Annotated in this window: 109 protein-coding genes and 1 tRNA gene (2 of these 110 cut by a window edge); 67 read left to right on the forward strand and 43 right to left on the reverse strand. The window is 72.0% G+C overall.

Going from position 1 to position 112,674, the window contains the following annotated elements:
* The 8 genes from EXE59_RS13300 to EXE59_RS13330 form a co-directional block, all read left to right on the forward strand.
* Nucleotides 1-315: the 3' end of a hypothetical protein gene (locus EXE59_RS13300; protein WP_135839333.1), read on the forward strand. The gene continues 384 nt to the left of window position 1, outside the view; the window shows 315 of its 699 coding nt (coding positions 385-699); its start codon lies off the left edge, out of view; it ends in the stop codon at nucleotides 313-315.
* A gap of 36 nt (nucleotides 316-351) precedes the next feature.
* Nucleotides 352-1,122, forward strand: a complete 771-nt coding sequence (locus EXE59_RS13305) for an SOS response-associated peptidase (RefSeq protein ID WP_135839334.1) — start codon at nucleotides 352-354, stop codon at nucleotides 1,120-1,122.
* Nucleotides 1,119-1,781, forward strand: a complete 663-nt coding sequence (locus EXE59_RS13310; protein ID WP_135839335.1) for an alpha/beta hydrolase family protein — start codon at nucleotides 1,119-1,121, stop codon at nucleotides 1,779-1,781. The genes EXE59_RS13305 and EXE59_RS13310 overlap by 4 nt, the downstream gene beginning before the upstream one ends.
* Nucleotides 1,782-1,868: 87 nt before the next feature.
* A complete protein-coding gene (locus EXE59_RS13315) occupies nucleotides 1,869-2,501 on the forward strand; it encodes a sigma-70 family RNA polymerase sigma factor (RefSeq protein ID WP_425464539.1) in 633 nt (210 codons plus the stop codon).
* Nucleotides 2,498-2,770, forward strand: coding sequence for a mycothiol system anti-sigma-R factor (gene rsrA, locus EXE59_RS13320; protein ID WP_135839337.1), 273 nt, complete (start codon nucleotides 2,498-2,500; stop codon nucleotides 2,768-2,770). Before EXE59_RS13315 ends, rsrA begins: the two co-directional genes overlap by 4 nt.
* Before the next feature lie 77 nt (nucleotides 2,771-2,847).
* Complete coding sequence (locus tag EXE59_RS25095; RefSeq protein WP_369759046.1) at nucleotides 2,848-2,922, forward strand: 50S ribosomal protein bL37; 75 nt, start codon at nucleotides 2,848-2,850, stop codon at nucleotides 2,920-2,922.
* A 186-nt stretch (nucleotides 2,923-3,108) separates the two neighbouring features.
* Complete coding sequence (locus EXE59_RS13325) at nucleotides 3,109-4,647, forward strand: HNH endonuclease signature motif containing protein (RefSeq protein WP_135839338.1); 1,539 nt, start codon at nucleotides 3,109-3,111, stop codon at nucleotides 4,645-4,647.
* Nucleotides 4,648-4,977: 330 nt separating this feature from the next.
* Nucleotides 4,978-5,439, forward strand: a complete 462-nt coding sequence (locus EXE59_RS13330) for an NUDIX domain-containing protein (protein WP_281280341.1) — start codon at nucleotides 4,978-4,980, stop codon at nucleotides 5,437-5,439.
* 55 nt (nucleotides 5,440-5,494) lie between these two features.
* On the opposite strand, the gene EXE59_RS13335 is transcribed toward EXE59_RS13330, so the two are convergent.
* Both EXE59_RS13335 and EXE59_RS13340 read right to left on the reverse strand, forming a co-directional pair.
* Complete coding sequence (locus EXE59_RS13335) at nucleotides 5,495-6,463, reverse strand: FAD-dependent oxidoreductase (protein WP_135839340.1); 969 nt, start codon at nucleotides 6,461-6,463, stop codon at nucleotides 5,495-5,497.
* 69 nt (nucleotides 6,464-6,532) lie between these two features.
* Nucleotides 6,533-6,907: a thioesterase family protein gene (locus EXE59_RS13340; RefSeq protein ID WP_135839341.1), complete on the reverse strand. Its 375-nt coding sequence runs from the start codon at nucleotides 6,905-6,907 to the stop codon at nucleotides 6,533-6,535.
* 122 nt (nucleotides 6,908-7,029) lie between these two features.
* Here EXE59_RS13340 and EXE59_RS13345 point away from each other — a divergent pair, with 122 nt between their 5' ends.
* Both EXE59_RS13345 and EXE59_RS13350 read left to right on the forward strand, forming a co-directional pair.
* The gene (locus EXE59_RS13345) at nucleotides 7,030-7,542 is read left to right on the forward strand and encodes a SigE family RNA polymerase sigma factor (protein ID WP_246056774.1); all 513 of its coding nucleotides are present in this window, start codon (nucleotides 7,030-7,032) and stop codon (nucleotides 7,540-7,542) included.
* On the forward strand, nucleotides 7,539-8,945 hold the full coding sequence (locus EXE59_RS13350) for a hypothetical protein (protein WP_135839343.1): 1,407 nt from the start codon (nucleotides 7,539-7,541) through the stop codon (nucleotides 8,943-8,945). The genes EXE59_RS13345 and EXE59_RS13350 overlap by 4 nt, the downstream gene beginning before the upstream one ends.
* Before the next feature lie 10 nt (nucleotides 8,946-8,955).
* Here EXE59_RS13350 and EXE59_RS13355 read toward each other — a convergent pair whose 3' ends face one another.
* From EXE59_RS13355 to EXE59_RS13365, 3 genes are read right to left on the reverse strand one after another with little or no spacing between them, the layout of a single operon-like run.
* Nucleotides 8,956-9,456, reverse strand: coding sequence for a GNAT family N-acetyltransferase (locus tag EXE59_RS13355; RefSeq protein ID WP_210428991.1), 501 nt, complete (start codon nucleotides 9,454-9,456; stop codon nucleotides 8,956-8,958).
* A gap of 10 nt (nucleotides 9,457-9,466) precedes the next feature.
* The gene (locus EXE59_RS13360; protein ID WP_135839344.1) at nucleotides 9,467-11,149 is read right to left on the reverse strand and encodes an acetolactate synthase; all 1,683 of its coding nucleotides are present in this window, start codon (nucleotides 11,147-11,149) and stop codon (nucleotides 9,467-9,469) included.
* Between the two features lie 9 nt (nucleotides 11,150-11,158).
* On the reverse strand, nucleotides 11,159-12,013 hold the full coding sequence (locus EXE59_RS13365; RefSeq protein ID WP_135839345.1) for a DUF2785 domain-containing protein: 855 nt from the start codon (nucleotides 12,011-12,013) through the stop codon (nucleotides 11,159-11,161).
* Nucleotides 12,014-12,081: 68 nt separating this feature from the next.
* On the opposite strand from EXE59_RS13365, the gene EXE59_RS13370 reads away from it, so the two are divergent.
* Entirely contained in the window at nucleotides 12,082-13,551 is a 1,470-nt protein-coding gene (locus EXE59_RS13370) for a sensor histidine kinase (RefSeq protein WP_135839346.1), read from the forward strand.
* A 56-nt stretch (nucleotides 13,552-13,607) separates the two neighbouring features.
* Here the strand turns inward: EXE59_RS13370 and EXE59_RS13375 are convergent, their stop codons facing one another.
* On the reverse strand, nucleotides 13,608-13,859 hold the full coding sequence (locus tag EXE59_RS13375) for a WhiB family transcriptional regulator (protein WP_056601527.1): 252 nt from the start codon (nucleotides 13,857-13,859) through the stop codon (nucleotides 13,608-13,610).
* A gap of 236 nt (nucleotides 13,860-14,095) precedes the next feature.
* Between EXE59_RS13375 and EXE59_RS13380 the strand changes: the two genes are divergently transcribed.
* Nucleotides 14,096-14,452, forward strand: coding sequence for a hypothetical protein (locus EXE59_RS13380; RefSeq protein WP_135839347.1), 357 nt, complete (start codon nucleotides 14,096-14,098; stop codon nucleotides 14,450-14,452).
* A gap of 12 nt (nucleotides 14,453-14,464) precedes the next feature.
* Here the strand turns inward: EXE59_RS13380 and EXE59_RS13385 are convergent, their stop codons facing one another.
* A complete protein-coding gene (locus tag EXE59_RS13385; protein ID WP_135839348.1) occupies nucleotides 14,465-15,313 on the reverse strand; it encodes an RNA polymerase sigma factor SigF in 849 nt (282 codons plus the stop codon).
* 1 nt (nucleotide 15,314) lies between these two features.
* A complete protein-coding gene (locus EXE59_RS13390; RefSeq protein ID WP_135839349.1) occupies nucleotides 15,315-15,731 on the reverse strand; it encodes an ATP-binding protein in 417 nt (138 codons plus the stop codon).
* 189 nt (nucleotides 15,732-15,920) lie between these two features.
* On the opposite strand from EXE59_RS13390, the gene EXE59_RS13395 reads away from it, so the two are divergent.
* A complete protein-coding gene (locus tag EXE59_RS13395; protein ID WP_135839350.1) occupies nucleotides 15,921-16,112 on the forward strand; it encodes a hypothetical protein in 192 nt (63 codons plus the stop codon).
* A 103-nt stretch (nucleotides 16,113-16,215) separates the two neighbouring features.
* Here the strand turns inward: EXE59_RS13395 and EXE59_RS13400 are convergent, their stop codons facing one another.
* Both EXE59_RS13400 and sodN read right to left on the reverse strand, forming a co-directional pair.
* Entirely contained in the window at nucleotides 16,216-16,521 is a 306-nt protein-coding gene (locus EXE59_RS13400; RefSeq protein WP_135839351.1) for a hypothetical protein, read from the reverse strand.
* Between the two features lie 215 nt (nucleotides 16,522-16,736).
* Nucleotides 16,737-17,138: a superoxide dismutase, Ni gene (gene sodN / locus EXE59_RS13405; protein ID WP_135839352.1), complete on the reverse strand. Its 402-nt coding sequence runs from the start codon at nucleotides 17,136-17,138 to the stop codon at nucleotides 16,737-16,739.
* Between the two features lie 89 nt (nucleotides 17,139-17,227).
* On the opposite strand from sodN, the gene EXE59_RS13410 reads away from it, so the two are divergent.
* From EXE59_RS13410 to EXE59_RS13420, 3 genes are read left to right on the forward strand one after another with little or no spacing between them, the layout of a single operon-like run.
* Nucleotides 17,228-17,581, forward strand: coding sequence for a S24 family peptidase (locus EXE59_RS13410; protein WP_281280342.1), 354 nt, complete (start codon nucleotides 17,228-17,230; stop codon nucleotides 17,579-17,581).
* Nucleotides 17,582-17,601: 20 nt separating this feature from the next.
* Entirely contained in the window at nucleotides 17,602-18,774 is a 1,173-nt protein-coding gene (locus tag EXE59_RS13415) for an NAD(P)-dependent malic enzyme (RefSeq protein WP_135839354.1), read from the forward strand.
* A complete protein-coding gene (locus tag EXE59_RS13420) occupies nucleotides 18,774-20,381 on the forward strand; it encodes an alpha-amylase family glycosyl hydrolase (protein WP_135839355.1) in 1,608 nt (535 codons plus the stop codon). Before EXE59_RS13415 ends, EXE59_RS13420 begins: the two co-directional genes overlap by 1 nt.
* A 106-nt stretch (nucleotides 20,382-20,487) precedes the next feature.
* Here EXE59_RS13420 and EXE59_RS13425 read toward each other — a convergent pair whose 3' ends face one another.
* Entirely contained in the window at nucleotides 20,488-21,729 is a 1,242-nt protein-coding gene (locus EXE59_RS13425; RefSeq protein ID WP_168218508.1) for a GNAT family N-acetyltransferase, read from the reverse strand.
* 69 nt (nucleotides 21,730-21,798) lie between these two features.
* Here EXE59_RS13425 and EXE59_RS13430 point away from each other — a divergent pair, with 69 nt between their 5' ends.
* On the forward strand, nucleotides 21,799-22,767 hold the full coding sequence (locus EXE59_RS13430; protein ID WP_135839357.1) for a zinc-binding dehydrogenase: 969 nt from the start codon (nucleotides 21,799-21,801) through the stop codon (nucleotides 22,765-22,767).
* Entirely contained in the window at nucleotides 22,764-23,468 is a 705-nt protein-coding gene (locus EXE59_RS13435; RefSeq protein ID WP_135839358.1) for an SDR family oxidoreductase, read from the forward strand. Before EXE59_RS13430 ends, EXE59_RS13435 begins: the two co-directional genes overlap by 4 nt.
* Before the next feature lie 8 nt (nucleotides 23,469-23,476).
* On the opposite strand, the gene EXE59_RS13440 is transcribed toward EXE59_RS13435, so the two are convergent.
* Complete coding sequence (locus EXE59_RS13440) at nucleotides 23,477-24,007, reverse strand: nitroreductase family deazaflavin-dependent oxidoreductase (RefSeq protein ID WP_135839359.1); 531 nt, start codon at nucleotides 24,005-24,007, stop codon at nucleotides 23,477-23,479.
* Between the two features lies 1 nt (nucleotide 24,008).
* Nucleotides 24,009-24,707, reverse strand: coding sequence for a TetR family transcriptional regulator (locus tag EXE59_RS13445; RefSeq protein WP_135839360.1), 699 nt, complete (start codon nucleotides 24,705-24,707; stop codon nucleotides 24,009-24,011).
* A gap of 141 nt (nucleotides 24,708-24,848) precedes the next feature.
* On the opposite strand from EXE59_RS13445, the gene EXE59_RS13450 reads away from it, so the two are divergent.
* Both EXE59_RS13450 and EXE59_RS13455 read left to right on the forward strand, forming a co-directional pair.
* Entirely contained in the window at nucleotides 24,849-25,937 is a 1,089-nt protein-coding gene (locus tag EXE59_RS13450; RefSeq protein ID WP_135839361.1) for a flavin reductase family protein, read from the forward strand.
* Nucleotides 25,938-25,951: 14 nt separating this feature from the next.
* Nucleotides 25,952-27,043: a fatty acid desaturase family protein gene (locus EXE59_RS13455; protein WP_135839362.1), complete on the forward strand. Its 1,092-nt coding sequence runs from the start codon at nucleotides 25,952-25,954 to the stop codon at nucleotides 27,041-27,043.
* 15 nt (nucleotides 27,044-27,058) lie between these two features.
* Here the strand turns inward: EXE59_RS13455 and EXE59_RS23805 are convergent, their stop codons facing one another.
* Complete coding sequence (locus EXE59_RS23805) at nucleotides 27,059-27,235, reverse strand: DUF6104 family protein (RefSeq protein WP_168218509.1); 177 nt, start codon at nucleotides 27,233-27,235, stop codon at nucleotides 27,059-27,061.
* Between the two features lie 15 nt (nucleotides 27,236-27,250).
* Nucleotides 27,251-31,042: a multifunctional oxoglutarate decarboxylase/oxoglutarate dehydrogenase thiamine pyrophosphate-binding subunit/dihydrolipoyllysine-residue succinyltransferase subunit gene (locus EXE59_RS13460; protein WP_135839363.1), complete on the reverse strand. Its 3,792-nt coding sequence runs from the start codon at nucleotides 31,040-31,042 to the stop codon at nucleotides 27,251-27,253.
* Between the two features lie 183 nt (nucleotides 31,043-31,225).
* Here EXE59_RS13460 and EXE59_RS13465 point away from each other — a divergent pair, with 183 nt between their 5' ends.
* Both EXE59_RS13465 and EXE59_RS13470 read left to right on the forward strand, forming a co-directional pair.
* Nucleotides 31,226-31,840 (forward strand): hypothetical protein, encoded by a 615-nt coding sequence (locus EXE59_RS13465; protein ID WP_135839364.1) that lies wholly within the window; start codon nucleotides 31,226-31,228, stop codon nucleotides 31,838-31,840.
* Complete coding sequence (locus tag EXE59_RS13470; protein WP_135839365.1) at nucleotides 31,840-32,769, forward strand: LCP family protein; 930 nt, start codon at nucleotides 31,840-31,842, stop codon at nucleotides 32,767-32,769. Before EXE59_RS13465 ends, EXE59_RS13470 begins: the two co-directional genes overlap by 1 nt.
* 91 nt (nucleotides 32,770-32,860) lie before the next feature.
* Here EXE59_RS13470 and EXE59_RS13475 read toward each other — a convergent pair whose 3' ends face one another.
* The 3 genes from EXE59_RS13475 to EXE59_RS13485 form a co-directional block, all read right to left on the reverse strand.
* The gene (locus EXE59_RS13475) at nucleotides 32,861-34,276 is read right to left on the reverse strand and encodes a choice-of-anchor P family protein (protein ID WP_135839366.1); all 1,416 of its coding nucleotides are present in this window, start codon (nucleotides 34,274-34,276) and stop codon (nucleotides 32,861-32,863) included.
* A gap of 212 nt (nucleotides 34,277-34,488) precedes the next feature.
* Nucleotides 34,489-34,561 (reverse strand) — tRNA-Arg (locus EXE59_RS13480).
* A 65-nt stretch (nucleotides 34,562-34,626) separates the two neighbouring features.
* Nucleotides 34,627-35,124 carry a thioesterase family protein gene (locus EXE59_RS13485; RefSeq protein WP_135839367.1) on the reverse strand — a complete coding sequence of 166 codons (498 nt, stop codon included), beginning with the start codon at nucleotides 35,122-35,124 and terminating at the stop codon, nucleotides 34,627-34,629.
* Nucleotides 35,125-35,253: 129 nt separating this feature from the next.
* On the opposite strand from EXE59_RS13485, the gene argS reads away from it, so the two are divergent.
* The 22 genes from argS (at nucleotide 35,254) to EXE59_RS13595 (ending at nucleotide 56,283) form a co-directional block, all read left to right on the forward strand.
* Nucleotides 35,254-36,933, forward strand: a complete 1,680-nt coding sequence (gene argS / locus EXE59_RS13490; protein ID WP_135839368.1) for an arginine--tRNA ligase — start codon at nucleotides 35,254-35,256, stop codon at nucleotides 36,931-36,933.
* A gap of 6 nt (nucleotides 36,934-36,939) precedes the next feature.
* Nucleotides 36,940-38,358: a diaminopimelate decarboxylase gene (gene lysA / locus EXE59_RS13495; RefSeq protein ID WP_425464516.1), complete on the forward strand. Its 1,419-nt coding sequence runs from the start codon at nucleotides 36,940-36,942 to the stop codon at nucleotides 38,356-38,358.
* Complete coding sequence (locus tag EXE59_RS13500; RefSeq protein WP_135839369.1) at nucleotides 38,358-39,677, forward strand: homoserine dehydrogenase; 1,320 nt, start codon at nucleotides 38,358-38,360, stop codon at nucleotides 39,675-39,677. Before lysA ends, EXE59_RS13500 begins: the two co-directional genes overlap by 1 nt.
* A complete protein-coding gene (gene thrC / locus EXE59_RS13505) occupies nucleotides 39,674-40,744 on the forward strand; it encodes a threonine synthase (protein WP_135839370.1) in 1,071 nt (356 codons plus the stop codon). Before EXE59_RS13500 ends, thrC begins: the two co-directional genes overlap by 4 nt.
* 3 nt (nucleotides 40,745-40,747) lie before the next feature.
* On the forward strand, nucleotides 40,748-41,644 hold the full coding sequence (thrB, locus tag EXE59_RS13510; RefSeq protein WP_135839371.1) for a homoserine kinase: 897 nt from the start codon (nucleotides 40,748-40,750) through the stop codon (nucleotides 41,642-41,644).
* 193 nt (nucleotides 41,645-41,837) lie between these two features.
* Nucleotides 41,838-43,622 carry a transcription termination factor Rho gene (rho, locus tag EXE59_RS13515; RefSeq protein ID WP_246056777.1) on the forward strand — a complete coding sequence of 595 codons (1,785 nt, stop codon included), beginning with the start codon at nucleotides 41,838-41,840 and terminating at the stop codon, nucleotides 43,620-43,622.
* A 153-nt stretch (nucleotides 43,623-43,775) separates the two neighbouring features.
* The gene (rpmE, locus tag EXE59_RS13520) at nucleotides 43,776-44,000 is read left to right on the forward strand and encodes a 50S ribosomal protein L31 (RefSeq protein ID WP_129453600.1); all 225 of its coding nucleotides are present in this window, start codon (nucleotides 43,776-43,778) and stop codon (nucleotides 43,998-44,000) included.
* Between the two features lie 91 nt (nucleotides 44,001-44,091).
* Nucleotides 44,092-45,165 carry a peptide chain release factor 1 gene (gene prfA / locus EXE59_RS13525; protein ID WP_135839372.1) on the forward strand — a complete coding sequence of 358 codons (1,074 nt, stop codon included), beginning with the start codon at nucleotides 44,092-44,094 and terminating at the stop codon, nucleotides 45,163-45,165.
* A complete protein-coding gene (gene prmC, locus EXE59_RS13530; RefSeq protein ID WP_135839373.1) occupies nucleotides 45,166-46,005 on the forward strand; it encodes a peptide chain release factor N(5)-glutamine methyltransferase in 840 nt (279 codons plus the stop codon). It abuts the gene before it with no gap.
* Complete coding sequence (locus EXE59_RS13535) at nucleotides 46,002-46,667, forward strand: L-threonylcarbamoyladenylate synthase (protein WP_135839374.1); 666 nt, start codon at nucleotides 46,002-46,004, stop codon at nucleotides 46,665-46,667. Before prmC ends, EXE59_RS13535 begins: the two co-directional genes overlap by 4 nt.
* 6 nt (nucleotides 46,668-46,673) lie before the next feature.
* Nucleotides 46,674-47,912 (forward strand): glycosyltransferase family 4 protein, encoded by a 1,239-nt coding sequence (locus EXE59_RS13540; RefSeq protein ID WP_135839375.1) that lies wholly within the window; start codon nucleotides 46,674-46,676, stop codon nucleotides 47,910-47,912.
* Between the two features lie 132 nt (nucleotides 47,913-48,044).
* A complete protein-coding gene (locus tag EXE59_RS13545) occupies nucleotides 48,045-48,503 on the forward strand; it encodes a hypothetical protein (protein ID WP_135839376.1) in 459 nt (152 codons plus the stop codon).
* Between the two features lie 29 nt (nucleotides 48,504-48,532).
* Complete coding sequence (locus tag EXE59_RS13550) at nucleotides 48,533-48,802, forward strand: AtpZ/AtpI family protein (protein WP_135839377.1); 270 nt, start codon at nucleotides 48,533-48,535, stop codon at nucleotides 48,800-48,802.
* Nucleotides 48,799-49,587 carry a F0F1 ATP synthase subunit A gene (gene atpB / locus EXE59_RS13555; RefSeq protein ID WP_168218339.1) on the forward strand — a complete coding sequence of 263 codons (789 nt, stop codon included), beginning with the start codon at nucleotides 48,799-48,801 and terminating at the stop codon, nucleotides 49,585-49,587. Before EXE59_RS13550 ends, atpB begins: the two co-directional genes overlap by 4 nt.
* A gap of 69 nt (nucleotides 49,588-49,656) precedes the next feature.
* Nucleotides 49,657-49,866: an ATP synthase F0 subunit C gene (atpE, locus tag EXE59_RS13560; RefSeq protein WP_030482691.1), complete on the forward strand. Its 210-nt coding sequence runs from the start codon at nucleotides 49,657-49,659 to the stop codon at nucleotides 49,864-49,866.
* A gap of 41 nt (nucleotides 49,867-49,907) precedes the next feature.
* On the forward strand, nucleotides 49,908-50,468 hold the full coding sequence (locus EXE59_RS13565; protein WP_135839379.1) for a F0F1 ATP synthase subunit B: 561 nt from the start codon (nucleotides 49,908-49,910) through the stop codon (nucleotides 50,466-50,468).
* Nucleotides 50,468-51,262, forward strand: coding sequence for a F0F1 ATP synthase subunit delta (locus EXE59_RS13570; protein WP_246056779.1), 795 nt, complete (start codon nucleotides 50,468-50,470; stop codon nucleotides 51,260-51,262). The genes EXE59_RS13565 and EXE59_RS13570 overlap by 1 nt, the downstream gene beginning before the upstream one ends.
* A 61-nt stretch (nucleotides 51,263-51,323) precedes the next feature.
* Nucleotides 51,324-52,964, forward strand: coding sequence for a F0F1 ATP synthase subunit alpha (gene atpA / locus EXE59_RS13575; protein ID WP_135839381.1), 1,641 nt, complete (start codon nucleotides 51,324-51,326; stop codon nucleotides 52,962-52,964).
* Between the two features lie 4 nt (nucleotides 52,965-52,968).
* A complete protein-coding gene (locus EXE59_RS13580) occupies nucleotides 52,969-53,892 on the forward strand; it encodes a F0F1 ATP synthase subunit gamma (RefSeq protein ID WP_135839382.1) in 924 nt (307 codons plus the stop codon).
* Nucleotides 53,893-53,897: 5 nt separating this feature from the next.
* Complete coding sequence (gene atpD, locus EXE59_RS13585; protein ID WP_135839383.1) at nucleotides 53,898-55,355, forward strand: F0F1 ATP synthase subunit beta; 1,458 nt, start codon at nucleotides 53,898-53,900, stop codon at nucleotides 55,353-55,355.
* Nucleotides 55,355-55,762: a F0F1 ATP synthase subunit epsilon gene (locus EXE59_RS13590; RefSeq protein WP_135839384.1), complete on the forward strand. Its 408-nt coding sequence runs from the start codon at nucleotides 55,355-55,357 to the stop codon at nucleotides 55,760-55,762. The genes atpD and EXE59_RS13590 overlap by 1 nt, the downstream gene beginning before the upstream one ends.
* A 77-nt stretch (nucleotides 55,763-55,839) precedes the next feature.
* Nucleotides 55,840-56,283: a DUF2550 domain-containing protein gene (locus tag EXE59_RS13595; RefSeq protein WP_135839385.1), complete on the forward strand. Its 444-nt coding sequence runs from the start codon at nucleotides 55,840-55,842 to the stop codon at nucleotides 56,281-56,283.
* A gap of 26 nt (nucleotides 56,284-56,309) precedes the next feature.
* Here EXE59_RS13595 and EXE59_RS13600 read toward each other — a convergent pair whose 3' ends face one another.
* A complete protein-coding gene (locus EXE59_RS13600; RefSeq protein ID WP_135839386.1) occupies nucleotides 56,310-57,434 on the reverse strand; it encodes a LacI family DNA-binding transcriptional regulator in 1,125 nt (374 codons plus the stop codon).
* Between EXE59_RS13600 and EXE59_RS13605 the strand changes: the two genes are divergently transcribed.
* Nucleotides 57,349-58,521, forward strand: a complete 1,173-nt coding sequence (locus EXE59_RS13605; RefSeq protein WP_135839387.1) for an MFS transporter — start codon at nucleotides 57,349-57,351, stop codon at nucleotides 58,519-58,521. The genes EXE59_RS13600 and EXE59_RS13605 overlap by 86 nt on opposite strands.
* 34 nt (nucleotides 58,522-58,555) lie before the next feature.
* Here EXE59_RS13605 and EXE59_RS13610 read toward each other — a convergent pair whose 3' ends face one another.
* Both EXE59_RS13610 and EXE59_RS13615 read right to left on the reverse strand, forming a co-directional pair.
* Nucleotides 58,556-61,741 (reverse strand): DEAD/DEAH box helicase, encoded by a 3,186-nt coding sequence (locus EXE59_RS13610; protein WP_135839388.1) that lies wholly within the window; start codon nucleotides 61,739-61,741, stop codon nucleotides 58,556-58,558.
* A 79-nt stretch (nucleotides 61,742-61,820) separates the two neighbouring features.
* Complete coding sequence (locus EXE59_RS13615; RefSeq protein WP_135839389.1) at nucleotides 61,821-62,405, reverse strand: cob(I)yrinic acid a,c-diamide adenosyltransferase; 585 nt, start codon at nucleotides 62,403-62,405, stop codon at nucleotides 61,821-61,823.
* Between the two features lie 168 nt (nucleotides 62,406-62,573).
* Between EXE59_RS13615 and EXE59_RS13620 the strand changes: the two genes are divergently transcribed.
* Together EXE59_RS13620 and EXE59_RS13625 are read left to right on the forward strand one after the other, a co-directional pair.
* Entirely contained in the window at nucleotides 62,574-62,882 is a 309-nt protein-coding gene (locus EXE59_RS13620) for an STAS domain-containing protein (RefSeq protein WP_135839390.1), read from the forward strand.
* Nucleotides 62,883-62,949: 67 nt separating this feature from the next.
* Nucleotides 62,950-64,950, forward strand: a complete 2,001-nt coding sequence (locus EXE59_RS13625) for a protein meaA (RefSeq protein WP_135839391.1) — start codon at nucleotides 62,950-62,952, stop codon at nucleotides 64,948-64,950.
* A gap of 58 nt (nucleotides 64,951-65,008) precedes the next feature.
* On the opposite strand, the gene EXE59_RS13630 is transcribed toward EXE59_RS13625, so the two are convergent.
* A complete protein-coding gene (locus tag EXE59_RS13630) occupies nucleotides 65,009-65,245 on the reverse strand; it encodes a hypothetical protein (protein WP_135839392.1) in 237 nt (78 codons plus the stop codon).
* Between the two features lie 72 nt (nucleotides 65,246-65,317).
* Here EXE59_RS13630 and EXE59_RS13635 point away from each other — a divergent pair, with 72 nt between their 5' ends.
* From EXE59_RS13635 to EXE59_RS13660, 6 genes are read left to right on the forward strand one after another with little or no spacing between them, the layout of a single operon-like run.
* Nucleotides 65,318-65,704, forward strand: a complete 387-nt coding sequence (locus EXE59_RS13635; RefSeq protein WP_135839393.1) for a YbaB/EbfC family nucleoid-associated protein — start codon at nucleotides 65,318-65,320, stop codon at nucleotides 65,702-65,704.
* The gene (locus EXE59_RS13640; RefSeq protein ID WP_135839394.1) at nucleotides 65,701-66,021 is read left to right on the forward strand and encodes a hypothetical protein; all 321 of its coding nucleotides are present in this window, start codon (nucleotides 65,701-65,703) and stop codon (nucleotides 66,019-66,021) included. Before EXE59_RS13635 ends, EXE59_RS13640 begins: the two co-directional genes overlap by 4 nt.
* Nucleotides 66,018-66,938 carry a WXG100 family type VII secretion target gene (locus EXE59_RS13645; RefSeq protein WP_135839395.1) on the forward strand — a complete coding sequence of 307 codons (921 nt, stop codon included), beginning with the start codon at nucleotides 66,018-66,020 and terminating at the stop codon, nucleotides 66,936-66,938. Before EXE59_RS13640 ends, EXE59_RS13645 begins: the two co-directional genes overlap by 4 nt.
* 39 nt (nucleotides 66,939-66,977) lie before the next feature.
* The gene (locus EXE59_RS13650; protein WP_135839396.1) at nucleotides 66,978-67,898 is read left to right on the forward strand and encodes an FAD-dependent oxidoreductase; all 921 of its coding nucleotides are present in this window, start codon (nucleotides 66,978-66,980) and stop codon (nucleotides 67,896-67,898) included.
* Nucleotides 67,891-68,502, forward strand: coding sequence for a histidine phosphatase family protein (locus EXE59_RS13655; protein WP_135839397.1), 612 nt, complete (start codon nucleotides 67,891-67,893; stop codon nucleotides 68,500-68,502). Before EXE59_RS13650 ends, EXE59_RS13655 begins: the two co-directional genes overlap by 8 nt.
* 43 nt (nucleotides 68,503-68,545) lie before the next feature.
* The gene (locus EXE59_RS13660; RefSeq protein WP_135839398.1) at nucleotides 68,546-68,773 is read left to right on the forward strand and encodes a hypothetical protein; all 228 of its coding nucleotides are present in this window, start codon (nucleotides 68,546-68,548) and stop codon (nucleotides 68,771-68,773) included.
* A gap of 15 nt (nucleotides 68,774-68,788) precedes the next feature.
* On the opposite strand, the gene EXE59_RS13665 is transcribed toward EXE59_RS13660, so the two are convergent.
* Complete coding sequence (locus EXE59_RS13665) at nucleotides 68,789-69,250, reverse strand: DUF952 domain-containing protein (RefSeq protein WP_210428992.1); 462 nt, start codon at nucleotides 69,248-69,250, stop codon at nucleotides 68,789-68,791.
* Between the two features lie 19 nt (nucleotides 69,251-69,269).
* Nucleotides 69,270-69,956, reverse strand: coding sequence for an endonuclease NucS (gene nucS / locus EXE59_RS13670; RefSeq protein ID WP_135839399.1), 687 nt, complete (start codon nucleotides 69,954-69,956; stop codon nucleotides 69,270-69,272).
* Nucleotides 69,957-69,980: 24 nt separating this feature from the next.
* Here nucS and EXE59_RS24175 point away from each other — a divergent pair, with 24 nt between their 5' ends.
* A complete protein-coding gene (locus EXE59_RS24175) occupies nucleotides 69,981-70,955 on the forward strand; it encodes an MOSC domain-containing protein (protein ID WP_210428993.1) in 975 nt (324 codons plus the stop codon).
* A gap of 46 nt (nucleotides 70,956-71,001) precedes the next feature.
* The gene (locus EXE59_RS13680; RefSeq protein ID WP_135839400.1) at nucleotides 71,002-72,810 is read left to right on the forward strand and encodes a 3-hydroxyacyl-CoA dehydrogenase family protein; all 1,809 of its coding nucleotides are present in this window, start codon (nucleotides 71,002-71,004) and stop codon (nucleotides 72,808-72,810) included.
* Nucleotides 72,811-73,129: 319 nt separating this feature from the next.
* Here EXE59_RS13680 and EXE59_RS13685 read toward each other — a convergent pair whose 3' ends face one another.
* Nucleotides 73,130-73,591 (reverse strand): VOC family protein, encoded by a 462-nt coding sequence (locus tag EXE59_RS13685; protein WP_135839401.1) that lies wholly within the window; start codon nucleotides 73,589-73,591, stop codon nucleotides 73,130-73,132.
* 177 nt (nucleotides 73,592-73,768) lie between these two features.
* On the reverse strand, nucleotides 73,769-76,219 hold the full coding sequence (locus EXE59_RS13690) for a LuxR C-terminal-related transcriptional regulator (protein WP_135839402.1): 2,451 nt from the start codon (nucleotides 76,217-76,219) through the stop codon (nucleotides 73,769-73,771).
* Nucleotides 76,220-76,488: 269 nt separating this feature from the next.
* Between EXE59_RS13690 and EXE59_RS13695 the strand changes: the two genes are divergently transcribed.
* Nucleotides 76,489-77,250, forward strand: coding sequence for a hypothetical protein (locus tag EXE59_RS13695; RefSeq protein ID WP_135839403.1), 762 nt, complete (start codon nucleotides 76,489-76,491; stop codon nucleotides 77,248-77,250).
* A 52-nt stretch (nucleotides 77,251-77,302) separates the two neighbouring features.
* Nucleotides 77,303-78,070 (forward strand): alpha/beta fold hydrolase, encoded by a 768-nt coding sequence (locus tag EXE59_RS13700; protein ID WP_135839404.1) that lies wholly within the window; start codon nucleotides 77,303-77,305, stop codon nucleotides 78,068-78,070.
* A gap of 18 nt (nucleotides 78,071-78,088) precedes the next feature.
* Here the strand turns inward: EXE59_RS13700 and EXE59_RS13705 are convergent, their stop codons facing one another.
* Entirely contained in the window at nucleotides 78,089-78,625 is a 537-nt protein-coding gene (locus EXE59_RS13705; RefSeq protein WP_135839405.1) for a CGNR zinc finger domain-containing protein, read from the reverse strand.
* A gap of 32 nt (nucleotides 78,626-78,657) precedes the next feature.
* Here EXE59_RS13705 and EXE59_RS13710 point away from each other — a divergent pair, with 32 nt between their 5' ends.
* A complete protein-coding gene (locus tag EXE59_RS13710; protein WP_135839406.1) occupies nucleotides 78,658-79,677 on the forward strand; it encodes an EamA family transporter in 1,020 nt (339 codons plus the stop codon).
* Here EXE59_RS13710 and EXE59_RS13715 read toward each other — a convergent pair.
* The 4 genes from EXE59_RS13715 to EXE59_RS13730 all read right to left on the reverse strand — a co-directional run bounded on the left by EXE59_RS13715 (nucleotide 79,655) and on the right by EXE59_RS13730 (nucleotide 84,787).
* Entirely contained in the window at nucleotides 79,655-80,989 is a 1,335-nt protein-coding gene (locus tag EXE59_RS13715; RefSeq protein WP_168218511.1) for an AI-2E family transporter, read from the reverse strand. The genes EXE59_RS13710 and EXE59_RS13715 overlap by 23 nt on opposite strands.
* A 26-nt stretch (nucleotides 80,990-81,015) precedes the next feature.
* A complete protein-coding gene (locus EXE59_RS24850; RefSeq protein ID WP_135839408.1) occupies nucleotides 81,016-82,383 on the reverse strand; it encodes a coiled-coil domain-containing protein in 1,368 nt (455 codons plus the stop codon).
* Between the two features lie 150 nt (nucleotides 82,384-82,533).
* The gene (gene ccrA, locus EXE59_RS13725) at nucleotides 82,534-83,874 is read right to left on the reverse strand and encodes a crotonyl-CoA carboxylase/reductase (protein WP_135839409.1); all 1,341 of its coding nucleotides are present in this window, start codon (nucleotides 83,872-83,874) and stop codon (nucleotides 82,534-82,536) included.
* Between the two features lie 172 nt (nucleotides 83,875-84,046).
* Nucleotides 84,047-84,787 (reverse strand): GntR family transcriptional regulator, encoded by a 741-nt coding sequence (locus EXE59_RS13730; RefSeq protein ID WP_246056782.1) that lies wholly within the window; start codon nucleotides 84,785-84,787, stop codon nucleotides 84,047-84,049.
* 72 nt (nucleotides 84,788-84,859) lie between these two features.
* Here EXE59_RS13730 and EXE59_RS13735 point away from each other — a divergent pair, with 72 nt between their 5' ends.
* From EXE59_RS13735 to EXE59_RS13755, 5 genes are read left to right on the forward strand one after another with little or no spacing between them, the layout of a single operon-like run.
* Nucleotides 84,860-86,140 (forward strand): NRAMP family divalent metal transporter, encoded by a 1,281-nt coding sequence (locus EXE59_RS13735; RefSeq protein WP_135839410.1) that lies wholly within the window; start codon nucleotides 84,860-84,862, stop codon nucleotides 86,138-86,140.
* The gene (locus tag EXE59_RS13740; RefSeq protein WP_135839411.1) at nucleotides 86,137-86,901 is read left to right on the forward strand and encodes a LamB/YcsF family protein; all 765 of its coding nucleotides are present in this window, start codon (nucleotides 86,137-86,139) and stop codon (nucleotides 86,899-86,901) included. The genes EXE59_RS13735 and EXE59_RS13740 overlap by 4 nt, the downstream gene beginning before the upstream one ends.
* Complete coding sequence (locus tag EXE59_RS13745) at nucleotides 86,898-87,530, forward strand: 5-oxoprolinase subunit B family protein (protein WP_135839412.1); 633 nt, start codon at nucleotides 86,898-86,900, stop codon at nucleotides 87,528-87,530. The genes EXE59_RS13740 and EXE59_RS13745 overlap by 4 nt, the downstream gene beginning before the upstream one ends.
* Complete coding sequence (locus EXE59_RS13750; RefSeq protein WP_210428994.1) at nucleotides 87,527-88,390, forward strand: 5-oxoprolinase subunit C family protein; 864 nt, start codon at nucleotides 87,527-87,529, stop codon at nucleotides 88,388-88,390. Before EXE59_RS13745 ends, EXE59_RS13750 begins: the two co-directional genes overlap by 4 nt.
* Complete coding sequence (locus tag EXE59_RS13755) at nucleotides 88,387-89,220, forward strand: putative hydro-lyase (RefSeq protein ID WP_135839413.1); 834 nt, start codon at nucleotides 88,387-88,389, stop codon at nucleotides 89,218-89,220. The genes EXE59_RS13750 and EXE59_RS13755 overlap by 4 nt, the downstream gene beginning before the upstream one ends.
* A gap of 16 nt (nucleotides 89,221-89,236) precedes the next feature.
* On the opposite strand, the gene mce is transcribed toward EXE59_RS13755, so the two are convergent.
* A complete protein-coding gene (mce, locus tag EXE59_RS13760; RefSeq protein ID WP_135839414.1) occupies nucleotides 89,237-89,689 on the reverse strand; it encodes a methylmalonyl-CoA epimerase in 453 nt (150 codons plus the stop codon).
* 158 nt (nucleotides 89,690-89,847) lie between these two features.
* Here mce and EXE59_RS13765 point away from each other — a divergent pair, with 158 nt between their 5' ends.
* Nucleotides 89,848-91,032, forward strand: a complete 1,185-nt coding sequence (locus tag EXE59_RS13765) for an acetyl-CoA C-acetyltransferase (protein ID WP_135839415.1) — start codon at nucleotides 89,848-89,850, stop codon at nucleotides 91,030-91,032.
* Nucleotides 91,033-91,039: 7 nt separating this feature from the next.
* A complete protein-coding gene (gene meaB, locus EXE59_RS13770) occupies nucleotides 91,040-92,005 on the forward strand; it encodes a methylmalonyl Co-A mutase-associated GTPase MeaB (protein WP_135839416.1) in 966 nt (321 codons plus the stop codon).
* On the opposite strand, the gene EXE59_RS13775 is transcribed toward meaB, so the two are convergent.
* From EXE59_RS13775 to EXE59_RS13785, 3 genes are all read right to left on the reverse strand, one after another.
* Nucleotides 91,991-92,485: a hypothetical protein gene (locus EXE59_RS13775; RefSeq protein WP_135839417.1), complete on the reverse strand. Its 495-nt coding sequence runs from the start codon at nucleotides 92,483-92,485 to the stop codon at nucleotides 91,991-91,993. The genes meaB and EXE59_RS13775 overlap by 15 nt on opposite strands.
* A gap of 159 nt (nucleotides 92,486-92,644) precedes the next feature.
* Nucleotides 92,645-93,379, reverse strand: a complete 735-nt coding sequence (locus EXE59_RS13780) for an SDR family oxidoreductase (RefSeq protein WP_168218512.1) — start codon at nucleotides 93,377-93,379, stop codon at nucleotides 92,645-92,647.
* Nucleotides 93,380-93,524: 145 nt separating this feature from the next.
* Nucleotides 93,525-94,070, reverse strand: a complete 546-nt coding sequence (locus EXE59_RS13785) for a GtrA family protein (protein WP_135839419.1) — start codon at nucleotides 94,068-94,070, stop codon at nucleotides 93,525-93,527.
* A gap of 58 nt (nucleotides 94,071-94,128) precedes the next feature.
* Between EXE59_RS13785 and EXE59_RS13790 the strand changes: the two genes are divergently transcribed.
* Nucleotides 94,129-95,064 carry a co-chaperone YbbN gene (locus EXE59_RS13790; RefSeq protein ID WP_135839420.1) on the forward strand — a complete coding sequence of 312 codons (936 nt, stop codon included), beginning with the start codon at nucleotides 94,129-94,131 and terminating at the stop codon, nucleotides 95,062-95,064.
* A 24-nt stretch (nucleotides 95,065-95,088) separates the two neighbouring features.
* Here EXE59_RS13790 and ppdK read toward each other — a convergent pair whose 3' ends face one another.
* The 3 genes from ppdK to EXE59_RS13805 form a co-directional block, all read right to left on the reverse strand.
* Entirely contained in the window at nucleotides 95,089-97,767 is a 2,679-nt protein-coding gene (ppdK, locus tag EXE59_RS13795; protein WP_135839421.1) for a pyruvate, phosphate dikinase, read from the reverse strand.
* A gap of 14 nt (nucleotides 97,768-97,781) precedes the next feature.
* The gene (locus tag EXE59_RS13800) at nucleotides 97,782-98,804 is read right to left on the reverse strand and encodes an NUDIX hydrolase (protein WP_135839422.1); all 1,023 of its coding nucleotides are present in this window, start codon (nucleotides 98,802-98,804) and stop codon (nucleotides 97,782-97,784) included.
* Between the two features lie 117 nt (nucleotides 98,805-98,921).
* Nucleotides 98,922-100,793 (reverse strand): multicopper oxidase domain-containing protein, encoded by a 1,872-nt coding sequence (locus EXE59_RS13805; protein ID WP_135839423.1) that lies wholly within the window; start codon nucleotides 100,791-100,793, stop codon nucleotides 98,922-98,924.
* A 201-nt stretch (nucleotides 100,794-100,994) separates the two neighbouring features.
* Between EXE59_RS13805 and EXE59_RS13810 the strand changes: the two genes are divergently transcribed.
* The gene (locus tag EXE59_RS13810) at nucleotides 100,995-101,828 is read left to right on the forward strand and encodes a hypothetical protein (RefSeq protein WP_135839424.1); all 834 of its coding nucleotides are present in this window, start codon (nucleotides 100,995-100,997) and stop codon (nucleotides 101,826-101,828) included.
* Between the two features lie 18 nt (nucleotides 101,829-101,846).
* On the opposite strand, the gene glgB is transcribed toward EXE59_RS13810, so the two are convergent.
* From glgB to EXE59_RS13835, 5 genes are all read right to left on the reverse strand, one after another.
* The gene (glgB, locus tag EXE59_RS13815; protein ID WP_246056783.1) at nucleotides 101,847-103,727 is read right to left on the reverse strand and encodes a 1,4-alpha-glucan branching protein GlgB; all 1,881 of its coding nucleotides are present in this window, start codon (nucleotides 103,725-103,727) and stop codon (nucleotides 101,847-101,849) included.
* Nucleotides 103,724-105,112 carry a maltokinase N-terminal cap-like domain-containing protein gene (locus EXE59_RS13820; protein ID WP_135839426.1) on the reverse strand — a complete coding sequence of 463 codons (1,389 nt, stop codon included), beginning with the start codon at nucleotides 105,110-105,112 and terminating at the stop codon, nucleotides 103,724-103,726. Before EXE59_RS13820 ends, glgB begins: the two co-directional genes overlap by 4 nt.
* Complete coding sequence (gene treS / locus EXE59_RS13825) at nucleotides 105,109-106,860, reverse strand: maltose alpha-D-glucosyltransferase (RefSeq protein WP_135841300.1); 1,752 nt, start codon at nucleotides 106,858-106,860, stop codon at nucleotides 105,109-105,111. Before treS ends, EXE59_RS13820 begins: the two co-directional genes overlap by 4 nt.
* Nucleotides 106,861-106,883: 23 nt before the next feature.
* Nucleotides 106,884-108,878 (reverse strand): alpha-1,4-glucan--maltose-1-phosphate maltosyltransferase, encoded by a 1,995-nt coding sequence (locus EXE59_RS13830; protein ID WP_135839427.1) that lies wholly within the window; start codon nucleotides 108,876-108,878, stop codon nucleotides 106,884-106,886.
* 132 nt (nucleotides 108,879-109,010) lie between these two features.
* Nucleotides 109,011-112,674 carry the 3' portion of a M36 family metallopeptidase gene (locus EXE59_RS13835; protein ID WP_210428995.1) on the reverse strand. The gene runs 173 nt beyond the window's last position, so 3,664 of the gene's 3,837 nt are visible here — the last part of the coding sequence; the start codon falls outside the window, past its right edge — the gene reads right to left on this strand; the stop codon is at nucleotides 109,011-109,013.

Genomic DNA, 112,674 nt, shown 5'->3' on the forward strand with positions numbered 1-112,674 from the left:
CTGGTCGTGTTCGCGATGCCGCCGAGCGACCCCTCCGAGGAGCCGGGGGACCACTTCACCCGGGCGATGCGACTGGCCCGCGCCGGCGAGCTCGCCCGCACGGCGTTCGCCCGGGACGAGACCGTCGCCCGCCTCGGCCTGCACCGGGTGGGCATCCTGACCCGGCGCGACGATCGGCTGGGGCGGCGGGTGCAGGTGCTGCGCACGCTCCTCGGGGGCGCCGAGCCCGACGTGGTCGTCCGCGTCTGGATCGAGGGACTGCCCGGCACCGACGCGGTCGCGGGCATGGTGCTCGACGAGCTCGCTCGCGGCTGAGCCGACCTGTCGCCCGGCTCCCCTAGGGTGGCTCCTGTGTGTGGTCGCTACGCGTCGTCCCGGAGCTCGGAGGATCTCGTCGAGGAGTTCGAGGTCGTCGAGAGCCGCATCGCCGCGCCGCTGGCCGCCGACTACAACGTGGCGCCGACCAAGGAGGTCTACGCCGTCGTCGAGCGGCCACCCTCGCGGGAGTCCGACGAGCCGCCGCAGCGCCAGCTGCGGGTCCTCACGTGGGGGCTGGTCCCGTCGTGGGCCAAGGACCCGTCCATCGGCAACCGGATGATCAACGCGCGGATGGAGACCGTCGCGGAGAAGCCGGCCTACCGCAAGGCGTTCGCGACCCGACGCGCGCTGCTGCCCGCCGACGGCTACTTCGAGTGGTACCCCACCTCGAGGACCAACGCGAAGGGCAAGCCGGTCAAGCAGCCGTTCTTCATCCGGCCCAAGGACGGGGGAGTGCTTGCGATGGCGGGGCTCTACGAGATCTGGCGCGACCCGTCGAAGGCCGAGGACGACCCCGACCGCTTCCGCTGGACCTGCACCGTGCTGACCACCCAGGCCGAGGACTCGCTCGGCCACATCCACGACCGGATGCCGCTGATGGTCGAGCGCGAGCGCTGGCACGCGTGGCTCGACCCGACCACGCCGGGCGACACCTCGCTCCTGGTGCCCGCCGCGCCCGGCCGGCTCGAGGCGTACGCCGTGCCGATGCTGGTGAGCAACGTCCGCAACAACGGTCCCGAGCTCGTCGAGCCACTGCCCCTCGAGCCACTGCCCCTCGAGCCCCACGAGGAGGGCACCCCGTGAAGAAGGCGACGATCCGCTCCGTCGACACCCCCTACGGCGAGGGCCGGCTGCACACCCGCCGCTCGACGAGCCCGATCGCGACCCTCCTGCTCAGCCACGGCGCCGGAGGGGGCGTGGAGTCCCGCGACCTGTGGGCCCTGGCCGACGCGCTGCCGGCACAGGGTGTCTCCGTCGTCCTGTTCGAGCAGCCGTGGCGGGTGGCGGGCCGCAAGGTCGCGACCGCCCCGCCCACCCTCGACGCGGCGCTGCGCTGTGCCGCCGACGTGATGCGCGTACGCACCCCCCTTGTCGTCGGCGGGCGCTCCGCGGGGGCCCGCTCTGCTGCCCGTACGGCCCGGGCGCTCGGCGCGACGGGCTGCCTGGCGCTGTCGTTCCCGCTGCACCAGCCCGGCCGGACCGAGCCCTCGCGTCTGGACGAGCTGAAGGCGGTCGGCCTGCCGACCCTGCTCGTGCAGGGCGAGCGCGATCCGATGGGGCGCCCCGAGGAGTTCCCGGGCGACCAGGACGGGCTCGACGTCGTGGTGATCCCGGGCGGCGACCACGGCCTCAAGGTCCCGGCGCGGGGCGAGGTCACCCAGGCCGAGGCGATGGGCATCGTCGTCGAGTCGACGCTGGAGTGGCTGGTGCGCGAGGTCGTCGGGAATCCCCGGCGGGGGTGAGGTGTTGGGACCGGTGTGACTGCACTGACCCTCGATAGACCCACGGCGGTACTGTGGGAGGCGATGACCGAATCGCTCAGGGACGAGATGTCCACGCCCACCGAGATCTCCGTCGAGGACGAGACCTCGGACCAGCGCTCCGCGCGCTTCGAGCGCGACGCGCTGCCCTACCTCGACCAGCTCTACGGCGCGGCGATGCGGATGACCCGCAACCCCGCCGACGCCGAGGACCTGGTGCAGGAGACCTTCGCGAAGGCCTACAGCGCCTTCCACCAGTTCAAGCCGGGCACCAACCTCAAGGCCTGGCTCTACCGGATCCTCACCAACACCTACATCAACTCCTACCGCAAGAAGCAGCGCCAGCCGCAGCAGTCGATGTCCGAGGACGTCGAGGACTGGCAGCTCGCCCGCGCGGAGTCGCACTCCTCGACCGGCCTCCGGTCGGCGGAGATGGAGGCGCTCGAGCACCTTCCCGACTCGGAGGTCAAGGACGCGCTCCAGCGCCTGCCCGAGGAGTTCCGCCTCGCGGTCTACCTCGCCGACGTGGAGGGTTTCCCCTACAAGGAGATCGCCGAGATCATGGACACGCCGATCGGCACCGTGATGTCGCGCCTGCACCGCGGGCGCCGCCAGCTCCGCGACATGCTCGCCGACTACGTCCGGGCCAACGACCTCCTTCCCGCATCCACCGTCCCTGGCGCCGAGGGGGAGACGTCGTGAGCAGCCACGAGCACGGGAACGACGACTGCGTCGACTACATCGAGCGCATCGTCTACTTCATCGACAACGAGCTCGACCAGGCCGACTGCGCCGTTGTCGAGATGCACCTGCGCGAGTGCGGCCCCTGCCTCGAGCGCCACGACCTGCAGAAGGCCGTCAAGCAGCTCGTCGCCCGGTCCTGCTCGGAGTCGGCGCCGGAGTCGCTGCGCGACCGCGTACGCCTCCAGCTGCGCGAGGTGACCGTCCAGATCACCGAGGGCGGCTCCTGAGCCGCGACGCGACCCGATTCGCCGCTCCCGGGCGGATTTGAGACACTGCTCCGAGCACCGACTCCAGGAGGACCACCATGGGCAAGACCGGACGCAAGCGCCGCGCTCGCAAGAAGAAGGGCGCGAACCACGGCAAGCGCCCCAACGCCTGACGCGCACCCGCGACGTCATCTCGTAGAAGTCCCCGCCCCGGCGGGGACTTTTGCATGTCCGGGGGCCTCGCGCTTCGGTGGTCGAGCAGCCGACGATCATCGGGTACGTAGGTCTGTTCGAGAATACTTCTCCACAGCCCCGTTCTCGCAGGTCGGGGTGTCGGTGGGCTCTGGGAGACTGGACCCATGTCCACCACCGCTCCGGCCCCCGCCACCAGCCCCGTGCTGGATCGTGCGGTGCTGGATCGTGCGGTGCTGGATCGTGCGGTGGCGGCGATGACGGCGAAGCGTCGCGTGGAGGTCGAGGTGCTGGAGTCCGCGCTGGCGTGGGCGCACGCGCACGTCGTGTCCGACGAGGAGGTGGCGGCGGGGTGGCGTTCGGAGACGATCCACGCGCCGGGGTCGGCGGCGGCGTTGTTCGGGGAGCGTCCCCTGCCGATCGCGGGCGAGGGTGCCCCGCTGGTCGCGGAGTTCGCGGTGGTCGAGCTGTCGGGGGTGTTGGAGCAGTCCCACGAGGCCACGCTGGCGCTGCTGGGTGACGTGCTCGACCTGGCCCACCGCCTGCCACGGCTGTGGACGCTGGTGCGGTCGCTGGTCGTGCCGGTGCGGCTGGGGCGGGAGGCGGCGCGGGTCTCGCGCGACCTCGACCTGGTCGCGGCCGGTCACGCGGACCGGCTGCTGGTGTGGCAGCCGCGTCGGTTGAACCCGCACCGCATCGGGGTCCTGGTCCACGAGGCCCGCCTGTACGCGGACCCGGACCGGGCGATCGCCGACCACGACCACGCGCTGGAGTCTCGGCGGGTGGAGGTGCGCCACGAGCAGGGTGCACCGGGGGTGAGCGAGGTGTTCATGAGCCTCGACGTGGCTGATGCGGTCGCGTTCGACCACACCGTGTCGACCATGTCGACCACCATGCGAGCCCTGGGTCACCCCGGCGACCTCGGCGTCCGCCGCGCCCACGCGGTGGGGCTGCTCGCGGACCCGCAGCGGGCGCTCGACATCCTGGCCGCCGCGGATGTCGCGGACCCCGACCGTGACGTCGACCCCGACCGCGACGAGAGCGTGTGCGTGGCCGACGAAGCCGCCTACGCGACCCCGGACCCGTTCCGCCGACCCACCACCGACACCCCCTCGAAGATGTCAGGCCGGGCGGGTCGGTCGGGTGAGGTGCGGCTGGTGCTGCACCTCACCGACCGCGACCTCCTCGCCCACGGCATTGACTCCCAGACCGTTGATGCCTGTGGGGTGGCGCGCAGTGACGAGCTCGGCCCGATGCTGCTGGGCCGGCTCCAGACGTGGCTGCTCACCGCCGGCACAGTGACCATCCAGCCCGTCCTCGACCTCGACCCGGCAACGAGCCCGATGCCCGCGGTCGACCAGCACGACCCGCCCGCGCCGATGGCCGCCGCAGTCCGGCTCCGGGACGCCACCTGCGTGTTCCCCGGCTGCACCCGTCCCTCCGGGCGGGCCGACCTCGACCACATCGTCGAGTACGTCCCCCTCGACGAGGGCGGGCCACCCGGCCAGACGCACCCGGCCAACCTCGCGCCCCTGTGCCGCCGACACCACCGCGCCAAGACGTTCGGCGCCTTCACCTACCACCGCCGACCCGACGGCGCGTACGAGTGGACCCTGCCCTCCGGCAGGCGCATCCTCACCGACCCACCCCGCCCCCGACCGAGACCAGGACCGAGACCAGGACCAGAGCCACGGTCCAGACCCTGACCGCCCCGCACGCCCGACACCACCGGTGATCGGGCCAGCGGCACGCGCAGGTCCCAGGTTGGCGCTGGAGGCGCCCTCCTCACTGAGTATGTCCTGTTGGCGGCGCACGGTGCCCGCCCCAGTCGTGGCCGCACGCCGGACGGATGGGGTTTCTGAGTCGTGCGGTTCGTGACCACCGCCGGCTGGCGCGGCTCATGGACACGATGATGCCCCTGGTCCGTCCGCTCATGCCGCAACGAGTGCGCGCTCATGCCGATGTCCGCACGTTCATGGGGACAGATGCGAGGGGGTGAGTCCAACGCGATGCTCTGCACCAATAGGTTTGCGGTCATGCCTGCTGCTCTGCACATCGCGCGTCTTCGCTCCAAGGTCGGGAACGACCTGCTCCTGTTGCCCTCAGTCGCTGTCTTGCCCATCGACGACGATGGCCGCGTCCTGCTTGTTCGTCAGACTGACTTCGGGTCGTACGGCACCATCGGCGGCGCCGTGGACGAGGACGAGGCACCGGAGGACGCCGCGCGTCGCGAGGCGCGCGAGGAGATCGGCGCCGATGTCGAGATCACCGGGTTGGTCGGCGCCTTGGGCGGCCCGGAGTTCCGCCTCACCTACCCCAACGGCGACCAGTGCGCCTACGTCAGCATCGTCTACAGCGCGAGGCTGGCTCCCGGTGCCGAAACATCGCCTGACGGGGACGAGGTCGACCAGATGCGTTGGTTCGCACGTAGTGAACTCACTGACTCGGCCGTCGGCCACTTCGCTCAGAGCACGTTCGCAGCCCTCAGGTGGATCTAGCGGCTGCGCGCGGGAGGATGGGGCGCCTGGGCGCGCTCGGTCCCGGATCCACGACCTAGCGCCGAGCAGCCTCCGCCACCAACGCGACCACGTCCTGGGCGCAGCCCCATCCGATGGTGATCCCCGACCCGCCGTGTCCGTAGTTGTGCACGACCGGGACCTCCAGCAGGCCATCGTCCAGCTCCACCCGGACCTCCGGCCGCCCTGGCCGTAGTCCGGCGACGCTCTCGATGACGTCGGCATCGCAGAGCCCGGGCACGATGTCGGTGCACCGTTCGAGGATCGCCGAGGTTTCCGCGTGGTCCGGTTGGGTGTTCCAGCTGCCCTCCTCCAGCGTGCCGCCGAGGATGCAGTCCGTGGACCGTGGATGCACGTAGGCGCGACCACCGGGGTGGTTCTCGTCGCGTACGGACAAGGTCAGCCCGGGGTTGGTGACCCTGACGATCTGTCCTCGGACCGGGTAGACGGTGTCGTCGGCCACGAGCGCACCCGCGCCCATCCCGGCCGCGTTCACGATGACGTCCGCGCCGAGGTCGATCACGTCGTCGAGCCGCCTGATCCGACGTACGACCTGGGTGGCGCCTGCTGCCAGCACCTGCTCGTGCAGGTACGGCAGGTACTCCGGCATCTCCACCAGGGGGACGGCGAATCGAAGGCCCCGTGCGTAGCCGGGAGGCAGCTCGTCGCGGTCCGCCTCGCGCACCTCGCCGACTGCCCTTGCCCAGACGGGCATGGGGTGCGATCTGTCGGGCGTCTCCCTGTAGAGCACCAGTGACTCGCGCATGACCACACCGGGCACACGCGTCTCTGCCTCAGTCGCCAGGATGTCGTACGTCGTCGCGCCCCAGCGTGCGACGGCGTCTGCGGGGCCGGCCGCTGTGGGGAACCAGACTGCCGCGGCAAGGTAGGAGGTGGTGCGGTGGAGAGGATCGCCGCTGACGACGGTGACGTCGTGGCCGGCGCGAAGCAGCAAGCTGGCGCAGCTGAGGCCGCTGACCCCTGCTCCGACCACCACCACGCGCACTCGAGCATGGTGGCACGCGCGCATCCGGGGCTGCCGCTGATGGTGCGCGCCACATCCGGCGCCCGCGCCTCACACCCGCGACATGAACCGCTCCGCGTCGACGACCACCCGGGTGATCTCGCCGGCGGCGAGCACCTTGCCGCTCGCGGTGTCGCGCGCGCTGACGGTGAACCGGTGGAGACGGCCGTCCTCGTACGCGCTGGACGCACTCACCTCCACCTCGGCGCCGATCGCGCTGGCGGCGAGGTGCTCGACCTGCACGCGGGTCCCGACGCTGGTCGAGCCCTCGGGGAGCACGGGCTCGAGGCAGGCGCACGTCGCGGCCTCCAGCCAGGCGAGCAGGCGCGGCGTGCCGAGCACGGGCAGCGAGCCGCTGCCGACGGCCGCGGCCGTGTCGTCGTCGGTCACCGTGAAGGTCAGCGTGGCGGGCTCGAGCTGCGGCATGGGCGGGCCTTCCGGGAAATGTCGGGAATCGTCGGGGGAGTGGGGCAACCTGAGGAGCTGACACACGTCTACCAGACATGGGCGTGAGGACCGCAGGGTCGGGGGTGGCGATGGAGCCTGCCGTGGACATCACCGAGCTCTACGCTGCCCACCGGCTGTCGCTGGTGCGGCTCGCGGTCCTCCTGGTCGACGACTTCGCCTCGGCCGAGGACGTCGTCCAGGACGCCTTCGCTGCGCTGGCGCGCCGTCCCGACGCGGTCCGGGACCCGTCGAAGGCGCTGGCCTACCTGCGGGTCTCGGTCGTCAACACCGCCCGGTCCGCGCTGCGTCGGCGGCGTACGGCCCGCGCGTACGCCCCACCGCACGACCTGTCCCCGCCCTCGCCCGAGGACAGCGCGGTGCTGGCGGAGGAGCACCGGGAGGTCATCGTGGCGCTGCACCGGCTCGCCCCGCGGCAGCGTGAGGTCCTGGTGCTGCGCTACTGGTCGAACCTGTCCGAGGCCGAGATCGCGGTGACGCTCGGGATCAGCCAGGGCACCGTGAAGTCGACCGCCAGCCGGGGCCTGGTGGCGTTGGAGAAGGCCATGCAGGCCGCCTCCACCACACCCGTGAGCTCGGGGAAGGAGGAGCGATGAGCGCCCACGACACGATCCCCGACATGGAGCAGCGGCTGCGTGCCGCGCTGACCGCCCGGGCCGACCTGGTCCAGCCCGAGGACCTCGCCCCGCTCACGCCCGTGGCCGCGCTGCGTCCGCGCTGGCAGTCGCCGTGGGTCCTGCTCGCCACCGCGGCGGTCGTGCTGCTGGTCCTGGGCGTGGTCGTCCAGGGCCTCGGCCGCGACCAGCGCTCCGACGACGTCGCCCCGAAGCCGGACGAGCGGGTCGAGCTGCAGCTGCCCGCCGACGTCGGCCGGGACTGGGAGGCCCACGAGTACTCGACCCCGGCGCGTCTCGACCTCGATGGCGACGGCACGAAGGAGAAGGTCGACTTCCTCGGTGAGCCGAGCAAGAGGCTGGACGGCCGCGTGAGGATGCAGACGACACTCAGTGCGTCGGGCGAGGACGCCTACGGGGTCACCGACGTCGGCACCACGATCGTCAGCGCGCTCGAGCCCGTCGACGCCGACAGCGACGGCGACCAGGAGCTGGTCCTCTACTACGACGACTACGCCAACGGCGGCTACCCGCTCGTCTTCGACCTCCGGGACGGACTGCTGGTCCAGGCCGTCGTCGACGAGCCGGAGCTGCTGGTCCGCGGCGACGTCCCCGAGCCCGGCACGGACAGCCCGTACTACGAGATGGTCCGCCAGCACGAGTACTGGGTCGAGGACGGCACCCTGTGGTCGAGCCGGTCGGTCAACGCCTACGCCACCGGCGGCATGACGATCGTGAAGCCACTGGTGACCGTGCTCGACGCCTGGCGTTGGCGGCTCACGGAGGCCGGCCTGCTCGAGCCGGTCGACGCGGGGTGCCTGCGCCACGACGTCGTGGACGACTCACGTAGGCCGTGCGAGGAGGGCGCGACGGACGACCTGCCGCCCGTCGCGGCGGTCGCCGCGGAGTCCATCGGCGTGGGAGACAGGGCCACCGTGGACGGGGGCCTCCCGTTCACCGTACGTCTCCAGGCGTTCGCAGACCCGAGCCTCGTGGTCGAGCTGGTCGGCCGTCGTACGGTCGAGCTCGGGCTCGAGGTCGCAGATCCCCGCGTCCTGACGACCCAGCCGGTCTCCGTCTTCAACGACGGCCCGGCCGTCGTCGTCACGTCCGCCTCGGACCCGGACTACCTGCGGGTCGTCCACGCCGCCGGCGAACAGCTCCGGGTGCTCGCGCCGGTCGGCGAGGTCGCGCTGCGCGACGACGCGGCCCACCGCACCTGGCTGACGGACGACGGGACCCTGGTCACGGCGGTCGCCGGCGAGGGCGACGGCTGGCGGCTCTGGTTCTGGCGGATGGTGTCCCGGTCCGAGATGGCCGCGCTGCCCGGCGCCGTCGTCTGCTTCGACGACGTCGACGACCCCGCCACCGTGCGCAGCTGCTGAGAGAGGCGCCTCAGAGGTCCTTGCGGAAGGCGAGCAGGTCCACGCCGGCGATGGGCGACCAGTCACGGTCCGGGTCGCGCTCGTAGCCGAGCCGGGCGTACACCCGGTGCGCGGCGGTCATCGCCGCCAGCGACGACAGCGCCATCCCCGAGGCGCCGTGTGCGCGCGCCTGCTCCTCGCACAGCCGCGCGAGCGCGGTGCCGACACCGGTGCCCTGCGCGCTCGGGTCGACCGCGAGCATCCGGAACTCGCCCTCGTCGTCGCGACCGATCTCGCGCCACGGCGACCCGGGCGGGCAGTACGTCACCACCCCGACGACCCGGTCGTGGCCGTCGTCGTCGACGACCGCCACCCACACTTCGGCCTGCGCGTCACGCGTGGCGACGTCGCGCAACCGTTCGCGGTAGTCGTCCTCGGCGCCGCGCAGCAGGGGGTCGTAGGCAGCCACGCACACCTCGCCCGCGCGCTCGAGCTCGCCGGGCCGGATGCGGCGTACCTCCACCCCGGTCACCTGACCAGCCTCAGATGCCGAACGTGCTGCGTGGGTAGGCCGCCTCGACGTCGGTGATGACGTTGACGAGGTAGGGAACCCCGGCGGCGTACGCCCGGTCCAGCGCCGGCCCGATCTGCTTCGGGTCGCTCACGGTCTCGCCGGCGCCGCCGAGCGCCTTCACCACGTCGTCGTACGGCGTGCGCTGGCCGAGGTCGGCGACGACGTCGTAGCCGTAGAGCATCTGCATCGGGCCCTTCTCCAGGCCCCACGCGGAGTTGTTGCCCATCACCATGACGACCGGCAGGTCGTGGCGCACGAGGGTGTCGACGTCCATCAGCGAGAAGCCGGCGGCCCCGTCGCCGAGCAGCAGGGTGACCTGCGCGCTCGGCCGGGCGATCCGCGCGGCGATGGCGGCGCCGAGACCTGCGCCGAGGCAGCCGTACGGGCCGGGGTCGAGCCACCCCCCGGGGCGCTGGGGCTCGACGTACTTGCCGGCGAAGGACACGAAGTCGCCGCCGTCGCCGATGACGACGGAGTCGTCGGCGAGGCGGGGGACCAGCTCGCCGTAGATGCGGGCGGGGTGGATCGGGTCGGCCTCCGCGGTGAGCAGCTCGGCGTCACGCGCGGCGGCGGCCCTCACCTGGTCGGCCAGCTGGTCGGACCACGCCCGCCAGTCTGGCTTGTCGCCACGCTCGATCGCGGCCTGCAGGCCGTCGAGGACAGTCGTGAGGTCGCCTGCCACGGACCCGGCCAGCTCGGCGTGCGAGGAGACCTGGCCGGGGGAGTCGGCGATGTGGACGACCTTCGCGAACTCACCGTTCGGGTTCTTGTCCGGTCCGCCGAAGGAGCCGTAGCCGAGGCGGAAGTCCAGGGGCGTGCCGACGACCACGACCAGGTCGGCGCCCGACAGCGCGGCGCCGCGGGCCTTGGTCACCAGCGAGCGGTGCCCGCCGGGGATCACGCCGCGACCCATGCCGTTGGTGAGGGTGGGGATACCGAGGTCCTCGACGAACCGCAGCGCGGCGACCTCGGCGTGGTCGGCCCACACGTCGGTGCCGAGGATGAGCACGGGGCGCTCGGCCCGGGCGAGCAGGCGGGCGACGGAGGCGATCGCGTCGGGGTCCGGCTCGATGCGGGTGCCCTCGCCCGACCCGACCGCGCCGGTCGAGGAGTTGAAGAACTCGTCCATCGGCACGTCGACGAACACCGGCCCGCGGTGGCTCGAGCGCGCCAGCGTGAACGCCTCGTCCATCCCGGCGGCGACGTCACCGGCGGTCATGAGGGTCCTCGCCGCCTTGGCGACCGGCGCGATGATCGGCGGCTGGTCGAGCTCCTGGAGCGAGCCGGTGCCCCACCGGTTCTGCGGGGCGCGGCCGCCGACGACCACCATGGGCGAGCCGGCGAACTGTGCCTGCGCGATCGCGCTGATGCCGTTGGTGACTCCGGGACCGGCGGTGAGGACGGCCAGTCCGGGGACGCGGGTGAGCTTGCCGGTGGCCTCGGCGGCGAAGGCGGCGGTCTGCTCGTGGCGTACGTCCAGCAGTCGCACCTGCGGGCCCTGGCCCTCGGCCTGCGTCCGCACCGCTCCGTCGTACATCGGGAACACGTGGGCACCCGAGAGGGTGAACATCGTCTCGACGCCGTGGGCACGGGCGACGTGGACGGCCAGCTCGCCGCTGTGCCCTGTGATCTCGCGTGTGGTCTCGCTCATGCCCGCAGGCTAGCGGGTGGCTACTCGCAGGTAGGGAGCGTTGGTCATCCGGAGGGCCTCGATCACGACGAGCAGCAGGTCGGGTCGCACCGTCGGCGGGTCGGGCGCGAGCGAGAGGTGCACGAAGAGCGCCCGGAGGAAGGCCTGGGGCGCTGCGGTCGGGGCGAACGGGTCGTGGTCGACGGGTCCGCCGAAGGGGTTGCCGGCGGCCCCGATGCGGTGCACCCAGGGCTCGAGCGCGTCGACGCCCAGCGTGTTGCGCCGCAGGATGACCATGGCTGCCGCCGCGATGCGGTCGGGCTCACCGGCCCCCAGCGGCTCGTCCGCGGGCTGCTGGACGAGGCGCTCGGCCAGGATGTCGAGGAGTACGGCGTGCTCGGCGCCGGCCAGGTGGGGGGACTCGCCGAGGGCGCCCAGGGCGTCGGCGCCGTGGGCGACCGCGTGGGCCCACCCCTTGCCCGGCACGAAGCCGCGGGTGTCGCGCTCGGTGAGGAACCACGTCGCGAGCCGGTCGCCCCACTCCATCACCTTGCCGCCGGGGAGCAGGTGCTGGGAGTTGTCGCGCTCGAGGCACTCGGCGACGATCAGCGCGCTGAAGCTGCGGCGGAACACCGTGTCGGTGCCCGACTCGCCCAGCCCGACCGACAGCCCGGCGACCATGCCGTCACCGAGGCCGACCAGCAGGTCGTCGTAGACGCCGTTGTCGATCCAGGTCGCGAGGGCCGGATAGGCGGTGCCGTCGCGGACCTCGGGACGCGTCGAGCCGAGCATCGTGGTGAGCTCGGCGGTGAGGTCGTCCAGCGGCCGGTCCGACGGGACCTCGAACCCGGCTGCTTGCACCTGGTCCCAGTACCCGATCGACATGGCGCCCATCCTGCCAGCCGCCTCCGTCACCGCCCAGCCCGGTCCACGGCACGCCCTAGGCTGGCAGCGTGCCGTCCCTCCACGAGCTCGTCCGAGCCCACACCGACCTCGTCGAGGACGACGTCGCCTGGCTCCAGCTGCTCATGGCGGACTGGCAGATCCTCGCCGACCTGTCGTTCGCCGACCTGGTCCTGTGGCTGCCCGACCGGGAGGGCAGGGGCTACTGGGCCGGTGGCCAGATGCGGCCCACCACCGGACCCACCGCCCTCGTGGACGACGTCCTCGGCACCTTCATCCCGACCGGCCGGCGGCGGATGCTCGACGAGGCCTACACCACCGGCCGGCTGGTGCGCGAGGGCGACCCCGAGTGGCGCGACGACGTGCCCGTACGGGTCGAGGTCATCCCCGTACGCCGTGCCGGCCGCGTGATCGCCACGATCGCGCGCAACACCAACCTCCTGGGCGTGCGCACCCCGAGCCGGCTCGAGCTCAGCTATCTCCAGACCGCCGCCGAGCTGACCCGGATGATCGCCGGCGGCCACTTCCCGCTGCCGGGGCAGCGCAGCGACCACGCGGACTCGCCGCGCGTCGGCGACGGCTTCGTCCGCCTCGACCCGGCCGGCCGGGTGGTCTACGCGAGCCCCAACGGGCTCTCCGCCTATCGGCGCCTCGGCCTGCAGGGCGACCTCGCCGGCCTCGTCCTCACCGACCTCACCCGCGACCTGGTGCCGGCCCGCAAGCGCCTCGACGAGGAGACGCTCAGCGCCGTGCTCGGCGGTCGCGACGGCCGCGCCACGGAGGTCGGCACCGACGAGGTCACCCTGATCGTGCGCAGCATCCCGCTCCGCCCCGAGGGGGAGCGCAACGGTGCGCTGCTGCTGGTGCGCGACGTCACCGAGCTCCGCAGCCGCGACCGCGAGCTGGTGACCAAGGACGTGACGATCCGCGAGATCCACCACCGGGTGAAGAACAACCTCCAGACCGTCGCCGCGCTGCTCCGGCTGCAGGCCCGTCGCACGCGCGCCGAGGACGCCAAGGCGGCGCTCGAGGAGGCCGTACGCCGGGTCGGCTCCATCGCGATCGTGCACGAGACGCTGAGCCACGCGGTCGAGGAGACGGTCGACTTCGACGAGATCGCCGACCGGCTCGGCGCGATGGTCGTCGACGTCAGCGGCGTGGAGGTCCCCGTGCGCGTCGTCCGCGAGGGCTCGTTCGGCAAGCTCCCGTCCGAGGCCGCGACACCGCTCGCCATGGTGCTCACCGAGCTTCTCCAGAACGCCGTCGAGCACGGCTACGCCGGCGTGCCCACCACCGCCGACGGACGCGTCGTGGTCACCGCGCGCCGGATCGTGGGACGCCTGCACGTCATCGTGGAGGACGACGGACGGGGCCTGCCCGACGACTTCGACCTCGACGGGTCCACCCAGCTGGGGCTGTCGATCGTGCGCACGCTGGTGGAGTCCGAGCTCGGAGGTGTCCTCGAGATCGGTCCGGGGACCCGTGGGACCCGGGTGCAGGCGGACCTGCCCGTCGACTGATGGCCGTCGGGCCCGTGGGCCAGACGCGGGGCAGGCGCTCGTGTCAGGCGTTCGTGTCAGGCGGTCCGGATGCGCGCGCGGGCGTTGCGGCGCTTCAGCGCGCGACGCTCGTCCTCGCTGAGGCCACCCCACACGCCGTGGTCCTGCCCGGCCTCGAGGGCCCAGGCGAGGCACTGCTCGCGCACCTCGCAGCGCCGGCACACCTGCTTGGCCTCCTCGATCTGGAGGATCGCCGGCCCGGTGTTGCCGATCGGGAAGAACAGCTCAGGGTCCTCGTCGAGGCATGCAGAGCGACTGCGCCAATCCATGAGTGGGGGAATCCCTCTTTCTAAGTCACAGGCAAGTGCTGTTGTCGGACATTCAGCTGAGCCCGGGCGCACGACGATGCGATCACCGAGGTGGGCAGCGACCAGACTGGCAAGACTTGAACGTTCACACAACCCCAATCGCTGGTCGCGTCCGTCACAACTACTGTTGTCCAGTGCCCGTTACGCCTCAGGCTCATCCCCCTGCCCCCGACACTACCCCGCCGCCCCCACTCGTGGTGGCTGCCTCGCTCGTCGCACTGGAGGCGTTCGTGCTGGTCGCGCTCGGCGTCCTCGAGCTGGCCAACCTCAGGTCCATCCGGCTCACCATGGGGCTGACGACCTCCGCCTTCTTCCTCGTGGCGGCCGCCGGGCTGGCCTGGTGCGCGTGGTCGCTGTGGAAGGTGCGCCGCTGGGCGCGCGGGCCCGTCGTGATGGCGCAGCTGATCCAGCTCGGGCTGGCGTGGAACTTCCGCGACCAGCCGACGACCCTCATCGCGATCGGTCTCGCCGCCGCGGCGCTCGTCGTGGTCGCGGGCCTGCTCCACCCCGCGTCGACGCAGGTCCTCGAGGAGGACGCACGGCTCGACCCCTGAGGCGCGGGCGGCTCAGTCGGCCTCGAGGGACGTACGCAGCTGGGCGAGCGTGCGGGTGAGCAACCGGGACACGTGCATCTGGGAGACGCCGATCTCCTCGGCGATCTGCGACTGCGTCATGTTCTTGAAGAAGCGCAGCAGCAGGATCCGCTTCTCACGCTCGCCGAGGCCCTCGAGGAGCGGCTTGATCGACTCGCGCACCTCGACGTGCTCGATGTTGGAGTCCTCGACCCCGAGGCCGGCCAGGATCGCCGGGGGACCGTCGTCGTTGTCGTCGGAGGCGTCGAGGGAGAGCGTGGAGTAGGCGTGGGAGGACTCGATCCCTTCCATGACCTCCTCGACCGTGCAGCCGATCGCCTCGGCCAGCTCGCGGGGGGTGGGGGAGCGGCCCAGCTTCTGGGTCAGCTCGCCGGTGGCCCCGCCGATCTGCATCCGCAGCTCCTGCAGGCGCCGAGGAACCCGGATCGCCCAGCCTTTGTCGCGGAAGTGGCGCTTGATCTCGCCGATGACCGTCGGCGTGGCGTAGGTGGAGAACTCGACGCCGCGGTCGGTCTCGAAGCGGTCGACCGCCTTGATCAGCCCGATGGTGCCGACCTGCACGAGGTCCTCGTGGGGCTCGCCGCGGTTGCGGAAGCGGCGTGCGCAGTGCTCGACCAGTGACAGGTGGAGGTGCACCAGGTCGTCGCGCGCCACCGACCGCGCGGCGGGGCCCTCCCCCTCGTCGCGCAGCACCGAGAAGAGCTCGGCGCTGCGCGCGCGCACGTGCTCGAGACCGCTGGGCACGACGTCATCGTCGACCTCGCGTTCGACCGCGGCGTGCACCGCGGTCCCGTCCCCCATGCCCCCCGTGTCTGCGCTCATGTCAGAGCTCGGCACCTGTCATTCCCGCAGCGGTCGCCGACGTGACCGTGAAGCGGACGCGGAAGCGTCCACCCTCCGATCCTGCCGACGCGTCCTGCGCCATCGTGTCGAGCACCTGCCAGGCGAAGCTCTCGGTGTCGAGCGGGGGGTCGTCCACGGCCTCGGTCTCGAGCTCGACCGTCATCGAGCCGCCCCCGAACCAGAAGCAGGCCACGAGGTCGGTGCCGGGGTCGGCCTCGGGGATCACGAGGGCGCTCGCCTCGCCGATGGCGATGCGCAGGTCCTCGATGTCGTCGATGGTGAAGTCCAGCCTCGCAGCGAGGCCGGCCGCCGTGGTGCGGACGATCGTCGCGTAGGCGCCCTCGGCGGGCAGCCGCAGCTCGACGTCGGCGCGAGCGCCCCCCGTGTGATCTGCCATCTGCGTCAGTGTCCCGTCCTCGAGGCCGATGTGCTCGGCACACACTAACCGGGCCGCTCAGCCGTGGGGGCGGGAGCAGGGCACTCGCGGGACGCCGACCAGCGTCGGAGGCGGTCCAGTCCGCTCGCCCCCACTGCTGGTGGCTGCCTGCGGTCCGCAGCACCATGAGTGTGGGAGGAGGTGAGTCGCGTGCAGCAGCTCAAGCGATTCACGGTCTGCAAGCTGCTGGACCACGAGTGGAAGAAGATCGCCTACCCCGTCGGCTCGGACGGCGAGCGGGCGGGCATGTTCCTGCGCTGCCTGAGGTGCGGCAAGGAGGACCACACCGTCGGTTCGGTGGCGAAGGGACCCGGTGGCGCGTTGGGTGGCGGGATGGCCTGAGGGTCGCGCGTCACCGGTCAGTGGAACCAGGGACAGACCTGGTCCCTGGCGTGCAGCGCCCGGCGGTGCCGAGGATCGCGCACCCACTCTCGTCCTTTCACGGTCACGGCCAGGTCGGCGGCTTCGGCGGCGTCGGCGTAGCGCGCGATGCGCGCCAGCGCCACCGGGTCGTAGACGTCGTGCGCCGTCTCGGGCACAGCACCAGCGCCACGTGGTCGATCCCGTCCACGTGGTCGACCAGGTGGTCCAGCATCGCGTCCGACAGGTGGTGTACGGGCGCCAGGAACCTGCGGCGCTGCGACTCGGGTGACAGGTGCTCGAACTCAGCGACCAGCTGCGCGCGGTCCGTCCGCTCGAGGGGCACGACGAAGGCGTCGGTGCCGTCGCGCAGGGTGACCTGCTCGATCATCGCGCCTCCCGTCTGCTGGCCGGAGCCTAGCCAGCGGGGCGGCACCCGGGAGCACGAACGCCGCACCGACCCGGAGGTCGGTGCGGCGTCGAGGGGAGGAGAGCGGCGAACCCGCAAGCGGCTCAGAAGGTGCGTAGCCGCAAGCGGCTCAGAAGGTGCGTAGCCGCAAGCGGCTCAGAAGAAGGCCTGAGCAGCCGCGACTCCGTCGCGCCTGCTCAGGCCTTCTTCGTCTCCCAGAAGATCTCGGCGATCTCGTCGATCTTGGCGAGCAGCTCGTCGGCCTTGGCCGCGTCGAGCTCCCCCTTGGTGCCGGAGGCGCCGGCCAGCTTGGTGGCCTCGTTGACCAGCGTGTGCAGCTGCGGGTACTTCTCGAAGTGCGGGGGCTTGAAGTAGTCGGTCCACAGCACCCACAGGTGGTGCTTGACGAGCTCGGAGCGCTGCTCCTTGATGAGGACCGCGCGGGTGCGGAAGTCGGGGTCGTCGTTGTCGGCGACCTTGGCGATGATCGCCTTGATCGACTCGGCCTCGATGCGGGCCTGGGCGGGGTCGTAGACGCCGCAGGGAAGGTCGCAGTGCGCGGAGACCTCGACGGTGGGGGCGAGCAGGTGGCGAAGCATCGGGTTCCTCTCGATCGGGAAGGTGTGCAACTGCTGCGACACTACTCCGCGTGGAGAGGCGTCAGCAGCGGGGTCTCGCCCCGAGGGGTGTGGGGGTCCGGGGTGGCGTCCGACCCCCCTTCGGGACCGCCGTCGTCCGCGGTCGCTCGATGCTCCCCACGCTCCGCGAGGGCGACCTCCTGCTCGTGCGCCACGGCGCCCGGCCGCGCCCGGGGGACCTCGTCGTCGCCCGGTTCGCGGACGGGACCCTGACGGTGAAGCGGGCGGTCGAGGAGCGGCGTACACGCTCCGGCGCAGCCGGCTGGTGGCTGCTCAGCGACAACCCCGGCGAGGGGGTCGACTCCCGCCACCGCGGTGCGGTGCCGGAGGGCGAGGTCGTGGGGGTCGTAGGGATGCGGGTGTGGCCAACGCCTCGCATGGGACGCCGGCTCCGGGGCCGCTGAGCTGTGCGAGTATCGCCGGCATGGCAACGCATCCGCACGCCGGCGACCCCGTGTTCGACCTGCACGTGGGCGGCAAGATGGAGATCCTGTCGACGGCCGCGCTGGCGGGGCCCGAGGAGCTGTCGCTCGCCTACACCCCGGGCGTCGCCCGAGTGTGCGAGGCCATCGCCGCGGACCCGTCGATGACGCAGCACTACACCTGGGTGCCCAACACCGTCGCCGTGGTCACGGACGGCACCGCGGTCCTCGGCCTCGGTGACATCGGCCCCGCCGCCGCGATGCCGGTGATGGAGGGCAAGGCGGTGCTGTTCAAGCAGTTCGGCGGCGTCGACGCCGTGCCGATCTGCCTCGACACCACCGACGTCGAGGAGATCATCGAGACGGTCGTACGGCTGGCCCCGAGCTTCGGCGGCATCAACCTCGAGGACATCTCCGCCCCCCGCTGCTTCGAGATCGAGGCGCGGCTCAAGGAGCGTCTCGACATCCCCGTCTTCCACGACGACCAGCACGGCACCGCCGTGGTCGCCCTCGCGGCGCTGACCAACGCGCTGCGGCTGACGGGACGCGACGCCGCGACCGTACGCGTCGTGGTGCAGGGTGCCGGTGCCGCGGGCGTCGCGGTCGCCCGGATCCTGCTCGAGGCCGGCATCCAGGACATCGCGGTGCTCGACCGGCAGGGCGTGCTCAACTCCGAGCGCGCCGACCTCACCGAGGTCAAGGCCGCCCTCGCCCGCGACACCGCCGACCACTTCGGCCGCCGCGGCACCCTCGCCGACGTGATGGCCGGCGCCGACGTCTACATCGGCGTCTCCGGCGGACAGGTGCCCGAGGAGATCGTCGCCTCGATGGCCGACGACGCGATCATCTTCGGCCTCGCCAACCCGACGCCCGAGGTGCACCCCGACCTGGCCCACAAGTACGCCCGGGTCGTGGCCACCGGCCGCTCGGACTTCCCCAACCAGATCAACAACGTGCTGGCCTTCCCCGGCATCTTCCGAGGTGCCTTCGACGTCCACGCCACCGCGATCACCGAGGGGATGAAGGTCGCCGCCGCCACCGCGCTCGCCGAGCTGGTCGGGGACGCCCTGAGCGAGGAGATGATCATCCCCTCGCCCTTCGACCCGCGGGTGCCGGGAGCCGTACGCGACGCCGTGGCCGCCGCGGCCCGTGCCGACGGGGTCGCGCGCCGCTGATGGCGGGCGACTGGCTGCGCGACGCCGTCGTCTACGAGGTCTACCCGCAGTCCTACGCCGACTCCGACGGCGACGGGATCGGCGACCTCCGCGGCGTCATCGAGCACCTCGACCACATCGAGTCGCTCGGTGTCGACACCGTCTGGTTCAACCCGTGCTTCGCCTCACCCTTCGTCGACGCGGGCTACGACGTCTCGGACTACCTGCAGGTCGCGCCCCGCTACGGGACCAACGACGACCTGCTCGAGCTGGTCGAGGAGGCGCGCGGGCGAGGGATCCGGGTGCTGCTCGACCTGGTCGCCGGCCACACCTCGATCGAGCACCCGTGGTTCCAGGCCGAGCTCCACGCGGACGGCCCCAGCCCCGAGGGCGACCGCTACGTGTGGTGCGAGGAGCTCCCGGCCTGGGCGTGGGAGGTCGGCGTCCCCGGCACACCGGCGTGGGTGCCGTCGCCGGGGCCCCGCCGGGGCTGGTACCTCAAGAACTTCTACGACGAGCAGCCCGCGCTCAACTTCGGGTGGACCGCGACGCCGGAGGACGAGCCGTGGCGTGACGGGGTCGACGACCCGGGACCGGTGCGCAACAAGGCGATGCTGCGCGAGGTGCTCGACTTCTGGCTGAGCAGGGGCGTCGCCGGGTTCCGCGTGGACATGGCGTTCTCGCTGGTCAAGGACGACCGCGGCAAGAACGCAGGGAGGGTGGCCTCCACGCAGGTCTGGCGGGACATCCAGGCCTGGCTGGCCACGGCCCATCCCGACGCGGTGCTGGTCCCGGAGGGCAAGGAGCCGCGTACCGGTCTCGGCACGGGGTTCGACGCCGACTTCTTCCTCGTGATCCACGGCGAGCACGCGAGCCTGTTCGACAACGGGGGAGCGGGGGTCCTGCCCTTCCAGCGGACGGGTGAGGCGTTCTTCCACGAGGACGGCAGGGGCACCACCCATGCCTTCCTCGACGGCTGGGCCGCGGCCAGGGCGGACGACCCGACCCGGCCGGTGCTGATGGGGACCGCCGACCACGACTTCAGCCGGTTGCGCACCGACCCCCGTACGCCCGAGCAGCTCGGCGCGGCGCTGACGTTCCTGTTCACCTGGGGCACCGTCCCCTCGCTCTACTACGGCGACGAGATCGGCATGCGCTACCTGCCCGGCCTGCCCGACGTGGAGGGCGCGGTCTGCAACCCCGGCTACAACCGGTCCGGGTGCCGGACGCCGATGCAGTGGGACGACTCGCCGAACGCGGGCTTCTCCTCGGCCGCCGCCGAGGACCTCTACCTGCCCATCGACCCGTCGGACGACCGCCCGACCGTCAGCGCGCAGGAGCAGGACCCCGGCTCGACGCTGCACCTCGTGCGCCGGCTGATCGCGCTGCGCCGCGCGACCCCGGCGCTCGGCGGCCGCGCCCCGACGACCGTCCTGCACGAGGGTTACCCCTTCACGTGGCGCCGGGGCGACTCCCACGTCGTCGTGGTGAACCCGCGCCGCGAGCCCGCCGAGGTCGAGCTGGACGGGCTCGAGGGTGCAAGGCTGCTCCTGGGGGAGGGCGTCGAGGTGCGTCCGGCGGGGGTGCGGGTCGACGGCTTCGGCTACGGGGTCCTGGAGCTCGCCTGAGGCCGCCGCACGTGCGGCAGGTCTGGCCCCTCGGCGCGTCGGATAGAGGGCCACGAGCGCCGCACGTGCACGGGTCTGCCGCTGATCGGGCGGCGGGCACGGACCCCTAGAACCCGATCGACGGCTCCGGGGCCAGCGCCGTCCGCATCGCGCGCGCCAGCCCGGCGTACGCACCGGGGCGGTGCTCGGCCACCAGCCCGGCGCGCAGCAGGCCGGCGATGCCGTGCCCGAGGTAGCCCGCACCCAGCACGGCCACGTCGAGCGCGATGTCGGCGGGGGAGTCGGAGCGCGTGGCCGAGCCGGCGCCCGAGGAGGCCCGCAACCGCCAGCGGCCGGCGTTCCAGGGGGCGTACCGGTCGGCGACCTCGACGACGACGTCGCAGTCCGACTCGTACGACCGCAGCGACCACGCTGCCTCGAGGTCGACGAGGCGGACCCACGTGCTGTCCCAGGTCTTGAGGTCGCCGGTGCCGCGCGGGCCGCCGACCCAGCCGAGGATCGGGTCGTCGACGCCGACGTTCTCCAGCTTCGTCGTGCCCATCAGGTCGAGGTCGACCACCCGGCGGGCGAGGGCGAGCCGCGCGGCCGGCCCGCCGGTGAACTGGCCGACGGTGACCGTCCCGGACGGGCGTGCGTCGGCCCACTTGTGCTCGCGCCGCAGCCCGACGTAGCCGACGTCGGCCCCGTCGCGGCGGGCGAAGAGGACACGGCGCCGCTCCTTGTCCCGCAGCTGCTCGGGCGTCTCGGACGTCATGAGCGTGAAGAAGTCCGACGACCCGACGATGGTCCCGGGGAAGTCGGGCGCGGCGGCCAGCTGGCAGGCGCGCATCCGCTCGCTCACGCCCGGCGCGGCCATGTCGAGAACGTGGGTGGTGATGCCGGCGGCCTCGTCCTCGAGGTGCGGCGCGGTGAACGTGGTGCCGCGGCCGAGGTCGACCTGGTGGGTCAGCACGGCGAGGCCGTAGCCGAACCGGCCATAGATCGCCGCCTCGCTCGCGTGCAGCGCCGAGATCGCGGTCCCCGCGTCGCGGGTGCGGGAGAGGTGGTCGGTCATCATCGCGGCGAGGACCCCGCGGCGCCGGGCGTCGGGGTGCACGCCGACCCAGGTGAGCCCGGCGATCGGGACCAGGGCGCCGCCGGGCAGCGACATCTCCATCGGGCGCACGCCGTAGATGCCGGCGTGCAGGTCCGACGGACCGTCGGGGAGGTCCACCACGAAGCGCTGGTCGGCCGGCAGCCCGAGTCGCAGGTGGTCGGCGTCGGCGGCGGTGACCTCGGCGAACCAGACGAGCTGGTCGGTGGCCAGGTAGGTGTCGGCGTCCTCCGAGGGGCGTACGTCGATGCTCACCCGGCAACCCAACAGTCCGGGCCGAGGACCCGCAACCGGATAACGACCGGCACTCGCTAGGGTCGGGTCATGTTCGCCGTCTACGCCGAGTCCTTCTCCTCCGACGACCCGCTGAGCGGACTGGTGGTGGGGGACCGGCCCGCGCCCGAGGCTCCCGACGGGTGGGCCACCGTGACGGTCAAGGCTGCCAGTCTCAACCACCACGACCTGTGGTCGCTGCGCGGGGTGGGCCTGCGCCAGGAGGCGCTGCCGATGATCCTCGGCTGCGATGCGGCGGGCGTCGACGAGGACGGCAACGAGGTCGTCGTGCACGGCGTCATCGGCGACCCGCGCTGGACCGGTGACGAGGCCGACGACCCCGGGCGGTCGCTGCTCTCCGAGCGCCACCAGGGCACCTTCGCCGACCTGGTGGTCGTGCCGCGCCGCAACCTCGTCCCGAAGCCGGCGTCGCTGTCGTTCGAGGAGGCCGCGTGCCTGCCGACCGCGTGGCTGACGGCCTACCGGATGCTCTTCGTGCAGGGCGCGTGCCAGCCGGGCGAGACCGTGCTGGTGCAGGGTGCCGGCGGCGGCGTCGCCACGGCACTCATCACGCTGGGGCGCGCCGCAGGCCTCACGGTGCTGGCGACGAGCCGAGACGAGTCCAAGCGCCAGCGGGCCCTCGAGCTCGGCGCGCACGAGGTCTTCGAGTCCGGCGCCCGCCTGCCGGTCAAGGTCGACGCGGTGATGGAGACCGTCGGCAAGGCGACCTGGACCCACTCGATCCGTTCGCTGCGTCCGGGCGGGCGCATCGTCATCAGCGGCACCACCTCCGGGCCCGACGTCAGCGACGCCGGCCTGACCCACGTCTTCTTCAAGCAGCTCTCCGTCATCGGCTCCACGATGGGCACTCGCGCCGAGCTCGACCGGCTGGTCCGGTTCCTCGACGCGACCGGCACGCGCCCCCTCGTGGACCGTACGCTCCCCATGGACCAGGCACGCGACGGCTTCGCGGCGATGGCCGGGGGCGACGTCTTCGGCAAGATCGTCTTCACGCGATGACCGGCCGGCGCCACGTCCTCACCGGGGCCGGGTCCGGCATCGGCGCGGCCCTGGCGCGGCGGCTCGCCGACCGGGGGGACGACCTCGTCCTGCTCGCCAGGAGCGAGGCACGGGCCCGTGACCTCGCTGACGCCTTCCCCGCCGCCCAGCTCCTCGTCGCCGACCTCGCCGACCCGGGGACCCTCAACGGCCTCGGCCGGCAGGTCGACGGCCCGGTCGACTCCCTCGTGCACGTCGCCGGGGTCGTGGACCTCGCCCCCGTCGAGCGGCTGCGGCTGGCCGACTGGGAGGAGCAGGTCACGGTCAACCTCACCGCTCCCGCCGTGCTCACCCGCGAGCTGCTCCCGCACGTACGTGCCGGCCGCGGCACGATCGTGTTCGTGAACTCCTCCGCCGGCCTCACCGCCAGTGCGGAGTGGTCGGCCTACGCCGCGTCGAAGTTCGGCCTCCGCGCCTTCGCCGACTCGCTGCGAGCCGAGGAGGTCGAGCACGGCGTACGCGTGAGCACGGTCTACCCCAGTCGCACCGCGACCCCGATGCAGGAGAAGGTGCACGAGCAGGAGGGGCGCACCTACGACGCCTCCCGGTGGATCAGCGCCCACACGGTCGTCGACACGCTGCTGCACGTGATCGACCTGCCGGCCGACGCCACCATCCCCGACGTGACCGTACGCCCCGTCGTGCCCCGCCCCGGCACCTGACCGACCCGTCAGGTCCGCTCGAGCACGAACACCCGGATCCTCCGGGTCCCGCCGACGCGCGTGCGGTAGCGGGCGTACCCGGGGTAGAAGCGGCTCGCCCGCTCGAAGACCTCGACAGCCTCGGTGTCGCTGGCCGCGCGCGCGACGACGTCGCGCGACCGGCCGCGGTAGGTGACGGTCGCCCGCGGGTCGGCCTCGAGGTTGTGCACCCACGCCGGCGTCGCGGCCTGCCCGAAGTTGGTGCCGAGGAGGGCGAGCCCGTCGGCGTACGGCGTCGCGATCAGGTGGCTCGTACGCCGCCGGCCGGACTTCCGGCCCGTCGTCGTCACGTCCAGGACCGCGAGGCCGGCGATCAGGGCGGGCGCGCTGTGGCGTCCGCCCGTGAGCCTGCCGACGGCGTCGTCGAGGTGACGGAGCGTGCGCGAGAACACCCAGCCGCCGGCGCGCGTGCCAGCGCCCCACCTGACCAGCCGGTGCAGTGGGTTGGCCGACGAGTGCGCGTAGCCGAGGTCGTCGGCGAGGGAGGAGCGGGCAGCCATGTCAGTGGGACCCGTCGCCGGCGGGCTCGCGCGAGCGCCAGTTGAGGGCCCCGACGAGGAGCATCCGCAGCTGGGTGCGCGCCTGCGCCAGCGTGCGTTCCTCGGCGTCCGGGTCGTCGACGAGCCGCTCGGCCATCGTCACCACGAAGGACACGATGAGGTCTGCCAGGAGACCGATGTCCGCGCTGGAGTACTGCTCGGCTGCCCCGCTGCGCGCGATGTCGGTGGCGAGCTCACGGGTGATCAGGTCGATCTCCTGCCGGATCGCCTCGCGCACCCGCGGGGGACCGGCCGTGCGCTCGCGCGCGATGAAGGCGTAGTGCGAGCGGTTCTCCCGCACGTGCTGCGCGACGATCGGCAGCGAGCCGTCGATGAAGTCGCGGTACTCGGGGGCGTGCCGCCACACGTCGAGCAGCATGAGGCGAAGCGACCGGAAGCTCTCGTCGACCAGGGCGAGCCCGAGCAGCTCGAGCGAGCCGAAGTGGCGGTAGAAGGCCGTCGGCACCACCCCGACCTGCTTGGCGACCTGCCGCAGCGAGATCGCCGCGAGGTTGGAGTCGGCGGCCAGCGCGAGCGCGGCGTCGAGGATCGCGCGGCGGGTGCGTTCCTTGCGCTCGGCTCGCGACTCCGACGTCGGGTCCGGGCCTGGATCCGCCTCCGGCTCGGGCGCGTCCGGGTCCGTGGGCTCGACGCGAGGCATGCCGAGATCGTAGGGCACGCGGTGCAGGGTGAATGTGCACGCATGTGCACGCACCGTGCGCCGGATCACGCGCGAGGTCGTTGACACCGGGGCGCGACGCGGTCATATTTGAGTGAACAGACGTTCACTCAGGGAGTCGCGATGACCTTGCTCGACCGGGTCGCCCGCTCGCGGACCACGGCCGCACTGGCCTCGCCGCACGGGGTCGACCACTACCTCTCGCGCATCAACCCGATGTGGGCAGCGCACGAGGTGCGGGCCCGCGTCGTCGACGTACGACGCGAGACCGACACCCCGGGCGCTCCCGTCGCCACCCTGACGCTCCGGCCCACCGCCACCTGGCGCGGCCACCGCGCCGGGCAGTACGTCCAGGTGGGCCTCGACCTGCCGGGCTCGGCGCGGCGGATGACCCGCTGCTTCTCGATCTCCTCTGCCGCCTCGGGACCCGGGGAGGAGATCACGCTGACCGTCCGCTCCCACGCCGACGGCCAGGTGAGCAGGCACCTCGTCGACGCCGAGCCCGGCCTGCTGCTCCACCTGTCCCAGGCGCAGGGCGGCTTCACGCTGCCGGTCAGCCCCGCCACCCCCGGCATCGACCCGCTGCTCTTCATCACCGGTGGTTCCGGCATCACGCCGGCCATGTCGATGCTGCGCACGCTGCTGCGCGACGGCTACGACGGTCGCGCAGGACGTCCGGTGACGTTCGTGCACTACGCCCGGTCCGCCGACGACCAGATCTACGCTGGCGAGCTGGCCCGGATCGCCGCGGACGACAACGACGTGACGGTGCACCTGCGCCACGGCGACGCCCGCTTCAGCGAGCTCGACCTGCACCGCCTGGCGCCCGGGTTCCGCGCCATCGACACGTGGGCCTGCGGGCCCGCCGGGATGATGGAGCTGGTGCGGGCGGCGTACGGCGAGAGCCCGCGCCTGCGGCTCGAGCACTTCAAGCCGCCGGTGACGGCCAGCCGAAGCGCCGAGGGCGACGTCGTGTTCGCCGGCGCGGCCCTGCGGGTCGCCAACACCGGCGCCTCCATCCTCGAGCAGGCCGAGGACGCCGGCCTGAGCCCGGCGTACGGCTGCCGGATGGGCATCTGCTTCTCCTGCACCACCCGCAAGTCCGAGGGCACCGTGCGCAACGTCCTCTCCGGCGCCGAGACCTCGCTGCCCGACGAGGACATCCAGATCTGCGTCTCCGCCCCCGTCGGCGACTGCGTCGTCGACCTGTGAAGGAAGGACCCACCATGAAGCCCCACCTGACTCCCGACCAGCTGGACGCGTTCGGCGAGGAGATGGACGCGCTGCGCCGTCGCATCCTCGACGACCTCGGCGAGGACGACGCGGCGTACATCCGTGGCATCGTCAAGCGCCAGCAGCAGCTCGAGGTGCTCGGCCGCGCGCTGTTCTACCTCCCGCCGGCCTGGCCGCTCGCCGTGGCCGCCCTCTCGGTCTCCAAGATCCTCGAGAACATGGAGGTCGGGCACAACGTGATGCACGGCCAGTACGACTGGATGGGCGACCCGCACCTGAACTCGCGGATCTACGAGTGGGACAACGTGTGCCCAAGCGAGCAGTGGAAGTACTCCCACAACTATGTCCACCACACCTTCACCAACATCCTGGGGAAGGACCGCGACATCGGCTACGGCATCCTGCGGATGGACGAGGACCAGGAGTGGCACCCCTACTACCTCGGCAACCCGGTCTACGCCCTGCTGCTGATGGTCTTCTTCGAGTGGGGCGTGGCCATGCACGACCTCAAGGTGGAGAACATCGTCAAGGGCACGCGGACGATGGAGGACAACAAGGCGCTGCATGCCGGGATCATGCGCAAGGTGAGGCGGCAGGCGCTCAAGGACTACCTGCTCTTCCCGGCGCTCACCGGCCCGCTGTTCCCGCTGACCTTCGTGGGCAACGCGACGGCCAACCTGGTCCGCAACGTCTGGGCGTTCAACATCATCTTCTGCGGCCACTTCCCGGCCGGCGCCGAGACGTTCAGCGAGGAGGAGTGCGCGGACGAGTCGCGCGGCCACTGGTACTACCGGCAGGTGCTCGGCTCGGCCAACATCTCCGGCGGCCCGCTCTTCCACGTCCTGTCGGGCAACCTCAGCCACCAGATCGAGCACCACCTGTTCCCCGACCTGCCGGCCAGGCGCTACCCCGAGATCGCTCCCGAGGTGCGCGAGATCCGCGAGCGCTACGGGATCGAGTACACGACGGGACCGCTGCGTCGGCAGCTGGCGAGCGTGGCACGGAAGATCTGCCGCCTCGCGCTGCCGGACCGGCAGCCGAAGCCGTCCGGGGAGCGCAAGACCGTACGCCCGGTCGCGGCCTGAGCCGCTCGGCCGCCCTCAGTCCTCCGGGTCGTCGAGCCTCGCCAGCCAGGTCGCCAGCCGCTCGATCGGCACCTCGAAGTCGGGGTGGGCGTCGACGAAGGCCTGCAGCTGCTCGGCGAGCCAGGCCAGGGTGACTTCCTCGTCACCCCGGCGCCGCTCGAGCTCCTCGATCCCGCGGTCGGTGAAGTACACGGCCCCGGCTCCGTCTCAGTAGTCGGTGCCGCGACCGTGGGGCGACTCGAAGGCCGCGTCGAGCAGTGCCTTCTGCTCCTCCACGTGGCGCTTGATCGTGCCCACCGACGGCGAGGCCGAGGCGGGGCGGGTGATCGGCTCGACCACCATGTCGAGCTGCGGCCACACGGTGAGCTGGTAGTGCGGCCACGGGCCCATGTTGCGGGGCTCGTCCTGCACCCAGCGGATGGCCTTGAGGTTGGGGTACTTGGCGACCTCGGCCCGGATCTCCTCGACCGGGTTCGGGTAGAGGCGTTCCACCCGACCGATCGCGAAGGTGTCACCGCTGTCGCGCTTGCCGCGCTCCACCATGAGGTCCCACGTCACCCGGCCCGAGCACAGGATCAGCGTCTCGACCTTGTCGCGGTCGGCAGCGTCGTCGCCGATGAACGCGCGGAAGGTGGTGTCGCCGACGAAGTCGGCCGGCTGCGAGGCGGCCTCCTTGCGCTTGAGCATCGACTTCGGCGTGAAGACGATGAGGGGGCGGTGCTCCTCGCCGAGCGAGTGCTGCCGCAGCAGGTGGAAGTAGGACGCGGGCGTCGAGGGCTGCGCCACCACCATGGCGTCCTCGGCGCACATCGTCAGGAAGCGCTCGATGCGCGCCGAGCTGTGGTCGGGGCCCTGGCCCTCGTAGCCGTGGGGGAGCAGCAGGACGACACCGGACTGCTGGCGCCACTTGGTCTCGCCCGCGGAGATGAACTCGTCGATGACGGTCTGCGCGCCGTTGACGAAGTCGCCGAACTGGGCCTCCCAGAGCACGAGCGCCTCGGGGCGGGCGACGGAGTAGCCGTACTCGAAGCCGAGCGCGGCGTACTCGGAGAGCAGCGAGTCGTAGACGTAGAACTTCGCCTGGTCCTCGGTGAGGTTGGTCAGCGGCGTCCACTCGTCGGCGTTGGTGCGGTCGATGATCGTGGCGAACCGCGACACGAAGGTGCCGCGGCGCGAGTCCTGGCCGGCCAGGCGTACGGGGCGACCGTCCATCAGCAGCGAGCCGAAGGCGAGGATCTCACCGGTGCCCCAGTCGATGGGGCCGTCGGTGATCGCCGCGGAGCGGCGCTGGAGCTGCGGCATCACCTTGGGGTGGACGGTGAAGTCCTCCGGCGGCGTGACGTAGCTGTCGGCGATCCGCTTGAGCACCTCGGGGCTGACCGCGGTGGAGAAGTCGCCGGCCGGCTTGTCGGGGTAGTCCGGGACGGTCGTCCACTCGGTGGGCGCCTCCGAGCTGGCCTCGCGCACCTCGGTGAAGACCCGCTCGAGCTGCTGCTGGTAGTCCTTGAGGACCTGCTCGGCCTCCTCGACCGTGATGTCGCCGCGGCCGATGAGCGACTCGGTGTAGAGCTTGCGCACGGAGCGCTTCTGCTCGATCAGGTCGTACATGAGCGGCTGGGTGTAGGACGGGTCGTCGCCCTCGTTGTGGCCGCGCCGGCGGTAGCACACGAGGTCGATCACGACGTCCTTGTTGAACGCCTGGCGGTAGTCGAAGGCCAGCCGCGCCACGCGGATGCAGGCCTCCGGGTCGTCGCCGTTGACGTGGAAGATCGGCGCCTGCACCATCCGCGCCACGTCGGTGGCGTAGAGCGAGGAGCGCGACGAGCCGGGTGCGGTGGTGAAGCCGACCTGGTTGTTGATGACCACGTGCACCGTGCCGCCGGTGCGGTAGCCACGCAGCTGCGACAGGTTGAGCGTCTCGGCGACCACGCCCTGGCCGGCGAACGCGGCGTCGCCGTGCACCAGCAGGGGCAGCACCGGGAACTTCTCGCCCTGGTCGAGGATGTCCTGCTTGGCGCGGGCGATGCCCTCCAGGACCGGGTTGACCGCCTCGAGGTGCGAGGGGTTCGCCGCGACGGAGACCTTGATCCGGTCGCCCGAGCCGGCGATGAACTCGCCCTCGGCGCCGAGGTGGTACTTCACGTCGCCCGAGCCCTGCACCGTGCGGGGGTCGATGTTGCCCTCGAACTCACGGAAGATCTGGCTGTACTTCTTGCCGACGATGTTGGCGAGCACGTTGAGCCGACCCCGGTGGGCCATGCCCATCGTCACCTCGTCGAGGCCGGCCTCGGCGGCGGCCTCGCAGATCTCGTCGATCAGGGGGATGGTCGTCTCGCCGCCCTCGAGGCTGAAGCGCTTCTGCCCGACGAACTTCGTCTGGAGGAACGTCTCGAACGCCTCGGCCTGGTTGAGCTTGAGCAGGATCCGCAGCTGCTCCTCGCGGGGCGGCTTCACGTGCGGCTGCTCGACGCGCTCCTGGATCCACTTGCGCTGGTCGGGATCCATGATGTGCATGTACTCGATGCCGGTTGTGCGGCAGTAGGAGTCGCGCAGGATCCCGAGGATGTTGCGCAGCTTCATGAACCGACGGCCCTCGCCACCGAACGACCCGGTCGCGAACTCGCGGTCGAGGTCCCACAGGGTCAGCCCGTGCGACTCCACCTCGAGGTCGGGGTGGCTGCGCTGGCGGTACTCGAGGGGGTCGGTGTCGGCCATCAGGTGGCCGCGGACCCGGTAGGCGTGGATCAGCTCGAGGATGCGGGCCTGCTTGACGATGTCGTCGTCGTGGCTGGCCACCACGTCGCGCGCCCAGCGGATCGGCTCGTAGGGGATGCGCAGCGAGCGGAAGATCTCGTCGAAGAAGTCGTTCTCGCCGAGCAGCAGGCCGTGCACGCGCTTGAGGAACTCGCCCGACTGGGCGCCCTGGATGACGCGGTGGTCGTAGGTCGAGGTCAGCGTCATCGCCTTGCTGATGGCGTTGCGGTTGATCGCCTCCTCGGAGGCGCCCTGCCACTCCGGCGGGTACTCCATCGCGCCGACGCCGATGATCGCGCCCTGCCCGGACATCAGTCGCGGCACGGAGTGCACGGTGCCGATGCCGCCGGGGTTGGTCAGGGACATGGTGGTGCCCTGGAAGTCGGCGACGGTGAGCTTGCCGTCGCGCGCCTTGCGGACCATGTCCTCGTAGGCGGTCCAGAAGGCGGCGAAGTCCATCGCCTCGGCGCCCTTGATGTTGGGCACGAGCAGCTGGCGGGTGCCGTCGGGCTTCTGCATGTCGATGGCGAGGCCGAGGTTGATGTGGGCCGGCGTGATCAGGTGGGGCTTGCCGTCGCGGACCTCGTAGCCGACGTTCATCTCCGGCATCGAGCGCAGCGCCTTGACGAGGGCGAAGCCGATGATGTGGGTGAAGGAGACCTTGCCGCCGCGCGCACGGGCGAGGTGGTTGTTGATGACGGTGCGGTTGTCCCACAGCAGCTTGACCGGCAGGGAGCGCACCGAGGTGGCGGTCGGCACGGAGAGCGAGGCGTCCATGTTGGCGGCCGTCCGCGCCGGGGCGCCGCGCAGCACGGTGTAGGTCGGCTCGTCGCTCGCCGGGCTCGGAGCCGCGGGCGTGGGGTCCTTGGCGACCGGCTTGCTGGTGCCCTTGGCGGGCTCGTCGGCGGCGGCCGCGGGTCGGGGCGTGGACTTGGCAGTGGAGGTGGCGGCGGGCCTCCCGGCGGGCTTGTCGGCGGGCTTGTCGGCAGCCTTCTCAGCGTGCTTGTCGGCGGACCGGGTGGCGGGCTGGGCTGCCGGGGCAGCGGCCCGGGCCGGCTCCTTGGCCTTCTCGGTCGCCGCGGGGCTCCCGTTGCCGAAGTACTTCGCCCACTCCGGACCCACGCTCGCGGGGTCCTTGTCGTACTGCTCCTTCATCTCCTCCACGAGCCACTCGTTGGCTCCCAGATCAGATGACGGTGCAACCGAGGACTGGTTGCCGGACTGCCCGTTCGGGGACTGCGCCACGCTTGTTTCGCCTCTTCCAGGATCATCGCGCAAGGTTTGACAACTGTGCCCGTTCAAGGGCGCCCACAAGGCTAGTCCCACACGCACGCAAATGCAGGGGCGGGCTCGTCCTTTGAGGCATGGTGTGGCCCACACCCGCCGTCCCACCTCGCCACCGCACCACCTGCACCGCCTGGAGTCGTCATGCCAAGCCCCTCACCGGGCCGCGCCGCGTGGGCCCGCCGCCTCGCCGCCCCCTTGCTCGTCCTGCTCGTCTCGATGTCGTCCGCGTGCCAGTCCACCGCAGGACCCTCCGCGGCCCCCGAGCGGCTCAGCCGTGGCGACTCGCGGGTGGCGCTGGCCTCGCACCCGGTGCCCACGAGGACCACGATCCACCGGGTCTTCGGCCGCCTGCCCGACGCCCGCCGCAAGGCCGTGCGCAGGCAGGTCGGCGCCGTGGTCGACCGCTGGTGGGAGGCGGCGTACCTCGGCGGCGCCTATCCCCGCAGCAGCTTCCCGTCGGCCTTCCCCGGGTTCACCGACGCGGCGCAGAAGCGCGCGCGGGGGGACAAGGCGCTGCTCACCAACCAGACCGGCGGCCCCCGCATCGACTCGGTCATCGCGCGCAAGCGGTCGGTGGTGGTCGACATCCTCGCGACGCGCGGGCAGGCGCGGACCGTGACCGCCCACGTCCTGCTGAAGTTCGACACGACCGGCTCGAAGACCGGCACCACGACCGTGCGCGGGCGGCTGTTCCTCACCCGCAAGCGCGGGGCGTGGCGGATCTTCGGCTACGACATCGCGAAAGGAGCCCGGTGATGGACCGTCTCGCAGGCCGCGTACGCCGCGCCCGCCGCTGGGGCAGGGCGGCCGCGCTCACCCTCGTCCTCGGCGTGACCGCCCTCGTCGTGCCGCAGTCGGCGGTGCAGCCGACCGACGTCTCCCTCGTGAAGATCCGGCACGCGCAGGGAGTGGCCACCGGCGGCGAGGACGTCGTGTGGATCCTTGCCGTCGGCTCCGACGCCCGACCGGGCCAGGCCATGACCCGGGCGCGCGGGGACGCGCTGCAGCTGGTCGGGATCAACACCCGGACCGGCGCGGCGACCGCGATCGGGGTGCCGCGCGACTCCTGGGTGTCGATCCCGGGCGATGGCAGGGAGAAGATCAACTCCGCCCTCTACTTCGCCGGCCCGCGTGGCATGGCGGGCGCGATGCGCAACCTCGTCGGCATCGAGCCCGACTACGTCATGGTGACCCGGTTCCCCTTCTTCGAGGACATGGTCGACGACATCGGCGGCATCACCGTCACGAACCCGCGCCGCTTCTCGGACCCGAACCTCAAGAAGGAGGGGTTCCGCAAGGGACGCATCCGCCTCGGCGGCTACGACGCGATGGCCTTCTCGCGGATCCGGTACAACCTCTCGGGCGGTGACTTCGACCGCTCGGCCAACCAGCAGCGGACGCTTCGCGGGATCCACGCCCGGATCCGCAGCCAGGCCGACCGGCCGGGCTTCATCGAGCGCGGCGTGATGACCGTGATGGCGCACACCGACACCAACGCCTCGCCCGCCGAGCTGTTCGAGATCGCGCAAGCCGTCGCCCAGGTCGACCCGCGCCGCATCACGACGTGCGTGGTGCAGGGCCGGATCGGGTTCGTGGGGGCGGCGAGCGTGGTCTTCCCCGACGTCGCCCAGGCCCGGCGGCTGGGACGCGAGGCCCGCCGGGACGCCACCCTCCGCGGCTGCTGAGGCCGCTGACGAGGGGGCGTCCCGGCGCCGGCCCGCACGCCGGCCCGCACGCCGGCCCGCACGCCGGCCCGCACGCCGGCCCGCACGCCGGTCAGTGCGGGTAGATGCGCCCCGCGGTCCTGGCCAGGTCGATGACCACCGCGTCGGAGTAGAGCTTGATCCGCAGCCCGATCACCTGCGAGCCGCGGTAGCCGGTGTCGACGAGCTGGCGCTGGATCTCCCCGACGCCGTTGGGCAGCTCCACCACGCCGCCGGGGGCGGGGACCTCCAGCGGCTGGCCGCCGACGGTGATCGACCCGATCGCGGTCGAGACCTTCGAGCGGACCCGCTTGCCGGCCTTCTGGCGCATCGCTGCGCGTGAGCTGAGGTCGGTGATGACGAGCTGGGCGGTGGGGATGGACACCGACCGGATCGCCGTGCGTGACCAGCCCTTGGCGACCTTCTTCCTGCCGAGCTGGTCGCCGTTGACCTGGTAGCTCACGCCGTCGAGGAGGACGGGCACCGGCACCAGCTGGCTGGCGTGCGGGACCCGGTAGGTCTGGGTGCGCCCGCGCGAGCCCTGGCAGGGGAGGGCCTTGTGCTGGACGTTGCCGAACCTCAGGGCGCCGTCGAGGACCTGGTAGTCCATGGCGGTGCCCCCGGACCGGAACACTCCCACCGGCGCCGGACCGCCCATCCGGACCCGGGCCGTGCCGAGCTCGACGAGCTGGCGGCGGTCACCGGCGGTCACCTCGATCCGCAGGGCCGAGGCCTGGGACTGGGCGTTGCGGTCGTTCGCCCGGCCGTTCTCGTAGCCGAGCGCGATCGACCCGAGGCCCGGGATCACGATCGGCTTCGTCACGTCGCTGAGCACCTCGAAGACCTGCTGGGCGGCCTGCTGGGTGCCCGTGAACACCGTGTCGCTGACCTGGTCGAGCGGCGCGAGGAGCTCCTGGAGCTCGGGCGGCAGCTGCTGCACGACGGTGTTCTCGAGGAGCTCGAGGGAGATGCTGGCGAAGGTGAAGCTCTCGGCGTGGCCGTAGCCCTGCGGGGTGTTGAAGGCGTGCGCCGTGGTCTGCAGGCCCTTGATCACCAGCCGTGGCGTCGTCAGCGGGCCCACGGTGCCGCCGATGCTGATGTCGCCGATCGTGTTGGTCCCGCGTACGCCGTGGGTGGCGCCGTCGACGTACGTCTCCGTGCGGCTGGTGCTGGCCGAGACCCGGATGAGCGGGTTGTCCGGGACCGAGACCGCGCTCCGCTGCTCCACGACCTTGCCGGCCGCGCGGGTGCACAGCTGCTGGGCGTGCGCGTCCTTGAGGTTGAGCGCCTCGACGCTGTCGGTCACCAGCTTCACGCCGTAGACGTCACCGCGGTAGCCGAACTTCGTGAGCGTGTCGGAGGACGCGGCCCTGGCGTCGGCGCCGTCGCTCGCGCCGGCGGGGGCTGCCGCCCCGGCGGACAGCACGAGCGCTGCCGTCAGCCCGACGCCCGCCACGGCGGCGAACCGCCGCCCGGATCCCGTGTGCACCTGATCCTCCGCCCGTTGCCGCACGTTCCCTCCCAAGGGTCCTGGGGAGCCCACGACTGTGCCGACCCAGGTGACCGGCCAGTAACTCCCTCGAGCCGTCAACGAGCAGGGCACGGATCGGTGACGGTGCTCACCGCAAGCCGGTCACACGGGACGAGTGCCGTGGGACGACGAAGGCCCGGACCTGGGCGGGTCCGGGCCTTGCGGGTGGGCGCCTCCGGCAGGATTCGAACCTGCGGCACCTGGTACCGGAAACCAGTGCTCTATCCCCTGAGCTACGGAGGCCCGCACCGGCCGGGGGCCGATGCGCGGTGAAGACTACCCGTCGCGATGCGCGCCGGTGAAACCGCCTAGCGGAGTGCGAGGGAGCCGGAGGTCGTGGCCGGGAAGGCCAGGCCCTCGTGCTCGGCGATCCGCGCGTCGAGCGCAGTCGCCACCTCGTCCGGCCACGGGGCCGTCAGGCGGGTCTCGAGGTCGATGTGGAGGAAGATCTCCTCGACCACGCAGGCGACCCGCTCGTGGGTCTCGTCGAGGAGGTACACGAGGACGTGCGCCGCGCGCTCGGAGCGACCGAGGAGGCGTACGCGCGCCGACATCGTGTCGCCGGTGCGCAGCTCGGCGAGGTAGGTGACGTGGTGCTCGGCGGTGAAGCAGGCGTGGCCGTGGGTCAGCGGCCACATCTGCGGGATGCCGACCTCGACGAGGGACTCGTCGAGCCCCTCGCTCGCGATGCCGATGTAGTGGCGGACGTTGAGGTGGCCGTTGATGTCCTCGAAGGGCATCGGCACGGGCTGCTCGACGTAGGCCGGGAGGTCGATCAGCTGGTCGTAGGTCGGGTGCGTCGTCACAGGCAGGACCCTAGGGCAGGTCGACCTTGCCGTGCCGCTGACGTGCCCGCGCCGTGCCCGGTGGGCGGGCGGTGGTCAGGGCGTGAAACCGGTTCGGTCGGGGGCGGCGCCCGCCGATAGGCTTGCCCGGTGAATCCCGAGCAGCTCTCCGAGACCATCGTCGATGCGCTGGCGTCCCTCGTGGCCGACGGCGCGATCACGCTGCCCGACGGCGTGCCGACCCAGGTGACGGTGGAGCGACCCCGGCAGAAGGGGCACGGCGACTACGCCACCAACGTGGCGCTCCAGCTCGCGAAGAAGGCTGGGACCAACCCACGTGCCTTCGCCGACCTCGTCGCCGAGCGCCTCCGCGCCGCCGACGGCATCGCCGAGGTCGAGGTCGCCGGTCCGGGCTTCCTCAACGTGACGGTCGAGGCCGGCGCCCAGGGCCAGGTCGCGGCCGACGTCGTCGCGGCCGGAGCGGCGTACGGACGGACCGGGACGCTGGCCGGACAGTCGATCAACATCGAGTTCATCTCCGCCAACCCGACCGGGCCGCTGCACCTCGGCCACACGCGGTGGGCCGTCCTGGGCGACGCGATCGCCCGGGTGCTGCAGGCGGCGGGCGCCGAGGTGGCGCGCGAGTTCTACATCAACGACCGTGGCAACCAGATGGACCTCTTCGGGGCGTCGCTCGAGGCCGCGGCCCTCGGGCGGCCGATCCCCGACGACGGCTACCAGGGCGGCTACATCGCCGACCTGGCGGCGGCGATCGTGGCCGAACAGCCCGGGATCGTCGACCTGCCAGAGGGCGAGCGGCTCCGCGCGTTCCGCGAGGCCGGCTACGCACTGCAGCTCGCGGAGCAGCAGCGCCAGCTCGACGGCTTCAACACCCACTTCGACGTGTGGTTCTCCGAGCGCGACCTCCACGCCGACGAGTCCCACGGGTCGGTGGCCGACACCCTGCGCGACCTCAAGGACAACGGCCACCTCTTCGAGGCCGACGGAGCGCTCTGGATGCGCACCACCGACTTCGGTGACGACAAGGACCGGGTGCTCATCCGCAGCAACGGCGAGCTGACCTACTTCGCCTCCGACACCGCCTACTACCTCAACAAGCGCGCACGCGGCTTCGACCACTGCATCTACCTGCTCGGCGCCGACCACCACGGCTACGTCGGGCGGCTGCGGGCGATGGCGGCCTGCGTCGGGGACGACCCGGAGCTGACCCTCGACGTGATGATCGGCCAGCTGGTCAAGATCATGCGCGACGGCGAGGAGCTGAGGCTGTCCAAGCGGGCCGGCACGATCGTGACGCTCAACGAGCTCATGGACGAGATCGGCGTCGACGCGCTCCGCTACTCGCTCGCGCGCTACCCCGCCGACAGCCCGCTGACGCTCGACGTCGCCGAGATCACCAAGGCCTCGAGCGACAACCCCGTCTACTACGTGCAGTACGCCCACGCGCGCACGTGCCGGATGATGGAGAACGCCACCGACGTGGGCATGTCCCTCCCGGGCGAGGCGTTCGACCCGTCGCTGCTCGACCACGAGCTCGACGGCCGCCTCCTGCGTGCCCTGGCCGACTACCCGCGCGTGGTCGCCAGCGCCGCGGAGCTCCGCGAGCCGCACCGGGTCTCGCGCTACCTCGAGGACACGGCTGCGGTGTTCAACCGGTGGTACGACACCAAGGAGTGCCGGATGCTGCCGCAGGGCGACGAGCCGGTCACGGCGACCAACGAGGCTCGGCTGGTCCTCGTCCAGGCCGTCCGGACCGTGCTCGCCAACGGCCTCGACCTGCTCGGCGTCTCCGCCCCCGAGAGGATGTGATCGGTCGTGCCGACCGCCCACCCCTCCGGCTGGGCGCACGCCGACGGTGCGTTGCGGGCGAACCGTCCCGGTGGACCCCACTGGCTGCGTGAGCCCAGCGACCCCGACGCGCTGGTGACGTCGCTCTGGTCGCAGACCGCCACCAAGGCCGACGGCGTGCTGAGCGTGGGAGGTGTCTCGCTGCCCGAGCTGGTGCGCGAGCACGGCTCCCCGGCGTACGTCCTCGACGAGGCCGACTTCCGCAGCCGGGCCCGCGCCTTCCGCGACGCCTTCGGCGCCTACGACGTCTACTACGCGGGCAAGGCGTTCCTCTGCACCACCGTCGTGCGGTGGCTGGCCGAGGAGGGGTTGTCGCTCGACGTGTGCTCCGGCGGTGAGCTGGCCGTCGCCGAGCGGGCCGGCTTCCCGATGGAGCGGGTGGGCTTCCACGGCAACAACAAGACGGTCGCCGAGCTCGAGCGCGCCGTCGAGCTGGGCGTGGGTCGCGTCATCGTCGACTCGTTCCACGAGATCGAGCGGCTGGCCTCGGTCACCAGCGAGCGGGGTCGCACCGTCGGAGTGATGGTGCGCGTGACCGCGGGCGTCGAGGCGCACACCCACGAGTACATCGCCACCGCCCACGAGGACCAGAAGTTCGGCTTCTCCATCGCCAGCGGCGACGCGCTCGAGGCCGTACGCCGGGTGCACGCCGCGCCCGGCCTCCGGCTGCTGGGGCTGCACTCCCACATCGGCAGCCAGATCTTCGACACCTCCGGCTTCGAGGTCGCTGCCCGCCGGGTGCTCACGCTGCACGCGCAGGTGAGCGAGGAGGTCGGCGTCGAGATGCCCGAGATGGACCTCGGCGGCGGGTTCGGCATCGCCTACACCACCCAGGACGACCCGTCCGACCCCGCGCAGCTCGCGACGGAGATCACGAAGATCGTCCAGCACGAGTGCCGTGCCCTCCGGGTCGCCGAGCCGCGGCTGTCCATCGAGCCGGGGCGCGCGATCGTCGGCCCCTCGATGTGCACCGTCTACGAGGTCGGCACGGTCAAGGAGGTCGCCCTCGACGGCGGGCTGGTGCGCACCTACGTCTCGGTCGACGGCGGCATGAGCGACAACATCCGCACCGCCCTCTACGACGCCGACTACTCCGCCACGATCGCCTCCCGAGTCTCCGGTTCCGCGCCCGCCCTCGCCCGCGTCGTCGGCAAGCACTGCGAGGCCGGTGACATCGTCGTCAAGGACGAGTTCCTGCCCGGCGACGTACGCCCCGGCGACCTCGTGGCGGTGCCCGGGACCGGCGCCTACTGCAGATCCATGGCCTCCAACTACAACCACGCGCTGCGTCCTCCGGTGATCGGAGTTCGGGACGGGAAGACTTTTACCGTGCTGCGACGAGAGACTGAGGCAGACCTGTTCGCGACCGATGTGGGTGTTCTCTGATGACTTCCGGTGACAAGCAGCGCCCCCTCGGCGTGGCCGTGCTCGGCTGCGGCGCGGTCGGGTCGCAGGTGGTGCGCCTGCTGGCCGAGCAGCGCGACGACCTCGCCGCCCGGGTCGGTGCCCCGGTCGAGCTGGTGGGGGTCGCCGTACGCCGGCTCGACGCACCCCGCGACGTGCAGGTCCCCGACGGCCTGCTGACCACCGACGCGCACGGCCTGGTCGCCCGCGACGACGTCGACCTCGTCGTCGAGGTGATCGGCGGCATCGAGCCCGCCCGCTCGCTGATCCTCTCCGCGCTGGAGAACGGCGCGAGCGTCGTCACGGCCAACAAGGCGCTGCTCGCCGAGGACGGACCGACGCTCTTCGAGGCCGCCGCCAAGGCCGAGCGCGACCTCTACTACGAGGCCGCCGTGGCCGGCGCCATCCCGATCCTGCGTCCGCTGCGCGAGTCGCTCGCCGGCGACAGGGTCACCCGCGTGCTCGGCATCGTCAACGGCACGACCAACTTCATCCTCGACAAGATGGACACCTCGGGGGCGGGCTTCTCCGAGGCCCTCGAGGAGGCGCAGGAGCTCGGCTACGCCGAGGCCGACCCGACCGCGGACGTCGAGGGCTTCGACGCCGCCGCGAAGGCCGCGATCCTGGCCAGCCTGGCCTTCCACTCGCGCGTCACCGCCTCCGACGTCTACCGGGAGGGGATCTCGGAGGTCACCGCAGCCGACGTCGCCAGCGCCCGCGACATGGGGTCGGTCGTCAAGCTGCTCGCGATCTGCGAGCTGCGTCCCGGTCCCGACGGCCAGGACCAGGTCGCCGCCCGGGTGCACCCCGCGATGATCCCGCGGTCGCACCCGCTCGCCAGCGTCCGCGAGGCCTACAACGCCGTGTTCGTCGAGTCCGAGGCCGCCGGCCAGCTCATGTTCTACGGCCCCGGCGCGGGCGGCTCGCCCACCGCGAGCGCCGTGCTCGGCGACCTGGTGACCATCGCGCGCAACCGCCTCGCGGAGACCCGCGGCGCGGGCGAGTCGGCCTACGCCGACCGGGCGGTCCAGCCGATGGGGGAGACGCGCACCCGCTACCACGTCGCGATCGACGTCGACGACCGCGCGGGCGTGCTCGCGACGGTCGCCAACGCGTTCGCCGACCACGACGTGTCCATCCAGACGGTCCGCCAGGAGGGACGCGGAGCCGACGCCCAGCTCGTCGTCGTCTCGCACGCCGCACCCGACGCCGCCCTCAGCGCGACCGTCGACCAGCTGCGCAGCATGGACATCGTGCGCGAGGTCACCTCCGTGATGCGGGTCGAGGGCGGCGACGAATGAGCACCCACCAGTGGCGTGGCCTCATCGAGGAGTACCGCGCGCTCATCGACCTGCTGCCCGACGGCCTCGAGGCGGTGACGCTGCGCGAGGGCGGCACGCCCCTCGTGCACTCGGAGTGGCTCTCGTCCCTCACCGGCGGCCAGGTCTGGCTCAAGGTCGAGGGCGACAACCCGACCGGGTCCTTCAAGGACCGCGGCATGACCACGGCGATCTCGGTCGCCAAGCACGAGGGGGCGCAGGCCGTGGTCTGCGCCTCGACCGGCAACACGTCGGCGTCGATGGCGGCCTACGCCGCGAAGGCCGGCCTCAAGCCGCTGGTGCTCGTGCCGGAGGGCAAGATCGCCGCGGGCAAGATGGCCCAGGCCGTCGTGCACGGCGCCCAGATCATCATGGTGCGCGGCAACTTCGACCACTGCCTGCAGATGGCCAAGGGCCTGGCCTGGGACTACCCCGTGGCGCTGGTCAACTCGGTCAACCCGGTCCGCCTCCAGGGCCAGAAGACCGCGGCCTTCGAGATCTGCGACTTCCTCGGCGACGCCCCCGACTACCACCTGCTGCCGGTGGGCAACGCCGGCAACATCTCGGCCTACTGGATGGGCTACGAGCAGTACGCCGACCTCGGCCGCGCGAGCAGGCGCCCCGTCATGCGGGGGTTCCAGGCCGAGGGCGCGTCGCCGCTCGTCACCGGCGAGCCCTTCCCGGACCCCGAGACCAAGGCGACCGCGATCCGCATCGGCAACCCCGCCTCGTGGAAGCTCGCCGAGGCGGCCGCCCACGAGTCGGGCGGTCGGTTCGCCGCGGTGACCGACGTCCAGATCCTCGCCGCGCAGGCCCAGCTGGCCCGGCACGACGGCGTCTTCGTCGAGCCGGCCTCGGCCGCCGGCATCGCCGGCCTGCTGTCGGAGCTCGCGGCAGGGGAGACCTACACCGGTGCGACGGTCGCCATCACGGTCACCGGCCACGGCCTCAAGGACACCGCCACCGCGCTCGAGTCGTACGGTGACGTCGTCGACACGGTCGTGGACGCCGACGTGGCAGCCGCGGCCGCGGCCGCCGGTCTCGCCTGAGACATGGCGACCTTCGTCGACGGGCCCGCCCGGGTCAGCGTCCCGGCCACGTCCGCCAACCTCGGCCCGGGGTTCGACGCCTTCGGCCTGGCGCTGTCGCTGCGCGACGAGCTCGAGGCCGAGGTGCTGACCGAGGGCCTGGTGGTCGACGTGGCGGGTGCCGGCGCCGACGGCGTGCCTCGCGACGAGACCCACCTCGTCGTCCGGGCGATGCGGGCCGCCTTCGAGCTCATGGGGGAGCAGCCGCCCGGACTGCGGCTGTCGTGCCGCAACGTCATCCCGCACGCGCGCGGCCTCGGGTCGTCCTCGGCGGCGATCGTCGCCGGTGTCGTGCTCGCGCGGGGCCTCGTCGCCGGTGGTCAGCTGCTCGCGTCCGACGAGGCCCTGTTCGACCTCGCGGCCGACCTCGAGGGCCACCCCGACAACGTCGCCGCAGCGTTCTACGGCGGGTTCGTGATCTCCGGCCGCGAGGCGGACCGCTGGTTCGCGGTGCGCGCAGGCGTCGACCCGAGGATCACGGCGGTCGTGTTCGTCCCGCCGGACGGCGTCGAGACCACGGTCGCCCGCGGCCTGCTGCCCGACCTCGTCCCGCACGCCGAGGCCGCCGCCAACTCCGGCCGCGCCGCGTTGCTGGTGGCCGCGATCACGGGACAGCCCGAGCACCTGCTCGCCGCGACCCGGGACTGGCTCCACCAGGACCAGCGAGAGCCGGCGATGCCGAAGACCCTGGAGCTCGTACGCTCGCTGCGTGCCGACGGCGTGCCCGCCGTCGTGTCGGGGGCCGGGCCCACCGTGCTGGCGTTCGGGTCGGCCGACACCACGGACCTGCTCGCCCGCTGCCCGCGCGGGTGGACGCCGCACGAGCTGTCGATCGACGTCGAGGGCGCGCGCCTCACCTGACCCGGTCGAGCGGCTCTCGGCACTGCTGGCTGTCGGCGGTCGACCTGCCTGCTAACCTGACCGCGCGCCGTTCGGCGTACCTGCCCGTCCCGGTCCTCCGGCATCCGCGAGGACTGCGTGCTCGGGCGACCACCATCCGCCTCGTAGGCCGCCCCGGGCGCCTCGCAGGCGACGCGACGTGCGAAGGATCCACGTGACCGAGACCCCCTCGAAGCCTGCCAAGAAGGCCACCGCCAGGCCGGCCGGCCTCAGCTCGATGCTGCTGGCGGACCTCAAGTCGATGGCCGTCGGCCTCGGCATCTCCGGTGCCGGCTCGATGAAGAAGGCCCAGCTGGTCGACGCCATCAAGGCGACCCAGTCGGGCGGGCGGCCGGCAGAGGCGGAACCCGCCACGGCCCCGCGGCAGGAGACCGTGGCGGCGGACGCTCCGGCAGCCGGTGACGCACCCGCCGAGGTCCCGGCGCCCCGGACGACCGTCCGGACCCGGACCCGCAAGCAGCGCCAGGTCGAGCAGGCCGAGCAGAGGCAGGCCGAGCAGGAGCAGGCCGAGCCGAACCGGGCCGACCAGCAGGACGACCGCAAGCAGGACGACCAGCAGCAGGACCGCCAGCAGGGCCAGAAGGGCCAGAAGAACCAGAAGTCGTCGAAGGGCCAGCAGTCCTCGAAGGACGGCAACAAGCCAGACAAGCAGCAGCAGGACAAGCAGCAGCAGGACAAGCAGGGTCGCCAGAACCAGCAGAACCAGGCCCAGCAGGGCCAGAACCAGCAGAACCAGGCCCAGCAGAACCAGTTCGACGACGACGAGGACGGCGAGGGCGGCAGCCGCCGCAACCGCCGCCGTCGTGGCCGGGACCGCACCACGGTGCGCCAGGGCGGTCGCAACGAGCCCGACACCACGATCCTCGAGGACGACGTGCTGGTGCCGGCCGCCGGCATCCTCGACGTGCTGGACAACTGCGCGTTCGTGCGCACCTCTGGCTACCTGCCCGGTCCCGAGGACGTCTACCTCTCGCTGTCGATGGTCCGGAAGTACCACCTGCGCCGGGGCGACGCCGTGGTCGGCCAGGTCCGCCAGCCGCGCGAGGGCGAGCGTCGCGAGAAGTTCAACCCGATGGTCCGCATCGACAGCGTGAACGGCACCGAGGCCGAGGGCGCCAAGGAGCGCCCGGAGTTCTCCGACGCGGTGCCGGTGCACCCGCACCAGCGGCTGCGCCTGGCCACCGACGACGCGAACCTGACCGGGAAGGTCATCGACATCGCCTCGCCGGTCGGCAAGGGCCAGCGTGGCCTGATCCTCACGCCGCCGCGTACGGGCGCGACCTCGCTGCTGCAGTCGATCGCCCAGGCGGTGACGACCAACAACCCCGAGTGCCACGTGATGGTGGTCCTCGTCGACGCGCGTCCTGAGGAGGTCACCGACTTCCAGCGTGCCGTCAAGGGCGAGGTCGTCGCCTCGACCTTCGACCGGCAGCCGGCCGACCACGCGCTGGTCGCGGAGCTGGCCATCGAGCGGGCCAAGCGCCTGGTCGAGCTCGGCCACGACGTCGTCGTGCTGCTCGACTCGCTGACCCGCCTCGGCCGGGCCTACAACCTGGCCGCGCCGGCCAACGGTCGCGTGCTCGCCGGCATCGTGGACGCGTCCGCGGTGCACCCGACCAAGGAGTTCTTCGGCGCCGCCCGCAAGATCGAGGACGCGGGGTCGCTGACGGTCCTGGCCACGGTCGCGGTGGGCACCGGTTCGGCGACGGACGAGTTCTTCCTCGAGGAGATCGCCGGCACCGAGAACTGGGAGCTGGCGCTCAGCGCGGAGCGGGCGGCCAAGGGCATCGTCCCGGCCGTCGACGTCGCCGCGTCGGGCACCCGCCACGAGGAGAGGCTGCTGGCACCTGCCGAGGGAGCGGTCGTCGGCGACATCCGCAAGCGGCTCGCCGCCGCGGACTCCCAGCAGGCCGTGCAGAAGGTCGTCGGCGGTCGCTGATCGCCGGCGGGCCACCGTCGGCTCCGCGCCGCCGACGGCGGGAATCCCCGGATTGGCGCCGTTGTTCACACCGGTGGCACACTTGTGCGTCGGTTCCGGTTCACGTCACTACGCGATCCACGCGGGCGACCCGGAGCAATTCGAGAGGACACCATGAAGAAGGACACCCACCCCGAGTACGTCGAGACCCAGGTGACCTGCACCTGCGGCGCGTCGTTCACCACCCGCAGCACCGCGACCTCCGGCTCGATCCACGCCGACGTCTGCTCGCAGTGCCACCCGTTCTACACCGGCAAGCAGAAGATCCTCGACACGGGCGGCCGCGTCGCCCGCTTCGAGTCCCGCTACGGCAAGAAGGCTGCTGCCGAGAGCAAGTAGTGCACGTCAGGCGCCGGTCGCCCCGCTCATCGCGGGTGGCCGGCGCCTTGTCGTCTGTCCGGGAGCCCGCACGAGGAAGCAGGAGCGCACGATGTTCGAGGCCGTCGAGGGCATGCGCGAGGAGCACGCCGAGCTCGAGCAGCGCCTGGCCCTGCCCGAGACGCACGCCGACCAGCGCCTGGCCAAGCAGCTCAACCAGAGGTACGCCGAGCTCACCGCCGTCGTGTCGACCTGGCAGGAGTGGCACCGGCTCGGCGACGACGTCGAGGCGGCGCGCGAGCTCGCTCCGGACGACCCTGCGTTCGCCAGGGAGGCCGAGGAGCTCGCGACCCGCCGCGAGGCCGTGGGGGAGCGCCTGCGCCGCCTGCTCGTGCCGCGGGACGCCGCCGACGGCAAGGACGCCCTGCTGGAGATCAAGTCCGGCGAGGGCGGCGAGGAGTCGGCACTCTTCGCCGGCGACCTGCTGCGGATGTACTCCCGGTACGCCGAGACCCGGGGCTGGAGCGTGGAGGTGCTCGACGCCACCGAGTCCGACCTCGGCGGCTACAAGTCCGTCACCGCGGCGGTCAAGGCGCGCGGCACGGTCGAGCCCGGCCAGGCGCCGTACGCCCTGCTCAAGTTCGAGGGCGGCGTGCACCGCGTGCAGCGCGTCCCGGTCACCGAGTCGCAGGGACGTGTCCACACCTCGGCCGCCGGCGTGCTCGTCTCGCCCGAGGCGGAGCCCGTCGACGTCACCATCGACGACAACGACCTGCGCATCGACGTCTACCGCTCCAGCGGACCCGGCGGCCAGAGCGTCAACACGACCGACTCGGCCGTCCGCATCACCCACCTGCCCACCGGCATCGTGGCGAGCTGCCAGAACGAGAAGAGTCAGCTGCAGAACAAGGAGTCCGCGATGCGGATCCTGCGCTCGCGGCTGCTCCAGGCCGCGCAGGACGCTGCGGACGCGGAGGCGAGCGACGCGCGGCGCTCGCAGGTGCGCACCGTGGACCGTTCCGAGCGGATCCGCACCTACAACTTCCCGGAGAACCGGATCTCCGACCACCGCACCGGCTACAAGGCCTACAACCTCGACCAGGTCCTCGACGGCGACCTCGCCCCGGTGCTGGACTCCTGCGTCGAGACCGACATGGCGGCCCGGCTCGCGGCGCTGGAGTCCTGAGTGCGCGCCAGCGCGGCCCGGCGCGCGGCGGCCCAGCAGCTCCGCGACGCGGGTGTGTCCTCGCCCGAGCGTGACGCCGACCTGCTCCTCGCCCACGTCCTCGACGTGGGCCTGGGCAGGCTCCCGCTCGTCGACGACCTCGACGTCGCGCAGCAGGAGCAGTACGCCGCGCTGCTCGCACGGCGAGCGGCACGTGAGCCGCTCCAGCACCTGACGGGCACCGCGGCCTTCCGCCACGTGGACCTGGAGGTGGGCCCGGGCGTCTTCGTGCCCCGGCCGGAGACCGAGCTGCTCGCCGGCTGGGCGATCGAGCAGGCCTCGGCGCTGTCCACCCCGGTGGTCGTCGACCTGTGCACGGGCTCCGGCGCCATCGCGAAGGCCGTCGCCGACGAGCTGCCCGAGGCGGACGTCCACGCGGTGGAGCTGGACGAGCAGGCGTACGCCTGGGCCGAGCGCAACCTCGCCCGCACCGGCGTCGACCTGCGCCAGGGCGACATGGCGACGGCCTTCGACGACCTGACCGGCACCGTCGACGTGGTCGTGTGCAACCCGCCCTACATCCCGTTGGAGGCGTGGGAGTCGGTGGCCGCCGAGGCCCGGGACCACGACCCCCATCTGGCCCTCTTCTCCGGCCAGGACGGCCTCGACGCGATGCGCGTCCTCGAGCGCCGTGCGGCCCTGCTCCTACGACCCGGGGGAGTGGTCGGTGCCGAGCACGCCGACGTGCAGGGCGCATCGGCCCCGGCCGTCTTCGCCGCCACCGGCCGGTGGCTCGACGTGGCCGACCACCGCGACCTCGCGGGTCGGGCGCGCTACGTCACCGCCAGGCTGGCACGATGAGCGGCGTGGACAGGCTCAGGACCTCGACCGAGGAGGAGCGGGAGGCGGCGGTGACCGCCGCCGCCGGTGCCGTACGACGGGGCGAGCTGGTGGTCATCCCCACCGACACCGTCTACGGCGTCGCGGCCGACGCGTTCTCCCACGACGCCGTGCGCCGGCTGCTCGACGCCAAGGGCCGCGGTCGCGAGATGCCGCCGCCGGTCCTCGTGTCCGCGGCCACGACCCTCGACGCGCTCGCCGAGGGCGTCCCGACGTGGGCCCGCACCCTCGTCGAGCAGTTCTGGCCCGGACCGCTCACGCTGGTGTGCCGCCAGCAGGCCTCCCTCATGTGGGACCTCGGCGAGACCCGCGGCACGGTCGCGGTGCGGATGCCCGACGACGAGGTGGCCCTGTCCGTGCTCGAGCGCACCGGCCCCCTGGCGGTGAGCTCGGCCAACCTCACCGGCCGCCCGGCCGCGACGGATGCCGACCAGGCCGAGGAGATGCTCGGCGACGTGGTCGCGGTCATCGTCGATGCCGGCGCGTCGCCCGGGGGCGAGGCGTCCACGATCGTCGACGTCACCGTCCCCGAGGGTCGGGTGCTGCGGCTCGGCGCGCTCTCGCTGGAGACCCTCAACGCAGCGATCGTCGAGCACGGTGTCGTGCTCGAGGACCAGGGCTAGGCGGCGATGCGGGAGTACCTCCTCGTCTTCCTGGTGGCCCTGTCGGTCACCTACCTGCTCACGGTCGTGGCCCGTGAGATCGCGCTGCGCACGGGCGCCGTCGCGCAGGTGCGCGACCGTGACGTGCACGCCGAGCCGATCCCCTACCTCGGCGGCCTGGCGATGCTCGGCGGCCTGTGCGCGGCGTACGTCGTGGCGCGCGAGCTGCCCTTCCTCGGGCTGCGCAGCGAGGGCTTCGTGTTCAAGGACGCCGGGGTGGTGCTCCTGGCGGGCGCGCTGGTGTGCGCCGTCGGCGTGGTCGACGACATCTTCGAGCTCGACGCCCTCACCAAGCTCGGCGGACAGGTGCTCGCCGCTGGGCTCCTGGTCGCGCTGGGGGTGCGGTTCTACTACTTCCCGCGCCCCGACGGGGTCCAGTTCTCCCTCGACGACGTGCAGGGGGCGGCCCTGACGCTCGTGGTGGTCATCGGCACGATGAACGCGGTCAACTTCGTCGACGGGCTCGACGGGCTGGCCGCCGGGGTGGTCGGCATCGGAGCTGCGGCGTTCTTCCTCTACTGCTATTTCGTCTCCGCCCAGAACAACCTCACCCTGGCGACCACGGGCGCGCTGCTGAGCGCGGCGCTCGCGGGCGCGTGCGCCGGCTTCCTGCCGCACAACTTCCACCCCGCGCGGCTCTTCATGGGCGACTCCGGGTCGATGCTGATCGGGCTCGTGCTCTCGGCGAGCGCGCTCACGCTGACCGGGCAGTTCGTCGGCATGCCGGCGACCACGGGCAACAGCCTGTTCGTGACGGTGCTGCCGCTGCTGCTGCCGATCTCGCTGCTGATGGTGCCGATCGTCGACCTCGTGCTCGCCGTCGTACGCCGCACGCGAGCCGGGCGCTCGCCGATGAGCGCGGACAAGCAGCACCTGCACCACCGCCTGCTCGAGATCGGCCACTCCCAACGCCGGGCGGTGCTCATCATGTGGATGTGGGCCGCCACCATCGCCGCCGGCGCGGTGATCGTGAGCCTGTTCGACCGCTGGTGGGTCTGGTGGAGCCTGGGCACGATGCTGGCGCTCACGGTGGCCCTGACGTTCGTGCTGCCGCAGGTGCACCGACCGCGCAAGACCGGCCTCGGCGACACGGGGCTGCCCGAGAACGACGCTGTCGAGGGCCGGCTCGACGACGAGGGCTTGACCGACGCCCCCGGAGAGAGTGTCGTGGAGCCGTCCCGGCAGCCGGGGGAGAGCATCCCCTGACCCCGGTTTGCAGGGCTCCCGGGACTTTGTGATAGTTTTCACGAGCAGTCCCGGAGGCCTTCCCGAAGGCCCGGGCAGGCTCGCCGGAGGGCCAGCCAGGACCCGCCAGACCCCGACAGAACGGCCGCCGCCATGACGACCGAGAGCACCGCGACCACTCGTCGCAGCAGCCTCGTGCCGGGCGTACGGGTCGTCACCCGGGCGGCAGGACTCACCGTGCTCGCGGGTGCACTCCTCGCCGCTGTCGCCGGCGTCGTGCACGGCGCCGAGCCCGCCGCTGCCGTGGCGGTCGGGGCCGGACTGGTCGCCCTGGTCGTGTCGTTCGGCACGTTCTCCCTGCACGTGGTCGCGAGCGCGATGCCGACGGCGACGCTGCTCGTCGCGCTGGTCACCTACGCCACCCAGCTGGCGATCGTGCTCCTGGTGTTCCTCGCGATCACGCGGGGAGGGGCCTTCTCGAGCGACGTGGCTCGGGGCTGGCTGGCCGGCTCGATGGTCCTCGCCACGCTGGTGTGGACCACCGCCCACCTGGTGCTCACCGCCCGCGAGCGCACCCCCTACTTCGACCTCCCGACCGGGGGTGAGTCGTGACCACCGAGACTGCTAACGTTCGCAGCGCCATGGCCGAGTCCAGCGCCACTTCCTCCGAACCCCCGCGCAGCAGCAGTGCCCCGAGCTACCTGGTGGCCGGAGTGCTGTTCTACGGCTTCGTCGGATGGCTGCTGGACCAGTGGCTCGGCACCCGCTTCCTGGTGGCGGCGGGGGTCCTGCTGGGCGGCGGCCTGGGCACGTACATGATGATCGTGGCGCTTCGCCGGCAGACCGCTGCCGACGAGGCGCACCACAGCAACACGACGAGCAACAAGACGAGCAACGAGGAGTCGGAGTGAGCATCACCCAGCCTGTCGCGGCAGAGGGCGGTTCGGGCTTCCACGCCCCCGGCCCGGGGAGCTTCGAGCTGCCGCCGATCTTCGGTGACGTCACCAAGCCGATGGTGCTCCTGGTGCTCTCCGCGGTGGTCGTGTTCGGCTTCTTCTACGCCGCCTCGCGCAGCGCCTCGCTGGTGCCGGGCCGCCTGCAGTACGCCGGGGAGATGGTCTACGGCTTCGTGCGCAACAACATGGCGCGCGACAACATCGGCAGCGAGCACTACATGAAGTTCGTGCCCTACCTCTTCACGCTCTTCACCTTCATCCTGGTGAACAACTACTACGGCGTGATCCCGTTCCTGCAGTTCCCGAGCTTCTCGCGCATCGGCTTCATCGTCCCGCTCGCGCTGCTCAGCTGGGGCATCTACGTCGGCGCCGGCATCTGGAAGCACGGCCCGCTGGGCTACCTCAAGCACGCCACGATGCCCGGCGGCGTCAAGGGCCCGATCCTGCTCCTGCTGGTGCCGCTGGAGTTCTTCTCCAACATCATCATCCGGCCGGTCACGCTCACGCTGCGTCTGTTCGGCAACATGTTCGCCGGGCACCTGCTGCTGATCCTGTTCGCCACTGGTGGCGCGGCCCTCCTGGCCAGCGGCAACGTCCTGTACGGCGCCGTCGGCATCCTGTCCTTCGGCCTGGGCATCGGCGTGAGCTTCCTGGAGATGCTGGTCATGTTCCTCCAGGCCTACGTCTTCACGCTCCTGAGCTCGATGTACATCGGCGAAGCACTCGCCGACGAGCACTGATCCGCAACAACCCCACAAGTTTCGCCAAACAGCGGCGCGAGAGACGCGTCGCCGACGAAAGGAAAAGCCGTGGAAGGCTCCATCAACCTGGTCGGTCTCGGCCTGTCCGCCATCGGTCCCGGTGTCGGTATCGGCCTGATCTTCGCCGCGTTCATCTCCGGTGTCGCGCGCCAGCCCGAGGCCCAGAGCCGTCTGCAGTCGATCGCCATTCTTGGCTTCGTTCTTGCCGAGGCTCTCTTCATCATCACCGTCGCGCTCGCGTTCGTCCTGCCTCTCTGACGACCGTCGCACCCCAGCTCTAGACCGTAGGAGTTCGACTCATGGACCACATCGTCCTGGCGGCGGCGGAGGGCGAGACCCACAGTCCGGTGCTGCCGGTCTGGTCAGAGGTCATCCTCGCCCTGATCGTCTTCGCGATCCTCTTCGTCCTCATGCGCAAGTTCGTCGTACCGAACTTCGAGAAGACCTTCGCGGAGCGCACTCAGGCGATCGAGGGAGGCCTCAGCGCGGCCGAGTCCAAGCAGGCCGAGGCCGACGCCAAGCTCGCCGAGCTCGAGAAGCAGCTCGCCGACGCCCGGCACGAGGCCGCACGCATCCGTGAGGAGGCTCGCGAGCAGGGTGCTGCGATCATCGCCGAGATGCGGGAGCAGGCCCAGGCCGAGTCCACCCGCATCGTCGAGCACGGCAAGACGCAGATCGAGGCGGAGCGCCAGCAGGCGGTCACCTCGCTGCGTGCCGAGGTGGGCGCCCTGGCGACCGGCCTGGCCGGCCGCATCGTGGGCGAGAGCCTCGACGACGAGGCTCGCCAGAGCCGCGTGGTCGACCGCTTCCTCACCGAGCTCGAGACGCAGGGCGGCAGCACCTCGGGGAGCGTCAACTGATGATGCGAGGAGCCTCCGCCGACGCGTACGCCGCCACGTCCGCCGCCCTCACGGGCGCGGGCGACGCCGGCACGGTCGGTCGGGACCTGTTCGGCGTGGCGGACCTCCTCCGCGCCGAGCCCGCCCTGCGGCGCGTCGCGACCGATGCGTCGATCGAGAGCGAGGCGAAGGCAGGGCTATTCCGTGAGGTGCTGGCCGGCAAGGTCTCCGAGCTCGCGCTCGCGGCCGTCGTCGTCGCCGTGTCGCAGCGGTGGACCGCCAGCCGCGACCTCGCCGACGCCCTCGAGCGTCTCGGCGTGGTCTCGGTCGTGCAGTCCTCCGGAGGCGAGGCAGGTCGTCTCGAGGACGAGCTGTTCGCCTTCGGCCAGGTCGTGCAGGACAACCCGCCGCTGCGGGACGCGCTGTCCGACCCGGCCCGCAGCCGGGAGGACAAGTCCCGCCTGCTGGGTGACCTGCTGGGGGACAAGGTCCTCCCGGCGACCGTCGCCCTCGTGCAGCAGTCGCTCTCGGGCAGCTACCGCACGGTCGGGGTCGCCCTGGCCGACTACCAGAAGGTGGCCTCCGAGGTCCGCGGCCAGGGAGTGGCGACCGTCCGCGTCGCCCGGCCGCTCTCCGACGCGGACCGCCAGCGGCTCGCCGACGCGCTCTCGCGCAGCTACGAGCGCGAGATCCACATCAACGTCGTCGTGGACCCCGACGTCCTCGGCGGCATCCGCGTCGAGATCGGTGACGACGTCATCGACGGCACGGTGTCCAGCCGTCTCGACGAGGCGCGCCGCCGGCTAGCCGGCTGAACGCCCGGCGCCAGACATCAGAACTTTTCGAGCAGACCAGACCAGGAACAGGTGAGATGAGATGACGGAGCTTTCCATCCGTCCGGACGAGATCCGGGACGCGCTCCAGCGCTTCGTGTCCGACTACAAGCCCGACACGGCGTCCAAGGAAGAGGTCGGCACCGTCGCGGAGGCCGGCGACGGCATCGCCCGCGTCAGCGGCCTGCCCTCGGTCATGGCCAACGAGCTGCTCGAGTTCGAGGACGGCACGCTGGGCATCGCCCTGAACCTCGACACCCGTGAGATCGGCGTCGTGGTGCTCGGTGACTTCGACAAGATCGAGGAGGGCCAGGCCGTGCGTCGCACGGGCGAGATCCTCTCCGTGCCTGTCGGTGACGGCTACCTCGGTCGCGTGGTCGACCCGCTGGGCACGCCGATCGACGGGCTCGGCGACGTCGAGACCAGCGGCCGTCGTCCCCTCGAGCTCCAGGCCGCCACGGTGATGGAGCGCAAGTCGGTCCACGAGCCCCTCGCCACCGGCATCAAGGCCATCGACGCGATGACCCCGATCGGCCGCGGCCAGCGCCAGCTGATCATCGGCGACCGCGCGACCGGCAAGACCACGATCGCGATCGACACGATCATCAACCAGAAGCAGAACTGGGAGTCCGGCGACCCGGACAAGCAGGTGCGCTGCATCTACGTCGCCATCGGCCAGAAGGGCTCGACGATCGCCTCGGTGCGTGGCGCCCTCGAGGAGGCCGGCGCGCTGGAGTACACCACCATCGTGGCCTCCCCGGCGTCCGACTCCGCCGGCTTCAAGTACCTCGCCCCCTACACCGGCTCGGCCATCGGCCAGCACTGGATGTACGAGGGCAAGCACGTCCTCATCGTGTTCGACGACCTGACCAAGCAGGCCGAGGCCTACCGCGCCGTGTCGCTGCTGCTGCGCCGCCCGCCGGGCCGCGAGGCGTACCCCGGTGACGTCTTCTACCTGCACAGCCGGCTCCTCGAGCGCTGCGCGAAGCTGTCCGACGAGATGGGCAAGGGCTCGATGACCGGCCTGCCGATCATCGAGACCAAGGCCAACGACGTCTCGGCGTTCATCCCGACCAACGTCATCTCGATCACCGACGGCCAGATCTTCCTCCAGTCCGACCTGTTCGCGGCCAACCAGCGTCCCGCCATCGACGTGGGCGTGTCGGTCTCGCGCGTGGGCGGCTCGGCCATGACCAAGGCGATGAAGGCCGTCACCGGCTCGCTCAAGGTCGACCTGGCGCAGTTCCGCGCCATGGAGGCGTTCGCGATGTTCGCCTCCGACCTGGACGCTGCGTCGCGCCAGCAGCTCGACCGCGGCCAGCGCCTGATGGCCCTGCTCAAGCAGCCGCAGTACTCGCCGTACCCGCTCGAGGAGATGACCGTCTCCCTGTGGATCGGCACCTCCGGCCGCCTCGACAAGGTCCCGACCGACGACGTGCTGCGCTTCGAGCACGAGTTCCTCGACTACCTGCGCCGCTCGCACGAGGGCATCCTCGCGGGCATCCGGGAGACGACGAAGTTCGACGACGACGCCGAGGCCGAGCTCGCCAAGGCCTACGACTCCTTCCTCGACCAGTTCGAGACTTCCGACGGCCAGAGCATCAAGGCCGGCAAGGAAGAGCACGTCGCCCTCGAGGACGAGGACGTCGAGCAGGAGCAGATCGTCAAGCAGAAGCGAGGCTGACCCAATGGCTCTCTCGGTACGCGAGTACCGCGCGCGGATCAAGTCGACGGAGTCGATGAAGAAGATCACGCGTGCCATGGAGCTCATTGCTGCGTCGCGGATCATCAAGGCACAGCAGCGAGCCCAGGCGGCAGCGCCGTACGCTCGTGAGCTGACGCGCGCGGTGTCGGCCGTGGCGACGTTCTCCAACGTCGACCACGCGCTGACCACCGAGCCGGAGGACCCCAAGAAGGCTGCCGTCCTCGTGGTCACCTCCGACCGCGGCCTGGCCGGCGCCTACTCCTCGAGCGTCATCAAGGAGGCCGAGCGCCTCGTCGAGAAGCTCAAGGGCGAGGGCAAGGACGTCGACCTCTACGCCAGCGGTCGCAAGGCGGAGGCCTACTTCAAGTTCCGCCAGCGTGCGGTCGTGCAGGCCTGGACGGGCTTCTCCGACCAGCCGACCTACGACGTCGCTGCGGAGATCGGCGCCACGCTGATCGAGGCCTTCCTCGCCGACGAGGACGACGACTCCGACGCCCGGCCGGTCGACGAGGTCCACGTGGTCTACACGCGGTTCCGCTCGATGCTCAGCCAGGAGCCGACCGCGGTACGCCTCCTCCCGCTGGAGGTCGTCGAGGGGACCGAGCCGCCCGACGAGGGCGACCTGCTGCCGCTCTACGAGTTCGAGCCGTCTCCCTCGGAGGTCCTCGACTCCCTGCTGCCGCGCTACGTCCAGAGCCGGATCTTCTTCGCCCTCCTGCAGGCGGCGGCCTCCGAGCTCGCCGCGCGACAGAAGGCGATGAAGTCCGCTACGGACAACGCCGACGAGCTGATCAAGAAGTACACCCGAATCGCCAACCAGGCCCGCCAGGCCGGCATTACCCAGGAAATCAGCGAGATCGTCGGTGGCGTGAACGCCCTTGCCGACGCCAACGCCGGGAGTGAGTGAGAGAAATGACTGCCACTGTTGAAGAGACCACCACGAGCGGCAACGCCGGCTCGGTCGGTCGCATCACGCGCGTCATCGGCCCGGTCGTGGACATCGAGTTCCCGACCGACGCCATGCCGTCGATCTACAACGCCCTCAAGGTCGACCTGACCCTGTCCGGCGAGACCACGACGATCACCCTCGAGGTGGCCCAGCACATCGGCGACGGCATGGTGCGAGCCATCTCGATGAAGCCGACCGACGGCCTGGTGCGCGGCGCGCAGGTGACCGACACCGGGGAGTCCATCACCGTGCCGGTCGGCGACGTCACGCTCGGCAAGGTGTTCAACACCACGGGTGACTGCCTCAACCTCGCCGAGGGCGAGACGCTCGACGTCCAGGAGCGGTGGGGCATCCACCGCAAGGCGCCCGCCTTCGACCAGCTGGAGTCCAAGACCCAGATGTTCGAGACCGGCATCAAGGTCATCGACCTCCTCACCCCCTACGTGCAGGGCGGCAAGATCGGCCTGTTCGGTGGTGCCGGCGTGGGCAAGACGGTGCTCATCCAGGAGATGATCGCCCGGGTCGCGAAGGACCACGGTGGTGTGTCCGTGTTCGCCGGTGTCGGCGAGCGCACCCGTGAGGGCAACGACCTCATCGTCGAGATGGAGGAGGCCGGCGTCATCGGCCAGACCGCCCTCGTCTTCGGCCAGATGGACGAGCCGCCGGGCACCCGCCTGCGCGTCGCGCTGTCGGCCCTGACGATGGCGGAGTACTTCCGCGACGTGCAGAAGCAGGACGTGCTGCTCTTCATCGACAACATCTTCCGCTTCACCCAGGCCGGTTCCGAGGTCTCCACGCTGCTCGGCCGCATGCCGTCCGCCGTGGGCTACCAGCCCAACCTCGCCGACGAGATGGGCCAGCTCCAGGAGCGCATCACCTCGACGCGTGGTCACTCGATCACCTCCATGCAGGCGATCTACGTGCCCGCCGACGACTACACCGACCCGGCTCCGGCCACGACCTTCGCGCACCTCGACGCGACCACCGAGCTCTCGCGTGAGATCGCCTCGCTCGGCATCTACCCGGCCGTGGATCCGCTCACGTCGACCTCGCGGATCCTCGACCCGCAGTACATCGGCGACGAGCACTACCGCTGCGCGGTGCGGATCAAGCAGATCCTCCAGCGCAACAAGGAGCTCCAGGACATCATCGCGATCCTCGGTGTCGACGAGCTCTCCGAGGAGGACAAGGTCATCGTCTCCCGGGCCCGTCGCATCCAGCGGTTCCTCTCGCAGAACACCTACGTCGCCAAGCAGTTCACCGGTATCGAGGGTTCGACTGTGCCGGTGGCCGACACCATCGAGGCGTTCAACAAGATCGCCGACGGCGAGTACGACCACGTGGCCGAGCAGGCCTTCTTCATGTGCGGCGGTCTGGACGACGTCGAGCAGAAGTGGGCCGAGATCCAGAAGAGCCTCTGATGGCTGACCTCTCCACCGACAAGGTCCTCCAGGTCGAGCTGGTCGCCGCCGACCGGCTCGTCTGGTCGGGCCAGGCCACGATGGTCATCGCCCGCACCACCGAGGGCGACGTCGGCATCCTGCCCAACCACGCGCCGCTGCTGTCCTCGATCATCGAGGGCGTCGTGGACGTGCAGACGGCGGAGGGCGAGACCTGGGTCGCCGCTGTCGACGCCGGCTTCATCTCGGTGGCCGACAACCGTGTCTCGATCCTCTCCGAACGGGCCGAGATGTCGCACGAGATCGACTTGGAGAAGGCGCGCCAGGACCTCGAGCGGGCCAAGGACGCCGGCGAGAACGACGACGCGGCCCAGGAGGCCGTACGTCGTGCCGAGGCGCGTATCCGCGCCGTGGAGCGGGCCTCCTGACAGCTGTCCGAAAGCTGACGCTAGGGTGAGCGCACGAACCGGTCGGTTCGTGCGCTCACTGCGTGTGGAGGGTGTGGATGCCGGTCTGGGAATGGGCGCTCGACATCGTCGGGCTGTGCCTGCTCCTGGCCCTGCTCTACGGCATCGCCCTCATCTTCCGGCGGCGGTTCATCGCCCGGCACGGCGGCACCTTCGAGCTCAGCTACCGGGTGCGCACCGACCACCCCGGACGCGGGTGGCTGCTCGGCATCGGCCGCTACTCGGGCCAGTCGCTGGAGTGGTTCCGCATCTTCTCGCTCTCGCCGCGCCCCAAGCGGGTGTGGGCGCGTGACCTGCTCGAGTACGCCGGTCGCCGCGCGCCGGCCGGCACCGAGGAGGTGTCGCTCTACGACGGCCACGTGGTCGCGTCGTGCCACTACGACGGCGACCCGCTCGAGATCGCGATGAGCGAGGCGTCGCTCACCGGCTTCCAGTCGTGGCTGGAGTCCGGGCCCCCGGGCACCGACTGGAACCGGCGGTAGGTCCTGGTCCGGAGGACGGACCGGGCTCAGGCCGGGCCCGTGGACCGACCGATCCGCAGGGCCACGGGGAGCAGGACGTCGTCGACGTCCTCACCGGCGATGCGCCCCAGGACCGCTCGCGCGGTCGCGCGTCCCTTGTCGGCCAGTGGCTGCACCACGGTGGTCAGCTCGACGTCGAGCCACGGCAGGACCACCCCGTCGAACCCCGCGACGCTGAGGTCGCGCGGCACGTCGAGCCCGCGACGCCGCGCCTCGACGACCACGCCGGCCGCCTGGACGTCGCTCTGGCACACCACGGCGGACGCGCCGGCCCCTCCGTCCCACCACGCTCCGACGGCCTGCTGCGCCGCCGCGACGTCGCTCGGGCAGGCGCCGATCAGCTCCACGTCGGGGAACACCTCGCGCAGGCCGGCCTCCCGCTCGCGCTGGGGGTGCGAGGCCTCGAGCGTGAGCGTCGCGACCCGACGATGGCCGAGGCCGTGGAGGTGCCTGCCCAGCGCCGCGGCTCCGGCCCGGTGGTCGATGTCGATGAAGGTGGTGCCGGGCCAGGCCGGGCCCTCCACGACGACCAGGGGCACGTCGCGGGCGACCAGGTCGGCGTGCGCCCCCCAGGTCTCGCGGCCGCAGATGTCGTAGATCACCGCGTCGAGGGGCAGGCCCACCTCCGCGTCGTCGGGCATGAGCAGCAGCCCCAGCCCGGCGGCGTCCAGCACCTCGGAGACGGCGTCGAGCATGGCCAGCGCCGCGGGGTCGCGGAAGGCGGTGCTCAGCTGCCCGACGGCGATGCCGACCACGCCGCTGCGTCCGCGGCGCAGGTTGCGTGCCAGCGGGTTGGGACCGGTCCAGCCGAGGGACGCCGCGGCTGCGAGCACCCGCTCGCGGGTGGCCGTCGACACGGGCTTGGTGCCGGAGAAGGCGTGCGAGGCGGTGGACAGGGACACGCCCGCCTCACTGGCGACATCGGCCAGGGTGGGGGAGCGGGTTGGACCGGACACGAGATCGGACGATAGCATCGAAACGTTTCGATCGAAACGTTTCGCCACCGCGCCGCCCAGGAGCTGTCCCGTGCCCACCCTCAACGCCGCCCGCAACGCCGTCGGGCTCACCTTCTTCCTCAACGGACTGGTCTTCGCCAGCTGGGTGTCGCGCATCCCCGAGGTCCGGTCGAGCTTCGGGCTGACCAACGGACAGCTCGGCCTGGTGCTCCTCGCGATCGCGCTGGGCTCGGTGCTCGCGCTGCCGACGACGGGAGCCGCCATCAACGCCCTCGGCACCGTCCGCATCGTGCGCCTGGGCGCGACCGCCGCGACCGTCGGGATGCTGGCCGCCGCGCTCGGACTGGGCGCGGTGCTCCCCCTGACCGTGGCGGGGCTGTTCCTCTACGGCCTGGGCATCGGCGTCTGGGACGTGGCCATGAACGTCGAGGGTGCCGAGGTCGAGCGCGGCCTGCACCGCACGATCATGCCCCGCTTCCACGCCGGCTTCAGCGCCGGGACCGTCGTCGGCGCGCTCGCGGGAGCGCTGCTGATCGAGCTCGGCGTCGCCGCCGTGGTGCACCTCGTGGGCGTCGTCCTGCTCGCGATCGCGCTCGTGTGGCGTACGTCCCCGAGCTTCCTGCCCGTCGTCGAGCGGCACGAGGAGACCACCGTCTCCGCCGCGCGTGCGTGGCTCGAGCCGCGCACGCTGCTCATCGGGGTCATGGTGCTGGCGCTGGCGATGACCGAGGGCACCGCCAACGACTGGCTCGCGGTGGCGCTGGTCGACGGGCACGACGTCTCGCACGCCGTGGGCGTCGCCGGCTTCGCGGTGTTCGTGCTCGCCATGACGGCCGGTCGCTTCGCCGGGACCGGTCTCATCGACCGCTTCGGACGGGTCGCCGTCCTGTGGAGCACGATGGCGGTGGCCGGCGCGGGAGTCCTGCTCATCGTGTTCGCCGAGCAGCCGGCCCTCGTCGTGACCGGGATCGTGCTCTGGGGCGTCGGCGCCTCGCTGGGCTTCCCGGTCGGGATGAGCGCGGCTGCCGACGACCCGGTCCGGGCGGCCTCGCGGGTGAGCGTGGTCTCCACGATCGGGTACGCGGCCTTCCTCGCCGGGCCTCCCTTCCTCGGGTTCGTCGGCGACGAGGTCGGCACCCTCAAGGCGCTGCTGGTCGTCGCCGTCCTGCTGATGCCGGCGGCTCTCGTGGTGCCGGCGGCACGAGAGCAGCGCGAGAGCGCGGTCGGGGCCGTCAGGTCCTGACCGCGCGGCAGCGGGCAGTCGGCTCGCGGTCTGCTCAGTCGTCGAAGAGGCCGCGGATGTCCGCGGCCGTGATGCCCATCGTCGAGGCGCCGCCCCCGTCGATGACCTTGGCGAAGAGCTCGGCCTTGCGCGCCTTGAGGGCCATCACCTTCTCCTCGATCGTGTCGGTCGCGACGAGCCGGTAGACGTGCACGTGCTGCGACTGCCCGATGCGGTGGGCGCGGTCCACGGCCTGCGCCTCCGCGGCCGGGTTCCACCAGGGGTCGAGCAGGAAGACGTAGTCGGCCTCGGTGAGCGTCAGTCCGGTGCCGCCGGCCTTGAGGCTGATCAGGAACACGGGGGCCTCGCCGGCGCGGAAGGCGTCGATCACGGCCTCGCGGTCGCGGGTCGAGCCGTCGAGGTAGACCGTCGCGACGCCCTCCTCGGTCAGCCGGTCGCGCACCCGGCGCAAGAAGGTCGTGAAGGTGCTGAACACCAGGGAGCGGTGCCCCTCGGCGGTGATCTCGACCAGGTGCTCGCTCAGCAGGTCGGTCTTGGCCGAGCCGACGTGCTCGTGGTCGGGGTCGACCAGCGCCGGGTCGAGGGCCAGCTGTCGCAGCCTGGTCAGCGCCGAGAAGATGGCGACCCGGTTGCGGTCGAAGTCCTCCACCAGTCCGAGGATCTTCTGGCGCTCCTTGGCGAGGTGGGTGTCGTAGATCCGGCGGTGCCGGGGCCCCAGGTCGACGTCGAGCACCTGCTCCTGCTTGGGCGGCAGCTCGGTCGCGACGAGGTCCTTGGTGCGGCGCAGCACGAAGGGCCGGATGCGCGTGCGGAAGCGCCGCAGTGCGACGTCGTCGCCGTCCTTCTCCACCGGGCCCACGACGACCTCGCGGAAGCGCCGAGCAGTGGGGTAGAGGCCGGGCGCGGCGAGCGAGAGCAGCGCCCACAGCTCCAGCAACCGGTTCTCGAAGGGCGTGCCGGTGACGGCGAGGCGGAAGTCGGCGTCGATCGCGCGCGCGGCGGCATGGGTCTTGCCCTGGTGGTTCTTGACCTGCTGCGCCTCGTCGAGCACGAGACCGCCCCAGCGCCGGGAGGCGAGCTGCTCCCGCGCGAGGCGCAGCATGGCGTAGGTGGTCACGACGAGGTCGCTGGTGGCCGCAAGGGCGGCGACGTCGTCGCTGCGGCGGCGTACGACCCCCACGCGGAGCCCGGGCGCGTGGGTGGCCGCCTGCTGCCGCCAGGCGGAGACGACGCTGGTGGGCGCGACGACGAGGAACGGCGAGGTGTCGCCGGCCGACCTCGCGTGCTGGACGAGCGCGAGCACCTGAAGGGTCTTGCCCAGCCCCATGTCGTCGGCCAAGATCCCGCCGAGCCCGTGCTCGTGGAGGAAGGCGAGCCACCAGAAGCCCTCGAGCTGGTAGGGGCGCAGCGTCGTCGTCAGGCCGTCGGGGACGTCCGGACGCGGCATCTCGTCGAGGTCACGCAGGGCGGTGGCCCGCTCGACCCAGGTCGCAGCCCGAGCGTCCATGGTGCCGAGCTCCGCCAGCTCGGCCCAGGCGCCGAGGTCGCCCGTGCCGATGCTCAGCCGGCCCGGCTCGGACTCGCGGAGCTGCGCCGCGAGCGCCACCGCCTCGTGGAGCCGGGAGAACTCCGGTCGGTCGAGGGACACGTAGGTGCCGCTCGGCAGGACCAGGAACTCCTCGTCGCGGGTCACCGCGGCCAGCACGTCGGGCAGCGGCACCTGCTCGCCGTCGATGCTCACGAGCACCTCGAGGTCGAGCCAGTCGGTGTGGTCGGGCTGCGCCTCGGCCAGGACGAAGGCGATCTCGGGTGCCGCCGTCGACTCCCGGAAGTCGGGCGGGCCGACCTCCTCGACGACGAGGTCGGGGAGCGTACGGAGGTGCGGCAGGTCGTGGAGGGCGAGCGCGAGCGCGTCCCCGCCCGAGGCGGTCGTGGTGCCGAGGAGCTCGGCAGGCACGTCCGCGAGGATCGACTGCTCGGCCTCCGGGTCGCGCAGGCCACCGAGGGCGTCCCGGCCGCTGAGCGGCGACCGCTGGTCGCCGTAGGCCCAGGACCAGGCGAGATCGGCGTGCGTGGAGGACCGCCAGGTCACCGTCAGGGCGAGACGGGGCCGAGGTGCCGCCGGCACCTCCACGGAGCCGTCGGACGACTCCATCCGGAGGCTCCGGACGACGGGCGCGAGCGCCTCGAGGAAGGCCTCGCGCTCGTCCGTCGCGGCGACGACGGGACGACCGAGGACGAGGTCCATCACGGAGTCGTGGCACGGCTCCGTCAGCTCTGCCAGGATGACGTCGTCGCCGTCGACGAGCGCTACCGAGGTGGCGGGCCGCCCGATCGGCACGACCTCGTCCGCCCGCCAGCGCCGGTCGACGCTGCGGACCGAGACCTCCAGGGTGGGCCTCCCGTCGACCTCGGTGAGGTCGGCGACGACCGCCGCCGGCTCCGCGGCGACCGACACCGACGACAGTCCGGCGCCCGCGACCAGGGTGACGCCCCGCGCGAGGGCTGCGCGCACGGCCGGCACGAGGCGGTCGCCGTAGTCGTCGAGCATCGGGGCCGCCCCGGCGACGAGGTAGGCGTGCCGCGAGACCAGGCCGCGGTGCAGCGCCTGCAGGGCGTCGACCTGCGCCGGGACGTAGCGGGACCGTGCGACGGGACCGGCGAGGTCGCTCCACTCGGCACCGCTGCGGGCCCAGCCGCGGCGCGCGCCGGGGCGTACGGGTCTCATCGACAGCTCACCGGCCGTGCTGCGCGACCACCGCGACGGCGGTCGACGGGCGACCTCGAGGCCGAGCCCCTGGCCGCTGAGGGTCGACCGCGCCCGCGCCTCGAGCTCGTCGGTGAGGCGGGACAGCTGGCGGCGCCACATCGGCTCCGGCTCCGCCGGCCCGGCCACGCGGTCCCGGGTCATGTCCGCCACCGACGTGGGGGCACGGAGGCGCAGCGCGACCGCCGCCCCGTGCTTGCACATCCGCCCCACCGGGCACGAGCACGAGCTGAAGACCCAGTCGGCGGCGGCATCGACCTCGGCGTGGAGCTGGACGCGGTAGGGGAAAGGGGCGGTGCCGCGGACGGAGGCGGTGGCGGTCAGGCTGCTGTCGGTCTCGTGGACGACCGCGAGGTCCTCGACGAGGTGGGCACAGGCGCGGGCGCGAGCCAGCGCACCGAGGTCGAAGAACCCGGCGAGGTAGGAGTCGGTGAGCGCGTCGCGGATGTCCATGTCGCGCCCATCGTGTCACCGCCCGGCGACAGCGGGCGGTCCTTGTCCACAGCCCCCGGCGCGCGTGGGGCGGCGTGCCTCAGCGCTCCCCGCCCGGCACCCACAGGACGTCGCCGTTCTCGCGGTTGGCGTGGCGGGCGAGGATGAACAGCAGGTCGGAGAGCCGGTTGAGGTAGGTGATGGCGAGGACGTTCATGGTGTCCTCGTGCTCGGCCCAGGCGGCCCACCCGGCGCGCTCGGCCCGGCGTACGACCGTGCGGGCGACGTGGAGGTGCGCGGCGCCGGGCGTGCCGCCGTTGAGGATGAAGGAGCGGAGGGCAGGAAGCTCCTCGTTGTAGTGGTCGCACCACGCCTCGAGGCGGTCGACGTAGTCCTGCTCCACCCGCAGCGGGGGGTACTTCGGGTCCGGCACGACGGGCGTGGAGAAGTCGGCGCCGACGTCGAAGAGGTCGTTCTGCACGCGGGTGAGCACCGCGACCACGTCGTCGGCGAGGCTCCCGTCGACCGCGGCGTGGGCGAGGGCGACGCCGATGTGGGCGTTGCCCTCGTCGACGCAGGCGTACGCCTCGAGGCGCAGGTCGGTCTTCGACGTCTCGCTCATGTCGCCGAGGCGGGTCCGTCCGGCGTCGCCGGTGCGGGTGTAGATGCGCGTCAGGTTCACCATGTCACGACACTAGCGGGGCGCCTCGGCGCGTCGAGACCAAGGAGCCCACTGACCGTGACTCGCCGAAAAAGGTGAAGCATGGATGCAACCCGCAGGGGTACAACTACGTCAGTAGGAGTGACAGCAGTCACAGCATGGCGTCGGGGGACGCCGGTCAGGAGCACCGGGATGGACATCGTCACCGAGGGTCACACGCTGGTCCTGCACGGAGACTTCGACGTGCGCAGCACGTGGGAGGTGCGCAACGCCATCTACGAGCGCATCGACACCTTCGACGACGACGTGGTCATCGACATGACCGACGTGTCCACCATCGACGCGACCGCCCTGCGGCTGCTGGCCGTCGCCACCCGGCACGCCTGGCTCTCGGGCCACCACCTCACCGTGCGCAACCCCGGCCCGGCGGTGCGCCGCATGGCGCACCTGACCCGGCTGGCCCACGCCATCGAGGTCGAGCAGGTCGCCGCCACGGCCTGACGCGATGAGGCATCAGTCACACGTCCACCCGGTGACTGACCGGTAACCCGCGCCCTACTGTGTCGCCATGAGCGAATCTGGAGGGCGGAAGGATCGCCCGTGGGTGATGCGGACGTACGCCGGGCACTCGACGGCCGAGGCGTCCAACGCGCTCTACCGCACCAACCTGGCCAAGGGGCAGACCGGTCTGAGCGTCGCCTTCGACCTGCCCACCCAGACCGGCTACGACCCCGACAGCCCGCTCAGCCGTGGCGAGGTCGGCAAGGTCGGCGTACCGGTCCCGCACCTGGGTGAGATGCGCAAGCTCTTCAGCGGGATCCCGCTGACCGAGATGAACACCTCGATGACCATCAACGCGGTCGCGATGTGGATGCTCGCGATGTACCAGGTGGTGGCCGAGGAGCAGAACCCCGACCTGTCGCCGGAGGAGGTCGCCGCCCAGCTGGCCGGCACCACCCAGAACGACATCATCAAGGAGTACCTCTCCCGCGGGACGTACGCGTTCCCGCCCGAGGCCTCGATGCGGTTGATCGCCGACATGATCGCCTACACGGTCCACCAGATCCCGAAGTGGAACCCGATCAACATCTGCAGCTACCACCTGCAGGAGGCGGGCGCCACGCCGACCCAGGAGCTCGCCTACGCGCTGAGCACCGCGATCGCGGTGCTCGACGAGGTGAAGGAGTCCGGCCAGGTCTCCGACGACGACTTCGAGACGGTCGTCGGGCGGATCTCCTTCTTCGTCAACGCCGGCGTGCGCTTCGTCGAGGAGACCTGCAAGATGCGGGCCTTCGTCCAGCTCTGGGACGAGATCACCCGCGAGCGCTACGGCGTCCAGGACCCGAAGATGCGCCGCTTCCGCTACGGCGTGCAGGTCAACTCGCTCGGGCTGACCGAGGCCCAGCCGGAGAACAACGTCCAGCGCATCGTGCTGGAGATGCTCGGCGTCACGCTGTCCAAGAACGCCCGCGCCCGCGCGCTCCAGCTGCCCGCGTGGAACGAGGCGCTCGGCCTGCCCCGCCCGTGGGACCAGCAGTGGTCGCTGCGCCTGCAGCAGGTGCTGGCCTTCGAGTCCGACCTGCTGGAGTACGACGACATCTTCGACGGCTCGCACGTGATCGAGGCGAAGGTCGCCGAGCTGGTCGCGAGCGCGAGGGCCGAGATCGACCGGGTCCAGGAGATGGGTGGCGCGATCGCCGCCGTCGACTACATGAAGTCCGAGCTGGTCTCGTCCCACGCCGCCCGGCGCGCCCGGATCGAGTCGGGCGAGGAGGTCATCGTCGGCGTCAACAAGTTCGAGTCGACGGAGCCCTCGCCGCTGACGGCCGACCTCGACGGCGCCATCATGGCCGCCGACCCCGAGGCGGAGAAGACGGCCCGGGCGAGCGTCGAGGCGTGGAAGGCGGAGCGCGACGAGGCCGAGGTCGCCGAGGCGCTCGAGGCGCTCGCCGCGGCCGCCGCGACGGACGCCAACCTGATGGCGCCGACCCTGGCCGCCGCCCGCGCGGGCGCGACGACGGGGGAGTGGGCCGCCACCCTGCGCGACGTCTTCGGCGAGTACCGGGGCCCGACCGGCGTCACGGGCGCGGCCGTCGCCGAGGCCGGTGCCGAGCTGGCGGCCGTACGCGAGCGGGTCCGTGCCACCGGGGAGGAGCTCGGTGGCCGGCTGCGGCTGCTCGTCGGCAAGCCGGGGCTCGACGGCCACTCCAACGGCGCCGAGCAGGTCGCCGTGCGCGCTCGCGACGCCGGCTTCGAGGTCGTCTACCAGGGCATCCGGCTCACCCCGCAGCAGATCGTCGCCGCAGCGGTGGCCGAGGACGTGCACTGCATCGGCCTGTCGATCCTGTCCGGGTCGCACATGGAGCTGGTGCCCGACGTGCTCGACGGCCTGCGCGACGCTGGTCTGTCCGACATCCCCGTGATCGTCGGCGGGATCATCCCGGACTCCGACGGCCGCCGGCTGCGCGAGCTCGGCGTGGCCGCGGTCTACACGCCCAAGGACTACGGGCTGACCGAGATCATGGGCGGGATCGTCGACGTGATCCGCAGGGCCAACGGGCTCGACTGACGGCTCGACTGACGGGCTCGACTGACGGCTGGGCCGCCAGCCGACCGGGGGGTCGCGCTCAGTCGCGCCGGGTGGCCCGCCTCGCCGCCCCGGCCGCCGCCGTGAGGCCGTAGATCCACAGCAGACCGGTGCCGAGGTAGTGCACGACGACTCCGCCGAGTGCGCCCAGCCCTGCCGCCACGCCCCAGCCGGCGTCGGCGGAGACGGCCGCCTTGACGACGAGGCCCAGCACGGCGCCGGTGGCAGCGAGGACCAGCAGGGTCCAGGCACTGTCGAAGATCCCGAGAACTCTCACGGCACGAACCCTACGATCCGGTTTGCCGCTCGGGCGACCCGGGCATGGTGTCCCGCGACGAGAAGGAGATCGATGGACATCGAGAGCATCACGAGGGACGCCGAGGCACGACTCGAGGCCGTCGCGGCCATGCAGAGCGAGCTCCAGGAGCTGCGTGGGCGGGCCCAGAACCGGTCCGGCAACGTGCGGGTGGAGGTCAACCCCGCCGGCGCCCTCCTCGACCTGCACCTCAGCGAGAGCGCCCGCGACCTCGCTGCCGACCAGCTGGCCGTCGAGATCCTCCGGACCGTGCGCGAGGCGCAGGTCTCGGTGGCCGCCGACATGCGGCGCATCGTCGGCGGCCTGGTGCCTGAGGAGCGGCTCGCCGCGCTGTCGGAGGGCAGGATCCCCGACAGCACGATGCGCTCGGTCGACGAGGAGCTGGCCAACCTGCGTGCACTGAGGGGGCAGGGACGATGAGCGCCGGCATCGAGCTCGGCTTCGAGGAGCTGCTCGCCGGGGCCGACGCCCAGCTCGGGCTGTCGGAGCGGGCTTCGGACATGTCGAGCGAGGCGGGGGCGATCCTGCTGCCCGACGGTGCGCTCGGCAAGCTGCCCGAGAGCGACGAGATCCGGACGGTGTCCGAGCAGCGTGCCGCCGGGGCGGCCGAGGCGCTCGACACGGTGGCGGAGTGCATGGAGATCCTGGCCTCGGCGCTCAAGGACACCGTCGAGGACTTCAGCAACGTGGAGGCCCTCCTGGCCGAAGCCTTCGACCGGATGCGAGGCGAGTCGTGAGCGCGAGCGGGGCAGTCGACGTCTGGCAGCGGATCAACGGGTGGATGGCGCCGCTGGACGGCGCGATCGACGCCGTCATGCGGCCCCTGGTCTCACCCCTGGCCGACCAGTTCGACTGGGTCACGGGGGACTCCGCCGAGGTCAGCGCCACCGCGGAGCGCTGGCGCGACATGGCGCGCCGGACCCGCGCACTCAGCGACTCCGAGCTCAACGAGGCCCTCCGCACCGCTGCAGGCTGGACCGGGCAGGCCAGCGACGCGTTCGAGCGCCTGGCGCGCGAGTTCGCGCAGCAGATCGACGCGGTCGCCGCCGAGATGGACGAGACCGCCGAGTACCTCCTCGACGCCTCCCTCGAGGTCAAGATGGCCGAGGACCTGGTGGAGACCATCATCCGCGAGCTGATTGAGTGGGCCCTGATCACGCTGGTCGTCTCCGCGGCGCTGACCGTGGTGACCTTCGGGGCGAGCGCCGCCGCGGGCGGAGCGGCCGCGGCAGCGCAGGCGGCCGTCGCCGGGTCCCGCGTCGCGTCCGCGCTGGCCAAGCTGGCCAGGCTGCTGCGCGCCGTCGCCGACGCGCTCAAGGCCGTCAAGGCGATGAAGACCCTGAGCCGGGAGGGGATCCTGGTCAAGACCATCCTGGTCAAGGGGATGCTCATCAAGCCGGTGGTCAAGGGCGTCACCGGGCTGACCGGAGCCCCGATCTCGGAGTCCGCCGAGTCCATCATCGACGGCTTCGCCGACATCGCGGCCGATGAGGTCGACGACCAGCGCCGCCGCGACCAGGGCCCCCGGACGCCGTTGCGGGACCGGATCGAGGACCCCCTCAGGCCGATCACCGACCACCTGCCACCCCCCGGACCGGTCGACGACGCCATCGACCGCCTCCGCGACCGGGTGCCGGCCGGGCCGGGCGAGTAGCCGCCGCACGCCGCCCCGACCCACTGGCACACTCGGCCCATGTCCTCCTCCTCCGCTCGACGCGTCCTGGTGGTCGGCGCCGGTGTCGTGGGCCTGACCTGCGCCGTACGCCTGCTCGAGGCCGGCCACCGCGTGGACGTCGTGGCGCGCGACCTGCCGCTCGAGACCACCTCGGCCGTGGCGGCTGCCCTCTGGTACCCCTACCGGGCGTTGCCGCAGGAGCGGGTCACCGCGTGGGCGGCGACGACGTACGGCGTCCTCGAGGGCCTGTCCGCAGATGCGCGCAGCGGCGTCCGGATGCTCACCGGCACCGAGGTGCTGAGTGAGCACCAGCCCGAGCCGTGGTGGCGCAGCGCGGTGCCGGCGCTGGACCGGGAGACCGCGCTGCCTCCCGGGTACGCCGACGGCTGGACGTTCGTCGCGCCGGTCGTCGACATGCCGGTCCACCTGCGGTGGCTCATCGCCAGGATCGACGAGCTCGGTGGCACCCTGACCCGGATGAACCTGTCCGCGCTGCCCGGCGACGGGAGCCTCGTCGTCAACGCCACCGGACTGGGTGCGCGGCACTTCGGCGCGGACCCGTCCGTGCAGCCGGTGCGGGGGCAGGTGGTCGTCGTCGAGCAGGTCGGCCTCGACCGCTGGACGCTCGACGGCGCCGGGCTCACCTACGTGGTGCCCCGCACCCACGAGATCGTCGTGGGGGGCACGGACGTGGAGGGCGAGTGGAGCCGTACGCCCGACCCGGACGTCGCCGCGGACGTGCTGCACCGCGCCACCGCGCTCGTCCCGGCGCTGGAGGGCGCCCGGGTCCTGCGCCACAAGGTCGGGCTCCGGCCGGCCCGGCCCGAGGTCCGCGTCGAGCGGGTCGGGGACGTCATCCACTGCTACGGCCACGGCGGCGCCGGGGTCACCCTGTCGTGGGGCTGCGCCGGCGACGTGGTGGGGTTGGCCGGTGACTGACCTCCAGTGCCCCGCCCGGGTGTTCGTGGCCCGGCACGGCGAGGCCGTCTACGAGTCCGAGCTGCTGAGCGATGCCGGGGGCTGGCTGAGCCCGCTGGGGCGCCAGCAGGCGCGGGAGCTGGCCGAGTCGCTGGCCGGCGAGCGGATCGCCCGCGTGTGGACCAGTGACATGGCGCGTGCGGTGCAGACCGGCGAGATCGTGGCCGCGCGGCTGGGCGTCGACGTGGTCGTGCGCAAGGGTCTGCGTGAGTTCGGCGTCGGTGACGCGGCCGGCACGACCGGCGATCCCGATCCGTTCGCGGCCACGTTCGCCGCGTGGCTCGCCGGCGACCTGGCGGCCCGGATCCCCGGGGCGGAGAGCGGCCACGAGGTCGTCGCGCGCTACGAGGCCGTCCTCGGCGAGGTCGCCGACGAGCACCGCGGCGAGTCGGTGCTGGTGATCAGCCACGGCGGGGTGATGTGCATGGCGCTCTCCGCCCTGGCGCACAACCTCGCCCTGAGCCACAGCCGCGACCTCCCGATGCCGAACTGCGGCGTGGTGGCGCTCGAGGTCGACGCCGACGGGTGGGCGGCCAGGTCGTGGGCGGGGACCGCCGTCACCTGAGACAAATAGGTAAGGCTTGCCTAATGTCTTGTAGGGTGCGGGCGTGGGTTCCAAGAGCGCGTCGAAGAAGGCAGGCAAGGCCAAGGTCGCCAAGCTGCCCAAGAAGAAGTGCTGCGTGTCCTCCACCAAGTGCGGCCGCTGCCCGCTGCGGATGCTCAAGGAGGGCACGCTGCCCCCGGGCTACACGGTGAAGAAGCGCAGGCTGGTGAAGGTCGACGTCACGGTCAAGGGCGGCAAGCCCGACAAGAAGGGCTCGAAGAAGGCCGCCTGAGCCGGCACCCGAGCCTCACGCCAAGCGCTGGACGCCGAGCACGATCGCGGCGACGACCAGCATGACCAGCACCGCCGCGCCCATGCGTACGGCCATGCCCTTGAGCCACAGCGACATCAGCGTCTCGGTGCCGCCCCGGCGGTTCAGCGGCTCGACGTCGACGACCGCCGAGCGGTTGATCGGCCCGTGGACGTGGGGGTAGGTGTCGTCGCCGACCGGCTCGACGCGCACCTCCGACTCCAGCCGGGTCGGGTCGATCGTCAGCAGGACCAGGTCCTCGCCGAGCCCGCGGTAGTAGCGGTCGAAGACGCCCTGCACCTGCTCGCGCCTGCTGGCGTGGATGAACCCCTCCTCCGCGAGGCTCCGGCCGACCGTCGAGGTGGTGTAGGTGCCCGTCGCCAGCGTGGCGCGCCAGTCGGCAGCGGTGGCGATGTGGAAGATGCGCTCGGGGAGGCGCTCGGGACGCGCGTCGGTCACCGTGCGAGGGTAGCGAGCCCTAGAAGAGCCGGTGCTCCGCGTCGTCCATCCCTCGCAGCGCGTCGTAGTCGACGAGGGCGCAGGTGATGCCGCGGTCGGTGGCGAGCACGCGCGCCTGCGGCTTGATCTCCTGGGCGGCGTAGATGCCCCGCACCGGGCCCTTGCTGGTGAGCATCGGGTCCCGGTTGAGGAGCTCGAGGTAGCGGGTGAGCTGCTCGACGCCGTCGATCTCGCCGCGGCGCTTGATCTCGACCGCGACGGACAACCCGTCGGCGTCACGGCACATCAGGTCGACGGGACCGATCGCGGTCATGAACTCCCGGCGTACCAGCGTGAGGCCGTCGGCGAGCGTGGTGGGGTGCTCGGCGAGCAGCTCCTGGAGGTGCTTCTCGACGCCGTCCTTCTGCAGGCCCGGGTCGACGCCGAGGTCGTGGGAGGAGTCGTGCAGCACCTCGTCGATGAGGATGCGGAGGGTGTCGTCGGTCTTGGTCGCGGTCACCAGCCACTCCGCCTGGCCGTCCTCGGAGAGCCCCTCGCGCACGGTGCACGGCGGCGACATCCAGTTGAGCGGCTTGTAGGAGCCTCCGTCGGAGTGGATCAGCACCGACCCGTCCGACTTGAGCATCAGGACGCGGGTGGCGAGCGGCAGGTGGGCCGAGAGCCGTCCGGCGTAGTCCACCTGGCAGCGTGCGACGACGATCCTCACGACGGGCGAATCTACAGTGACCCCGTGACCGCCACCGCAGTACGTCCCGCGCGCCAGCGAGACCTCGCGCACCTCGACCTCGCCGACCATCCCGCCACGGCTGGGTTCGTGATGGTCGCGGGTGACCCACCGGTCGGCCACGCGCGGGTGGAGCTCCTCGACGGGCACGCCCACCTCGCAGACCTCGTCGTCGGTGCCGACCTGCACGGAAGCACCCGCCGCGCGCTGGTCGAGGCAGTGTGCGAGCGCCTCTCCGCGCGCGGGCACGGGCAGCTCACCGCCCGTCCCTACGCCGGTCCGGAGGCCACCGCGCTCGGTGCGCTGGGATTCACCGAGGTGCTGGCCGACGAGCCGCTGCCGGGCCCGCTCATGACGCGGCGCGAGGAGACCGGTCGCGTGCTGGTGCGCCGGGTGCTCCGCTCGCACCGCACGGTCGCCGAGCTCACGGCACTGCTGCCCGAGCTCGACGCGTCCCCGCGCGAGGTCGGGACGCTGCGCGCGGTCGTACGCCGCCCGGCGCCGGGCGAGCGCGAGGTGCTCGAGGTCGGCCACCTCGACGTCGCCGAAGGCCTGGTCGGGGACACGTGGGCAGCGCGGGGGAGCAGGCGTACGCCGGACGGCTCGGCGCACCCCGACATGCAGCTCAACCTGATGAACCACCGCCTCGTGGAGTTCCTCGCGCAGGACCCGGAGCGCGAGCAGCTGGCCGGTGACCAGATGTTCCTCGACCTCGACCTGTCCCACGACCACCTCCCGGCGTGGAGCGAGCTCCACATCGGCGGCCCGGAGGGCGCCGTGATCGTCGTGACCGACCAGCCGCACAACGGGTGCGGCAAGTTCATCGCGCGCTTCGGCAAGGACGCGATGACCTTCGTCAACGGCCCCGAGGGCAAGCCCCGGCGGCTGCGCGGGCTGTGCGCCAGGGTGGTGCGCCCCGGCCTGGTCCGCCCGGGCGACGAGGTGCGCGTCGTACGCCCGGCGGCGGCTCCGGCGGAGTGACGCTTCCCACATCCGTGATCCGCGGGCGGCATGGGAGCATGCGTCCATGACTGAGACGGCTACTCGTGAGTTCACCACCGTCGGCGTGATCGGCCTCGGCACCATGGGCGCCGGCATCGCCGAGGTCTTCGCGCGCAACGGCTTCACCGTCGTCGGCGTCGAGCAGAACGACACGGGCCTCGAGCGGGGCCGCCAGCACCTCGAGCACTCGACGGGCCGGGCGGTGAAGCGTGAGAAGCTGACCCAGGAGCAGGCAGACGAGCTGCTCGGCCGGATCACACTGACCACCGACATGAAGGAGCTGGCCGGAGCGGACCTCGTCGTCGAGGCCGTCGTGGAGTCCCTCGAGGTCAAGAAGTCGATCTTCCGGGCGCTGGACGACATCGTCCGCCCCGATGCGGTGCTCGCCACCAACACCTCCTCGCTGAGCGTCACCGAGATCTCGACCGCCAACGCGAAGCCCGGCCGGGTCGTGGGGGTCCACTTCTTCAACCCCGCACCCGTGCAGAACCTCGTCGAGATCATCCGCACCGTCGTCACCGAGCCCGACGTGCTCGCCGACGTGCAGGAGCTGCTGCGCAGCCTCGGCAAGAACCCGGTCGTCTGCGGCGACAAGGCCGGCTTCATCGCCAACACGCTGCTCTTCGGCTACCTCAACCACGCGGTCGCGATGTACGAGGGCAAGTACGCCTCGCGCGAGGACATCGACGCCGCGATGCGCTTCGGCTGCGGCTACCCGATGGGTCCGCTGGCGCTGCTCGACCTGATCGGGCTCGACACGGCCTACGAGATCCTCGACACGATGTACAAGCAGGGCCGCGACCGCCTCCACGCGCCGGCGCCGATCCTCAAGCAGTACGTCACCGCGGGGCTGCTGGGCCGCAAGTCGGGTCGCGGCTTCTACACCTACGAGGCGCCCGACAGCCCCGTCGTCGTCGCGGACGCGCACACGCCGAGCGCGGATGACAAGCCCCGGCTGCAGCACGACATCAGGCTCGTCGGCGTCGTCGGCACCGGCACGATGGCCTCGGGGATCGTCGAGGTCTTCGCGAAGGCGGGCTACGACGTGCTGTTCACGGGCCGCGGCCAGGACAAGGTCGACGGCGTGGTCGCGACCATCACGAAGAACTTCGACAAGCAGATCCAGCGCGGTCGCGCGACCGAGGAGCAGAAGTCCGAGGTGCTGGGGCGCGTCCGCGGCACCACGTCGCTCGACGACCTCAAGGACGTCGACATCGTCGTCGAGGCCATCGCCGAGGACCTCGCGATCAAGACGACGCTCTTCGAGAACCTCGACGAGATCTGCACGGGTGGTCGAGGAGGGGCCGGCGCCATCCTGGCCACCACGACGTCGTCGCTGCCGATCATCTCGATGGCCCGGGTGACCAAGCGCCCGCAGGACGTCATCGGCATGCACTTCTTCAACCCGGCGGCGATCATGAAGCTCGTCGAGGTCGTCTCGACGGTCGCCACCGACGAGGCCGTCACCGAGACGGTGCTGGCGCTGTGCGACCAGGTCGGCAAGGTGGCCGTGAAGTGCGGCGACCGCTCCGGCTTCATCGTCAACGCGCTGCTGTTCCCCTACCTCAACGACGCGGTCAAGATGCTCGAGGCGCACTACGCCACCGCCGACGACATCGACACCGCGATGAAGCAGGGCTGTGCGCTGCCGATGGGCCCGTTCGAACTGCTCGACGTCGTCGGCAACGACGTGTCGCTGGCCATCCAGCGCGAGCTCTACCTCGAGTTCCGTGAGCCCGGTTTCGCGCCCGCCCCGCTGCTGGAGCACCTGGTCACCGCGGGCTACCTCGGTCGCAAGACCGGCCGCGGCTTCCGGGACTACAGCGCGCGCTGAGCCCGGGCGTCACTGGCGGAGCCGCCCCCTGGGCGTGCGTCATACGAACCGGAACTCATGGGTGCGTGTGATGTCTCAAGACATCGGTAACACAGATGTCCTGAGACATATGTGTTACCGATGTCCTGAGACTCGACAGGGCCTGACACGCGCGGATTCGTATGACGCTGAGGCGTCGACAGACGCGCACGCGCCGACCTCGTTCCTCGGTCGGCGCTGGCACGGTTTCGACGCGCCTCGCGTCCTCGCGGGCTCGTCCGCTGCGCTTGCTCAACCCGATTGACCGCACGCGCCGACCTCGTTCCTCGGTCGGCGCTGGTCAATCGAGGCAGAACTCGTTGCCCTCCGGGTCGGCCATCCAGATGTGACCGGCGGTCATCGGCGGCGCCGGTTCGTGCCGCTCGACGCGGGTCGCACCCAGGGCGACGAGGCGTACGGCCTCCGCCTCGAGCGCGGCCATCCGCTCCTCGCCCTCGAGCCCGGGGGCCGTGCGGAGGTCGAGGTGCACCCGGTTCTTCGCGGTCTTGCCCTCGGGCACCCGCTGGAAGAACAGTCGCGGACCGTCGCCATCGGGGTCCTCGGCGGCGGACGCGGAGCCCCACTCCGACTCCGGCACGCCGACCTCGGCGAGGAAGGCGTGCCATGCCTCGAACGGGTCCTGTCCCGGCGCGACCTCGCGCCCGGGCGGGGGTGGGACGACGTAGCCCATTGCGTCGGCCCAGAAGCGCGAGAGCGCCTCGGGATCGTGGGCGTCGAAGGTGACCTGGATCGTCCGGCTCATGGACCCCATCGTGCCGTGCCCCACCGACAGCCTCGCTACCCGCCGGTTGGCGACTCGGGTGGGCTGCGAGGGGCCGGAAGGCCCCCCAAGTCGCCAACTGACGAGTTGGTCCGCCAACTGGTGAGTTGGCACGGGCTCCGCGCCCGCCCCGCCCGGCCGCGGGGGGCGAAGCCGCCGTCAGCGGCTGTCGACGACCAGCGCGGCCAGACGGGCACGCGTGTTGATGTCCAGCTTGCGGTAGATGTGGGTGAGATGCGCGTCCACCGTGCGAGGGGAGACGAAGAGCTCCTCGGCGATCTGCCGGCTGGTGAGCCCGTGCGCCACCCGCTCGGCGACCTGGCGCTCGGCCGCGGTGAGCGCGTCGAGGACGGACGGCTGCGCGGAGGTGGGGCGGTGGAACACCGCGGTGACGAGCGGGACGGCTCTCGCGGAGAGGTCGCTCCCCTCGATCCAGCCCTCCGGCGGCCGGCTCGCCGGGACGATGTCGTCGACGGCGGAGTAGCCCCAGCGCACGGCCATCCGTGGCGTACGGAGGGCGAAGGCGGCCGCGGCGAGCGATCGTGCCTCCGGCAGCTCGCGCGCCCGCGCCACCGCGGCGAGGCCGTCGAGGACGTCGGCGGCCCGGAGCGGGAGCCGCATCGAGCGGCAGTGCTCCAGCGCGGTCAGGTAGGTCGTCGTCGCCTGGTCGAGGTCGCCGAGGTCGAGCAGCGCGCGCCCGAGCAGGAGGCGTGCCTCGACGCCGTCGCGGCCGAGCCGCGCGGAGTCGGCGAGGGCGACGACGTCGGCGGCGAGCCCGGCCGCCTGCCGGGACTCGCCCCTCAGCAGCAGGTCGCGGCCGTCCTGGGCCAGCACCGGGAGGCGTACGGCCCACGGGAGGGTCTCCCGCACGACCTCCGTCGGCTCGTAGGTGGGGTCGAGGGCCCGCAGGAGCGTCTCGGCAAGCAGGCCGACGCGGTCCTCGGCCAGGTCGCGCGCCTCCACCACCACGGCCCGCGTGCCGGCGATGGCCTCTGCGGTGCGCCCCTGCTCGAGCGCGATGCGGGCGAGGACGGTCCGGAGCGAGAGGTCGATCCAGCGCTCGTCACCCGTGGTGCGGGCAGGCATGGCGTCGGCCGCCGCCTGCGTGGCCTCGGCGAAGCGGCCCTGCGAGGCGTACACGTCGGCGAGCGTGCGGGTGGCCTGTCGGCTGATCGAACCCTCGGGGTCGAGGCTGAGCGCGCGCCTGGCCTCTGCCTCCGCGCTGGCGAGGTCGCCCGCGTCGAGGTGCATCTCGGCGCGGATCGAGGCGGTCTTGGCGAGCTGCTCCTCGGGGCACGGTGCCGACGAGGCGTGCTGGTCGGCGCGGTCGAGCAGCCAGAGTCCCTCGTAGGTGCCACGCATCTCCGACGCGGCAATCCCGGCGCGTCGCGCGATCTGTGCGCCGAGGGTGGGCGGGCCGTCCCCGAAGGCGAGCGCGCCCTCGAGGATCTCGACGGCCTCGCGGGCGCGCATCGAGGTGTAGAGCGAGGAGAAGATGCGATTGGCCACGGAGTAGCCCTCGGCCCGCGTCGCCGGGTCGGCGCAGGCGGTCAACACCGCGTGGCGCATCGCGGGCAGGTCGCGCAGCCACTCGGCGTCGGCGGCGCCGTAGTTGTCGTGGGCCGGCGCGTGGGCCTGCGCCCACGTCAGCAGGCCCGAGGCGACGGCCTCGCGGTCCTCCGGTCGCGCCAGCGCGCGTGCCCGGCCGCGGATCGGGGAGAGCATGTCGAACTGGCCCCGGCCGTCGACCTCGAGGAGGCTCCGGCGCACGAGGTTGCCCGCGATCTCGGCCGCCTCGGACGCCGGGACGTCCAGCACCCGGGCGAGCACCCCGAGGCCGATCCGGAAGTCCAGCAGGCCGATGCGGCGCAGCGCGGTCGCGCTCGCCTCGTCGAGCAGGTCGTGCGCGGAGTCGACCGCCTGGTCGAGGCTGACCGTCGACATCGCGTTGGCCAGCCCGACGAGCGCGGACTGCACCGCCACCTGCTCGATCAGCAGCGGCAGGCCGCCGGTCGCGCCCAGCAGGCGGCGGACCTCGTGGGCCTGCACGGCGAGGTCGACCTGCTGACCGCCCGCAGCGCGGATGCGGCGCAGGAACAGGTCGACCGCGGGCCCCTCCAGCGGCGCCCGCTGGGCCGGCACCGGGAGCGGCCCGACGCGCACGACGGTCTCGAGCGGCTCGCCAGCCGTGGTCAGCGCGGTCACCACGACGCGGGCGTCCGTGGTGCTCTCCAGCATCGTCTGGAGCACCGGCCCGGCGCCCGTGGCGTCGAGGTCCAGCCCGTCGAGGACGAGGAGGCAGTCGCGTCCGTCGAGGGCGCGGCCGACCGCCCCGACGAGGGAGTCGCCGGGCGCCGTCTCGGACCCGAGACCCTCGAGCGCGGCCGCCAGCACGTCGTCGAGGCTGTGGAGCGTGCGCGCGTCCACCCAGGCGAGGGCCGCACCCGCCGACCCGTCGGTCGAGGTGGCAGCCGTCTCCGCGGCGACGTGGCGCACCAGCAGGGTCTTGCCGCTGCCGGGCGGGCCGACGACGCTCACCCAGCGGGACTCCTCGAGCGCCTCGTGCAACGCGCGACGTACGTCGTCACGACCGAGACAGGGAGACAGCACACCCCGAACCTATCGCTCCACGGCTCCAGAGATACGTAGGACTACGGATGCTGGGCCGCGCCGTCCCGCGGGATGCTTCTCGTACGCCGGGGCGACGGGACTGCACGAGGGGATGGTCCCGCAGCCGACCGGCCGCCTGTCGGAGCAGGCCGCACATCGTCGGGGGTCGATGGGCGGCCTGCTCTCGCAGGTCGCAGCCCCTGCCTGCGCCGCCTCTGGCTCGCCTCCGCGCCGCTGTGCTGCTTGCCGTCGCTGCGTACTCTGGGGCCATGGAACTCGTCCTCGTGCTGGTCGTCCTCGGCGGGCTGACGGCGGTCGCGGTGGCTGCCGGGAAGTCGGGCAAGAAGCGTGAGCTGGCCCGCGTCGAGGCCGAGGTCGCCCCCGTGAAGAAGCTCGCCGAGGAGGACGTCACCGCCCTCGGCGTCGAGCTCCAGGACCTCGACATCGAGCTGGCCGGCGAGCCCCTCGACGCGGGTGCCAACGCCGACTACCAGCGGGCCCTCGACTCCTACGAGTCGGCGAAGACCGCGGCGGCGGCCCTGACGAGGCCCGAGGACGTCAAGCACGTCACCGAGATCCTCGAGGACGGTCGTTACGCGATGGCGTGCGTCCGCGCCCGGGTGGCGGGCGAACCGCTGCCGCAGCGCCGACCGCCGTGCTTCTTCGACCCGCGCCACGGCCTGTCCGTCGCCGACGTCCCGTGGACGCCGCCGGGCGGCACGGCGCGCGAGGTGCCCGCGTGCGCGCTCGACGTGGAGCGAGTGCGGGCCGGGGCCGAGCCCGACATCCGCAAGGTCATGGTGGGTTCGCGCCGGGTGCCCTACTGGCAGGGCGGCCGCGCCTACCAGCCCTACGCCCAGGGCTACTTCGGTGGCTTCGGTCCGATGGACTGGATGTTCATGGGAATGCTCTTCGGTGGTGGCTTCGACGGCCTTGGTGAGGGCATCGGGGCGATCGGCGAGGGCATCGGTGACATGTTCGGCGGGATCGGCGACGGCATCGGCGACCTGTTCGACGGCTTCGACTTCTGAGCGCCGGCGGTCCCACGTGCGCCGGTCCGTCGGGCTGCGGGAGGATGGTGCCGTGAGCCTGCACCGCACCGAGCTCGGCGAGTCCGGGCAGCGCGTCGTCTTCTGCCACGGACTCTTCGGCCAGGGCAAGAACTGGACGCAGGCAGGCAAGGCGCTCAGCGCCGACCACCGCGTGCTGCTCCTCGACATGCCCAACCACGGCCGGTCGCCGTGGACCGAGACCTTCGACTACCTCGAGCTGGCCGACCTGGTCGCAGCTGAGCTGGGCGACGAGCCCGTCGCCCTCGTCGGCCACTCCATGGGCGGCAAGATCGCGATGTGCCTGGCCCTGCGGCATCCCCACCTCGTCGAGCGGCTCGCCGTCGTCGACGTCGCCCCCGTGGCGTACGAGAGCGGGCGCGAGTTCGTCGGTTACATCGACACCATGCGGTCCCTCGACCTCGCGTCGCTGGAGCGGCGCGACCAGGCCGAGGCCGCGCTGCACGACGCGGTGCCGAACCGGGTGGTGCGCAGCTTCCTCCTGCAGAACCTGCGCCGCGGGGACGACGGCTGGCACTGGCAGGTCAACCTCGACCTGCTGGGGGAGCACATGCCCGACCTCGTGGGCTGGCCCGGCGACCAGGTCGGCGACGCGACCTACCACGGCCCGGTGCTGTGGGTCGGCGGCGCCCGCTCCGACTACATCTCCGACGAGCACGCGGTCGAGATGGACCGCAGGTTCCCGCGCAACCGGCGGGTCCTCATCAAGGACGCCGGCCACTGGGTGCACTCGGAGCAGCCGGAGGTCTTCCTCGAGGTGGTGCGACGCTTCCTGGCCTGAGCGGCGGGTGCGTGCGGGTCAGGCCCGCTGGCGGGCGCGGTAGGCAGCGACGGCCTCGCGGTTGCCGCAGGTGGTCGAGCAGTAACGGCGCGAGCGGTTGCGCGAGAGGTCGAGCACCACGTCGTCGCAGTCGTCGGCTGCGCACCGCGCGAGCCGTGACATCTCGTCGGCGCGGATCACGTCGACCATCGCCATCGCGGTCTCCACCACGACGCGCTCGTCCAGCGGGCGGTAGGGGTCGACGGCGTGCAGGTGCCAGTCCCACTGGTCGTGGCGCTGGAGCTGGGGGAGCGCCCTGGCCCGCGCGAGCATCGCGTTGACCATCTGGGCGGCCTCGTCGCGCTCGGCCAGCAGCAACGCCTTCAGCGACGGGCGGAGCCGGCGTACGGCCTCGAGCTCCTGCGGGGTGGCGTCGTGGCGACCGGTGTAGGACCAGGTGGCGAGGAAGGCTGACAGGTCGTCGACCGAGCCGAGCGGGTCGCCGGGCTCGTCGGTGGAGTTGACGAGGGCGACCGCGGCCTGCAGCGCGGCGTCGGTGTCATCCGTGAAAAGCATGTTGACACATTACATCAGCGACGCCTAATGTCATGACCGTGACGCTTTTGAATCATGACACCCGTTCGTCACGGACCGCCGCGGGCCTGGCGCTGGCGGTGGCCTCTGCGACGTCGTTCGGACTGTCCGGTGCCCTCGCCCGCGGGCTGCTCGACACGGGCTGGAGTGCCGGTGCGGCGGTGACCGTACGGGTGCTCCTCGCGGCAGCCGTCCTCGCGGCCCCGGGTGCGCTGGCGCTCCGCGGCCGCTGGCACCTGCTGCGCGACAACGCCGGGCTGGTCGCCGTCTACGGCGTCGCAGCCGTCGCGGGCGCCCAGCTGTGCTACTTCTACGCCGTGACCTACATGCAGGTCAGCGTCGCGCTGCTGCTGGAGTACACCGCACCCGTCGCCGTCGTGGTGTGGCTCTGGCTGCGGCACGGCCATCGTCCCTCAGGACTCACGGCGCTGGGTGGGCTGCTCGCACTGGGCGGGCTCACGCTGGTGCTCGACGTGGTGCCGGGCGTCGAGCTCAGCACGGCCGGCGTGCTCTGGGCACTCGGCGCGATGGTGGGCGCGGCGACCTACTTCGTGATCTCCGCCGACGAGAGCAACGGCCTTCCCGGCATCAGCCTCGCGGCCGGCGGCCTGGTGGTGGGAGCCACCGCCCTGGCGGTGGCCGGCGGCACCGGCGTGCTGCCCCTCGACTGGTCCACCGACGACGCCGTCTACGACGGGTTCGCGGTGCCGTGGTGGGTCGCGGTCCTCGCGCTCGGCCTCGTGACGGCGGCCGTCGCCTACGTCACCGGGATCGCGGCGGGCCGCCGGCTGGGCAGCCGGCTGGCGTCGTTCGTCGCCCTGGGCGAGGTGCTCGCGGCCGTCCTGTGGACGTGGGCCCTCCTCGGCGAGCTGCCGCGACCGGTCCAGCTGGCCGGCGGGCTGCTCGTGCTCGCCGGCGTGGTCGTGGTGAAGCTGGGCGAGGGTCGCGCGCCGCTCGTGGTCGAGCCCGTGCCCGTGGCCGGGCCCGGGCTCGAGCCCGCGGAGGGGTCGTTCAGCGGGCGTCCTGTCGCTTGAGGAACACCTCGCGGTGCAACAGCAGCAGGGCTGCTGCGACCGGTACGGCGAGCAGGGCGCCGATGATCCCGAGCAGCGAGCCGCCCACGAGTGCCGCGACCACGGTGACCGACCCCGGGATGTCCACCGACTTCTTCATGATGCGCGGGTAGATGAGGTAGGACTCCACCTGCTGGTAGGCGATGTAGTAGACCAGCGCCACGAGGGCGACGGTCGGAGAGACCGTCAGGGCGAGGAGCGTCATGAGTGCCCCGGAGACGAACGCGCCGACGACCGGGATGAGCGAGAACAGTCCCACGACGAAGGCGAGGGCGAAGGCGTAGTCGCCGAGCCCGACGATGAACGAGAACACCAGCGTGCTCACCCCGGCGCACAGGGCGACGAGGAACGCACCGGCGACGTAGGCGCCCGTGGAGCGGATGATCTTGTCGCCCAGGTCGCTGACCCGGGGCCGCTTCGAGGCGGGGGCGAGGGAGTAGGCGGCGTGCTTGATGCTCGGCAGCGAGGCGAGGAAGTAGATCATCAGCACGACCACGATGAAGCTGTTGGCCAACGCCGACAGCACCCGGAGGCCGACGCCCAGCGCCCCGCCGAAGACCTTCTGCCCGAAGTCGCCGTTCTCGATGTAGTCGCGGGCCTTGGCGATGACGTCGAACTTGTCGTCGAGGCTCTGCACCTGCGCGTTGCTCTGGAGGTCGTCGAGCCAACCGGGGGCGTTGCGGGTGATGGCGGCGATCTGGTCGCTGATCACCGGGGCGATGGCGACGACGAAGAGCGAGAGCACGCCGATCACGACGACGAGGACGAGGAGCACGGCGAGCCCGCGACGCATGCCGCGGCGCATGAAGGACTCCACGACCGGGTTGAGGCCGACCGCGAGGAACATCGACATCACCAGCAGGATCAGCACCGAGGAGATGCTCAGCAGCTGCTGGCTCAGGAAGATCGCGATCAGTGCGCCCAGGGCGCCGAAGAACCCGATGTTGAAGGGGGAGTGGCGCAGCAGCAGGGGTGCGGGTGCCGGCTCGGTCGGCACGTACGGTGCCGGGGCGGCCTCGTCGACCACGAGGTCGGTGGCATCGTCGATCTGCTCGGCGATGACGGCGGCCGATCGCGCCGACTCCTCCGCGGACTCGGCCGCCGCCTCGGCCCGGTCGGCGTCGCCGGTGACCTGCTCGACGACCTCCTCGAGCGCCTGCGGGATGTCGGCGGGGAGGTGGTCGGGGGTCCCGGCGGCGTCGCGCAGGGCCGCCGTCGTGCTGGTGGTCCCGGTGTCACCGGACCGGTCGTCGCCGGAGGCACCGGAGGCCACGGCCCCGCGGAGCCGGTCGCGCCAGCTCAGGACTCGTCCTCGTCGAAGCCGGCGACGACGTCGCGCAGGGCGCCGAGCTGGGCGGTGATGGCGTCACGTCGCTTGGCGGCACGGTCGACCTCGGCCTGGATGTTGGTGAGCTCCCGCTCGGCCTCGGCGACGCGCGTCGCCCCGATCGAGTCGGCCTGGGTGCGCGCCGACGCGACGATCTGCTCGGCCTCGCGGCGGGCCCGGGCGAGGAGGCCCTCGGACTCCGACTGCGCCTGCTGGCGGTGGGTGTTGGCCTGTGTGGTCGCCTCGCGCGCCCGCTGCTCGGCGGCCGTGGCGCGTGCCTCGGCCTCGGCGACGAGGCGCTGGGTCTCCGCGGTGGCGTTGCTGTGGTGCTCCGCGGCCTCCCGCGTCAGGCGCTCCTTCTCCACCGCGAGGGTGCGCCGCGCCTCCTGGACCTCGCGGTCGGCGGCCGCACGGGCCTGCTCGGCCTCGCGGGTCGCGGTCACCCGCATCTCGTTGGTCTCCTGCTGCGCGGCCAGGCGGAGCTGGTCGGACTCGCGGCGCGCGGCGGCGAGCAGGTCCTCGGCCTCGGCCTTGGCCAGGTTGCGCTCGGTCTCGGCGTCGGCGCGCATCCGCGCGCGCATCTCGTCGAGCTCCTTGAGCTGCACCATCCGCATGTCGTCGGCCTCGCGGGCGGCGTCGGCGCGGATGCTGTGGGCGTCGCGCTCGGCCTGGGCACGGATCTCGCCGGCCTCGCGGCGCGCCGCGGCGCGTACGTCGGCGGCCTCGTCCTCGGCCATCTTGAGCATGGACGTCGCGCGACCGCCGAGCCCGGCGTACGTCGGGTTGGCGTTCTCGGCGGCCTCGGCACGCAGCCGCTCCAGCTCGTCCTCGAGCTCGATGACGCGCTGCTCGCTGCTGGCCAGGCTGCCGGCCAGTCCGGCCTTCTCGGACTGGAGCTGGTGGACGCGCTGGTCGACCGCCGCCTTGTCGTAGCCGCCGCGGCGCACGACCGGTAGGGGGGCAGCGGCCGGGGCGGCCGGGGGCGCGGGGGTGGTCGGGCGCTGGGCGACCGGGCGTGCCGCTGGGGCCGGGGTCGGGGCAGGCGTCGGGGCTGCCTGCTGCGCTCGCGGCGAGATGACCGGGGCCTTGACGGTCGGCTCGGGCTCGGGCTCCACCGGCCCGGCAGAGGGCTTGCCGGCGGTGGGCTCGGCAGCGGCCACCTTCCCGGCAGCGGGCTTCGACGCCGCGGGCTTGTCTGGCGCGGGCTTCGACGCCGCGGGAGCCGGTTGGTCCTTCGGGGTCACCGGCAGCACCTGCGTCTCCTCCGCGGCATCGGCGCTCGTCGCGTCGTCGCCGGACTCCGGCTCGTCGAAGATGGACAGGCCCTGGTCGGAAGCCATGCTGCGGCACCCACTCTCACGTCGTACGGACTGCGTCGGTGCCAGTCTGTCCGATGCGCACCAATTGACACACCCCGGCTCGCGGGCGACTCCCGTCGGAGTCGGGCGAACCGGGGTGTGAAAGATCTCAGGCGCGGGTGGAACCCTCGCTCAGACGCCGCGGAAGCGGTTGATCGCGTCCTCGTGCTGGGCGCGCATCTCGCGGTCGAGGACGCCGAGGCCCTCCTCGGGCGCGAGGCACAGGACGCCGACCTTGCCCTGGTGGGCGTTCTGGTGGACGTCGAGCGAGGCCTGGCCGACCTCGTCGAGCGTGTAGGTCCTCGACAGGGTCGGGTGGATCTTGCCCTTGGCGATGAGACGGTTGGCCTCCCACGACTCGCGGTAGTTCGCGAAGTGGCTGGAGATGATGCGCTTGAGGTTCATCCACAGGTAGCGGTTGTCGTACTCGTGCATGTAGCCCGAGGTCGACGCGCAGGTGGTGATGGTGCCGCCCTTGCGGGTGACGAACACCGAGGCGCCGAAGGTCTCGCGGCCGGGGTGCTCGAAGACGATGTCGATGTCCTCGCCGCCGGTGAGCTCACGGATGCGCGCCCCGAAGCGCTTCCACTCCTTGGGGTCCTGCTGGGTGCCCTCGTCGTTCCAGAACTTGTAGCCCTCCTCGGAGCGGTTGATGATCAGCTCCGCGCCCATGCTGCGGGCGATGGCGGCCTTCTCCTCGTTGGACACCACGCAGACGGGGGTCGCGCCACCGTTGAGGGCGTACTGCGTCGCGAAGCCGCCGAGGCCGCCGGACGCGCCCCAGATCAGGACGTTGTCGCCCTGCTTCATGTCGCCGCCGTTCTTGGAGACGAGCTGGCGGTAGGCCGTGCAGTTGACGAGGCCGGGGGAGGCGGCCTCCTCCCACGTGAGGTGCTCGGGCTTGGGCATCAGCTGGTTGGCCTTGACCATCGCCACGTCGGCCAGGCCGCCGAAGTTGGTCTCGAAGCCCCAGATCCGCTGCTCGGTGTCGAGCATCGTGTCGTTGTGGCCGTCGGGGCCCTCGAGCTCGACCGAGAGGCAGTGCGCCACGACGCGGTCGCCGGGCTTCCACCTCGTCACGCCGGGGCCGGTCTTGAGCACCACGCCGGACAGGTCGGAGCCGACGACGTGGTAGGGCAGGTCGTGGCGCTTGGTCAGCTCGCTGTTGCGGCCGTAGCGCTCGAGGAAGCCGAAGGTGGAGACCGGCTCGAAGATCGAGGTCCACACGGTGTTGTAGTTGATGGCGGAGGCCATCACGGCCACGAACGCCTCGCCCGGGCCGAGCTCGGGCAGCGCGACCTCGTCGACGTGGAGGGACTTGCGGGGGTCCTTCTCCTTGGCGGTGAGGCCCTCGAACATGTCCACCTCGTCCTTCTTGACGAAGGTCGCGCGGTAGGACTCGGGGAGCTCAAGGCTCGCGAAGTCCTCCGAGGTGGCGCTGCCGGACTGGATCGCTTCGAGGATGTTCTGCACGTGCTGGCTCCTGGGGCATCGGGGGCGTCGGGGCTCGGGTGCGTGAAACGTACCGACGGGTATATGCCGTGTCACCCGAGTGTGACCTATGCCGCGGCCCGCGGCTCGTTGGATCGATCCAGCGGGCCCGCGCACAGGTCCGGGGCGATTCCGTGGCGGGTCCGTGGAGGGGTCAGCCGCGGTCGCGGAAGGCGGCCACGAGCTGGTCCTCGGCGCGAGCCAGGTAGGCGTCGAGCCGGTCCGCTGCCCCCTGCCGGTCGCCCGAGGTGAGCAGCGCGGCGATGGCGGCGTTCTCCTCCAGGTAGGGCTGGTGGAAGCGCTCGGGTGCGCCCATCGCGTGGAAGAACAGGCGCATCTCGGCGAGGAGCAGGTCCATCTGGGCGTCGAGGCGGGGGCTTGCCGCCAGCGACACGACGGCCCGGTGGAAGTGCTGGTTGGCCGACGCGACCGCGTCCCAGTCGCCGCGCGCGCCCGCCTCGCGCCCCTCGGTCACGGCCGCGGCGACCGCCGCGATGCGCTCGGGGGTGTGGCCGGTGCCGCGCGCGAGGGCGGCGGTCTCGACGAGCCGGCGTACGCGGTAGACGTCCTCGACGTCCTCGACCTCCGGCGTGGCCACGACGACGCCCCGGTTGGGCTCGCGCACCAGGATCCGCTCGGCGACCAGCTGGCTGAGGGCCTCGCGCAGGGTGTTGCGGGAGACGCCGAGGGCGCTGGCGAGACGCTCCTCCGGGAGGCGCGTGCCGGACCGGAGGTGGCCCTCGACGACCTGCTCGCGCACCACGCGGGCGGCGCGGTCAGCGGAGGTGCTCATCACCGTGCGTTCCGACCGACGGGCGGCGAGGACCCCCTCGAGCACGGCGTCGAGTGCGCTGCGGCCGTCACTCGTGGGGCTCACGGGGTCGGTGGTACCCATGTGCCGGAGCGTAGCGGATGAATTTAGAAGTGGGGTATTGAAGAATTGTTGAACAATCCTTAGTGTCCCAGTATGACCCAGCACACACCAGCCGACACCCCCGCCGGGAAGCCCGCCGGGAAGCCCGCCGGAGACCAGCCCGCCGGACAGCAGCCCGCCCAGGCGTCCGGGTTCAGCCGTACGGCCGTGATGGGCGCCGTGTTCCTGATGGCGACGAGCGCCATCGGACCCGGCTTCATCACCCAGACGGCCAACTTCACGATCACCCTCGGCGCGGCCTTCGCCTGCGCCATCGCGATCTCCATCGTGGTCGACATCGCCGTGCAGATGAACGTCTGGCGCGTCATCGGCGTCTCCGGCCTCCGTGCCCACCAGCTCGGCAACGCCGTGCTGCCGGGCGTCGGCTTCCTGCTCGCCGGCCTCGTCTTCCTCGGTGGCGTGGTCTTCAACATCGGCAACATCGCCGGCGCCGGCCTCGGCGTGAACGCGATGCTGGGCCTCGACCCCCGCATCGGTGGCGCGGTGTCGGCCGCCATCGCGGTGGGGATCTTCCTGAGCCGCCGGGCCGGGGTCGCGCTCGACCGGATCGTGGTGCTGCTCGGTCTGCTCATGATCGTGGCCACCCTGGCGATCGCCGTCACGTCCTCGCCGCCGGTCGGGGAAGCGCTGGTCAGCGTGGTTGCTCCGGACACGTTCGACTTCGTCGCCACCACCACGATCATCGGCGGCACGGTCGGTGGCTACATCACCTACGCCGGCGCCCACCGCCTCCTCGACTCCGGACTGACCGGTCCCCAGCACGTCGGGGACATCACCCGCAGCTCGATCGTGTCCATCCTCGTGACCGGACTGATGCGCATCCTGCTCTTCCTCGCGATCCTGGGCGTCGTCGCCGGCGGGGCGGTGCTCTCGCAGGACGCGGTGGGTGGCCCCGCGGGCGCCGCCTTCAGCGCCGCGGCGGGCGAGGCCGGCCTGCGCGTCTTCGGCGTCATCCTCTGGTCGGCCGCGCTCACGTCGGTCATCGGCGCGGCGTACACGTCGGTCTCGTTCGTGACGACGTCGGCGACGGCAGAGCGCACCCGCAGCCTCATCACGGTCGCCTTCATCGCCTTCTGCGCGGTGGTCTACCTGATCATCGAGCAGGCACCCACCCAGCTGCTGATCTTCGCCGGCACCTTCAACGGGCTCATCCTCCCGATCGGCTTCGGTGTGCTGCTGTGGGTGGCCTGGCGCCGTCGCGACCTGCTCCACGGCTACCGCTACCCGGGGTGGTTGCTGGCCGTCGGCGCGATCGCCTGGCTGCTCACGCTCTACCTCGGCTACAACGCGCTGCTGCTGCTGGGTGACCTGTGAGCGGCCCGCGGATCGACCTCAACAGCGACGTCGGCGAGTCGTTCGGCCGATGGGAGCTCGGCGACGACGAGCGGGTGCTGCAGGTCGTCACCAGCGCCAACGTCGCCTGCGGGTTCCACGCCGGCGACGCCTCGACCCTGCGACGCTGCTGCGAGACCGCGGTCCGGCACGGCGTGGTCGTGGGGGCGCAGGTGGGCTACCGCGACCTCGCCGGCTTCGGGCGCCGTTTCGTCGACTACGACCCCGTCGAGCTCGCGGACGACGTCACCTACCAGATCGGTGCCCTCGAGGCGCTCGCCCGCGTGGCGGGGACCCGCGTCGCCTACGTCAAACCGCACGGCGCCCTCTACAACGCGACTGTGCACCACGACGCGCAGGCGCGGGCGGTGGTGGCGGCGGTGCGGGCGTACGACCCCTCGCTGCCCGTGCTCGGGCTCCCCGGGTCGCGGCTCCTCGCGGCGGCGGAGGAGGCCGGGTTGCGTCCGGTCCGCGAGGCGTTCGCCGACCGCGCCTACACCCCCGAGGGGACGCTCGTGGCGCGTACGGAGCCCGGGTCCGTGCTCGCCGACCCCGACGAGGTGGCGGCCCGGGTCGTGCGCCTGGTCACCGACGGCACCCTCGTCGCCGTCGACGGCTCGACCGTCCGGGTGGAGGCCGACTCGGTCTGCGTCCACGGCGACAGCCCCGGCGCCGTCGCGATGGCGGCAGCGGTCCGCGACGCCCTCGCCGCGCAGGGCGTCGACCTCGAGGCGTTCGCATGACGCCTTCCCGGGTCGAGCTGCTGCCCTACGGCGACCGGGCGGTGCTGGTCGAGCTCGGGTCGACGGCGGAGGCAGTGGCGTACGCCGCCGCGCTGCGCGCCCGTGACGCGGGCGCGGTCGGCGAGATCGTCCCCGCCGCGCGCACGGTCCTCGCCGTGGCGAGCGACGGCTTCGCGGTCTCGGACCTGCGACAGGTGCTGGCGGACGTCTCGCCGGAGCCGGACGCCTCGGGCCGGGACGACAGCCCCCTGGTAGAGGTCCCGGTGACCTACGACGGGGAGGACCTCGCCGACGTCGCGGACCTGACCGGCCTCACGGTCGCCGAGGTCGTCGCCGCCCACACCGGCCAGACGTGGCGGGTCGCCTTCGGTGGCTTCGCCCCCGGGTTCGGCTACCTGCTCGGCGAGGACGAGCGCCTCCACGTGCCCCGCCGCGCGGAGTCCAGGACCCGGGTGCCGGCCGGTGCGGTCGGACTGGCGGGGGAGTACTCCGGCATCTACCCGCGCGCCTCGCCCGGCGGGTGGCAGCTCATCGGCCGCACCGATGCCACGCTGTGGGACCTCGACCGCGACCCGGCGGCCCTGCTGTCGCCGGGCGTGCGCGTCCGCTTCGTGGACGTGGCGTCGTGACCCGGGCGCTGCGCGTCCACGCGACGGGTCCGCTGGCGCTGGTGCAGGACCTCGGGCGCCGCGGGCTGTCCGGCGTGGGCGTCGGACGCTCGGGCGCGGCCGACCGGGGCGCCCTCCGGCAGCTCAACCGCGCCCTGGCCAACCCCGACGACGCCGCGGCCGTCGAGGTCACCTTCGGCGGCCTGGACGTCGAGGTGCTCGACGAGGGCCTGTGGTGCTGCGTCACCGGCGCGCCCGGCGCGGTGCGCGTCGACGGGCGCGACGTCGGCTCGCACGCGGTGTTCTTCGCGGAGCCGGGCTCCCGGCTGGTGCTGGACCGCCCGAGCGCGGGCCTCCGGTCCTACCTGGGCGTACGTGGCGGCGTGGCCGCCGACGAGGTCCTCGGGTCCCGCGCCAGCGACGTCCTCTCCGGGCTGGGTCCCGCCCCGCTCGCGGCCGGTGACGTGCTGCCGGTCGGCACGCCGGGCAAGCGGTTCCCCGAGGTCGACTCCGTCACCGCACCCGACCTCACCGGCGAGGTGGTCCTGCGTGCCGTGCGCGGACCGCGCGACGGCTGGGTCGAGGACGTCGACGCGCTCGTGGCGAGCACCTGGTCGGTGACCGAGCGCAGCAACCGGGTCGGCATGCGCCTCGGCGGGCAGACCCTGCACCCGGCCCGCGACCAGCAGCTGCCCAGCGAGGGGGCCTGGCGCGGAGCGGTGCAGGTGCCGCCCAGTGGGGAGCCCGTGCTGTTCCTCGCCGACCATCCCGTGACCGGCGGCTATCCGGTGGTGGCGGTCGTCGTCGACGCCGACGTCGACCGCGCCGCACAGCTGCGCCCGGGGGACCCCGTGCGCTTCCGATGGGTGGAGGCCCCATGACTGCGCACACGACCGACGACCACCCCCACGACCACTCCCGCGACCCGTCCCCCGACCGGGCCGGGCTCGCGCCGCGCGCCGCGCGGCAGCTGTTCCGCGAGGGACTGGTGACGCCGACGGCCGGCTGGAGCCGCGGGTGGACCCAGGCCAACCTGATGGTGCTGCCGCGCGACCTCGCGCTCGACTTCCTGGTCTACGCCCAGCGCAACCCCAAGCCGTGCCCCGTCCTCGACGTCCTCGAGGCGGGCGAGGTGTCCGGGCCGCTGCTCGACGGAGACGTCCGCACCGACCTCCCCGCCTACCGCGTCTACGTCGACGGCGAGCTCGCCGAGGAGACCACCGACGTCTCCGGGTGGTGGCGCGACGACCTGGTGTCGTTCCTCGTCGGCTGCAGCTTCACCTTCGAGTCCGCGCTGGTCGAGGGCGGCGTGCCGGTGCGGCACGTGGAGCAGGGGGTCAACGTGCCGATGTACGTCACCAGCCGCCGCTGCCGGCCGGCGGGGGCGATCGGCGGGCCGCTCGTGGTGTCGATGCGGCCGATGCCCGCCGCGCAGGTCGCCGACGCCGTACGCATCACCTCTCGCTACCCCGCGGTGCACGGCGCGCCCGTGCACGTGGGCGACCCGGCCGCACTGGGCATCGCCGACCTCGCCCGCCCCGACTTCGGCGACCCGGTCGACGTACGCCCCGGGGAGGTGCCGGTGTTCTGGGCGTGCGGGGTGACCCCGCAGGCAGCGGTCATGGAGTCACGACCGCCACTCGCGATCGCGCATGCGCCGGGCCACATGCTGATCACCGACGCGCGGGACAGCGACTACCTCGTGCCGTGACCGGGTCGGGCGCTGCTCAGTGCGGTGCGCCGGGCTCCACCAGCTCGACCAGCACGCCGCCGGCGTCCTTGGGGTGGATGAAGTTGACCCGGCTGTCCGAGGTGCCGCGCTTCGGGGCGTCGTAGAGCAGGCGCAGGCCTCGCTCGCGCAGCACGGCCGCGACCTGCTCCACGTCGTCGACGCGGAAGGCGAGCTGCTGGATGCCCTGCCCGTTGCGGTCGAGGAACTTCGCGATGGTGGACTCGGGCGTGAGGGGGGCCAGGAGCTGGATGCACGAGCCGGAGTCGCCGACGCCGACCATCGCCTCCCGCACGCCCTGCTCCTCGTTGACCTCCTCGTGGAGGACCCGCATGCCGTACGCGTCGCGGTAGAACGCCATCGCCTCCTCGAGGTCGGGCACGGCGATGCCGACGTGGTCGATGGCCGTGAACAGGTGTCGGACGTCGTCCGGGAGGTCGGGGGTGCTCATGGGCACATCGTGCACTCCGCCGCGGCGGGCCGCGAGGGGGTGTGACGTGTGCCTCACGGTGAATGCCCGCTAACCCCCTCCCGGAGCGACGGGAGCGGTGGGTATCGTCCGAACCGACGGCACCTGCCGCCCTGACTCGCAACGCCTGGAGGAATGCCATGACCGGATCCGTGATCGTCGCCGGGGCCCGCACCCCGATCGGCCGCCTGCTCGGCGGCCTCAAGGACCAGTCGGCCGCCGACCTCGGCGGCGTCGCCATCAAGGGCGCGCTCGAGAAGGCCGGCGTCGCCGGCGAGCAGGTCGACTACGTGATCATGGGCCAGGTCATCCAGGCCGGCGCCGGCCAGATCACCGCGCGCCAGGCAGCGGTCAAGGGTGGCATCCCGATGGACGTCCCCTCGATCACGATCAACAAGGTGTGCCTGTCGGGCCTCAACGCGATCGCGATGGCCGACCAGCTCATCCGCGCGGGCGAGCACGAGATCGTCGTCGCCGGCGGCATGGAGTCGATGACCCAGGCCCCGCACCTGCTGCCGAAGAGCCGCGAGGGCTTCAAGTACGGCGACACCTCGCTGGTCGACTCGATGGCCTACGACGCGCTCTACGACCAGTTCACCCACCAGGCGATGATCAACCTGACCGACGGCTGCAACGCCGCCGGCGCCAACCTCACCCGCGAGGAGCAGGACGCGTTCTCGGCGCAGTCGCACCAGCGTGCGGCTCTGGCCTGGAAGAACGGCGTCTTCGACGACGAGGTCGTCCCGGTGACCATCGCGACCCGCAAGGGCGAGATCACCGTCGCCGAGGACGAGGGCGTGCGCGGCGACACCACCACCGAGTCCCTCGCCGGCCTGCGGCCGGTGGCCAAGGACGGCAGCATCACCGCCGGGTCCGCCTCGCAGATCTCCGACGGCGCCTGCGCCGTGGTCGTGATGAGCAAGGCCAAGGCCGAGGAGCTCGGCCTGCGCTGGATCGCCGAGATCGGCGCCTCCGGCCAGGTCGCCGGCCCCGACTCCTCGCTCCAGCTGCAGCCCGCCAACGCCATCGCCAAGGCGGCCGAGAAGGAGGGCATCGCCGTCTCCGACATCGACCTCTTCGAGCTCAACGAGGCCTTCGCCGCCGTCGGCATCGAGTCGGCCCGCCAGCTCGGTGTGGAGCAGGACAGGGTCAACGTCAACGGTGGGGCGATCGCCCTCGGCCACCCGGTCGGCATGTCCGGTGCCCGCATCGTGCTGCACCTCGCGCTGGAGCTCGGACGGCGTGGCGGCGGCGTCGGTGCGGCTGCGCTCTGCGGCGGCGGCGGCCAGGGCGACGCCCTGATCATCCGCGTCCCCTCTGCGTGAGTCCTGCGTGAGGAGGACCCAGGCGGTCCCCGACCTCGTCGCCCGCGCCCGTGAGGGTGATCCGGCTGCCGTGGCCCGGCTGATCACCCTCGTGGAGGACGCCTCACCGCTGCTGCGGGAGGTGATGGCCGCGCTCGGCGGCACCGCCGGGCGCGCGCACGTGCTCGGCATCACCGGCGCCCCGGGCGTCGGCAAGTCGACGTCGACGAGCGCCCTCGTCGCCGGCATGCGTCGCGCGGGCAGGCGCGTCGGGGTGCTGGCGATCGATCCGTCGTCCCCGTTCTCCGGGGGTGCGCTGCTCGGCGACCGCGTACGGATGGGCGACCACGCCCTGGACCGGGAGGTCTTCATCCGCTCGATGGGCGCCCGCGGGCACCTCGGCGGACTCGCCTGGTCGACCCCGCACGCGGTGCGCGTGCTCGACGCGGCCGGCTGCGACGTGGTGATCGTGGAGACGGTCGGGGTGGGCCAGAGCGAGGTCGAGGTCGCGGGCCTGGCCGACACGACGCTGGTGCTGCTCGCGCCCGGCATGGGCGACGGCATCCAGGCGGCCAAGGCCGGGATCCTCGAGATCGGCGACGTCTACGCCGTGAACAAGTCCGACCGCGAGGGCGCGGACCGGACCAGGCGCGAGCTTCGCACGATGCTCGGCATGGGCGAGCGTCGCGACGGCGCGTGGCGCCCACCCGTGCTGCAGACCGTGGCGAGCACGGGGGAGGGCATCGACGAGCTGCTGGAGGAGCTGGACCGGCACGCGGCCTGGCTGGCGGAGTCCGGCGAGCTCACGCGCCGGCGCACGCTCCGGGCGCGGGGAGAGGTCGAGGCGGTCGCCGTCGCCTCGCTGCAGGAGCGCTGGGGGAGCGCTGGGACGGGGCCGGGCCTCGACGCGCTGGCCGAGCGGGTCTCGCGCGGGGACCTGGATCCGTACGCCGCCGCCGACGAGCTGCTGGACGGGTTGTCAGGCCGCGACTGAGAGCGCCGCGCGGATGTCCTCGGCGAGACGGCGCGTCCACGCCTCCAGCACCTGGATGCTGACGCCCTGCGCGGTCACGGAGAGCAGGTGGCCGTCGCCCGCCTTCGCCGGCACGGACGCGATCACGGTGTGACGCAGGCCCAGCGTCAGCTCGACCGTCTCCACCGGCGCCGGCCCGTCGCTCCGGGGTGTGGGCACGCGCGCCCCGAACACCGCCCGGTCCTGGCGAGCGACCCGTGCCACATCGGACCCGGCGAGGCCGTGCACCGCCACTGGGTCGCCGCTCGCCGTGGAGAGGAGGGCCGTGGACGGACCGTCGATCGCGCCGAGCACGTCGACGAGGGACGCCCACAGGTGCTGCACGGGCGAGTCCGCGGCCGGCGCGCGGCCGAGGAGTTGCTCGCGGCGCCGCCGAGAGGCGCGTGCGGACCAGGAGGTGCCGCTCCGGGTGGAGGGCGGGGAGATCAGTTCGGCGGTCAAGGGACGTCCTTCCTGGCGACGAGGGAGCGACCGACCCGAGACGGCGCCGAGGCCTTGTGGACCTCTTGTTGCTTCCGTGTGGTGGAAATGTAACTGGGTTGGACCGGCGTGCACGGCATTTCGCCGAACTCGGGCGACAGCGGTGTCGCGAGGGATCCCTCAGCTGATGCGCAGCGTCTGGCCCGTGATGCGCGCGGCGGCACTGCTCGCCAGGAACAGCGTCGCGTCGGCCACGGCGTCGCCCACGCGCGGTTGCGCGGTGCGGACCATCGTGCCGCCCGCGGCCCGGCTGCCGCCGGACGCCGTCGAGCCCGGGGCGTACTGGCGCGGCAGCACGGACCGCTGGGCCTGGAGCACCGAGTTGACCCGCACCCCGAGACCGGCCCAGTTGTCGCCCGCGCGCGCGGTGGACTCGACGAGCTCGCGCTGGGCGGCCTCGGGCGTCGCCGCGAGCTGCAGCCACGACGTCACCGCGCCGGTGTTGACGACGCAGCCGCCGCCCAGGGCCGGGCTCTGGCCGAGCTTGAGACGAAGGCGGGTGGTCAGGAAGGTCGGGCCCAGGAGGCCCGACCGGGTCGCCTCGGCCACGAAGGCCCGCTCCCCGGGCGGCAGGCCGTAGGGAAGGTTGCACGACGCGGCGAGCACCAGCACGTCGATGTGGTTGACCGTGCCGGCCAGGTGGTCGATCGACTCCTGGCGCGCCAGGTTGACCGACTCGTAGTCGAAGGCCGACAGGTCGCTCTCGTAGAGCGAGCGCAGGATCATCGTGCCCGTGACGGTCACGGAGGCGCCGCACTCGGCGAACGAGGAGGCGATGGTGTGGCCCTCGCCTCGTGTGCCGCCGACGACGAGGACCTGGTAGCCGGTGAAGTCGTACGACCCCGATGTCGTCATGCCCTGGCGTCCCTCCCGTCGAGCTCGCGGCATTTTCTACCACGCGGTAGGGGTGCGGTGACAGGCGAGGCAGTGCCCAGTTCGGCCACAAATCGGCGCGCGGGCCACATGCTCACCAGAGGTCACTCCCACCCCAGGTCCCGCCTCACGTGCGGAGGTCGAGGCGCCACGAGCGTACGGCGGCGAAGGTCCACAGCTTGTTGAGCACGAACGACAGCGGCGTGACGAGCGCGATCACGACGAGCTGGGACCAGTAGAGGCGGTTGCGCAGGCCGGAGGAGTCGTCGAAGACCTCCCTCGGCAGGCTGACGGGGGAGTGCGGGTGCATGAGGAGCGTGAGCAGGGCGAGGCCCACCACCTGCACCCCGAGCCCCACGGCGAGGAACGGCCAGTACTCGCGCGTCCAGGAGGCCGCCCGGGTGGTCCGGAAGGTCCACGTGCGGTTGAGCTGGAAGTTGGACAGGTTCGCGACGAGGAACGCGGCGGTGGAGTAGACGTGGTACCAGCGCAGGTTGTAGTCAGTGGCGCCGAGGGCGACCACGGCGTCGTCGAAGTGCGGGCCGATCCGGCGCAGGAGGACCAGGGTGAGGAGGTTGACCACGACCCCGGACGCCCCGACCGCGCCGAAGCGTACGAGGAGTGCGACGTTGCGCCGGTGACGCGTCGACAGCACCGCGCCACGGGATCCCATGCTCGCGAGGCTACCGACCCGGGATCCGCCCCATGGCGCGGATCCCTAGGATTGAGCCATGACGCAGCAGCCCTTCAGCCGTCCAGGTGCCATCGACCTCTCCGGGCTGGGGCAGCCCGCCCCGCCGGCGGGAGCCCCGACCGGCCGGCCCGCTGCCCAGGCGGGCGGGGCGTCCTACAGCGTGGTCGTCGACGAGCAGAGCTTCCAGGGCCTGCTCGAGCAGTCGATGACCGCGCCGGTGCTCCTGGTGTTCTACTCGCGCACCCGGATGCCGGAGAGCGGTCAGCTCGCCGACGACCTCGCCACGGTGGTCGAGGAGCACGAGGGCCGCTACCTCCTCGGTCTCGTCGACATCGACGCTGCGCCCCAGATCGCGCAGGCGATGCAGATCCCGCAGATCCCGCTCGTGGTCGCCGTCGTCGACGGCCGTCCGATGCCGCTGCTGCAGGACCCGCTGCCGATCGACGAGCTGCGCACGGCACTGACCCAGGTCGGCCAGCAGCTCACCGCCCAGGGCATCACGGGGCGCCACCAGCCCCGCTCGAGCGGGACTCCGGCGTCCGAGGGCGAGGAGGAGGTCGTCGACCCGCGCTACGCGCCCGCGCAGGACGCGCTCGCCGCCGGTGACGTCGACGCCGCGGTCGCCGAGTACCAGAAGCTCGTCGACGCCAACCCGGCCGACGTCGAGGCCGCGGGCGGTCTCGCCATCGCCAAGGTCATGCAGCGCACCCAGGGCGTCGACCTCAATGCGGCCCGCGCGGCCGCGGCGGAGAACCCCGACGACGTGGACGCCCAGACGATGGTCGCCGACCTCGACATGCTCGGTGGCCACGTCGAGGACGCCTTCACGAGGCTGGTCAACCTCGTCGCCCGTACGAGCGACAAGGACCGCGAGAAGGCGCGCGACCACCTGCTCGGCCTGTTCGCCGCCGTCGGCAACGACGACCCCCGCGTGCTGGCGGGCCGGCGGGACCTCGCCTCGGCGCTGTTCTGAGTCGCGTCGGGAGCCCGGACCGGCCTACCGCTTCCCGAGGACCGAACGCCCGGCCTCGAGCCGTGCCACAGGCACCCGGAAGGGCGAGCACGACACGTAGTTGAGCCCGACCTCGTCGAAGAAGTGGACCGACCTCGGGTCTCCGCCGTGCTCGCCGCAGACGCCGATCTTGAGGTCGGGATTGGTCTCCCGGCCCTTGGTCGTGCCCATCTCGACCATCCCGCCCACGCCGCGCTGGTCGAGCGACTCGAACGGCGAGACGTCGAAGATGCCGTGCTCGAAGTAGCGCGAGAAGAACGACGACTCGACGTCGTCGCGGGAGAAGCCCCACGCCATCTGGGTGAGGTCGTTGGTGCCGAAGGAGAAGAAGTCGGCCCGCTTGGCGATCCGGTCGGCCAGGAACGCCGCGCGCGGCAGCTCGATCATCGTGCCGATCGCGATGTCGAGCTTGACGCCCCGGTCCTCCTCGACCTCCGCGATCACCCGCTCGATGTCCGCACGGACGATCTCGAGCTCCCGGACGCTGGCGACCAGCGGCACCATGATCTCCGGCCGCGGCGTGCCGTGGACGGCCATCCGGTCGGCGGCAGCCTCCGCCATCGCCCTGGCCTGCATGAGGAACAGGCCCGGGATCTGGATGCCGAGTCGGACGCCGCGGAGGCCGAGCATGGGGTTCTGCTCGTGGAGGCGGCGTACGTGGGTGAGCAGGGTCGCGGCGCGCTCGTCGACCTCGCCGCGCTCCTCGGCGAGGGCTACCTCGACGCTGAGCTCGGTGAGGTCGGGGAGGAACTCGTGGAGCGGGGGGTCGAGCAGCCGGATCGTCACCGGCAGGCCGTCCATCTCCTCGAGGATCCCGGCGAAGTCCTCGCGCTGCAGCGGCAGCAGCGCCGCGAGGGCGTCCTCCACGCCGGCCTCGTCCTCGGCCACGATCAGCTTCTCGACCAGCTCGCGGCGCTCGCCGAGGAACATGTGCTCGGTGCGGCACAGGCCGATGCCCTGGGCGCCGAAGCGACGGGCGCGGGCGGCGTCCTCGGGGGTGTCGGCGTTGGTGCGCACCCGCAGGCGGCGGGCACCGTCGGCGTGGGCCATGATCCGGGCGACCGCGTGGGCGAGGTCGTCGTCGAGCTTCTCGCCCTCGAAGTGGCGCACGACGACCGAGTCGGCGACGGGCACGGCGCCGGCGAACACCTCGCCGGTGGTGCCGTCGATGGAGATGACGTCGCCCTCGCGGACGACCTCCCCGTCGCGCACCGTGAACTGCTTGCCCTTGGTGTCGACGTCGAGCGACTCCGCGCCGCACACGCACGTACGTCCCATGCCGCGGGCGACGACGGCGGCGTGGGAGGTCTTGCCGCCGCGGCTGGTGAGGATGCCGCGGGCCGCGACCATGCCGCGCAGATCGTCGGGGTTGGTCTCCTTGCGGACCAGGATCACGTCCTCGCCGCGCGCGGCCCACTCCACCGCCGTGTCGGAGTCGAAGACCGCCTTGCCGACGGCCGCGCCGGGGGAGGCGTTCATCCCGGTGGCGAGGAGGGTGCGCTCGGAGGACTCGTCGAAGCGGGGGAACATCAGCTGGGCGAGCTGCTCCCCGGTGACGCGGAGGACCGCCTCGTCCATCTGGATCATGCCCTCGTCGACCATGTGGACCGCGATCCGGAAGGCGGCCTCGGGCGTGCGCTTGCCGACGCGGGTCTGGAGCATCCAGAGCTTGCCGCGCTCGACGGTGAACTCGATGTCGCACATGTCCCGGTAGTGGCGCTCGAGCCGCGACATGATCCCCATCAGGTCGTCGTGGGACCTCCGGTCGATCTCGGCCATGTCGGCGAGGGACACCGTGTTGCGGATGCCGGCGACGACGTCCTCGCCCTGGGCGTTCTGGAGGTAGTCGCCGTACTCGCCCTGGGCGCCGCTCGCCGGGTCGCGGGTGAAGGCCACTCCGGAGCCGGAGTCCATGCCGAAGTTGCCGAAGACCATGGCCTGCACGTTCACCGCGGTGCCGAGGTCCTCCGGGATCCGCTCCTGGCGGCGGTAGAGGCGCGCCCGGTCGGTGTTCCAGGAGTCGAAGACCGCGCGGATCGCGAGGTCCATCTGCTCGCGGGGGTCCTGCGGGAAGTCGCGGCCGGTCTGCTCGCGGATGATCGCCTTGAAGGACTCCACCACCCCGCGCAGGTCGTCGGCGTCGAGGTCGAGGTCGTCGTCGGTGCCCTTGGCCCGCTTGGCCTCGTCGAGCGACTCGGAGAACAGGTGGGAGTCCACGTGCAGCACGGTCCCGCCGAACATCTGCAGGAGCCGTCGGTAGGAGTCCTGCGCGAACCGGTCGGACTCGCTGCGGGCGGCGAGCCCGCCCACGGACGTGTCGTTGAGACCGACGTTGAGGACGGTCTCCATCATCCCCGGCATCGAGAACTTGGCACCCGAGCGCACGGACACCAGGAGCGGGTCGTCGGCGTCGCCGAGCTTCTTGCCCATCGCCTCCTCGAGCGCGGCGAGGTGCTCGGTGACCTCCTCGCCTAGGCCCTCGGGCTCGCCTCCCTCCCCGGTCTCCTTCAGGGCCAGGTAGGCCCGACAGGTCTCGGTCGAGATCGTGAAGCCCGGTGGGACGGGCAGGCCGAGGTTGGTCATCTCGGCGAGGTTGGCCCCCTTGCCGCCCAGGAGGTCCTTCTGGTCCTTGCTGCCCTCTGCGAAGTCGTAGACCCAGGTCATGAAGGCATCCTGCCTCAGCGACCGGACTCCGTATACGGCTGGGCGCCGCCGACCGCCGCGCGGACCCGGCGCGCGGTGAAGTCGGCCGCGAGCTCGTCGACCTCCTCGAGCGTGCAGAACCGCACGTCGCGGATCTCCCGCTCCTGCATGACGACGTCGGCCAGCGCCGAGTGCGGCAGCGTGCCGCCGTCGAAGACCAGGCACACTGCGTCGTCCCAGCCGCCCCACGGGGGCAGCCAGTCGGTGAGCAGGAGGCCGCGCGGCTCGACCTCGAGGCCGAGCTCCTCCTCGACCTCGCGCTGCACGGCCACCTGCGGGGACTCGCCGACCTCGACGACCCCGCCGGGCAGGTCCCAGTCGCGCTTGTAGGTCAGCTGGCACAGCAGCACGCGGCCCTCGGGGTCGCGCACCAGCATCTGGGAGATTGCGCGCTTGCGCGGGAGGAAGGAGTTGAGCAGGGCGCGGAAGCTCTCGGGGTCGGACAGGGGCGGGTCGGTGGAGAGCCGGGCGAAGACGAGGTACGACGTCGCGTCCGGACGGTCGCCCATGCCGGGCGTCACGCGCTGCACGCCCTCGAGTCGCAGGCCCGCCCGGGTCGCCACCCGGCGGCTCCGGTCGTTGCGCGGGTCGATGCGTGCCTCGACCCGCTGGAGCCCCCAGCCTCCTTGCTCGGAGTCGGCGAAGGCCCAGTCCACGAGGAGGCGTACGGCGCGCGCAGCGTGGCCGCGGCCCCGGCGGCCGGCGTACAGGGCCCAGCTCAGCCGCGCTCCCGCGCTGCCCTCGCGGGTCAGCTCGACGCTGCCGACCAGGCGGTCGTCGTGCTCGACGGCGAAGGACGCCTGCTCGCCGGCCCGGTAGCGCTCGCGCCAGCGCGAGATCGCCGCGAGGTGCCTCTCCTCGCTGACGTCGGCCGGGTCCCACCCGAACCAGAGGGCCATCTCGTCGTCGTGCCCGGCCACCGCCTCGGCGACGTCCTCGTCGCGCCACGGTCGCAGCGTGACGGTCCCGTCAGTCAGCGTCGGCTGTTCGGCAGGCACTCCCTCACCCTAGCCACGGACCACGTCGTCAGGCAGGCGGTCGGGAAGTGGCGAGCGCGCTGTGGCGCTCGCGCAGTGTGGACCTGGCGCCAGCTGCAGGCACGGTGTCGCGACGGCTCAGCGAACCACGTCGAAGCGCGCCATCATCCCGTGGTCCTCGTGGTCGAGCATGTGGCAGTGGATCATGAAGGGCCCGGTGTAGTCGGTGAAGCGGGCCGCCACCTCGACCACCTCGCCGGGCTCCAGCCGCCAGGTGTCCTCCAGGCCCTGCTCCCACGGGGGCGGGATCCTGCCGTCACGTAGCAGGGTGCGCCACTGCTCGGCATGGATGTGGACGTAGTGGGTGACGTCGCTGGTGTTGCGGAAGCGCCACCGCTCGACGGTGCCGAGCCCGGCCCGATGGTCGATGCGACCGGGGTCGAAGGCCTTGCCGTTGATCGACCAGAAGGTGCCGTGCCCGCCGTGACCCCCGTGCTCGCCGGACCGGCGATCGCCCGAGAGCCCGAACGTCCACGACTTCGACACCTTCCTCGGGACGGGCGAGACGAGCTCCGGGGAGGGGAGCCGGGCGGGGAGGCGCGAGGCGTCGCGCGCGGGCGACCCCACGCGGAACTCCATGATGGCCGTCGCACGGGCGTCGTCCCCCGTCGTGCCCGGGGACGCCGGATCGGACTCGAGCACGATCCGCTTGCCGGTGGCGCCGGCGAAGTCGACCAGGACGTCTGCCCGCTGTGCGGGGCCGAGGAGCACGTGGGTGCGGACCACCGCTCGGGGCAGGAAACCGCTGCCGGTGCCGATCTGGAGGAACGGGCGGCCGTCGGACAGCGCGATGTTGTAGCTGGAGAACGGCGAGGAGTTGAGCAGGCGCAGCCGATGGCGGGTCGCCGAGACGGTGAGGTAGGGCGCCTCCCGGCCGTTGACCAGCACGGTGTCGCCGATCGTGGCGTCGTCCGGCGGGGCGTGGGGCCCGACCCACGCCATCGCGCCGTGGTGGCCGACCATCCTCGAACCGCTCGCGAAGGGGTCGGTCAGCTGGTTGTCCGCGCGGAAGGAGCGCTCGGAGATCATCAGCGGCACGTCGCGCCGGCCACGGGGGAGCTGGAGCCCGTCGCGCGGCGGATCAGTGACGATGAACATGCCCTGGAGGCCGCGCCAGTTGTTGCGGGCAGTGTGGTCCATGCGGTGGTCGTGGTACCAGAAGAACGACCCGGGCGCGGCGCGGCCGTCGACCGTCAAGGGGTAGTCGTAGGTGCGGCTCGCCCCTCGACGGATCAGCTGGGTCGTGGGCTGTCCGTCGTGCTGCGAGGCGTGGTGGTCGCCGTGCAGGTGCGTGGTCATCGAACCGGCCCCGCGCGGCAGCCGGTTGACGATCGTGACCTCCGTGCCCTGGCCGCCGCGGCGGCGGATCGTGGGCCCTGGGTAGCTGCCGTCGTAGGTCCACATCGAGGTGCGCGGACCGTGCGGCCGGGCCCGCACCAGGCTGCGTCGCATCACCAGCCGGATGTCCGCACCCCGCTCGGTCCGCGGGACGACGAGCGGCTGCTCGAACGTGGGCCGCTCCGGCTCGACGCCACCGCCCGTGCCCTCGACGGTGAGGACGCCGCGCATCCCCGGGTGGAGCTTGCAGTAGAAGTCCCACTGGCCGGCCGCCAGGAGGTCGACTCCCGGCACGGTCGCGGTCGTGCCGGCCCGGACACGGACGTCGAACAGGGGCAGCCCGTCCGGTCCGTTGGCGACCGAGGTCACCGTGTGGTCGAAGGAGTCGAGGTTGACCACGGTCACCTCGCCCCCGCCCGACACGGTCACCAGGGGCGTCGCGTACCCCTTCCGCACCCCGCCCTGGTCGATCACGATGGTGGCGTTGCGGACCGGCTCGGCCCACGCGGGACCTGCGTCCGGCGCCGGGGACACGTCGTACGCTACCAGGACCGTGGCGCACAGCAGGACTGCGGTCGCACCGACCGCGACACGCACTCTCGACCCCCACATCCCTCCGAGTGTGCCTCCCGGCCCAGGTCGGTCGCATACCCGTTATCGGGGTCGTTCGGACAAGGGAGGGGATCCCTCGCGACGGAGGCGTAGGAACGTGCCTGTACTGGACCTGCCGCGTCGGCGCCGGCCGGGTGGCTCACGGAGAAGGGTTGGTCACTCATGCAGATGGTGAAGAGGATGCGCAGGGCAGTGGCTGTCGTGAGCGCAACAGCGCTCGTGGCCTCGCCGCTCCTGCTGTCACCGACCGGCGTCAACGCCTCGGTCGCGGCCGCGAGCTCCAGCGCGGCGATGCCCCAGGTCAAGGCGACGCTGACCAGGAAGACGATCCGGATGTCCGGCGTCGACAGGCTGCGGGCCGGGCGGGTCAAGCTGAGCGTCAGCGGCAAGGGCGTCGTCGAGTTCCTCATGTTCGACAAGGGCTACGACGTCGCGGACTTCGCCAAGGACCTGGGCAAGTTCGAGTCCAAGAACGACATCAAGGCCCTCCGGCGCGCGCTCGCGAACACCACCATCCTCGGTGGTGTTGCCGGAGGTGGCACTGGAACGGTCGTGTTCCCCAGGGCGGGCTCCTACACGCCGTTCGCGCTCGGCCAGCGCGGGCCGGTGTTCGGGAAGGCCTTCACACTGAGGGGTCCCGTCCGGTCGTCCAGGACGCCGAGGACCGACGGCAGGATCATCGCCAAGAACGGTCCCTCGTGGGGAGGGGCCTCGCACCTGCCGATGAAGGGCCGCTTCCTGTTCAAGAACAAGGGCAACACCGGGGTCCCGCACTTCGTGCTGCTGCAGCAGGTCGCCGAGGGCACCACGGCCGACCAGGTGCTGGAGTTCCTGCAGAGCGAGGAGGGGCCGCCTCCGTCGTGGCTGCTGCCCGGGACGCTGGAGACCGGCTCGCTCAGCCCGGGGCGGAGCATGACCGTCGACTACGACCTGCCCGGTGGGCAGTATGTCGTGCTGTGCTTCTTCCCCGACCCGAAGATGGGCGGCATGCCTCACGCGCTGATGGGCATGATCAAGATGATCCACCTGATGTGAGCGTGAGCCAGGTGTGGTTCAGGAGTCCTTCCTGAACCACACCGTCGCGAGCGGGGGCACGACGATGTCGGCGTACGCCGGCTGGCCGTGGTGGTCGCCCTGGACCGCCGTGATGGACCCGAGGTTGCCCACGCCGGAGCCGAGGTAGGCCTCCGCGTCGGTGTTGAGCACCTCGGTCCAGGTGCCGGCGGACGGGAGCCCGAGGCGGTAGCCCTCGTGCGGGTTCCCGGCGAAGTTCGCGACGCAGGCCAGGTCGGGGTGGCCGGGGGAGCGACGGACGAACGAGAAGGTGTTGCGTCCCGCGTCGTTGGCGTCGAGCCACTGGAAGCCGGCCGGGTCGTTGTCGCGGCCCCACAGCGCGCCGGAGGCCTTGTAGGTGGCGTTCATGTCGCGGACCATGGCGTGCACGCCGGCGTGCTCGGGGTGCTCGAGGAGCCACCAGTCGAGCTCGCGGCTCTCCGCCCACTCGGACTCCTGGCCGAACTCGCAGCCCATGAAGAGCAGCTGCTTGCCGGGGTGGGCCCACATGTAGGCGAGATAGGCGCGCAGGTTGGCGAGCTGCTGCCAGCGGTCGCCGGGCATCTTGCGCAGCAGGGAGCCCTTGCCGTGGACGACCTCGTCGTGGCTGATCGGCAGGACGTAGTTCTCGGCGAAGGCGTAGACGAGCGAGAACGTCATCTGCCCGTGGTGGTGGCTGCGGTAGAGCGGGTCCTTGGCGACGTAGGTGAGCGAGTCGTGCATCCAGCCCATGTTCCACTTGAAGCCGAACCCGAGGCCGCCGTCGCTGGTGGGGCCGGTGACGCCGGGCCATGCCGTGGACTCCTCGGCGATCGTGACGATGCCGGGGACCCGCTTGTAGACGGTGGCGTTCATCTCCTGGAGGAACTGCACGGCCTCGAGGTTCTCCCGGCCGCCGTGGACGTTGGGCGACCACTCACCGTGCTCGCGGGCGTAGTCGAGGTAGAGCATCGAGGCCACGCCGTCCACGCGCAGGCCGTCGGCGTGGTACTCCTCGAGCCAGTAGACCGCGTTGGCGTAGAGGAAGTTGCGCACCTCGTGGCGGCCGAAGTTGAAGATGTGGGAGCCCCACTCCTTGTGCCAGCCGCGCTGCGGGTTGGGGTCCTCGTAGAGCGGGGTGCCGTCGAAGCGCGCCAGCGCCCACTCGTCGGTGGCGAAGTGCCCGGGGACCCAGTCGAGGATGACGCCGACGCCGGCCTGGTGCAGGCGGTCGATGAGCCGCTTGAGCCCGTCGGGGTCGCCGAAGCGGGAGTCGGGCGCGAAGTAGGAGGTGACGTGGTAGCCCCACGAGCCCCCGAAGGGGTGCTGCATGACGGGCATCAGCTCGACGTGGGTGAACCCCAGGTCGGAGACGTACGGCACGAGCGCGTCGGCGATCTCGTCCCAGGAGTAGAGCTCGCCGGAGTAGTGCTTGCGCCACGACGCGAGGTGCACCTCGTAGGTCGACATGGCCTCGTCGGCGGGCTGCTTGGTGCGTCGCGCCTCGAGCCAGGCGTCGTCGCCCCACTCGTGCTCGGAGCGCCAGACGCGAGAGGCCGAGCTCGGCGGCTTCTCGGCGTACTGGGCGAGCGGGTCGGCGCGGTCGCCCCACTGGCCGTCGGCGCCCCGCAGGCGGTACTTGTACTGGTCGCCGACGCCGACACCCTTCACGTGGACGTGCCACACGCCGGAGTCGGCCAGCCGGGTCATCGGGTGTGCCGCACCGTCCCAGCCGGCCCACTCACCGGCGACCTGGACCTCCATCGCGTTGGGCGCCCACACGCGGAACGAGGTGCCGTCCTCGCCGACCTGGGCGCCGAGGACCTTCCAGAGCTCCTCGTGGCGCCCCTCGTGGATGAGGTGCAGGTCGAGCTCACCTGGGGCATGTGTCGTCTCGGTCATCGCGTCTCTCCCAACGCTGCCAGCGGGATGGACAGCCATCCCGGTCGGTTGCGTGCTTCGTAGACCGCCTCGTAGACGACCTTGTCGGCGAGGTAGGCGTCGAGCAGGACCTCGGCGGTCCGGTCGGCGTCCACCCCGCGTGAGCTGGTGTAGGCGTCGAGGAAGGCGGTGCGGTTGCGCGCCGACCACTCCGCGGCGCGGTAGGTCCGCTGGTCGGACTCCTCGGCGTCGTACCCGCCGCTGAGCGCGACCACGCGCGGTGCGTAGTCGAAGGACCGCATCATCCCGGCGACGTCGCGCCACGCCGAGTCCGGCTCGAGCCGCTCGGCGAGCGGCTTGGCCGGCTCGCCCTCGAAGTCGACGATCTTCCAGCCCTTGGAGGTGCGCAGCGTCTGGCCCAGGTGCAGGTCGCCGTGCACCTGCTGCACGTCGATGTGGTCCAGCCCGCGCAGGCGGCCGTACGTCTCGCGCAGCGCGGCCTCGTGGATCGCGAGGTCCGGCACGATGTCGATCGCGGCGGTGAGGCGCTGCTCCATGGCGGTGGCGAGGGCGTCGACGACGGCGGCGTCGCGCTGCTCGAGCGGGAAGTGCTCGGCGAGGTCGGCGTGCACCTCGGCCAGCGCGACCCCGAGCCGCGCGGCCTCGCCGGCGAAGTCGCCGCCGACCTCGTCGGCGTGCAGGTCGGCCTCGGCGAACAGGTTGCGGACGCTGGCCAGGGCGAGGTCCCAGCCGTCGCTGGCGGTGCGGAGGAACTGCTGCAGCATCGCCAGCTGGATGGTCGTGTTGGTCTCGTCGTCGACCAGGTCGAGCCAGCCGTAGAGCGCGGCGACGTGGGTCGAGCCGGCCTCGGTGAGCACCTGGTGGATCGCGATGTCGGGGTTCACGCCGGGGGTCACCTTGCGGAAGACCTTCATCAGCGCGTCCTCGCCGAAGGCGACCGAGGAGTTCGACTGCTCTCCGGAGAAGAGCGTCGAGTGGGCCTCGAGGTCGAGGTCGTGGCCGGCGAGGCTGTGGAAGTCGAGCAGCCCGCGCGCCGTGCTGGTCGGGGGAGCGGCGAAGGCCCTCAGCCACAGCGCCATCGACTCGCGGTCGTGCACGGCGTCGTAGACGTACGCCTGCCCGAGCTCCTCGTCGTGCCACTCACCGACAAGCGCGTGGGCGAGGCGGTCCTGCGGCTCCCGGTAGTAGGCGAGGGGCAGCTGGTAGAGCTCGGTGTCGGAGTGGTCCCCGCCGTAGACCACCTCCGCCAGCTCGATGGTGACGCGCAGGCCGTCCGGGGCGTCGGGCAGCTCGCCCACGCGGCGTACGGCCGTGAGCTCCCAGTCGCGACCCTTGCCGCCGAACCAGCGAGCCTCCGCGATCCAGCTCCTCAGCTCCTCGTTCACTGCGCCACCCCCATGCCCGTCGCCATGCCGGTCCCACCGGCCTCGGGATCGGTCAGGCGCAGCCAGAGGAAGCCGTACCCACCCAGCGTGAGCAGGTAGGGCAGCTCGCCGATGGCCGGGAACGGCACCCCGCCGAGCAGCTCGACCGGGACCATGCCCTCCCAGTGGCGCAGGTCGAGCTCCACCGGCTGCGGGAACCGGGACAGGTTGTTGACGCACAGGATCACGTCGCGGCCCTGGTCGGAGCCGTGCTCGCGGACGTAGGACAGCACGCTCGGGTTGGATCCGCCGAGGTCGGTGAAGTCGCCGAGGCCGAAGGCCGGGTGGCGGCGCCGGGCGTGGACCAGCCGGCGGGTCCAGTGCAGCAGCGAGGAGGTGTTCTCGAGCTGCGCCTCGACGTTGACCGACTGGTAGCCGTAGACCGGGTCCTGGATGGCGGGCAGGTGCAGCTTGCCCGGCGTGGCGGAGGAGAAGCCGGCGTTGCGGTCGGGCGTCCACTGCATGGGCGTACGCACGCCGTCGCGGTCGCCCAGCCAGATGTTGTCGCCCATCCCGATCTCGTCGCCGTAGTAGAGGACGGGGGACCCGGGCAGCGACAGCAGGAGCGCCGTGAACAGCTCCATCCGGTTGACGTCGTTGTCGAGGAGGGGGGCGAGCCGCCGTCGGATGCCGATGTTGGCCTTCATCCGCGGGTCGTGGGCGTACTCCGACCACATGTAGTCGCGGTCCTCGTCGGTGACCATCTCGAGGGTGAGCTCGTCGTGGTTGCGCAGGAAGATGCCCCATTGGCACCCGTCGGGGATCGACGGCGTCTGCTCGAGGATCTCCGAGATCGGGAAGCGCGACTCGCGGCGCACGGCCATGAAGATGCGCGGCATCACGGGGAAGTGGAACGCCATGTGGCACTCGGTGCCGACCCAGCGGCCGTCCTCGGTCTGCTCCGGGCCGAAGTACTCCACGACGTCGGCGGGCCACTGGTTGGCCTCGCAGAGCAGCACGCGACCGGGGTAGTGCTCGTCGACGAAGCGGCGGCACTTCTTGAGGAAGTCGTGGGTCTCGGGCAGGTTCTCGCCGTTGGTGCCGGGGCGCTCGTAGAGGTAGGGCACCGCGTCGAGCCGGAAGCCGTCGAGGCCCATGTCGAGCCAGAACGCCATCGCGTCCAGCATCGCGTCGTGGACCTTGGGGTTGTCGAAGTTGAGGTCGGGCTGGTGGTGGAAGAACCGGTGCCAGAAGTACTGCTGGCGCACCGGGTCCCACGTCCAGTTGGACGGCTCGGTGTCGACGAAGATGACGCGCGCGTCCTGGTAGAGCTCGTCGGTGTCGGACCAGACGTAGAAGTCGCCGTAGGGCCCGTCCGGGTCGCTGCGGCTGGCCTGGAACCACGGGTGCGCGTCACTGGTGTGGTTCATGACGAAGTCGATGATCACGCGGATGCCGCGCTGGTGGCAGGCGTCGAGGAACTCGTGGAAGTCCTCGACGGTGCCGCACTCGGGGAGGATGTTGTTGTAGTCCGCGACGTCGTAGCCGCCGTCGCGCAGCGGCGAGGTGAAGAACGGCGGCACCCACAGGCAGTCCACCCCGAGCCACTCGAGGTAGTCGAGCTTCTCGATGAGTCCCTTGAAGTCGCCGGTCCCGTCGCCGTCGGCGTCGCGGAACGACCGCACGAGCACCTCGTAGAAGACCGCCGTCTTGAACCACTCCGGCTCTGCGTTGAGGACTGCCGTGGCCGCGCCTGCGTCCGTCGGCATCTCGGCTGACGTGGGGTGGTCGGTCAACGGGTCCTCCTGACACTGATGATGTGGGCGGGCTCCCAGCCGGGGTCGAGGCGTACGTAGTTGTGCGCGGTCCAGCTCCAGTCGGCACCGGTGATCTCGTCGTGGGCGACGAAGGAGTCGTGCCACTCCATGCCGAGCGCCGGCATGTCGAGGTGGACCATCGTCTCCCGCGTGCCGTGCGGGTCGAGATTGATGACGCTGATGACGACGTCACTGGTGCCGTCGGGGAGGTCGTGCCGCTTGCTGAACACCAGCACGTGGTCGTCGTCGCTGTGGTGGATGCTGACGTTGCGCAGCAGCTGCAGCGCCGGGTGCTGGCGCCGGATCTCGTTGAGCCGGGTCAGGTAGGGCGCGAGCGTGGTGCCCTCCGCGTCGTGCTTCTCCCAGTCGCGGATCCGGATCTGGTACTTCTCGGAGTCCAGGTACTCCTCCGAGCCGGGCTTGACCGCGACGTGCTCGAACAGCTCGTAGCCGGCGTACACCCCCCAGCTCGGCGACCCGGTGGCGGCGAGCGCCGCGCGCACCTTGAACGCAGCCGGCCCGCCATACTGCAGGTAGGCGTGGAGGATGTCCGGGGTGTTGACGAAGAAGTTGGGCCGCATCAGGTGGTCGGACTGGCTCGACACCTCGACGAGGTAGTCCTCGATCTCGCGCTTGCCGGTGCGCCAGGTGAAGTAGGTGTAGCTCTGGTGGTAGCCCACTGCGCCGAGCCCGTGCATCATCGCCGGCTTGGTGAACGCCTCGGACAGGAAGATCACGTCCGGGTCGGTGCGCCTGACCTCCGCGAGCAGCCACTCCCAGAACGCGAGCGGCTTGGTGTGGGGGTTGTCGACGCGGAAGATCCGCACGCCGTGCGAGATCCACAGCCTCACGATGCGCAGGACCTCGCGGCAGATGCCGGACGGGTCGTTGTCGAAGTTGATCGGGTAGATGTCCTGGTACTTCTTGGGCGGGTTCTCGGCGTACGCGATGCTCCCGTCGGCGCGCGTGGTGAAGAACTGCGGGTGGGTGGTCACCCACGGGTGGTCGGGCGCGGCCTGGAGGGCGAGGTCGAGGGCGACCTCGAGGTCGAGCTCCGCGGCGCGCGCGACGAAGGCGTCGAAGTCGGCGAACGTGCCGAGGTCGGGGTGGATGGCGTCGTGGCCGCCGTCCTTGCTGCCGATCGCCCACGGCGAGCCGGTGTCGTCCGGGCCTGGGGTGAGGGTGTTGTTGGGGCCCTTGCGGTTGACCTCGCCGATCGGGTGGATCGGCGGGAGGTAGATCACGTCGAAGCCCATCTCGGCGACCCGGTCGAGCCGCTTGGCGGCGGTGCGGAACGTGCCGGAGGTGACCTTGCCGGTCTTCGCGTCGCGCGTCGCGCCCTCGGAGCGGGGGAAGAACTCGTACCAGCTGCCGAACAGGGCGCGGGTGCGGTCCGCGCGGAAGCGGAAGGGGCCGGTGACGGTGAGCAGCTCACGCAGGGGGTGGGCGAGCAGCACGGCGCCGAGCTCGGGGTCCTGGAGGGCGGCGAGGCGCGCACCGACGGGACGGCTGGTGTCGGACGCGGCGGCGATCGCACCGATGACGTGGTCGGCCGAGCCCATGTCGAGGGCGTCGGCGCCGGTGCCGGCGGCCACCCGCTCGAGCAGCAGCCGGGCCTCGGTGAACATCAGCTCGACGTCGACCCCGGCCGGGATCTTGATGCCGGCGTCGTGCTGCCAGGTGGCGACGGGGTCGGACCACGAGTGGATCTCGAAGGTCCACTCGCCGGGGACGTCGGGGACGACGTGGGCGACGTAGCGGTTGGGTGCGTCCCCGTCGGGACGCATCCGCACCGGATCGCGCGTACGCCCCGCCGGGTCAGTGGCCACCACCTCCGCGGCCAGCTGGTCGTGGCCCTCGCGGAACACCGACGCGCGTACGGGCGTCGGCTCGCCCACCGTGGCCTTGGCCGACTGGCGACCGAGGTCGACCACGGGAGAGACATCCATCACGGGTATCCGTCCAACCATGCCCCCACACTTGCGAAGGTCGGGGTCGGGGCGCAAGCCGGACGGGGCACGGTCTCACCCCTTTGACACGGCCCTGCCCCGCCGCCGCCCGGCCGCCGCCCGGCCGCCGCCCGGCTGCTGCCCGCCGCTACCTCACCGCCGCGTCACCACGATCCGCTGGAGACGGCTGCGGGCCGGTGCGAGGGCGCTGCGGTCCGCGGGACGGAAGCGCACCCGCACGGTGTGCCGGCCGCGGAGCAGGCGCTTGGTCACCAGCACCGTGCGCTCACCGGTCCGGGTGGTGAAGCTCTTCCACCTCTTCCCGTCGATGACGACCACCAGCCGTCCCGCCGTAGGCAGCGCACTGGGGGAGCTGACCTCGACCAGCAGCTTCGGCGCGCGGTTCCGCGTCGTCTGGATCCTCCGCCGCACCGTCAGCGACACCGTCGGTCGTACGCGGGCGGTGGCCGGCGTGGTCTGCGTCGGCGTCGCGGTGCCGGTGCCGGTGCCGGTGCCCGTGCCGCCGGTCGAGCCGCCGGTCGAGCTGCCGGCACCCGACGGGTCGGGCTGCTCCGGCAGCGTGGCGTCCTCGCCGAAGACCTGGAGCTCGGCGGCATGCACGATGGTGCCGCGGTCCGAGCCCTCCTTGCAGTCCGTCAGCACGGTCGTGCTCGCCGTCTGCTGGCCTGCGTACGCCTCCTGGCCGGTGCACTGGTTCTCGAGGGTGACCAGGCGTACGGCGGCGGCCTCCGTGTCAGGCACGTCGAACGCGCGCATGGTGAGCGTCGGCGCGACCGGTCGGGGCAGCGTGCTGGGGAAGGCGTCCGCGGGCGAGGTGTAGAACTGCGTCCACGTCGCACCGGGCGACCCGCAGTCGGTCGTGCAGGCCTCGAGGGCGAACTGGCGCAGCGCCGTGAAGCGCGATCCCGAGTCGGGGTCCTCCTGCGCCAGCGGCACGTCGGTGCCGGACGCGGGCGCGGGGGTCAGGTAGGCGCTGACCTGCACCCTCCTGACGGTGCTGACGTCGCCGGCGAGGTCGACCGAGACGGACGGGTGGGACTCGTCGACCTGGGCCTCGGTCACCCCGCCCCAGTTGGTGGCCTCCGTGCCGTCGATGAGCGCCTCGGGGTTCAGCGACCCCTCGGTCGCCCCGATGACGGACGCCCCGGCCGCGGCACCGGCCAGGTTGACCACGTCACCGATGGTCTCGGTGCGGTCGGCACCGTCCCCGGGGACGGTCATCGTCCAGCGGGTGAACCCGCGGTCGGGCGAGACCGCCAGCATCTCGTACGTGCCGGGGGTGAAGCGCGCGCTGGCGCCGAGCCCGGTGGTCGGGTCGGTGTCGGCGACGGGGGTCACGCGGGCCTCGTAGTCGCCGACGTAGATCCTGGCCGCGCCGGTCGTGGCGAAGGTGATCGTCGAGACCGGACCGCTCGGGTTGGCGAAGCTCGGGACCGGCTCGTGGTCGTCGGCGTCGACGACCGAGGCGTCCACGCCCATGCCGCGGCGGGCGAAGGCCGCCCACAGGACGTCCTCGTTCGCGCCGTCGAACCGCATCCGGTCGGCCGCGATCAGCGCGTCCCTCGCGTCGAGCATCGAGGTGGCGCCCTGCTGGAGCAGGAACGAGTCGAACATCAGCTGGACCCAGCGGCGGTTGCCCGGGCAGGTGTCCACCGGGCGCGGCGTGGCGGTCGGGGTGGCCTGCGCGCAGGCGAGCTGGAGGGCGCTGTCGGCGTACGGGAACTCGGCGTCGTACCTCTCGACGAGGGCCCGCCGGACCTCCCACATGGTCCCGTTCCAGATCTCGCCGTCGGCGTGGACCTCGGGCCCGGTGGAGTCGAAGCCGTAGTCGGAGAAGTTGAGCGGGTTGTCGTCGATCGAGTAGTCGCGGATCGCGGTCTCGGTGTTGCCCGTGGCGTACGCGCCGACCGCCCACACGTTGCCGCCGTTGCTGTAGCCGTGCGCGAACTGGTACTCGCCGGCGACCAGGTCGCTCCAGGACTCGCCCATGGCCCCGCCGTGCTCGGAGGTCAGGCCCTCGTCGGGGCCGGCCACCATGCGGTTGCTGATGGCGTGGGTGTACTCGTGGCCGACGATGCCCATGTCGAGGCCCCCGTCGGTGCAGGGGGCGTAGAACGCGCCGGCGATCGGCTCGAAGAGGTACTGGTTGGTGATGCCGGGCGTGCCGTCCTGCAGGGTGATCTGGTTGGCGTTGTCACGGCCGAGGAAGCTCGGGCTGCCGCCGGTGATCGCACCCGCCTGCGCGTTGCCGACCTCCTGGTCGCCCCCGACGCCGCCGCGGCTGCCGTTGTCGAGCTGCATGTTGTAGTTCTCCTCGGTGAAGCCGAGGTAGTAGGAGTAGTCGTGCATCCGGTTGTGCGCGGCGAACAGGTTGCCGACCGACGCGTCGATGTCGTTGCCGCCGGGCACGAGCTGGGCCACGTCGCACCGGCTGTTGTTCCAGTGGTCCTCGAACTCCTCGGTGTAGTGCCGCTCCGCGGAGACCGGCGCCTGGAAGAGACCGCCCGGCGTGAGCGGGCTGGTCCAGGCCTCGTGGGTGTTGGCGGTGTTGCCGACGGTGGTGAAGGTCGGCAGGGCACCGATCGTGTCCCAGGGGCCGAAGGCCGCGACGTTGGCGAGCGGGGTGGGGGACGTGGCGCACTCGTCGGCTCCGGACCTCCAGCAGGCGACGACCGAGTTGGTCGGCGTCTCCTCGGGGGAGTCGAGGGTCGGGTTGGCGGTGAAGAGGCGCCAGCGCGGGTTGGCGGCGAGGTCGCCGGCCCCGGGGGCCGCGGAGTCGCTGGTGGTGACCGCCAGGGCGTACTGGCCGAGGACGACCGTGCCGGGCTCGAACTCGCAGACCTGGAGCGAGTACGTGCCGCCCGGGATGCTGGCGGCCGAGTACTGGAGGGCCTCCGGGTTGGTGGCGAGGTCCTGCGAGGCGAGCAAGGTCGAGCCCTGGAAGAGCTTGAGGACGAAGTCGTCCGTGGGCGACCCGGTGGCGACCGCGCTGATCGACCGGGTCAGGTCGTCCTCGAGGTCGAACGGGTGCTTCGGTCCGCAGCCGGTCGCGAGGTCGACCGCGCCGGTGAAGACGTCGTTGTAGGCGAAGTTCTCGGTCTTGTTGTGACGGGCGAGGACCTCGCCGGTCACCCCGTCGACGAGCGAGGTGAAGGCCAGGGTCGCACCGCCGGCGACGTTGACCACGTTGGCCTCCAGCACGGGGCGCACCGAGCCGTCGGCCATCGGCAGCGCGCGCAGGCGGACCTGCTGCTCCTGGGCGAAGCCGGGCACGGTGAGCCGCGTCCAACCGCCGCTGACCCTCCTCGTGATGTCCGCGACCTGCGCCGCCGGCAAGCCGACGGACAGGTCGCTCGCCGCCGCGAGCCAGCCCTCGAGCGGCGTCAGCGTGGCCGCCGGCATCGAGCCGGTCGTCCGGGCGAGCGAGGAGGAGGCGTACGCGACCTCGCCGTCGGCGACGCCCACGGTGACCAGGCCGCCCAGTGCCGGGGCGACGCCGTCGAACTGCTGGCGGAACAGCACGGCACGGGCCTCGGACTGGGCCAGCTCCTGCGCGCTGACCAGCTCGAGGCGGTCGACGGCCTCGGGCGTCAGGGCGAACGCGGCGGCGTGCTCGCGCAGCCAGGCGCGGGCCCCGGCCGCGGGGGCGCCCGGCGCGGCGCCGAGGCTCCCCCCGGTCGGGAGGATCGACGCGGGAGTGCCGAGCGAGTTCCACCTGGCGGTGACGTCGCCGAGGGCGGCCACGGCCTGGCGCTGCGCGGGGGAGGGGAGTGCGGTGCCCCGGGAGTCGACGTCG

The sequence above is a fragment of the Nocardioides eburneiflavus genome (assembly GCF_004785795.1).
Classification (GTDB): domain Bacteria; phylum Actinomycetota; class Actinomycetes; order Propionibacteriales; family Nocardioidaceae; genus Nocardioides; species Nocardioides eburneiflavus.

Coding starts and splice junctions, on each gene's coding strand:
- EXE59_RS13315 (WP_425464539.1), top strand. CDS start 1,869: ATGTCCACGCCCACCGAGATCTCCGTCGAGGACGAGACCTCGGACCAG.
- EXE59_RS13325 (WP_135839338.1), top strand. CDS start 3,109: ATGTCCACCACCGCTCCGGCCCCCGCCACCAGCCCCGTGCTGGATCGT.
- EXE59_RS13330 (WP_281280341.1), top strand. CDS start 4,978: ATGCCTGCTGCTCTGCACATCGCGCGTCTTCGCTCCAAGGTCGGGAAC.
- EXE59_RS13340 (WP_135839341.1), bottom strand. CDS start 6,907: ATGCCGCAGCTCGAGCCCGCCACGCTGACCTTCACGGTGACCGACGAC.
- EXE59_RS13350 (WP_135839343.1), top strand. CDS start 7,539: ATGAGCGCCCACGACACGATCCCCGACATGGAGCAGCGGCTGCGTGCC.
- EXE59_RS13360 (WP_135839344.1), bottom strand. CDS start 11,149: ATGAGCGAGACCACACGCGAGATCACAGGGCACAGCGGCGAGCTGGCC.
- EXE59_RS13365 (WP_135839345.1), bottom strand. CDS start 12,013: ATGTCGATCGGGTACTGGGACCAGGTGCAAGCAGCCGGGTTCGAGGTC.
- EXE59_RS13375 (WP_056601527.1), bottom strand. CDS start 13,859: ATGGATTGGCGCAGTCGCTCTGCATGCCTCGACGAGGACCCTGAGCTG.
- EXE59_RS13385 (WP_135839348.1), bottom strand. CDS start 15,313: ATGAGCGCAGACACGGGGGGCATGGGGGACGGGACCGCGGTGCACGCC.
- EXE59_RS13390 (WP_135839349.1), bottom strand. CDS start 15,731: ATGGCAGATCACACGGGGGGCGCTCGCGCCGACGTCGAGCTGCGGCTG.
- EXE59_RS13400 (WP_135839351.1), bottom strand. CDS start 16,521: ATGATCGAGCAGGTCACCCTGCGCGACGGCACCGACGCCTTCGTCGTG.
- sodN (WP_135839352.1), bottom strand. CDS start 17,138: ATGCTTCGCCACCTGCTCGCCCCCACCGTCGAGGTCTCCGCGCACTGC.
- EXE59_RS13415 (WP_135839354.1), top strand. CDS start 17,602: ATGGCAACGCATCCGCACGCCGGCGACCCCGTGTTCGACCTGCACGTG.
- EXE59_RS13420 (WP_135839355.1), top strand. CDS start 18,774: ATGGCGGGCGACTGGCTGCGCGACGCCGTCGTCTACGAGGTCTACCCG.
- EXE59_RS13430 (WP_135839357.1), top strand. CDS start 21,799: ATGTTCGCCGTCTACGCCGAGTCCTTCTCCTCCGACGACCCGCTGAGC.
- EXE59_RS13435 (WP_135839358.1), top strand. CDS start 22,764: ATGACCGGCCGGCGCCACGTCCTCACCGGGGCCGGGTCCGGCATCGGC.
- EXE59_RS13440 (WP_135839359.1), bottom strand. CDS start 24,007: ATGGCTGCCCGCTCCTCCCTCGCCGACGACCTCGGCTACGCGCACTCG.
- EXE59_RS13445 (WP_135839360.1), bottom strand. CDS start 24,707: ATGCCTCGCGTCGAGCCCACGGACCCGGACGCGCCCGAGCCGGAGGCG.
- EXE59_RS13450 (WP_135839361.1), top strand. CDS start 24,849: ATGACCTTGCTCGACCGGGTCGCCCGCTCGCGGACCACGGCCGCACTG.
- EXE59_RS13455 (WP_135839362.1), top strand. CDS start 25,952: ATGAAGCCCCACCTGACTCCCGACCAGCTGGACGCGTTCGGCGAGGAG.
- EXE59_RS13465 (WP_135839364.1), top strand. CDS start 31,226: ATGCCAAGCCCCTCACCGGGCCGCGCCGCGTGGGCCCGCCGCCTCGCC.
- EXE59_RS13470 (WP_135839365.1), top strand. CDS start 31,840: ATGGACCGTCTCGCAGGCCGCGTACGCCGCGCCCGCCGCTGGGGCAGG.
- EXE59_RS13500 (WP_135839369.1), top strand. CDS start 38,358: ATGACTTCCGGTGACAAGCAGCGCCCCCTCGGCGTGGCCGTGCTCGGC.
- thrC (WP_135839370.1), top strand. CDS start 39,674: ATGAGCACCCACCAGTGGCGTGGCCTCATCGAGGAGTACCGCGCGCTC.
- thrB (WP_135839371.1), top strand. CDS start 40,748: ATGGCGACCTTCGTCGACGGGCCCGCCCGGGTCAGCGTCCCGGCCACG.
- rpmE (WP_129453600.1), top strand. CDS start 43,776: ATGAAGAAGGACACCCACCCCGAGTACGTCGAGACCCAGGTGACCTGC.
- prfA (WP_135839372.1), top strand. CDS start 44,092: ATGTTCGAGGCCGTCGAGGGCATGCGCGAGGAGCACGCCGAGCTCGAG.
- EXE59_RS13535 (WP_135839374.1), top strand. CDS start 46,002: ATGAGCGGCGTGGACAGGCTCAGGACCTCGACCGAGGAGGAGCGGGAG.
- EXE59_RS13540 (WP_135839375.1), top strand. CDS start 46,674: ATGCGGGAGTACCTCCTCGTCTTCCTGGTGGCCCTGTCGGTCACCTAC.
- EXE59_RS13545 (WP_135839376.1), top strand. CDS start 48,045: ATGACGACCGAGAGCACCGCGACCACTCGTCGCAGCAGCCTCGTGCCG.
- EXE59_RS13550 (WP_135839377.1), top strand. CDS start 48,533: ATGGCCGAGTCCAGCGCCACTTCCTCCGAACCCCCGCGCAGCAGCAGT.
- EXE59_RS13565 (WP_135839379.1), top strand. CDS start 49,908: ATGGACCACATCGTCCTGGCGGCGGCGGAGGGCGAGACCCACAGTCCG.
- EXE59_RS13570 (WP_246056779.1), top strand. CDS start 50,468: ATGATGCGAGGAGCCTCCGCCGACGCGTACGCCGCCACGTCCGCCGCC.
- atpA (WP_135839381.1), top strand. CDS start 51,324: ATGACGGAGCTTTCCATCCGTCCGGACGAGATCCGGGACGCGCTCCAG.
- EXE59_RS13580 (WP_135839382.1), top strand. CDS start 52,969: ATGGCTCTCTCGGTACGCGAGTACCGCGCGCGGATCAAGTCGACGGAG.
- atpD (WP_135839383.1), top strand. CDS start 53,898: ATGACTGCCACTGTTGAAGAGACCACCACGAGCGGCAACGCCGGCTCG.
- EXE59_RS13590 (WP_135839384.1), top strand. CDS start 55,355: ATGGCTGACCTCTCCACCGACAAGGTCCTCCAGGTCGAGCTGGTCGCC.
- EXE59_RS13595 (WP_135839385.1), top strand. CDS start 55,840: ATGCCGGTCTGGGAATGGGCGCTCGACATCGTCGGGCTGTGCCTGCTC.
- EXE59_RS13600 (WP_135839386.1), bottom strand. CDS start 57,434: ATGCGCGACACCCAGCTGGCGAAGACCAGTCCGTTGAGGAAGAAGGTG.
- EXE59_RS13610 (WP_135839388.1), bottom strand. CDS start 61,741: ATGGACATCCGCGACGCGCTCACCGACTCCTACCTCGCCGGGTTCTTC.
- EXE59_RS13615 (WP_135839389.1), bottom strand. CDS start 62,405: ATGGTGAACCTGACGCGCATCTACACCCGCACCGGCGACGCCGGACGG.
- EXE59_RS13620 (WP_135839390.1), top strand. CDS start 62,574: ATGGACATCGTCACCGAGGGTCACACGCTGGTCCTGCACGGAGACTTC.
- EXE59_RS13625 (WP_135839391.1), top strand. CDS start 62,950: ATGAGCGAATCTGGAGGGCGGAAGGATCGCCCGTGGGTGATGCGGACG.
- EXE59_RS13635 (WP_135839393.1), top strand. CDS start 65,318: ATGGACATCGAGAGCATCACGAGGGACGCCGAGGCACGACTCGAGGCC.
- EXE59_RS13640 (WP_135839394.1), top strand. CDS start 65,701: ATGAGCGCCGGCATCGAGCTCGGCTTCGAGGAGCTGCTCGCCGGGGCC.
- EXE59_RS13650 (WP_135839396.1), top strand. CDS start 66,978: ATGTCCTCCTCCTCCGCTCGACGCGTCCTGGTGGTCGGCGCCGGTGTC.
- EXE59_RS13680 (WP_135839400.1), top strand. CDS start 71,002: ATGACTGAGACGGCTACTCGTGAGTTCACCACCGTCGGCGTGATCGGC.
- EXE59_RS13685 (WP_135839401.1), bottom strand. CDS start 73,591: ATGAGCCGGACGATCCAGGTCACCTTCGACGCCCACGATCCCGAGGCG.
- EXE59_RS13695 (WP_135839403.1), top strand. CDS start 76,489: ATGGAACTCGTCCTCGTGCTGGTCGTCCTCGGCGGGCTGACGGCGGTC.
- EXE59_RS13705 (WP_135839405.1), bottom strand. CDS start 78,625: ATGCTTTTCACGGATGACACCGACGCCGCGCTGCAGGCCGCGGTCGCC.
- EXE59_RS13710 (WP_135839406.1), top strand. CDS start 78,658: ATGACCGTGACGCTTTTGAATCATGACACCCGTTCGTCACGGACCGCC.
- EXE59_RS24850 (WP_135839408.1), bottom strand. CDS start 82,383: ATGGCTTCCGACCAGGGCCTGTCCATCTTCGACGAGCCGGAGTCCGGC.
- EXE59_RS13730 (WP_246056782.1), bottom strand. CDS start 84,787: ATGGGTACCACCGACCCCGTGAGCCCCACGAGTGACGGCCGCAGCGCA.
- EXE59_RS13735 (WP_135839410.1), top strand. CDS start 84,860: ATGACCCAGCACACACCAGCCGACACCCCCGCCGGGAAGCCCGCCGGG.
- EXE59_RS13745 (WP_135839412.1), top strand. CDS start 86,898: ATGACGCCTTCCCGGGTCGAGCTGCTGCCCTACGGCGACCGGGCGGTG.
- EXE59_RS13755 (WP_135839413.1), top strand. CDS start 88,387: ATGACTGCGCACACGACCGACGACCACCCCCACGACCACTCCCGCGAC.
- mce (WP_135839414.1), bottom strand. CDS start 89,689: ATGAGCACCCCCGACCTCCCGGACGACGTCCGACACCTGTTCACGGCC.
- EXE59_RS13765 (WP_135839415.1), top strand. CDS start 89,848: ATGACCGGATCCGTGATCGTCGCCGGGGCCCGCACCCCGATCGGCCGC.
- EXE59_RS13780 (WP_168218512.1), bottom strand. CDS start 93,379: ATGACGACATCGGGGTCGTACGACTTCACCGGCTACCAGGTCCTCGTC.
- EXE59_RS13785 (WP_135839419.1), bottom strand. CDS start 94,070: ATGGGATCCCGTGGCGCGGTGCTGTCGACGCGTCACCGGCGCAACGTC.
- EXE59_RS13790 (WP_135839420.1), top strand. CDS start 94,129: ATGACGCAGCAGCCCTTCAGCCGTCCAGGTGCCATCGACCTCTCCGGG.
- ppdK (WP_135839421.1), bottom strand. CDS start 97,767: ATGACCTGGGTCTACGACTTCGCAGAGGGCAGCAAGGACCAGAAGGAC.
- EXE59_RS13805 (WP_135839423.1), bottom strand. CDS start 100,793: ATGTGGGGGTCGAGAGTGCGTGTCGCGGTCGGTGCGACCGCAGTCCTG.
- glgB (WP_246056783.1), bottom strand. CDS start 103,727: ATGACCGAGACGACACATGCCCCAGGTGAGCTCGACCTGCACCTCATC.
- treS (WP_135841300.1), bottom strand. CDS start 106,860: ATGCCGACGGACGCAGGCGCGGCCACGGCAGTCCTCAACGCAGAGCCG.
- EXE59_RS13830 (WP_135839427.1), bottom strand. CDS start 108,878: ATGGTTGGACGGATACCCGTGATGGATGTCTCTCCCGTGGTCGACCTC.